Annotated in this window: 80 protein-coding genes (1 of these 80 only partly in view); 44 read left to right on the forward strand and 36 right to left on the reverse strand. The window is 60.0% G+C overall.

Going from position 1 to position 88946, the window contains the following annotated elements; translation table 11 throughout:
• Both NL64_RS23835 and NL64_RS23840 read left to right on the forward strand, forming a co-directional pair.
• Nucleotides 1-953, forward strand: the 3' portion of a protein-coding gene (locus tag NL64_RS23835) for an NAD/NADP-dependent octopine/nopaline dehydrogenase family protein (RefSeq protein WP_034150518.1). 154 nt of this gene lie to the left of the window's left edge; the window shows 953 of its 1107 coding nt (coding positions 155-1107); its start codon lies beyond the left edge, outside the window; the stop codon is at nt 951-953.
• The gene (locus tag NL64_RS23840; protein ID WP_034150519.1) at nt 953-1951 is read left to right on the forward strand and encodes a 3-hydroxybutyryl-CoA dehydrogenase; all 999 of its coding nucleotides are present in this window, start codon (nt 953-955) and stop codon (nt 1949-1951) included. Before NL64_RS23835 ends, NL64_RS23840 begins: the two co-directional genes overlap by 1 nt.
• A 39-nt stretch (nt 1952-1990) precedes the next feature.
• On the opposite strand, the gene NL64_RS23845 is transcribed toward NL64_RS23840, so the two are convergent.
• Nucleotides 1991-3313: a DUF1329 domain-containing protein gene (locus NL64_RS23845; RefSeq protein WP_034150520.1), complete on the reverse strand. Its 1323-nt coding sequence runs from the start codon at nt 3311-3313 to the stop codon at nt 1991-1993.
• 286 nt (nt 3314-3599) lie between these two features.
• Here NL64_RS23845 and NL64_RS23850 point away from each other — a divergent pair, with 286 nt between their 5' ends.
• Nucleotides 3600-4535: a LysR family transcriptional regulator gene (locus NL64_RS23850; RefSeq protein ID WP_034150521.1), complete on the forward strand. Its 936-nt coding sequence runs from the start codon at nt 3600-3602 to the stop codon at nt 4533-4535.
• Here NL64_RS23850 and NL64_RS23855 read toward each other — a convergent pair.
• Together NL64_RS23855 and NL64_RS23860 are read right to left on the reverse strand one after the other, a co-directional pair.
• Nucleotides 4520-4966 carry a GlcG/HbpS family heme-binding protein gene (locus NL64_RS23855; protein WP_034150522.1) on the reverse strand — a complete coding sequence of 149 codons (447 nt, stop codon included), beginning with the start codon at nt 4964-4966 and terminating at the stop codon, nt 4520-4522. The genes NL64_RS23850 and NL64_RS23855 overlap by 16 nt on opposite strands.
• Nucleotides 4967-4977: 11 nt before the next feature.
• Nucleotides 4978-6327, reverse strand: coding sequence for a metal-dependent hydrolase family protein (locus NL64_RS23860; RefSeq protein WP_034150523.1), 1350 nt, complete (start codon nt 6325-6327; stop codon nt 4978-4980).
• Nucleotides 6328-6587: 260 nt separating this feature from the next.
• On the opposite strand from NL64_RS23860, the gene NL64_RS23865 reads away from it, so the two are divergent.
• Together NL64_RS23865 and NL64_RS23870 are read left to right on the forward strand one after the other, a co-directional pair.
• Complete coding sequence (locus tag NL64_RS23865) at nt 6588-6974, forward strand: nuclear transport factor 2 family protein (protein WP_034150524.1); 387 nt, start codon at nt 6588-6590, stop codon at nt 6972-6974.
• A gap of 326 nt (nt 6975-7300) precedes the next feature.
• Nucleotides 7301-7759 (forward strand): REP-associated tyrosine transposase, encoded by a 459-nt coding sequence (locus NL64_RS23870; RefSeq protein ID WP_034150525.1) that lies wholly within the window; start codon nt 7301-7303, stop codon nt 7757-7759.
• A 304-nt stretch (nt 7760-8063) separates the two neighbouring features.
• On the opposite strand, the gene NL64_RS23875 is transcribed toward NL64_RS23870, so the two are convergent.
• Entirely contained in the window at nt 8064-9221 is a 1158-nt protein-coding gene (locus NL64_RS23875) for an alpha/beta hydrolase family protein (RefSeq protein WP_034150526.1), read from the reverse strand.
• A 60-nt stretch (nt 9222-9281) separates the two neighbouring features.
• Nucleotides 9282-10244, reverse strand: coding sequence for a LysR family transcriptional regulator (locus NL64_RS23880; protein WP_034150527.1), 963 nt, complete (start codon nt 10242-10244; stop codon nt 9282-9284).
• A gap of 277 nt (nt 10245-10521) precedes the next feature.
• Here NL64_RS23880 and NL64_RS23885 point away from each other — a divergent pair, with 277 nt between their 5' ends.
• From NL64_RS23885 to NL64_RS23945, 13 genes are all read left to right on the forward strand, one after another.
• Entirely contained in the window at nt 10522-11460 is a 939-nt protein-coding gene (locus NL64_RS23885; protein ID WP_034150528.1) for a VOC family protein, read from the forward strand.
• 15 nt (nt 11461-11475) lie between these two features.
• Nucleotides 11476-11886 carry a Rieske (2Fe-2S) protein gene (locus tag NL64_RS23890; protein ID WP_034150626.1) on the forward strand — a complete coding sequence of 137 codons (411 nt, stop codon included), beginning with the start codon at nt 11476-11478 and terminating at the stop codon, nt 11884-11886.
• An 87-nt stretch (nt 11887-11973) separates the two neighbouring features.
• Nucleotides 11974-13098, forward strand: coding sequence for an FAD-dependent oxidoreductase (locus tag NL64_RS23895; protein WP_034150529.1), 1125 nt, complete (start codon nt 11974-11976; stop codon nt 13096-13098).
• 44 nt (nt 13099-13142) lie between these two features.
• Nucleotides 13143-14840 (forward strand): DUF1302 domain-containing protein, encoded by a 1698-nt coding sequence (locus NL64_RS23900; protein ID WP_034150530.1) that lies wholly within the window; start codon nt 13143-13145, stop codon nt 14838-14840.
• A gap of 12 nt (nt 14841-14852) precedes the next feature.
• Complete coding sequence (locus NL64_RS23905) at nt 14853-16241, forward strand: DUF1329 domain-containing protein (RefSeq protein WP_034150531.1); 1389 nt, start codon at nt 14853-14855, stop codon at nt 16239-16241.
• 61 nt (nt 16242-16302) lie between these two features.
• Nucleotides 16303-17409 (forward strand): WD40/YVTN/BNR-like repeat-containing protein, encoded by a 1107-nt coding sequence (locus tag NL64_RS23910; protein ID WP_034150532.1) that lies wholly within the window; start codon nt 16303-16305, stop codon nt 17407-17409.
• Nucleotides 17410-17413: 4 nt separating this feature from the next.
• Nucleotides 17414-19888, forward strand: a complete 2475-nt coding sequence (locus NL64_RS23915; RefSeq protein WP_034150533.1) for an efflux RND transporter permease subunit — start codon at nt 17414-17416, stop codon at nt 19886-19888.
• Nucleotides 19878-21128, forward strand: a complete 1251-nt coding sequence (locus tag NL64_RS23920; protein WP_034150534.1) for an MFS transporter — start codon at nt 19878-19880, stop codon at nt 21126-21128. The genes NL64_RS23915 and NL64_RS23920 overlap by 11 nt, the downstream gene beginning before the upstream one ends.
• A gap of 13 nt (nt 21129-21141) precedes the next feature.
• Nucleotides 21142-21723, forward strand: a complete 582-nt coding sequence (locus NL64_RS23925; RefSeq protein ID WP_034150535.1) for a cupin domain-containing protein — start codon at nt 21142-21144, stop codon at nt 21721-21723.
• Entirely contained in the window at nt 21720-22703 is a 984-nt protein-coding gene (locus NL64_RS23930) for a fumarylacetoacetate hydrolase family protein (RefSeq protein ID WP_034150536.1), read from the forward strand. Before NL64_RS23925 ends, NL64_RS23930 begins: the two co-directional genes overlap by 4 nt.
• A 9-nt stretch (nt 22704-22712) precedes the next feature.
• Nucleotides 22713-23717 (forward strand): NAD-dependent epimerase/dehydratase family protein, encoded by a 1005-nt coding sequence (locus tag NL64_RS23935; RefSeq protein WP_034150537.1) that lies wholly within the window; start codon nt 22713-22715, stop codon nt 23715-23717.
• The gene (locus NL64_RS23940; protein ID WP_034150538.1) at nt 23695-24489 is read left to right on the forward strand and encodes a cyclase family protein; all 795 of its coding nucleotides are present in this window, start codon (nt 23695-23697) and stop codon (nt 24487-24489) included. Before NL64_RS23935 ends, NL64_RS23940 begins: the two co-directional genes overlap by 23 nt.
• Nucleotides 24490-24534: 45 nt before the next feature.
• Complete coding sequence (locus NL64_RS23945; protein WP_034150539.1) at nt 24535-26178, forward strand: arylsulfatase; 1644 nt, start codon at nt 24535-24537, stop codon at nt 26176-26178.
• Nucleotides 26179-26239: 61 nt separating this feature from the next.
• Here the strand turns inward: NL64_RS23945 and NL64_RS23950 are convergent, their stop codons facing one another.
• The 5 genes from NL64_RS23950 to NL64_RS23970 form a co-directional block, all read right to left on the reverse strand.
• Nucleotides 26240-27517, reverse strand: a complete 1278-nt coding sequence (locus NL64_RS23950; protein ID WP_034150540.1) for an OprD family porin — start codon at nt 27515-27517, stop codon at nt 26240-26242.
• A gap of 37 nt (nt 27518-27554) precedes the next feature.
• Nucleotides 27555-28889, reverse strand: a complete 1335-nt coding sequence (locus tag NL64_RS23955; RefSeq protein WP_034150541.1) for an MFS transporter — start codon at nt 28887-28889, stop codon at nt 27555-27557.
• A 192-nt stretch (nt 28890-29081) separates the two neighbouring features.
• On the reverse strand, nt 29082-30281 hold the full coding sequence (gene fdhA / locus NL64_RS23960) for a formaldehyde dehydrogenase, glutathione-independent (protein ID WP_034150542.1): 1200 nt from the start codon (nt 30279-30281) through the stop codon (nt 29082-29084).
• Between the two features lie 54 nt (nt 30282-30335).
• Nucleotides 30336-31403: an aromatic ring-hydroxylating dioxygenase subunit alpha gene (locus NL64_RS23965; protein ID WP_034150543.1), complete on the reverse strand. Its 1068-nt coding sequence runs from the start codon at nt 31401-31403 to the stop codon at nt 30336-30338.
• Between the two features lie 33 nt (nt 31404-31436).
• Nucleotides 31437-32390, reverse strand: a complete 954-nt coding sequence (locus NL64_RS23970) for a PDR/VanB family oxidoreductase (protein WP_034150544.1) — start codon at nt 32388-32390, stop codon at nt 31437-31439.
• A 263-nt stretch (nt 32391-32653) separates the two neighbouring features.
• On the opposite strand from NL64_RS23970, the gene NL64_RS23975 reads away from it, so the two are divergent.
• Nucleotides 32654-33124: a MarR family winged helix-turn-helix transcriptional regulator gene (locus NL64_RS23975; RefSeq protein ID WP_034150545.1), complete on the forward strand. Its 471-nt coding sequence runs from the start codon at nt 32654-32656 to the stop codon at nt 33122-33124.
• 207 nt (nt 33125-33331) lie between these two features.
• Here NL64_RS23975 and msrA read toward each other — a convergent pair whose 3' ends face one another.
• From msrA to NL64_RS23990, 3 genes are read right to left on the reverse strand one after another with little or no spacing between them, the layout of a single operon-like run.
• Entirely contained in the window at nt 33332-33838 is a 507-nt protein-coding gene (msrA, locus tag NL64_RS23980) for a peptide-methionine (S)-S-oxide reductase MsrA (RefSeq protein WP_034150546.1), read from the reverse strand.
• A gap of 50 nt (nt 33839-33888) precedes the next feature.
• Nucleotides 33889-34377, reverse strand: a complete 489-nt coding sequence (locus NL64_RS23985) for a copper chaperone PCu(A)C (protein ID WP_034150547.1) — start codon at nt 34375-34377, stop codon at nt 33889-33891.
• Nucleotides 34377-34982, reverse strand: coding sequence for an SCO family protein (locus tag NL64_RS23990; protein ID WP_034150548.1), 606 nt, complete (start codon nt 34980-34982; stop codon nt 34377-34379). The genes NL64_RS23985 and NL64_RS23990 overlap by 1 nt, the downstream gene beginning before the upstream one ends.
• A 242-nt stretch (nt 34983-35224) precedes the next feature.
• On the opposite strand from NL64_RS23990, the gene NL64_RS24000 reads away from it, so the two are divergent.
• From NL64_RS24000 to NL64_RS24015, 4 genes are all read left to right on the forward strand, one after another.
• A complete protein-coding gene (locus NL64_RS24000; protein WP_034150550.1) occupies nt 35225-35425 on the forward strand; it encodes a YbdD/YjiX family protein in 201 nt (66 codons plus the stop codon).
• A 537-nt stretch (nt 35426-35962) separates the two neighbouring features.
• Nucleotides 35963-38524, forward strand: a complete 2562-nt coding sequence (gene nirB, locus NL64_RS24005) for a nitrite reductase large subunit NirB (protein ID WP_034150551.1) — start codon at nt 35963-35965, stop codon at nt 38522-38524.
• The gene (gene nirD, locus NL64_RS24010; RefSeq protein ID WP_034150552.1) at nt 38524-38898 is read left to right on the forward strand and encodes a nitrite reductase small subunit NirD; all 375 of its coding nucleotides are present in this window, start codon (nt 38524-38526) and stop codon (nt 38896-38898) included. Before nirB ends, nirD begins: the two co-directional genes overlap by 1 nt.
• Nucleotides 38899-38923: 25 nt before the next feature.
• Nucleotides 38924-39364 (forward strand): CBS domain-containing protein, encoded by a 441-nt coding sequence (locus tag NL64_RS24015; RefSeq protein WP_034150553.1) that lies wholly within the window; start codon nt 38924-38926, stop codon nt 39362-39364.
• A 90-nt stretch (nt 39365-39454) separates the two neighbouring features.
• Here the strand turns inward: NL64_RS24015 and NL64_RS24020 are convergent, their stop codons facing one another.
• Complete coding sequence (locus NL64_RS24020; RefSeq protein ID WP_034150554.1) at nt 39455-39886, reverse strand: nuclear transport factor 2 family protein; 432 nt, start codon at nt 39884-39886, stop codon at nt 39455-39457.
• Nucleotides 39887-40061: 175 nt separating this feature from the next.
• Between NL64_RS24020 and NL64_RS24025 the strand changes: the two genes are divergently transcribed.
• The gene (locus NL64_RS24025; RefSeq protein ID WP_034150555.1) at nt 40062-40736 is read left to right on the forward strand and encodes a DUF2238 domain-containing protein; all 675 of its coding nucleotides are present in this window, start codon (nt 40062-40064) and stop codon (nt 40734-40736) included.
• Between the two features lie 17 nt (nt 40737-40753).
• Here the strand turns inward: NL64_RS24025 and ilvD are convergent, their stop codons facing one another.
• Complete coding sequence (gene ilvD, locus NL64_RS24030) at nt 40754-42436, reverse strand: dihydroxy-acid dehydratase (protein ID WP_034150556.1); 1683 nt, start codon at nt 42434-42436, stop codon at nt 40754-40756.
• A gap of 504 nt (nt 42437-42940) precedes the next feature.
• Here ilvD and mqo point away from each other — a divergent pair.
• Nucleotides 42941-44587, forward strand: coding sequence for a malate dehydrogenase (quinone) (mqo, locus tag NL64_RS24035; protein ID WP_034150557.1), 1647 nt, complete (start codon nt 42941-42943; stop codon nt 44585-44587).
• Nucleotides 44588-45113: 526 nt separating this feature from the next.
• Nucleotides 45114-45683, forward strand: a complete 570-nt coding sequence (locus NL64_RS24040) for a nucleotidyltransferase family protein (RefSeq protein WP_034150627.1) — start codon at nt 45114-45116, stop codon at nt 45681-45683.
• Between the two features lie 56 nt (nt 45684-45739).
• Here NL64_RS24040 and NL64_RS24045 read toward each other — a convergent pair whose 3' ends face one another.
• The 4 genes from NL64_RS24045 to NL64_RS24060 all read right to left on the reverse strand — a co-directional run bounded on the left by NL64_RS24045 (nt 45740) and on the right by NL64_RS24060 (nt 49602).
• Nucleotides 45740-46918, reverse strand: a complete 1179-nt coding sequence (locus NL64_RS24045; protein ID WP_034150558.1) for a cystathionine gamma-synthase — start codon at nt 46916-46918, stop codon at nt 45740-45742.
• Nucleotides 46915-48291, reverse strand: a complete 1377-nt coding sequence (locus NL64_RS24050) for a pyridoxal-phosphate dependent enzyme (RefSeq protein WP_034150559.1) — start codon at nt 48289-48291, stop codon at nt 46915-46917. The genes NL64_RS24045 and NL64_RS24050 overlap by 4 nt, the downstream gene beginning before the upstream one ends.
• Before the next feature lie 291 nt (nt 48292-48582).
• Nucleotides 48583-48867, reverse strand: a complete 285-nt coding sequence (locus tag NL64_RS24055) for a hypothetical protein (RefSeq protein ID WP_034150560.1) — start codon at nt 48865-48867, stop codon at nt 48583-48585.
• 75 nt (nt 48868-48942) lie between these two features.
• Nucleotides 48943-49602, reverse strand: a complete 660-nt coding sequence (locus NL64_RS24060; RefSeq protein ID WP_034150561.1) for a glutathione S-transferase family protein — start codon at nt 49600-49602, stop codon at nt 48943-48945.
• A gap of 346 nt (nt 49603-49948) precedes the next feature.
• Here NL64_RS24060 and NL64_RS24065 point away from each other — a divergent pair, with 346 nt between their 5' ends.
• Nucleotides 49949-51274, forward strand: a complete 1326-nt coding sequence (locus tag NL64_RS24065; protein WP_034150562.1) for an OprD family porin — start codon at nt 49949-49951, stop codon at nt 51272-51274.
• A gap of 34 nt (nt 51275-51308) precedes the next feature.
• On the opposite strand, the gene NL64_RS24070 is transcribed toward NL64_RS24065, so the two are convergent.
• From NL64_RS24070 to NL64_RS24080, 3 genes are all read right to left on the reverse strand, one after another.
• On the reverse strand, nt 51309-51869 hold the full coding sequence (locus tag NL64_RS24070) for a hypothetical protein (protein WP_253277107.1): 561 nt from the start codon (nt 51867-51869) through the stop codon (nt 51309-51311).
• Nucleotides 51870-52012: 143 nt separating this feature from the next.
• Nucleotides 52013-53725, reverse strand: a complete 1713-nt coding sequence (locus NL64_RS24075; RefSeq protein WP_034150628.1) for an amidase — start codon at nt 53723-53725, stop codon at nt 52013-52015.
• Nucleotides 53726-53902: 177 nt separating this feature from the next.
• A complete protein-coding gene (locus tag NL64_RS24080; RefSeq protein WP_034150564.1) occupies nt 53903-55177 on the reverse strand; it encodes a flavohemoglobin expression-modulating QEGLA motif protein in 1275 nt (424 codons plus the stop codon).
• Between the two features lie 144 nt (nt 55178-55321).
• Here NL64_RS24080 and NL64_RS24085 point away from each other — a divergent pair, with 144 nt between their 5' ends.
• The 3 genes from NL64_RS24085 to NL64_RS24095 are packed head-to-tail and all read left to right on the forward strand — an operon-like array spanning nt 55322 to nt 58676.
• The gene (locus tag NL64_RS24085) at nt 55322-55984 is read left to right on the forward strand and encodes a membrane protein (protein ID WP_034150565.1); all 663 of its coding nucleotides are present in this window, start codon (nt 55322-55324) and stop codon (nt 55982-55984) included.
• Nucleotides 55985-56042: 58 nt separating this feature from the next.
• On the forward strand, nt 56043-56861 hold the full coding sequence (gene ppk2 / locus NL64_RS24090; RefSeq protein WP_034150566.1) for a polyphosphate kinase 2: 819 nt from the start codon (nt 56043-56045) through the stop codon (nt 56859-56861).
• Nucleotides 56862-56912: 51 nt separating this feature from the next.
• A complete protein-coding gene (locus NL64_RS24095) occupies nt 56913-58676 on the forward strand; it encodes a SulP family inorganic anion transporter (protein ID WP_034150567.1) in 1764 nt (587 codons plus the stop codon).
• Nucleotides 58677-58685: 9 nt separating this feature from the next.
• Here the strand turns inward: NL64_RS24095 and NL64_RS24100 are convergent, their stop codons facing one another.
• The gene (locus NL64_RS24100; RefSeq protein WP_034150568.1) at nt 58686-60398 is read right to left on the reverse strand and encodes a cation:proton antiporter; all 1713 of its coding nucleotides are present in this window, start codon (nt 60396-60398) and stop codon (nt 58686-58688) included.
• 416 nt (nt 60399-60814) lie between these two features.
• Between NL64_RS24100 and NL64_RS24105 the strand changes: the two genes are divergently transcribed.
• Complete coding sequence (locus NL64_RS24105; protein ID WP_034150569.1) at nt 60815-61915, forward strand: polyamine ABC transporter substrate-binding protein; 1101 nt, start codon at nt 60815-60817, stop codon at nt 61913-61915.
• A 399-nt stretch (nt 61916-62314) separates the two neighbouring features.
• Here NL64_RS24105 and NL64_RS24110 read toward each other — a convergent pair whose 3' ends face one another.
• The 8 genes from NL64_RS24110 to NL64_RS24145 form a co-directional block, all read right to left on the reverse strand.
• Nucleotides 62315-64756, reverse strand: coding sequence for a TonB-dependent siderophore receptor (locus NL64_RS24110; protein ID WP_034150570.1), 2442 nt, complete (start codon nt 64754-64756; stop codon nt 62315-62317).
• Between the two features lie 90 nt (nt 64757-64846).
• Nucleotides 64847-65824 (reverse strand): FecR domain-containing protein, encoded by a 978-nt coding sequence (locus NL64_RS24115; RefSeq protein WP_034150571.1) that lies wholly within the window; start codon nt 65822-65824, stop codon nt 64847-64849.
• A complete protein-coding gene (locus NL64_RS24120; protein WP_034150572.1) occupies nt 65821-66327 on the reverse strand; it encodes a sigma-70 family RNA polymerase sigma factor in 507 nt (168 codons plus the stop codon). Before NL64_RS24120 ends, NL64_RS24115 begins: the two co-directional genes overlap by 4 nt.
• A 111-nt stretch (nt 66328-66438) precedes the next feature.
• Entirely contained in the window at nt 66439-66897 is a 459-nt protein-coding gene (locus NL64_RS24125; protein ID WP_034150573.1) for a MarR family winged helix-turn-helix transcriptional regulator, read from the reverse strand.
• 148 nt (nt 66898-67045) lie between these two features.
• Nucleotides 67046-67498, reverse strand: a complete 453-nt coding sequence (locus NL64_RS24130; protein WP_034150629.1) for an Ohr family peroxiredoxin — start codon at nt 67496-67498, stop codon at nt 67046-67048.
• A gap of 73 nt (nt 67499-67571) precedes the next feature.
• Entirely contained in the window at nt 67572-68024 is a 453-nt protein-coding gene (locus NL64_RS24135) for an Ohr family peroxiredoxin (RefSeq protein ID WP_034150574.1), read from the reverse strand.
• A gap of 224 nt (nt 68025-68248) precedes the next feature.
• On the reverse strand, nt 68249-69211 hold the full coding sequence (locus tag NL64_RS24140; protein ID WP_155292783.1) for an EamA family transporter: 963 nt from the start codon (nt 69209-69211) through the stop codon (nt 68249-68251).
• Between the two features lie 207 nt (nt 69212-69418).
• On the reverse strand, nt 69419-70321 hold the full coding sequence (locus NL64_RS24145; RefSeq protein WP_034150576.1) for a LysR family transcriptional regulator: 903 nt from the start codon (nt 70319-70321) through the stop codon (nt 69419-69421).
• 100 nt (nt 70322-70421) lie between these two features.
• Here NL64_RS24145 and NL64_RS24150 point away from each other — a divergent pair, with 100 nt between their 5' ends.
• Entirely contained in the window at nt 70422-71171 is a 750-nt protein-coding gene (locus tag NL64_RS24150) for an SDR family oxidoreductase (protein WP_034150577.1), read from the forward strand.
• A gap of 7 nt (nt 71172-71178) precedes the next feature.
• On the opposite strand, the gene NL64_RS24155 is transcribed toward NL64_RS24150, so the two are convergent.
• Genes NL64_RS24155 through NL64_RS24165 form a run of 3 tightly spaced genes read right to left on the reverse strand, consistent with a single transcriptional unit; the run spans nt 71179 to nt 72463 of the window.
• On the reverse strand, nt 71179-71457 hold the full coding sequence (locus NL64_RS24155; RefSeq protein ID WP_034150578.1) for a Rho-binding antiterminator: 279 nt from the start codon (nt 71455-71457) through the stop codon (nt 71179-71181).
• A complete protein-coding gene (locus NL64_RS24160) occupies nt 71454-71723 on the reverse strand; it encodes a DUF2024 family protein (RefSeq protein ID WP_034150579.1) in 270 nt (89 codons plus the stop codon). Before NL64_RS24160 ends, NL64_RS24155 begins: the two co-directional genes overlap by 4 nt.
• Nucleotides 71723-72463: a hypothetical protein gene (locus NL64_RS24165; protein WP_034150580.1), complete on the reverse strand. Its 741-nt coding sequence runs from the start codon at nt 72461-72463 to the stop codon at nt 71723-71725. The genes NL64_RS24160 and NL64_RS24165 overlap by 1 nt, the downstream gene beginning before the upstream one ends.
• A gap of 134 nt (nt 72464-72597) precedes the next feature.
• On the opposite strand from NL64_RS24165, the gene NL64_RS24170 reads away from it, so the two are divergent.
• The 4 genes from NL64_RS24170 to NL64_RS24185 all read left to right on the forward strand — a co-directional run bounded on the left by NL64_RS24170 (nt 72598) and on the right by NL64_RS24185 (nt 77485).
• Nucleotides 72598-73152 carry a MarR family winged helix-turn-helix transcriptional regulator gene (locus tag NL64_RS24170; RefSeq protein ID WP_034150581.1) on the forward strand — a complete coding sequence of 185 codons (555 nt, stop codon included), beginning with the start codon at nt 72598-72600 and terminating at the stop codon, nt 73150-73152.
• A gap of 325 nt (nt 73153-73477) precedes the next feature.
• A complete protein-coding gene (locus NL64_RS24175; protein WP_034150582.1) occupies nt 73478-74815 on the forward strand; it encodes an MFS transporter in 1338 nt (445 codons plus the stop codon).
• Between the two features lie 25 nt (nt 74816-74840).
• Nucleotides 74841-76103 carry a gallate dioxygenase gene (locus NL64_RS24180; protein WP_034150583.1) on the forward strand — a complete coding sequence of 421 codons (1263 nt, stop codon included), beginning with the start codon at nt 74841-74843 and terminating at the stop codon, nt 76101-76103.
• A gap of 134 nt (nt 76104-76237) precedes the next feature.
• Nucleotides 76238-77485 carry an OprD family porin gene (locus NL64_RS24185; protein WP_034150584.1) on the forward strand — a complete coding sequence of 416 codons (1248 nt, stop codon included), beginning with the start codon at nt 76238-76240 and terminating at the stop codon, nt 77483-77485.
• A gap of 325 nt (nt 77486-77810) precedes the next feature.
• On the opposite strand, the gene NL64_RS24190 is transcribed toward NL64_RS24185, so the two are convergent.
• On the reverse strand, nt 77811-79043 hold the full coding sequence (locus NL64_RS24190) for a LysR family transcriptional regulator (protein WP_034150585.1): 1233 nt from the start codon (nt 79041-79043) through the stop codon (nt 77811-77813).
• Between the two features lie 156 nt (nt 79044-79199).
• Here NL64_RS24190 and galB point away from each other — a divergent pair, with 156 nt between their 5' ends.
• The 7 genes from galB (at nt 79200) to NL64_RS24225 (ending at nt 85441) form a co-directional block, all read left to right on the forward strand.
• Nucleotides 79200-79958 carry a 4-oxalmesaconate hydratase gene (gene galB / locus NL64_RS24195; protein ID WP_034150586.1) on the forward strand — a complete coding sequence of 253 codons (759 nt, stop codon included), beginning with the start codon at nt 79200-79202 and terminating at the stop codon, nt 79956-79958.
• Nucleotides 79955-80671: a 4-carboxy-4-hydroxy-2-oxoadipate aldolase/oxaloacetate decarboxylase gene (locus NL64_RS24200; protein WP_034150587.1), complete on the forward strand. Its 717-nt coding sequence runs from the start codon at nt 79955-79957 to the stop codon at nt 80669-80671. Before galB ends, NL64_RS24200 begins: the two co-directional genes overlap by 4 nt.
• A 2-nt stretch (nt 80672-80673) precedes the next feature.
• Nucleotides 80674-81744, forward strand: coding sequence for a 4-oxalomesaconate tautomerase (locus tag NL64_RS24205; protein WP_034150588.1), 1071 nt, complete (start codon nt 80674-80676; stop codon nt 81742-81744).
• Nucleotides 81745-81807: 63 nt separating this feature from the next.
• On the forward strand, nt 81808-83028 hold the full coding sequence (locus tag NL64_RS24210; RefSeq protein ID WP_034150589.1) for a hypothetical protein: 1221 nt from the start codon (nt 81808-81810) through the stop codon (nt 83026-83028).
• Between the two features lie 36 nt (nt 83029-83064).
• Entirely contained in the window at nt 83065-83697 is a 633-nt protein-coding gene (locus NL64_RS24215; protein ID WP_034150590.1) for a Vgb family protein, read from the forward strand.
• Between the two features lie 270 nt (nt 83698-83967).
• Nucleotides 83968-84675, forward strand: a complete 708-nt coding sequence (locus tag NL64_RS24220; RefSeq protein WP_034150591.1) for a TetR/AcrR family transcriptional regulator — start codon at nt 83968-83970, stop codon at nt 84673-84675.
• Complete coding sequence (locus tag NL64_RS24225; protein WP_034150592.1) at nt 84665-85441, forward strand: pyrroline-5-carboxylate reductase family protein; 777 nt, start codon at nt 84665-84667, stop codon at nt 85439-85441. The genes NL64_RS24220 and NL64_RS24225 overlap by 11 nt, the downstream gene beginning before the upstream one ends.
• A 126-nt stretch (nt 85442-85567) precedes the next feature.
• Here the strand turns inward: NL64_RS24225 and NL64_RS24230 are convergent, their stop codons facing one another.
• On the reverse strand, nt 85568-87604 hold the full coding sequence (locus NL64_RS24230; RefSeq protein WP_034150593.1) for an NADH:flavin oxidoreductase: 2037 nt from the start codon (nt 87602-87604) through the stop codon (nt 85568-85570).
• Between the two features lie 253 nt (nt 87605-87857).
• Here NL64_RS24230 and NL64_RS24235 point away from each other — a divergent pair, with 253 nt between their 5' ends.
• Nucleotides 87858-88766 (forward strand): glycine betaine ABC transporter substrate-binding protein, encoded by a 909-nt coding sequence (locus tag NL64_RS24235; protein WP_034150594.1) that lies wholly within the window; start codon nt 87858-87860, stop codon nt 88764-88766.
• Nucleotides 88767-88946 lie beyond the last annotated feature (180 nt).

Raw genomic sequence — 88946 nt, forward strand, 5'->3', positions numbered from 1 at the left:
GCACTCGCCAGTTGTCGGTCGGAAAGCAGGGCGACAAGCTATCGCTGACCGACGACCTGGCCGAAGCCCTGGGCGACGCGCAACTGGTCATCATCCCGCTGCCGTCCACTTCCCATGAAGACCTGGCCAAACACGTGGCGCCGCACCTGCGTGACGGTCAGGTGGTGTTCCTGCCACCGGGCACGTTCGGCAGCTACGTGTTCGCCAAAGCCATGGCCGACGCAGGCAACCAGAGCAAAGTCGCCTTTGCTGAAACCGGTACGCTGCCGTACCTGGTGCGCAAGCATGGCGCCAGCGATTTGGTGATCAGTTGCTACGCCACGCGCCTGCCGACCGGCGTGTTTCCGAGCAACTTGTCCGAGCACGCTTTCTCGGTGTTGCGCGAAGCCTATCCGAGCGTCGAACCGATTGAAGACGCCCTGAGCGGTGCGCTGATGAACGCAGGTCCCATCATCCATCCGCCGCTGATCATGATGAACGCCGGTCCCCTGGAGCATTTCGAGGCCTGGGACATTCACAACGAAGGCACCCAGCCGTCGATCCGCCGCGTCACCAACCAGTTGGATGCCGAGCGCATGACCGTGCGAGAAACACTGACCTATGGCGCACCGCATTTCCCCCTGGCCGACCACTACAACAGCAGCGAAGGCGAGGAGTGGATGTACGGTCGCGGTGCCCATGGCAAGCTCACCGACAGCGGCGACTGGCGCGAAGACATCGACCTGCAAAAGCATCGCTACATGCTCGAAGACACACGCCTGGGCTTGTCCTTCCTGGTGTCCGTCGGCCGTTGGGCCGGTGTGTCGACCCCGGTTGCCCAGGGCCTGCTGAGCATTGCCTCGGTCGTCGCCGGGCGTGATCTCTACGCCGAGGGCCGTACCCTGGAAAATCTCGGCCTGGCCAAGTTGAGTCGAGCACAGATGACCGAACTACTGACCAAGGGTTGCAACTGATGAGCGCCGCGCTGCCGCAAGTCAGCGTGGTCGGCGCCGGCCGGATGGGCGAGGGCATTGCCCTGGCATTCATTCACGCAGGCCTGCCGGTCACCCTCATCGATATCAAGGATCGCGCCGAGGAGGAGCGGCACAGCTACTTCGAGCGTGTGCGCAACAACATCCGCGGCGAGCTACAGATGTTGGTACGCCTCGGCATGCTTGAGCCGGAACAGGCGGACATCGCACTATCCCGGTTGGCACTGCATTCCCGGTCCCAGGCGGCGGAGGCATTGCGTCTGAGCGACCTCGTGTTCGAAGCCGTGCCGGAAGTCATCGCGGTCAAGCAGGAGACCTTTGCCTGGGTCAGCGAGCAGGTCCCCGCGTCGACCATCATCGCGTCGACCACTTCGACCTTTTTGGTCACCGAGCTGAGCGAAATGGTCAGCGAGCCGCAACGTTTCGTAAACGCGCATTGGCTGAATCCGGCGCACCTGATGCCGTTGGTGGAAGTCAGCCGCAGCGAATCGACCTGCCCGCAGGTGGTCGAGCGCTTGCTGCAACTGCTAAAACGAATTGGCAAAGTGCCGGTGGTTTGCAATCCGGTGGCTGGCTATATCGTGCCGCGCATCCAGGCACTGGCGATGAACGAAGCCGCACGGATGGTGGAAGAGGGCGTGGCCAGCGCTGAAGACATCGACACGGCGGTGCGCGTCGGTTTTGGTTTGCGCTTCTCGGTGCTGGGGCTGCTTGAGTTTATCGACTGGGGTGGAGGCGACATTCTCTACTATGCCTCGCGTTACCTGAGTGTCGCGCTGTCGCCGCGTTTCGAGTCGCCGCAGGTGATTGCCGACAACATGCAAAACGCTCGCAATGGCTTGCGCGATGGTCAGGGTTTCTACGATTACCGAGACCTGGACGTGGACGCCTACAAGCAGCAACGTATCGGCGCTTTTGTCCGCAAGCTGGAATTGTCGGGGTTGACGCCAGCGTTCGATGGCGCCTTGCGGCAGGACTGAGCATCAGGGCCCGGATGTCGGGCCCTGATGCATCTCAAACTAGCGAATACCGGTGCCCGCCATGGACTCCGGCACCCACTGCGCCGTCGATAGCGGCTCGATATAGCGGATGCCGCCATGGGGGCCGACCACACCATTGATGTTGTAGGTACGTTTCGACAGGTCGTAAGTCATGAACGGTGTGGCGTCCGGGACTTGCTGGTCATAGCTCTGGCTGAAGAAAGCGAAGGAACCACGATACAGCTGGCCACGGGTGTCGTACTGATCGGACGCCACTGCGGCCCAGGTATCTTCATCGAGGTAAAAGCGGCGCTTCTGGTAGATGTGCTTTGCACCGGGTTTGAGGTTGCCTTCGACGACGTAGACCCGGTGTTTTTCCCAGCGTACGAAATCCGGGGAAATGAAATCAGGAGTGGTCAGAGATTTTGCTTCGCGGGCGTAGGTGAGCTTGTAGGTGTTGTAGGGAACGATCATTTCCTGCTTGCCGACCAACGTCCAGTCATACAGCTCCAGTGCTCGGGCGGTGCCGGGGTTGGGGGTGTCGTAGGCCAGGATCGAAATCTGTTTGACGCGGCGCTGGGCCGGCATGTACTGCCAGGCACGGCCAGGAAACTCCGTGGCATTGGTGGCGTTCTTGAGCATGATCGACTCGCCGGCTCGGCGCGCGGGTCCGGTATAGGACAGCTTCAACTGATAATAAATGTCCGAGCTGTTGAACGGCTTCGACATGTTCTCGTAGATCGGGAACGAGATGAATGCCTCGCCGGTGACCGCCAGGCTCGGTACGCCCGCCGTGTCGACGCTCCAGGAATCGTACTTGGAATGGATGTTGACGCCCTGGTAGCGCAGCAGGAAGTTCCACATCGCCTCGGCACCTGACTGCGGGATCGGGAATGGCACCCCTGGCATCACGTTGTCGATGGCGATCCCGCCATTGATGGCCCTGGCGTTGGTGGCATTCTTGCGGCTGTTGTCCAGTACCGCCTGTGGCAGAGATGCTGTGCGGTGGGTCGGATACACGTCGACGCGAAAACCGGGGTAACGCCGGGCCAACGCTACGGTGGTAGCGCTCAACATGTTTTTGTACGCATCGACGTTCTTGCCAGTGATCGACAGCAACGGCTTTTCGTGCGCAAAGGGGTCGGGGCGCATGCTGTCGCCGGTCTTGAAACTGGAGGGGGCAGTAGTCAGGCCACCGCTATAGGGTGGAATGGAGCCATCGGCATTACCGGCCTTCTCTGCACCCACCCCCGTCAGGACGGTGCTCAGCCGGGCGGCTTCCTGACTCGATACATAGGCTTGCGCATCGATGGCCAGCGCCATGAGGGGGATGGCGGCCAGCAAACTTTTCACGGATTTCATATTGTTATTCTCCTGCCTGGCGTACCAGGCAACTCTTGACTAAGGGGCCGCGGTGGGATCCGTCGACTCAATTGCCAGAGACTTTTTAGTACCTCCATTTAAAAGGCCCCGATGCGGGAGCGCTTCGCATTTGACGACAGTTAATTGACTATTCATGACAGCGTCACTGCACACATTTACCGACCAAGTATCGTCAATCGCGATATCAGCTAACGAGGTATGCGATTGGTATGACTGATACACGGCCCCTTAGATTGGCGTCCTTGCCTTGATCAACGGAAATGGCATGCGGTATCGACGTCTCGACCTGAACCTGCTGGTGGCCCTGGATGCCTTGTTGACTGAATGCAGCGTCAGCAGGGCGGCGGAACGTTTGTGTCTGGGCCAGTCGGCGACCAGTTCGGCGCTCGGGCGTTTGCGTGAGCATTTCAATGACCCGTTGCTGGTGCAGGTCGGCCGGCGTCTGGAGCCCACTGCGTTGGGGCTGGAGCTTGCGCCCAAGGTGCATGAAGCGCTCGCGCTGACGCGGGAGATTGTCGATGCACCGGTGAATTTCGACCCGGCCAGTTGTTCTCGACAATTCACTTTGGTGGCGTCCGACTACGTGGCCGGGGTGCTTTTGCCTGCGGTCAGCCTTGAGTTGGCGCGCGTCGCGCCGGGTGTGCGTTTGAGCCTGCGGGATTTGCCGGTGCCTCGCGACGGTGATGTGGTCAGCGAAGCGCTCGACTATCGCCGCAGTGATTGTGTGATCGTGCCGCAACGCAGGTTGAACCCTGCTTACCCCCATGTGCCTTTGATGAGCGACCTGTTGTGTTGCATCGTTTGCGCACAGCAACCGGAGTACGCCGCGGGTTTGAGCCTGACCCACTACTGCGCAGCCGAGCATGTGGTCCGCGAGTTTGCCGACGGTCGCAACCTGGCGATGGATGCCATGCACCTGCATGAGTTGGGCGTGCATCGGCGGGTGGCGGTGGCCCTCGAAAGCTTCGCGCTGATGCCGGAATTCATTGTGGGCACCGCGCGAATCGCCACCGTGTTTCGTCGGCAAGCGCAGCGTTTTGCCCAGCGTTATCCGCTGCGCATTCACCCGGCACCGCTGGCCTTTCCGGACGCCGTGCAGGTGTTGCAATGGCACCCGTATCAGGAGCGCGACCCGGCGATGATGTGGTTTCGCGGCCTGTTACTGGAGCAGGCCGCGTTGCTGGATCAACTCGCCAGTTGATCCCCGGTATCGGCCACCAGTCCGGCCTGGTCGATGGCCTGTACAGCGCAACGCTCATCATTGTCCGAGGTGTCGCCGCTGATGCCGATGGCACCCAGAATCAATCCCTCGGCATTGCGAATCAGCACACCGCCCGCCACTGGAATAACTTCGCCACCGGTCAGGCTGTTGATCGCATCGAAGAACGCCGGCATGGCTTGTGCACGCCGTGCGAGTTCCCTCCCACCGAAGCCCATTCCGAGGCAGCCGCGTGCTTTGCCGGTAGCGATTTGCGGACGAAGAAAACTGGCCTGTTCATCGCGCAAAACCGCCAGTGGATGACCCGCCGAATCCAGCACGACGGCGGCCAAGGGTTTGATTCCGGTTTCTTGAGCGATCCGGATCGCGCTGTTGGCGATTTGAATGGCTGTTAGCAGATCAAGTGTGCGCATATTGTCGGTCCTCATACGGCCCACTTGCCCAGTTGGGCAACCCGGTCGCGGGTATACAGGTCAGTCCACTTCAACGAGTTGAAATCAGACACTTGCTTGGGGTTGTAGGGGCTGCGTTCCATACGCACCGGCTGACCGGCCTTGTACACGGCTTTGAGTCGCGAGCGATCCTGGAGGATGCGGATGTCGTGCAACGGCGAGCCGTCGAGCAACAGGAAGTCCGCTTGCTTGCCCACTTCCAGAGTGCCAATGGTTTCACCGCGGGGCATGCAACGCGCTCCGACTGCGGTGGCGGCATACAAGGCTTCGGCGGGGGTGAAACCCAGGCGAGTGACCAGCAGTTCCAATTCACGCGCGTGCCACTCGCCGTAAGGCGTCACGGCAAATCCACTGTCACTGCCACAGGCGAAAGGCACGCCGGCGGCTTTGGCGCGTTTGAGCACCGCCGAACCGACTTCCAGCGTGCGTGCGCAGTAACCGGCGTATCCGGTGCTGATGGCGGGGTCGTGGGGCTGGCAAAAGTCCACGGTGTTCTGCGGGAAGGTCATGGTCGGCGCGAGAATACTGCCAGCTTCGAGCAAGGCCTCGATACAGGCGTCGTCCATGTAAAAGGCGTGGAACACCAGATCGACCCCGGCGCGTGCGGCGTACATCACCGCTTCTCGGCCATAGGCATGGGTCGCCACTTTGCAGCCCAGGCGATGGGCTTCCTCGACCATCTCATAGGTTTCTTCAGCGGTGAATGCGGCAATGATTTCACCGTTCGGGCGACGGTGGGTGCCGTCCATGGCGATCTTGATCAGGTCTACGCCATCCTTCGCCTGCTTGCGGATTTCTGCCAAGGCTTCGCTGCGGCTGGTCACCAGGCGTGCGGTGAAATATTCCGGAGCACCCACGCGGCTGGGAAACCAGTCGTTGAGGCTCTGCCGATTGGTGATGACCCGGCTGCTGGCCGCGATGCGCGGGCCCTCGAACAGGCCCGCAGCGATCGCATTGCGCACCGCGATGCTGAGCTGGCCGCTATCGCCCGGGCAGACCATGCTGGTCACGCCAGCGGCCAGCACATGTTGGGCGAAGAACATGCCGCGCAGCGCACGGAATTCGTCGCTGGTCCAGATATCGATGTCTTCTTCGCTCTGCGCGTTGCCGAAGGCCAAATGGGTATGCACGTCCACCAGACCGGGCATGACGAAGTTATCGCCGGCGTCCACAACGGTGTCACCCGGTTGCGGCTGCGGCGCCAGGGCGGTCGGGCCGACATGCGTCAGCAGGCCGTTTTCCACGACCAGCGTTTGCTGTTGACGGGTTTCCAGGCCAGTGCCGTCGAACAGGGTCTGGCATTTCAGGTGCAGGGCATTCATAGCGTTTTCACTTTGCTGATTGTTATGCAAAGCGAGGCTAGGGTGCGGGTATGGATGCCACCAGCAACTTGCATCAATGGCCGGGTATTGATGGCGTCGATAGCTGCTGCACGCCAGTAAGCGCGCGGGCTTCGCGAGGATGAACGAGATCAAGTGGCGGGTATCGCGAGTGACGATGGCAGGCATCGTGATCGACGATTTTTTGTACCCTGGATCGCGAGTCTATGGTGCGCGCTCATCACCCACAGAGAGCGTTTCATATGACCACCACAGCGGTAAAAACCGAGCTTCTGGCACTTGAGCAAGAACGCCGCCGGGCATTGGTTGAAGAAGACTACCCACGCGTCGCCGAGCTGTTCGCCGATGACCTGGTGTATGTGCACACCACGGGCCTGGTGCAAGGCAAGGCGGACTATCTGGAGTACGCAAAAAGCGCCGTACAGTACCTGGACATTGAGCGTGGCGAGTTGCTGATCCGCTTCTACGGAGAACAGCTCGCGGTCATGACCGGTACGCAATGCAACACACTGCGTAAGCGCGGCGGCGATCAGTCGATTCGCGGTGAGGGGTTTGCCACGCAAGTCTGGACGCTCGGGGCCGAGGGCTGGCAGATCAGCTCGTTCCATGGCACACGTGCGCCGAACTGAATTCGTTCAGAGGTCACTGCAAACGCTATCGCTGGCAAGCAGCTCCTACAGGTCTCCGGGTGCACGCGGATTGTTTGGCATCACCGAAATCCGTAGGAGCCGGCTTGCTGGCGATGGCTTCGGCGAATGTGACGCCGCTATCGCTGGCAAGCCAGCTCCTACAGGTTTTCGGGTGCCTGGTGAGTGTTGGCATCACGCAACTCTGTAGAAGCCGGCTTGCTGGCGAAGGCGGCCGTACGGTCACATCCAGAACCAAACTGTGACAACGCTGCTCAATCTTGCGCACTAGCCTTGTGTTTCGATTTTGAACACAGGAGGGCAATGGAATGCCTGATCTTCCCCACGCCAATCGCTTGCGCGCCGGACGCTATTCACAATCCGGGCAAATTTATCTGCTTACTGCGGTGACCCGAAATCGCGAACCTCTATTCACCTATTGGCCGACAGGCCGGTTGCTGGTGCGGCAATTTCAACAGGCACACACAGACGACCTGGTGGAATCCTTGGCCTGGGTCGTCATGCCTGATCATTTTCATTGGTTGGTTGAACTCAAAAACAGCACCTTGCCGGCATTGATGCTGGCCACCAAATCCCGTAGCGCACGAGCAATCAATGCTCACTTGAGCCGAACAGGAGGTGTTTGGCAAAAAGGTTTTCACGACCGTGCCATCCGCTACGAAGAGGATTTACTTGAAGCCGCACGTTATGTCGTCGCCAACCCTATACGCGCCGGTCTTGTCAGGCGTGTGCATGATTACCCATTGTGGGACGCTAAATGGCTGTAGGCGCCGGCTTGCTGGCGATAGCGTCGGCGAATGCGATGCCGCCATCGCTGGCAAGCCAGCTCCTACAGGTTTGTGGGTGCCTGGTGGATGTTGGGTATGACACAGATTTGTAGGAGCCGGCTTGCTGGCGATAGCGGTGGTGAATGTGCTGCCGCCATCGCTGGCAAGCCAGCTCCTACAGGTTTTTCGGGTGCCTGGTGGATGTTGGGTATGACACCGATTTGTAGGAGCCGGCTTGCTGGCGATTGCGTCGGCGAAGATGACGCCGCCATCGCTGGCAAGCCAGCTCCTACAGGGGGCCGGGTCAGGCGGTGCGGCCACCCAGGTTTTCGGCAACCCAGTCGGCAATGTATTGACCCGCGTTGATGCTGTTGTCAAAGCTGGAATGCTGCACGCCACCTTCGCGTTCGGTGAAGATCTTCAGTTCACGTTTCGGGCTGTTGACCAGTTGCTCGTAAGTACGATGCGCCCACTTCAACGGGATCTGCGAATCCTTTTCACCGTGGGTCACCAGGAACGGCACCTTGATCCGGTCCAGTACGCCGTCCAGATGGACGTTTTCGGCGATGGCCATGAACTCGTCCATGTCTTTTGCACCCCACACCCACTGCACGTGCGCCCAATAGTGCGGGACCGGGAAGCTGCCTTCTTTTTCCAGGCGACGCTTTTGCACATCGCGCCAGTCATGGTTCGCGCCCCACACCACACCGCAGGCAAACCGTGGCTCGAAGGCCACCGCGCGCGGGCAGTAATAACCGCCGAGAGAGACGCCCTCCAGGCCGATACGCTTGGCATCCACGTCGCTTCGGGTTTCCAGCCAGTCGACCACACGGCTGGCCCAGTGCTCGCTGTCGTAGCGGGCGATCAGGTTATGCAGGCGCAGCGCTTCACCCGTGCCGGGCTGGTCGATGATCAATGACGAGACGCCACGCTTTGCCAGCCAGGCTGGCAGACCGACGCGGTATTTCATCTCTTTAGTCGAATCCAGTCCGTTGACCTGTACCAGGATCGGCGCCGGCCCGTTCACGCCTTCGGCACGCACCAGCAAGCCGGAAATATGTTTGCCCTCGTAGGGAATTTCAACGCGCTCGCAGTTCTCCCGAGACAGTTCGACGCCGCGTTTGAAGGTCTGCAAAAAACGCTGATAAAGCTCGGTACGACCCGGCGCGCCATGGGCCTGCAAGCGCTCACAGGTGAGGTAATAGGTGGCGGCGCGGTTGTACTTTTCGCCGGCGGACAGGTATCGGCAATTGCCTTCGTCTTCCTCGGCCAGGCCGCAGAGTTTGTCGGCCATCTTCGCCCAGGTTTCGCGAAATGCCTTGGTGCCAGCGGCGTCAGGCTGCTGCGCGGCTTCCTGCAGCGGCGCACACATCTCTTCGATTTCGCCAATGCGGGCGCCCATCTCGATGGCCAGGTTGACAGAGAGATTCCACACGTAATTGGTCGGGAAATAACGGAACATGATTGTTGTTGTCCTTGTGGTTGCCTTGAGCGTTCTCAAGGCACGTTAAGGACGCCCCGGCTAATTGACCAATCGTGACTCGGGATGCGAGGTATCGCGAGCGACGATAGGACCCTGTTCCAGATGCTGGATGAATTCGCTGATGCGCTCGCGCAGCCAGCGGTGCATCGGGTCGCCGTCGACGCTGCGGTGCCAGAGCATGACCTCGCGCATGACCGGAATCTTTACCGGTGGATTGAGGATGCGCAGCGGCAAATGCTCGGCATACAGCCGCGCCAGACGCTGGTGCATGGTGGCAATGCGTTGGGTGCCGACCACCAGTTGCGGCAGGGTGTTGAAGTCGTTGGTGATGACTTCGATGCGGCGGTTGAAGCCGTACTGGTTCATGAACCATTCTTCGATGCTCAAGTGCCGGGTGCGGCCAAAACCGACGGAGACATGGCCCATGTCCATGTACTGCTCAAGGGTCAGGCTGTCGCCGACCTGGGTGTTGCCGTTCCACACCACGCAGACGTGTTCTTCCTCGAACAGCAGTTTGTGCGGGTGGCCGTCGATGATGTAGCGCTCAGGCACGATCATCAGGTCGACCTCGCCGCGAACCAGCAATTCACCGGAGTTATCGCCTGGGCCGAGCATCTCGAAGGTGATGTTTGGCGCCTCCTGGTGGATCTTCTGAATCACCTGGGCGAACAGCACGCTGATCAGGTAATCCGAAGTCACCAGGCGGAAGTGGCGTTTGCTGGTGGTGGGGTCGAACACAGGTTTGGCGGTGATCGAGGATTGAATCGTCAGCAGCACTTCGCGAATCGGCTTGGCGAGCTCCTGTGCGTAGGGCGTGGGCTGCATTTTGCGCCCGACCTGCACCAGCAATTCGTCTTCGAAATAACTGCGCAGACGCCCAAGAACGCCGCTGGTGGCGGACTGCGTCATGTGCAGGCGTTCGGCGGCACGGGTGATGTTTTGCTCTTCGAGCAATACATCGAGTGCCACCAACAGATTGAGATCCAGGTGATTGAAACGCATCAGGCACGTCCACTGTTGTATTTATTTTGACGATACATTCCGGTGAATTCATCGTCCCGTCAACCCCGCCCGTGCGCCGTCCTCCGACGCCATCAGGTATCGCGTTTGCCGATAAGTCGCATCCCCACTCGCGATTAGTCAGCTGCCAAAGCGCACGTCACTCTTCGCCGCAGTCGGACCTCTGGCCGACACCACCACCGGATTTCATGCATCGCTGAATGGCTTACCGAGCTTTCAGCAAGTGCATCCGGATACTAATTTCAATGGAGTGGTAGCCATGAACATCATTGGCCTTGATGCCCTGATCTTTGGCGTCGATGACATCCAAGCCTGTACCGATTGCCTGCGTGACTACGGCCTTGCGCCGGTTGATGTCGACAGCAATGGCGGGCGTTTTGAAGCACTGGACGGCACTGCCGTGATCATTCGCCGCGCAGACGATCCGTCTTTGCCGGTTGCCATCGGCCCGGCGCCGTCGATACGCGAAACCATATACGGCGTTGCCAGCGCCGCTGACCTCGACGCCATCGAAGACGAGTTGGCACGGGATCGTCAGGTCACCCGTGAAAACGGCGTGTTGCACAGTGTCGACGACATGGGCTTCGCCATCGCTTTCCAGGTCACCGTGCGCAAGGCGTACGACGCCCCGGACGACCTGACCAACGCCGCCGGCCATTCGCCGCAACGCCCGCTGAACCAGCCTGGCATTACCCTGGACATGAGCGCCGTGCCGCGCACCTTGTCTCACGTGGTGTATTTCGTCCCCGATGCGGCCAAGGCCGAAGCGTTCTATGCCGAACGCCTGGGCTTCCGGACCACAGACACTTTTGTCGGCGCCGGGCCGTTCATGCGTCCCGCAGGCTCCGATGATCACCATTGCCTGTTCATGATCCAGACCCCGCCACACATGAAAGGCTGCGAGCACTTCACCTTTCACATGGGCAGTGGCACCGAAGTGCTGCTGGCCGGCACGCGTTTCGAGCAAAAAGGCTGGACCAGTTTCTGGGGCCCGGGCCGTCACCTCTTCGGCTCCAACTGGTTCTGGTACTTCAACAGTCCACTGGGTTGCCACATCGAATACGACGCCGACATGGACAAACACGATGACGCCTGGGAGGCCCGCCGCGCGCCTTTGTCAGCCGATAACTCGCAGCTGTTCCTGTTCAACTCGAAAGAAAAATGGGCACCCGGCGGCCCGCCACCCAAACAGGGTTGAGGGCGGATGCCAGCCATGAGCCACAGCGATTTTCCCCTGTGCCGGATGGACGAGTTGGTGGAAGGGCAGGCGCGCGGGTTCGATCCATTGCAACGCGGCAAGGACAGTGTTTTTGCCGTCGTGCATGAGGGAAACATACGGATATATCGCAACAGTTGCCCCCATCTGGACGTACGCCTGGAGTATCGCAAGGACCGTTTTTTGTCCGCCGACGGCCAGTTGATCATGTGTTACGCACACGGGGCTCAGTTTCTCCCGAGTACCGGGGAATGCGTCTACGGCCCGTGTCTGGGCCAGAAACTGGAGGCGTTGCCGTGGCGGGTGGAGGAGGGCTGGCTGGTGCTGCAAATGCCCTTTGATGCGGTCGCGCCACCTCAGATCGAGGTATCGCGTTTGGAGATACATCGCATCCCTACTCGCGATTAGTCAAATCCCTGCTTTGTCGGGAAGCTGAACCTAACGACGCAGTGCCCGGCGCTGCATCGAATCACAAGAATAAAAAGTGAGAGAACCATGAGTGCAGTGAACAAAGTTCTGATCGTGGGCGGTGGTATTGGCGGCTTGTGTGCGGCCATCGCACTGCGGCGCAAGGGCATTGAAGTCGATCTGATCGAGCTCAAGTCAGAGTGGACGGTGTACGGCGTCGGGATCATCCAGCAAAGCAACGTGGTCCGCGAGATGGCCAAGCTGGGTGTGCTGGATGGTTATCTCGATGCAGCGTATGCCTTTGAAGACGTCGCCATTTACGGCCCGGCCGGCCAGCTACTGGCACGCATTCCGGGTCAGCGCCTGGCAGGTCCTGCGTACCCGGCCAACGTCGGAATCTCGCGTCTGGCGCTGCACAAAGTCCTCAGCGAAACGGCGCTGGAGCTCGGCGCCCAAGTGCGCTTGGGTCTGAGCGTTGAATCCCTGAACGACACAGGCGACAGCGTAAATGTGCTGTTCACCGATGGCACTAGCGCTGTCTACGACCTGGTGGTCGGCGCTGACGGCCTGTTCTCCAAGGTTCGCGATTTGCTGTTCGGCGACACCTACACACCGCGCTTCACCGGCCAGTCGGTGTGGCGCTACAACTTCCCGCGCGCTCCACAAATCGATCACCTCGCCAACTACCAGAGTGCCGAAGGCAACGCCGGTCTCGTTCCGCTGGCTGGTGACCTGATGTACCTGTTCCTCACGTCCCACGAACCGTCCAACCCGTGGATGGACCCGGCGACGCTGGCCGAGCAAATGCGCCAGCGTTTGCAGGGGTTCACCGGCCTCATCGGCGAACTGCGTGAGCAAATCACCGACAGCAGCCAGGTGGTCTACAAGCCGATGGAAGTGGTCTTCGTCGACGAGCCCTGGTATCGCGGTCGCGTGCTGTTGATCGGTGACGCTGCCCACGCGACCACGCCGCACCTCGGTCAGGGGGCTGGCATGGCGATTGAAGACGCCATCGTGCTCAGCGAAGAACTGACCCGCGACGGCAGCATTGAGCAACAGCTGCAGCGCTTCATGGCGCGCCGTTTCGAGCGCTGCAAGTTCATCAGCGAAAGCTCGGTTCTGGCCGGCGACAAGGAAATGCAGCACGACCGCGAGTTCGACCGCATCGGCCTGGTCAAGCAGATGCTCGCGCTGACGGCCGAGCCCATCTGATTCACCCACAGCAGTTACCTACATAAAAACAAGAGGTTAACGCGATGGTTAGTTCCACGACTGCGACGCTTGCGCGTCGCCCGGTCAGCTCGTCTGCACCCTTTGCTTTCAGTTTGGCCGCGGCGTTGGTGCTGTGCAGCCAGGCAGCCCATGCCTTTTCGGTGGATACCGGCAATCCGGATTTCAACCTGCGTTGGGATAACACCGTGAAGTACAGCGCCGCCTGGCGCACCCAGAATCCCAGCAGCAAACTGAGCGAGGGCCAGGTGGCACTCAACCAGGACGACGGCGATCGGGCCTTCAAAAAGGGCCTGATCTCCAACCGCACCGACATTCTCTCCGAGCTGGACATGTCGTTCAAAAACGTCGGCGCGCGCCTCAGTGGCGCTGCCTGGTACGACAGTTCCTACCAGCACGACAACGATAACGACGACCCGGCACGGGCCAACGCCCGCTCGGTGGCCTACGACGAATTCACCGACGACACCCGCCATCTGCATGGCGGCGACGGTGAATTACTCGATGCGTTCGTGTACTGGAACGGCGAAGTGGCCGATCACTCCACGTCCGTGCGTGCCGGTCGCCACGGCTTGATCTGGGGCGAGAGCCTGTTCTTCGGGGCCAACGGCATTGCCGGTGGTATGGCGCCAGTCGACGTGGTGAAGGCGCAGTCCGTACCCAACACCCAGTTCAAGGAAATCACCCGGCCGGTCAATCAGCTATCGGGCACGTTCCAACTGACCGACGACGTGTCGCTCGGCGCGTTCTACCAATTGGAATGGGAAGAGACGCGCCTGCCGGGCGCGGGCAGTTACTTCTCCACCAGTGACACCATTGGCGAAGGCAACGAACGCTTGATCGTCGGCGCACCGTTTCCTGCGTTCCTCGGTGGCAATCCCGCCAGCCCGGCGGCGTTCTTCCATGGCAATGACAAGGAAGCGAAAAGTTCGGGGCAGGGCGGCTTGCAGTTGAAGTACAGCGCGGAAACGGTCGAGTACGGCCTGTACGCAATCCAGTATCACGACAAGACACCCAAGCTTTATCTGAAACCCTCCACCGGGGCGCCAAACTTCAGCACCGGCCAGATCGGCGAATACTACTGGGTGTACCCGGAAGACATTCGTGCCTTTGGCGCCAGTTTTTCCACCACGGTCGATGAGTACAGCTTCGCCGGTGAAGCCTCGATGCGCTGGAACATGCCGCTGGTTTCCAACGGTCAAACCGTGCTGCCCGGCGTGGTCGCAGACAACGATGATGACGCCCTCTACGCAGTCGGCCGTACCGCTCACGTCAACCTCAACGTCCTGGCCTCATTCGGGCCGAACTTCCTTGCCAGGGAATCGGGACTGGTCGGTGAGATCGCCTGGAACCGCCTCCTGAGCGTCACCAAAAACCGCGCTGCCCTTGACCCCAATGCCACCGATGACGGCCTCGGGTTCAAGGTGGTTTACACCCCGACCTACCGCCAATTCTTCTCCGGCATCGATATCAGCATTCCGGTCGGTCTCAGCTACTTCCCGTTGGGCAAGTCGGCGGTGGTCAGCTCGTTCGGCCCGGACAACGGCGGCGACATGAACATCGGCATCACCGCCACCTACCTGGATCGCGTCACCGCCGGCCTGACCTACACGCATTACTACGGCGCCGAGGACACCAACCTCAACGCCGCCAGCCAGTTCAATTACAAGCAATCGCTGAAAGACCGGGACTACCTGTCTTTCTCCGTCAAGACCACGTTTTAAGAGGACTTGCGCATGACCCACAATAAGAAAACCGGAGCCTTCAAGCTCAAAACGCTTTGCTTCGCACTGCTCGGTAGCCTGGCCATTTGCAGCCAGATGGCGGGTGCAGCGACGGCGGAAGACGCGGCCAAACTGTCGAAAAACCTGACGCCTTTCGGCGCCGAGCGCGCCGGCAATGCTGACGGCTCCATTCCGGCCTGGGACGGTGGTTACACCAAGGTCGATCCTTCGTTCAAGGAAGGCGGCAAGCGTACCGATCCGTTCGCCGCAGACAAGCCGCTGTTCAGCATTACCTCGAAAAACCTGGCGCAATACGCCGGCAAACTCAGCGACGGCACCAAGGAAATGTTCAAGCGTTTCCCTGACACCTATCGCATCGATGTGTACCAGACCCGTCGCACCGCCGCCGCGCCGCAGTGGGTGTATGACAACACGCTGAAAAACGCCACCCGCGCCAAACTGGTCGACAGCAGCGCCGGCCCCGTCCCTGAAGGTGCCTTTGGCGGCATCCCGTTCCCGATCCCGAAGAACGGTGCCGAAGCCATGTGGAACCACGTGCTGAATTGGCGCGGTACCTCGGTGTCGATGCATTTTCGTCACTACCTGATGACCGCCGATGGCAAGCAGGTCATGACCACCGATGGTCAGGCCATTCAAGAGATGCCGTATTACTACCAGGACGGTTCGCCGGAGTCGTTTGCCGGTGACTACTGGCTGTTCCGCCTGCTCAACGTCGGGCCACCGTTGCGCGCCGGCGAGCAGATCATGGGCCGCACCAACATCAACGGCGATCTGTCGCAGGCCCACGTTTACCTGACCGGGCAACGCCGGGTTCGCAAACTGCCGAATGCCTGCTGCGATACACCGACACCGGCGACTGCCGGGGTGATGTCCTTCGATGAGTTGAGTGTGTTCCAGGGCCGCATGGACCGCTTCAACTGGAAACTGGTGGGCAAGCAGGAGATGTACATCCCCTACAACACCAACAAGGTGCAAGCCGCCGCCAAACCTGAAGACCTGTTCCTCGCTCACCACATGAACCCGGATTACGTGCGTTGGGAATTGCACCGGGTGTGGGTGGTCGAGGCGGACCTGGCACCGGGCAAGCGTCACCAATTGCCGAAGGGCCGCTACTACCTCGATGAAGACACCTGGCAAGCCATGTTGGGCGACCGTTGGGACGCCAATGGCCAACTGGCCAAGACCCTGTGGTCGTTGCCAGCGGTCCTGCCTGACCTGCCCGCACAAGCGCAATTGTCTTCGGGCTTCTACGACCTGACCTCCGGCGCCTGGTTTATCCAGAACGTCTACACCGGCCTGCCTGAGCAGTACGGCATGGTGGATCGCTACAAGGCCTCCGAGTTTTCGCCAGCGGCGATGGCGGGTGCCGGGGTTCGTTGAGTCAGGCCGGATCACGGCTGGCGCAGCGTGATCCGGTTTCAAACGGTTTTTCGAGGTCGGTATGAACAGATTTTGTCAGGTGGTTGGTCGGCTGATGTGCCTTGTGGCGCTGCCTCTGGCGTTGCCGTTGAGCCTGGCGCACGCCGCTGCGGTGGGTGACACGCTCAACACGCCGGCGATGCAGGCGCCACAAGCGAAATCCGCGGTGCTGCTAGACCTGGCCCGTGCGGGTACGCGGCTGGTGGCGGTGGGGGAGCGGGGCATCGTGCTGCTTTCCGATGACAACGGCGTGAATTGGCGTCAGGCAGCGGTGCCGGTTTCGGTCAGTCTGACCGCCGTGCAGTTTGTCGACGCCAATACAGGCTGGGCTGTGGGGCATGGCGGTGTCGTGCTGGCCTCCCGCGACGGAGGTGAACACTGGGTTGTGCAACTGGATGGCTTGCGTGCGGCACGACTTGAGCTGGCGGCCGCCACTGAGCAACTGCCTTCTGCGAGCGACCAGGATGCCGCCGCCGCGCGTGTGCAAACGGCTGAACGGCTTGCTGCCGAGGGGGCTGACAAGCCGTTCCTTGCCCTGCAATTCGTCGATGCCCGGCACGGCCTGATTGTGGGGGCGTACGGCCTGGCCTTTCGCACTGACGATGGCGGTGCAACCTGGCAGTCCATCATGGGCCAGATCGACAACCCGATGGGCGCGCACTTGTCGGCCATTGCTCAACACGGCGAGCACTGGTTCCTGGCCGGCGAGCAGGGTTTTCTCGCTCGTTCGATGGATGCCGGCAAGTCATTCACGCAGCTGGAAAGCCCTTACGCGGGCAGTTTTTTCACCCTGCAAATGCGCGATGACGGTGTCTTGCTGGTGGCCGGTTTGAAGGGCAATGCGTTTGCCTCCAGCGACCTTGGCGGGAGTTTCCAGCCTGTACCGGTGCCAATGCCGGTGTCTTTCAGCGATGCGATTCGCACCGATGACGGCCAGTTGCTGCTGGTCAATCAGAGCGGCGCCTTGTTTCGTACCAACAGCCAGCCCGGCGCATTGCTCCAGCCCTACGGCAAACCGCTCGGCAAGCCCGTTGCCAGTGTTATCCAGGCCGCCGATGGCAGTCTGACGCTGGCTGGTTTCACTGGGTTGACGCGCGTCTCGCCGTCAATCGCTACCGCTTCGGAGTGAGGTTATGAAGTCTCTCGACAACGCCACGGCAAGCCTGGCGAATTTCGATCCACGCTCCGGTTCAGTGGTGGAACGCACGCTGTTCAACCACCGCCTGTGGGTGCTGTTGGTGTGTGTGCTGACGACTCTGGTGCTCGGCTATCAAGCCACTCGTATCGAGCTCAACGCCAGCTTCGAAAAGATGATCCCCACGCAACAGCCCTACATTGCCAACTACCTTGAGCACCAGAAACAGCTCACTGGCTTGGGTAATGCACTGCGTATTGTGGTGGCCAACCGGCACGGCGATATCTACGACGCCGAGTACCTGAAAACCCTGCAGGCCATGAGCGACAAACTCTACCTGCTGCCGGGTGTGGACCGGGCCTACATGAAGTCACTGTGGACACCCGCCACACGCTGGGTTGCCGTGACTGAAGACGGCCTCGACGGCGGCCCGGTGATTCCGGACGACTACAGCGGCAGCGCCGCCAACCTCGAAGCACTGCGCCGAAATGTGCAGCGCTCCAATGAACTCGGGCAGTTGGTGGCTTTTGACCAGACCTCGAGCATCATCTACGTGCCGTTGCTGGCGACCACCCCTGACGGCAAGCCGCTGGATTACGCGGTGTTGTCCGAGCAGTTGGAGTCGCTGCGCAGCACTTATCAAAACGCCAACATCGACATTCACATCACCGGTTTCGCGAAAAAGGTCGGCGACCTGATTGCCGGCCTGAAGCAGATCCTGCTGTTCTTTGCCGTCGCGATCCTGATCACCACCGCCGTGCTGTTCTGGTACACCCGTTGCCTGCGCAGTACCGTGCTGGTGGTGCTGTGCTCGCTGGTGGCGGTGGTCTGGCAGCTCGGTTTGCTGCCATTGCTGGACTACCAACTGGACCCGTACTCAGTGCTGGTGCCGTTCCTGGTGTTTGCCATCGGCATGAGCCACGGCGCGCAGAAAATGAACGGCATCATGCAGGACATCGGCCGGGGCATGCACCGGGTGGTGGCGGCACGATTCACCTTCCGCCGGCTGTTCCTCGCCGGGCTGACGGCGCTGCTGTGTGATGCCGTGGGTTTTGCGGTGCTGATGCTGATCAAGATCCAGGTCATTCAAGACCTCGCGGTGATCGCCAGCATCGGCGTGGCAGTGTTGATCTTCACCAACCTGATCCTGCTGCCGGTGTTGCTCTCGTATGTCGGCGTGACTCCGCGTGCGGCACAACTGAGCCTGAAAAGCGAACAGGCCGAGCAAAGCGGTCAGACAAGGCATGCGTTCTGGCGTTTTCTCGATCTGTTCACCCATCGTCGCTGGGCCAGCCTGTGCATCGCCATCAGCCTTGCGCTGGCGGCGCTCGGCTTTGTGGTCAGCCTGCAATTGAAAATCGGCGACCTCGACGCGGGTGCGCCGGAGTTGCGTGCGGACTCGCGCTACAACCAGGACGATGCCTTTCTGACCCGTCATTACGGCGCGAGCAGCGACCTGTTCGCGGTGATGGTGAAAACCCCGGCCAGCAGCTGTGCACGCTACGACATCCTCGCCAAAGTCGATGCCCTGGACTGGCAACTGCGCGCCTTGCCGGGCGTGGATTCGACCAACTCGCTGGCGCTGCTTAACCGGCGCATGCTGGTCGGCCTCAGTGAAGGCAACCCGAAATGGTACGAGCTACAGAACAATCAGGCGATGCTCAACATGATCACCGCCAGCGCGCCACGCGGGTTGTACAACGAAGACTGCAGCCTGTTGACCCTGTACGCCTACCTCACCGACCACAAGGCCGAGACGCTGACCCGCCTGGTCGATCACGTGGAGAAATTTGCCGCCGCGAATAACACCGATGAGGTGCAATTCCTGCTCGCCGCTGGCAATGCCGGCATCGAAGCCGCGACCAACATCGTCGTCAAGCAAGCCAATCGCGAGATGCTGGTCTGGGTCTACGGCGCGGTGATCCTGTTGTGCCTGATCACCTTCCGCTCGTGGCGCGCCACGCTGTGCGCGGTGATTCCGTTGATGCTGACCTCCATCCTCTGCGAAGCCTTGATGGTCTGGCTGAACATCGGTGTGAAAGTCGCCACGCTGCCGGTGATCGCCTTGGGTGTGGGCATCGGTGTCGATTACGCGTTGTACGTGATGAGCATCCTCCTGGGCCATCTGCGCCAAGGGGCGAGCCTGTCCGAAGCCTATTACCGCGCGCTGGTTTCCACCGGCAAGGTGGTGATGTTGACCGGTATTACCCTGGCCATCGGCGTGGCGACCTGGACATTCTCCCCGATCAAGTTCCAGGCCGACATGGGCGTGCTGCTGGCCTTCATGTTTGTCTGGAACATGGTCGGTGCCCTGGTGTTGCTGCCGGCGCTGGCGTACTTCCTGTTACCCGCACGCAGCGCGGCGCAGGGAGCCGATCTGCCGATGACTGTGAGCAACGGGGCGGTTTCTGAGGCGGCTGTCGTTGCGAGCGCTCGTCACCTGCGCATCAAGGAGCAGTGCCATGGTCGTTAATGCCTTTGTAGAAAAGCGCGCCCGCCAAGCCGGATGGGCGCAATCGCTGTTGTTGCTGCTGGGCAGTTGTTTGCCGGTGCTGGGTGCGGTGCTGCTGGCCCCGGTGTTGCCGCGGATGCAGGCGCATTTCGCCGAGGTGCCCGGCAGCGCCGTGCTGGTGCCTGTGGTGTTGACGTTGCCGGCGCTGGTGATTGCCTTGCTGGCGCCATTCGCCGGGCTGATCGCCGATCGTTTGGGGCGCAAGCCATTACTGCTGGTGAGCATGTCGCTTTACGTCCTCTGCGGCGTGCTGCCGCTCTGGCTCGATTCGCTGCCGGCCATCGTGTTGAGTCGTGCGGGCATCGGCTTGGCCGAGGCGGGGATCATGACCTGCTGCACCACGCTGATGGGCGACTACTACAGCGGTGCCAGGCGCGAGCGTCTGTTTGCCTTGCAGATGGTCGCCACGTCGTTGTCGGCGGCGGTGTTTATCGCGCTGGGTGGTTTCCTGGGTCAGAACGACTGGCGCACGCCGTTCGCGCTGTACGCCGTGGGCCTGATTTTCCTGCCGCTGATGGCCTGGAAACTGTGGGAGCCGCAGGCTCGCCCGCAACCCGAGCAACCCACGCAGCCGCTGCCTGCAGGCAAGTTTCCGTGGCGCGCGCTTGCGCCCCTGTATGTGCTGTCGCTGTTGGCGGGGTTGAGCCTGTTTATCGTGCCGGTGCAGGCCGGGTACCTGCTCAACCTGCTGCACGTGGATGCCCCGCAACAAATCGGCATGACCATGGGCGCCAATCAATTGGGCGTGCTTGTCGGTGCGTTGAGTTTTCGTTTGTTCAGCGGCATGCGTGGCCAGCACATGCTGCTGATCGCCTATGTGCTGGCGGGCATCGGTGGGTTGTTGATGGCTGATGCGTTGACCCATGTGCAAGTGGTGGTCGCCGTGACGATCAACGGCCTGGGCATCGGCCTGATGCTGCCGACGCTGATCACCTGGATCATGGCGCAAGTCAATTTCCATCAACGCGGGCGGGCGGCGGGGTGTTTCACCGCGGCTATCTTTGCCGGCGAATTTATCAGCCCCCTGGTGGTGCTCGGCATGACCCGTGGCGACGCCATGGCGCTACCCCATGCATTGGCCGTTGTCGGTGGACTGCAACTGTTGGTGGCGCTGTTTTGTCTGGCCGTGCCCCGGCTCGGTGGCCTGTCCCACCACGCGAATGTTGTTGTCGGTGGCACGACCATCGGCGACGAAAACTGAATGAGGATTTTCCATGCAAGCGCTTCCTGAATTCAAACGAGTGGTCACCGGCCACGATCAGCAGGGTCAGGCCATCGTCGCCAGCAACGGGCCGACGCCAAACGTGTTCCCGCTGTCGGCAGTGCCGGGCACAGTGTTTTACGAACTGTGGAACAGCAGCACCAGCCCGGCCTTGCTCGATAACGCCAGCGATCCCAGCAGCAAACCCTTGCAACTGAGCCCCGGGCCACAGGGCAGCGTGATCCGGGTGGTGGATATTCCGCCGGACAGCGTGCAGAACCAGGTCAGCGATGAGAACGCCGCAGCGGTGTTCGCTGAAATCGGCGAGTCCCACGCCGGTACAGGGCAGGCCAGCTCGAAGCATAAATTGATGCACCGAACCGAAACCCTCGACTACGGCGTCGTCACCGAAGGTGAAGTGTGGCTGGTACTGGACGAGGACGAAGTGCACCTCAAGCGCGGCGATGTGGTGGTACAACGCGGCACCAACCACGCATGGAGCAACCGCACCGAAGCGATGGCGCGCATGGTCTTCATTCTTCTCGACGGGCGCTTCGCCGCTGAGTTGAGCAATGGCCAGGGAGCATCGATATGAAACTCGCCACTCTGAAAAACGCCAGTCGTGATGGTCAGCTTGTCGTGGTCTCGCGGGATCTCGCGTGGGCACTGGATGCCAGTTCCGTGGCGCTGACCTTGCAACAAGCCATAGAAAACTGGAACAGTAGCGAACCGCGCTTGCAGGCGTTGTCCCGTCAGTTGAATGCGGGCGAGGCGACGGACGCCTTTGCCTTCGACCCGAGCCAGGCCACGGCGCCTTTGCCGCGTGCCTATCAGTGGTGTGACGGCTCGGCCTTCCTCAGCCACGGTGCGCTGATGCAGAAGGCGTTCAACCTTGATCCCATCGACGGCGTCGAACACACGCCGCTGATGTATCAGGGCGCCGGTGACGATTTCATTGGCCCGCGCGACGACATTTCGCTGCCGAGCGAGAGCCAGGGCATCGATTTCGAAGGCGAGTTCGTGGTGTTGGTGGACGACGTGCCGATGGGCTGTGACGCGCAAACGGCGCTGCAGCACATCAAGTTGATCCTTCAAATCAACGACGTCAGTTTGCGCGCCCTGGCACCCCGGGAAATGCGCACCGGCTTCGGCTTCCTCCAGGCCAAACCCTCGTCCAGTTTCGCCCCGCTGGCCATTACCCCGGACGAGTTGGGTGAGGCCTGGCGTGACGGTCGCGTGCACCTGCCTTTGCAGGTGCACTGGAATGGCCAATGGTTCGGTCATCCCCACGGCGGCCAGATGAATTTCAGCTTTGGCCAGTTGATCGCCCATGCCGCACTGACTCGCCGGCTGCGCGCGGGCACACTGATCGGCTCGGGCACGGTTTCGAATGCCGAGCGCAGTGCGGGTTCGGCCTGCATTGCCGAACGTCGCGCCATCGAGATGATCGAGCACGGCGCCGCACAAACCGGCTTCATGCGCTTTGGTGATCGCGTGCACATGGATGTTCTGGATAGCGACGGTCAGTCGTTGTTCGGCGCCATCGATCAACGTGTCGTTCAGGCTCAAGGCTGAGGGCGCCCTATGCGTGTGTTGATTACCGGAGCCAATGGTTTTGTCGGACGAGAGCTGGTGCGGTGTTTGTTGGCGCGGGGCAATTTGCGCGGCCAGAACATTGGTTCGTTGTTGGTGCTGGACAGGGACTTGCAGGGCTTGCCGGAGGAGGCGCGTCTGCGTCGTCATTTCGGCAGCGTGACCGATCCGGCGTTGATGCGTCGGGTGTTGGCCGACGGCATCGACGTGGTGTTCCATCTGGTCAGCATCCCCGGTGGCGCGGCGGAAGAGCAGTACGAACTCGGCTATCAGGTCAACCTGCTGGCCAGCCTTGAACTGCTCAACCAGTTGCGCAACAAGAACCAGCCGCCGGTTTTGGTGTATGCCAGCAGCGTCGCGGTGTACGGCGGTCATCTGCCGGAACGGATGAACGAGGCTGCCGAACTGCGCCCCGAATTGTCCTACGGCACGCACAAGGCCATGGTGGAAAGCGCTGTGAGCGATCTTGCCCGGCGCGGTGATGTCGATGGTCGCGCTTTGCGTCTGCCGGGCATCGTCGCCCGGCCCCGTGAGCCCAATGGCTTGCGCTCGGCGTTCATGAGCGACCTGATGCGCGCTTTTGCCGAGGGCGAATCCTATCAATGCCCGGTCTCGCCAGAGGCAACGGCCTGGTGGATGTCGGCGCGCTGTTGTGTGAACAACCTGATCCACGCTGCGGAGTTGGACGGCGCCGCGTTGGGCACTCAGCGGGTGTGGCAGTTGCCGGTCCTGCATTTGTCCATCGCCCAAGTGATCGACGCACTGGCCGAGCGCTATGGGCAGGAGCGCCGAGAACTGATCAGTTTTGCGCCCGACATTGGGCTGGAAGCGTTGTTCGGACACATGCCACCGCTGAAAACCCCGCAGGCTCGCGCCGTCGGTTTCAATCATGACCGCAACGCTGCCGCGCTGGTCCGCAATTCCCTCAACCCCGCAGCCCCTCGACACCTGTCGCTGACCGGAGAGACCTTTCATGTCACTGCCCACCAAGCCTAAACGTCGTCTCGTCGACCTCTCGGTCACCCTCGACAACAACCCCTACACCGATCCGCCGCCGCTGCTGCCGAAGATCGATTACATGGATCACCAGCAAGGCTGGCCGGAAATGGCCGCGATGTTCCCAGGCTTGCAACTCGAACAGATGCCGGGCAACGAATCCTGGGCGGCCGAGCGGCTGCAGATCACCACTCACAGCGGCACGCACATGGATGCGCCCTGGCATTACGCCTCGACCACCGACGGCGGTCAGCCAGCGTTTGGTATCGACGAGTTACCGCTGGACTGGTGCCTGCAACCGGGGGTGAAACTGGACTTTCGGCACATGGCGGACGGTCATGTGGTGACCGCCGACGAGATCGAAGCCGAGCTGGCACGCATCGGTCACGAATTGCAGCCGCTGGACATCGTGCTGATCAACACCCGTGCCGGCGCGTTATTCGGTCAACCGGGATATCTGGATGCCGGTGTAGGCATCGGTCGTGAAGCCACGATGTATTTGCTGGAACGTGGTGTGCGGGTTGTCGGCACCGATGCCTGGAGTTGGGACGCACCGTTCAAGTACACCCGTGAGCGTTTTGCCGCCAACGGCGATGCCTCGATCATTTGGGAAGGGCACAAGGCCGGACGCGATATCGGTTACGGGCAAATGGAAAAACTCGCCAACCTGGAATCGCTGCCGGCCAGTGGGTTCGTGGTGTCGTGTTTCCCCTACAAGATCAAGCACGCGTCGGCGGGGTTTGTTCGTGCGGTGGCGATATTCGAAGAGTAAGCCGCGCTGAAAACCCTCCTCGATCAACACAATAAGAGAGAACACATGCCTCTTTTGCGTCTGCCTCAAACCTTACTGACGGCCGCGCTGGCACTGGGCAGCAGCCTGGCCATGGCGGCCAGTGCTGACTCAGCGCAGCCCAATATCCTGCTGATCGTCGCTGATGACCTGGGGTACTCGGACCTTGGGAGCTATGGCGGCGATATCAATACGCCAACCCTGGATCAACTGGCCAAGGATGGCTTGCAGTTCACTAACATGTACGCCGCGCCGACCTGTTCCATCACGCGTTCGATGCTGATGTCCGGCACCGACAACCACCTCGCCGGACTCGGCACCATGGCTGAAGCCTTGCAGCCCTTTCAACGGGGAAAACCGGGTTATGAAGGCTATCTGAACCAGCGTTCCTACTCGATCGCCGAACTGTTGAAACAGGGCGGTTACAGCACCCTCATGGTCGGCAAATGGCACCTGGGCCTTGAGGCGGATCAAGGCCCGGATCAGCGCGGGTTCGAGCAGTCCTTCACCTTGCTGGAGGGTGGTGCATCGCACTTCAAACCCGCCAGTCTCGACCCGACGAAAATCGAGCAGGTGCACTACCGCGAAAACGGCAAGGCCGTCGAGTTGCCGGAGGATTTCTATTCCTCGGACTTCTACACCGACAAATTGATCAGCTACCTGCAAAACAGCAAAAAGGACGGCAAACCGTTTTTCGCCTATGCAGCGTTCACCTCGCCGCACTGGCCGCTGCAAGCACCCAAGGAGTACCTGGACAAGTACAAAGGGCGATTTGATCAGGGCTATGACAGCGTTCGGTTAGCGCGGATCGATCGGATGAAAAACCTCGGCCTCATGGCGAGCGACGCACAGCCTGCGAAGCCTCTGCCGGTGAATCCCAAGTTGCCGGGCTGGGAGCAACTGAGCCTCGAGCAGAAAAGTGTCGAGGCGCGGAAGATGGAAATCTACGCCGCCATGGTCGATAACCTTGACCATAACATCGGCCGCTTGGTCGAATACCTGCGTCAAAGTGGACAGTACGACAACACGTTGATCGTATTCATGTCCGACAACGGCGCAGCGGGAGAGAACCATGCCCAGTTCTACCCACCGGGCGCGCACACCGACAATAGTTACGCCAACCTCGGGCAAAAGGGTTCACAGATCGACTATGGCCTGCGCTGGGCCGAAGTCAGCGCGGCACCGTTCCATCTGTTCAAAGGCACCACCGCAGAAGGCGGCATCAGCGTGCCGGCGATTGTCCATCTGCCCAAGGCACTGCGCCGTCAGGGTGTAGAACGCGGCGTTGCACGGGTGGATGACCTGGCACCCACCTTTCTCGAACTGGCAGATATCCCTCTGCCTACCGATACCGCTAAACACCCGATTACCGGCAAATCGATGCTGCCAATGCTCGCCGGAAAAGGCGGCCCACACGGCAACGACAGCCTGGCCGGCGAACTGTTCGGCAATGCGTACTATCGCGAAGGCAATCTCAAACTGCTGGGCATGCGACCCCAGGCAGGGTTTGGCGATAACGCGCAGCCGCTGCAATGGCAGTTGTTCGACGTGGCGCAAGATCGCGGTGAAACCACCGACCTGGCGGCCGCTCAACCGGAGACGGTGCAGCGGTTGAAGATGGCGTGGCTGAAGTATGCGCAGCAGGTCGGTGTGGTGTTTCCAACGCATTGATCGGGTTTGCCCTCATGCATCCGCATGGATGCATGAGGACAGACGCGTTTCCTGCTTTCTGTCACCAGACCTTGAGTGTGTAGTCGACGTTGATCCGGGTTTCATTGTCACTGCGGAATGTCGAGGCTGCACTTTGCTCATTCCGATACAACGCATGGCGAATGCGCAGAGCGAGGTTCTTGGCCGGGCCTGACTGTATGACATAGGCCAGCTCCAGATCTTTCGACGACTCCGTCAGGTTGCTGCCCCCCAGATGGGGCAGGTCGATGTGGCTGCCTCTCAAATAGCGGGCCATGCCGGTTAGCCCCGGCAGGCCCACAGCGGCGAAGTTGTAGTCATATCGTGCTACCCAGGTCCGCTCCTTGGGGTTGACGAAGTCTGCACTCATGGTGCCGTCGCTGAGTACCGTTGGCTCCCCACCGGCAATGTAGGCCATCGCCGTGTCGCCCTTCAGATACATGTAGCCCAGACCCAAGGTGTGGGCTGCGATCTGGTAGCTGAACATGGCACCGGCGTTCAGGTTGTCCACCTTGCCGGCTTCAGCCCGACCGTTTTCCCGGCTGCTGTAGACCCGCACATCGGTCTTCAGTTTGCCGGGGCCGAGTGGGAGCAGATGGATGCCTCCTGCAAAGTCCTGCGTGTAGATGTCTTTCAGTTCGGCGTGAAAATAGCGCAGCGTCAATGTGTCGGACCAGTGATAGTCGCCGCCGATGAAGTCAAAGCGTTCGGAACTGGCGCCTGGTTTGAAGCGGCCATTGGGCGACGCCAGTGATATGGGCTGATAATCGGTGGAGTCGCGCAGGTTCACTCGATCCATGCGTCCCGCGTGCAGCGTGAGGTCGTCCAGGTCTTCGGAAGTCGCGTAGGCGCCGCGAAAGGATTGCGGCAGCAACCGCGCAGGACTCGCTGTGATCACCGGCAGAGCAGGGAACTGCGTGCCAACGGATAGGCGGGTCTTGGAGATCTTCGCCTTGAGCGCCACGCCCAGCTCCGAATATTCGTCTGCGGCCTCTCGGGTCCTCGGGTTGTAGGGCAGCAGTTGAGTGCCGGTTCGATCGGGCGATGAGTCCAGCTTGAGCCCCAGCATGCCCGTCAGGTCCAGGCCGAAGCCGACCGTCCCATCGGTGAAGCCGGAATTGGCCCTGAGGATGAATCCCTGGGCCCACTCGCGAGCGGCCGAATAAGGGCTGTCGCCCTTGTAGTCTCTGTCCAGATAGAAATTGCGCGTGGTCAGGGTAGCGCTGCTGTCGTCCACGAACCCTGCGTAGGAGGTGGAAGAGGCGCAGGCTATCGCCATGCCCAGGCAGTAGCGCCAAGGGCAATCAGTGTTTTTTTGCATGTAATGTGTCCTGCTTTTATTGTTATGGACGGTCGATTCAGGCGTTGCCGACGGTGTTCAGCTGGAGCAGCCGCTGTGGCTTCAACAGCCAGACGGCGAGCGCTGCAAGGACGAAGGACAGGGCAAATAGCAGGTAAAGATCGGCAGGCTGCCACTGCGCATCGATCAACCGACCAGCCACCAATGGCGAGAGAATCGCCCCGGCGCGACCAATGCCGATGCCCCAACCCAGGCCAGTGACGCGCTGAGTGGCGTTGTAGATGCTCGGAGTAAGGGCATAGAGCCCGGCTACGCAGCCGTTGACAAAGATTCCTATCAGCAGCACCAGGGCGAAGGCCAGGTTCAGGTTGGCAGTGAATTGCACGAAGACCGCCAGCAGTACCGCATTGACCAGCAGGTAGGCCATGAGCACGCGGGACAGACGAAAGCGCGCCGCCAGCAAACCGATCAGCGAGGTGCCGAGAATGCCGCCAACGTTGAGTAACACGCCGCCAGTGATTCCCTGGGTATTCGACAGACCGGCCGAAACCAGCAGCCTCGGCGTCCAGCTCATGACGAAATAGAAACCGAACATCACTAGAAAGAAGGCGGTCCACACCAGCAAGGTTGAGCGGAGCAGGGCTGGCGAGAAAAGCTCGGCAAAGGTGGCGCGTAGCGGTTTCCTGGATTCGCGCAATGCCTCGGGCAATCGCTCAAGGGAAGTGATCGCTACTCGTTGCAGCACTGCATTGATACGATCCAGTGCGCGCCGGGGTTGGCGTGACAGCAGGAAAGCCAGGGACTCGGGCAACCAGAATGCAAGGATCGGCAAGGTCAACAGCGTCGCTACGCCACCGTAAAAAAACACCGAACGCCAACCCAGGGATGGGATGATCTGCGCCGCGATCAGGCCGCCGATCGTTGCGCCCAGTGCGTAGGCTGTGGATTGCAGGCTGATGGCCAGACTGCGCCATTTTTTGTTGGCGTACTCCCCGGCGATAACGTAGCTGCTGGCCAGGATGCCACCGATGCCAAGTCCGGTGATCAGGCGTAATACGGCCAGCATTTCCGGGGATGTCGCCCTGGATGACGCCAGCATGCCGAGGCCCGCAATGCCGACACACAGCAAGATAAGTGGCCGTCGCCCAAAACGGTCGGCCCAGGGGGCGATAAACAACGAGCCGATAGCCATTCCGACAAGCCCGGCGCTGAGCAGGTAGCCGAGGTGAATGCCGCTCAGGCCCCAGTCAGCGGATATGGAGGCGGCGGTGAACGCCATCACCAAAACATCGAAGCCATCCAGCATGTTGATCAGAAAGCAGAGCGCAATCACGCCCCACTGGAAGCTGACCATGGGTTTTTCGTCCAGCTGTTGCCCAATCGACTGGCTCATGACGTCAGGCTCCGAGGCTGTTGATAGAGAGAGGAGGGGAACGACGGGCAGCCGAAACCGCCCCGTCGAGCAGGGATTGAAGTGAGTACATGTCGATACCTTCTTGTTTTTTTGGTCAGTGGAGCATGCAAGGTGCTCCGGAGCCGGTGACTCGGCTCCGGAGTGGCCTGAGTCGGCCGGGAAATTCAGGGTTCAGGTCGCGCTGAATGTTTTGTGTGGATCAATGACGAATTTTTTAGGCACGCCCGCATCGAACTCGCCGTAACCTTCCGGCGCCTGATCCAGACTGATGACCTGCACACCCACTACTTCGGCAATGTTGATGCGGTCCCACATGATCGCCTGCATCAACGCGCGGTTGTACTTCATCACCGGGGTCTGGCCGGTGTGGAAGCTGTGGGATTTGGCCCAGCCGAGGCCGAAGCGGATGCTCAGGCTGCCCATTTTCGCGGCGGCGTCGACAGCGCCCGGGTCTTCGGTGACGTAGAGGCCCGGAATGCCGATTTTGCCCGCCACGCGCACCACGCCCATCAGCGAGTTGAGCACCGTGGCCGGGGCTTCGTGTTTCACGCCGTCATGGCCGTGGCCGCGGGCTTCGAAGCCAACGCAATCCACTGCGCAATCCACTTCAGGCTCGCCCAGCAACGCGGCGATCTGTTCGTGCAGCGGGGCGTCTTTCGATAGGTCGACGATTTCAAAACCCTGGGCCTTGGCGTGGGCCAGGCGGATGGTGTTGACGTCGCCGATGATCACTACGGCAGCGCCCAACAGACGGGCCGATGCCGCAGCGGCCAGGCCGACCGGACCGGCGCCAGCGATGTAAACGGTGCTGCCCGGGCCGACGCCGGCAGTGACGGCGCCGTGGTAGCCGGTTGGCAGGATGTCGGAGAGGCAGGTCAGGTCGCGGATTTTTTCCATGGCCTTGTCGCGGTCTGGCAGTTTCAGCAGGTTGAAGTCAGCGTACGGCACCAGCACGTATTCGGCCTGGCCACCGGTCCAGTCGCCCATGTCGACGTAACCGTAGGCGCCACCGGCGCGGGCCGGGTTGACGGTCAGGCAGACGCCGGTGTGTTGCTCCTTGCAGGAACGGCAGCGCCCGCAAGCCACGTTGAACGGAACGGAAACCAGATCGCCGATTTTCAGGTTCTCGACGTCGCTGCCCTTCTCGATCACTTCACCGGTGATCTCGTGACCCAGCACCAGGCCGGTTTGCGCGGTGGTACGACCGCGCACCATGTGCTGGTCGGAGCCGCAAATGTTGGTGGAAACCACTTTGAGAATGACCCCGTGCTCGATCTTGCGACCGCGCGGGTCCTGCATTTTCGGATAGTCGATTTTCTGTACTTCGACCTTGCCAGCGCCGAGATACACCACACCACGATTGCCAGACATGTTTTTTTCCTTAAGGAGGTTTTTGTTATGTAGCGGTAGCAAGTGCAGCTGCATTCAAACGCTGGATTGGCGCAGTTGCTCGATGATGCGGCGGGCGCGATTGGCACCGACATCAACGTGTATGTCGATCATCGGGCGCGCGCCGAACCGGCACATGTTCTGGTACTGGGCTTCGATCACTTCCTTGTCTTCATCGAAGGTCAATATCGTTTGCTCAACGACCTTGGCTTTGATGACTTCAGGATCGCTTTCGGGGTTGGTGGCAATGGTCCAGAAGTAGTGACTGGTGTTTTCGGTCTCTGGCGTGACCCCGTGGAAGCCGCGCATATGGAATCCACCGCGATCAGGATCATTGAGGTCATCCGTGCCGGCATTCACTGCGCCGGTCCAGATACGCAGATGACTGACGTGAAATTCGATCTCCTGCCAACGGTCAACGGTGCCTTTGAAGGGGTAGGCGGCGGTGTAGGTGGGAGGTGGAACGGAGTCCGGCATGTGGCGCACCACCCGTACCACGTTGTCTTCACTTTCCACAGTCATCCGGGCATTCATGTGGATGCTGGCGTTGCCGCCGATGGTGCGCAGGTGGACATAGCCCAGATGGCTCAAGTCCATGAGGTTGTCGTGAATCAGCTGATAAGGCGCGTTGTAGTGGTACACGCTGCCGTCGAACAGGTACTTGCCGCTGCTGTGGACAGGGTAGGTCGGCGGCTCGCAGGTCGGCTCGGATTGAGCCGCGCTGCCAAACCAGATCCAGACGATTTGATCCTGCTCACGCACGTGATAGGCGGGTACTTTCGCTTTGCTCGGGATCTTGTCCTGGCCAGGGATTTCGACGCATTTGCCGTTTTCGTCGAACAGCAGGCCATGGTATCCGCAGCGAATGCCCGTTGCTTCGAGCGTGCCGTTCGACAGTGGCAATGCTCGATGGCAGCAGCGGTCTTCCAGCGCGGCAACCTCGCCGCTGGTTTTGCGAAACAGCACGACAGGTTTGCCCAGTAGTGTCCGGCCCACGGGTTTGTCCTTCAACTCCCAACCCAGCGCAGCGACGTACCACTGGTTCAGGGGAAAATCAGGCAAGGCAGGCGCTGGAATTTCTTCGGCAAGTGTTTGGATGTTCATGGGTGTTCTCCAGGTTTTATGTTGTTGTTCGATTCAGAGATCAAGAACCAGGCGTGAGGATTTGGCGCGAGAGCAGCAGGGGGTGAAGCGGTCGTTTGCGGCTTGTTCGGCCACTGTCAGAAACTGGTCCCGGTGCTCGGGGATGCCGCTCAGTACACGGGTTACACAGGTGCCGCAGACGCCTTGCTCGCAGGACGACTCGATCTCTATGCCGGCCTCGTCCAGCACTTCGAACACCGTGCGTTCGGCGGGAATCTGAAAAACCTGGCCACTGCGTGCCAACTCGACTTCGAAGGGCGCATTGGCGCTTTGATCGACAGGCTCAGCCGCGAAGAACTCTTTATGAACGCGGTCCTGTGACCAGCCCGCGCTCTGCGCAGCATCGAGGATGTAGTTCATGAACCCTGCCGGTCCGCACACATAAAGATGCGTGCCAGCGTCGGGTGTGGCGAGCAGGGCGGGCGCATCCAGCTTCTGGATTTGGTGACCGCTATCGTCGTGCAGCTTGATGCGATCAGCGAACGGTGTTTGCGTAAGCATCGCCACGAACGCCGCACGTTCGCTGGATCGAAAGCAGTAATGCAACTCGAAGTCGGCCCCTTGGTGTGATAGCTCCCAGGCCATCGCCAACATGGGCGTGATACCGATGCCACCGCCAAACAGCAGGTGTCGGCTGGCTGAGCGATCAAGCGGAAAGAGATTGCGCGGATTGCTGATAGTGAGTGTTTGCCCTGACCGTATCTGTTCGTGCATCGCTCTGGAGCCGCCACGGGAGTTCGGGTCGTTGAGTACGCTGATCAGGTAGCGATGGCGTTCCCTGGGATCGTTGCACAAGGAATACTGCCGGGTGAGGCCGTCGGCAATGTGAATGTCGATGTGGGCACCGGCCTCGAAGACCGGCAGCGTGCTGCCATCCACGGCACATAATTCGAAACTGCAGATGCCTTCGGCTTCGTCTGCTTTGCGGGTGACGTTGACTTGAAGCATGACTTGTCCCTCCACACTGAAGTGGCTGCTGAAAAAAACATTGGTTAGGGCTTTGGCTGGGGAGGGGTCAGCCGGGCGCTTGTGCGTGGAGGGCGAGCGAATTGAAAGGGTTCATGACCAACACCTGATAATTGTTTTTATGAGTCAGGGCGACGGCCTATCATGCAGGTCATCGCCCGTAACGTTCGGTAGAGAAATCCTCCGATTATTTAGTTGCGGTGTCAACCAATATTCAGTTCTCGCCGATCCAAGGTGTTCGCTCAATGTCTGCAGAATCACAACTGAACCTCACTCGCTATGTCCCGGCGCTGCTGAATTTCCTGTCCAACAAACTCTCGGCAGGGGCATCGCAGTGCTATCGCAAACATTTCGGCATCGGTGTCGTCGAGTGGCGAATGCTCTCGATGCTCGCCGTCGAAAGTCACATCACCGCCAATCGTATCTGCCAGACGATCGGGCTCGACAAGAGCGCGGTCAGCCGTTCGCTACAATCGCTGGAGGTGGCGGGGCATATTTGCAGCCAGGTCGATCCAAAGGATGCACGGCGCTACACCGTCAGCCTGACTGACAGCGGAAAAGCGCTACATGAACGGGTGCTCAAGGTTGCACTGGAACGCGAGCGGCGGCTGCTCAGTGGGCTCTCCGACTCGGAAGTGGACACGCTGATCGAGTTGTTGGGGCGCATGCATGCGCAGGTATCCAACGTGAACGACTACGATCCGGTCGACGTGTGAACAACAGCCCCTGAAGTGGACGACAGCCATCGTGAAGAAGGAATCCACCGACTCAAAGGCTGAGTAGCAGCTTGGCGTGGCGCTCAATACAGCGAAGCGCAAGTGACATGTAGGAGCTGCCGAAGGCTGCGATCTTTTGATTTTGCTTTTCCAAGGGGACAAAATCAAAAGATCGCAGCCTGCGGCAGCTCCTACAAGGGTGCTTTTTCAGCTGCGTTTCGGCAGCTTCCAGTCTGGCCGGATGAAGTGGCAGGTATACCCGTTGGGGAATTTTTCGAGATAGTCCTGATGCTCAGGCTCTGCTTCCCAGAACGGACCAGCAGGTTCGATTTCCGTGACGACCTTGCCGGGCCAGAGACCGGAAGCTTCAACGTCGGCCACGGTGTCATCGGCGACGCGTTTCTGCTCTTCACTGAGGTAAAAAAGCGCCGAACGGTAACTCTCTCCCAAATCATTGCCCTGGCGATTTGGCGTGGTCGGGTCGTGAATCTGAAAGAAAAACTCGAGAATTTCCCGATAGCTGATCACTTGCGGATCGAAGACGATTTCAATCGCTTCGGCGTGACTGCCATGGTTGCGGTAAGTCGCGTTGGGCACATCACCGCCTGAGTAGCCGACCCGCGTGGAAATCACGCCGGGCTTGCGCCTGATCAGATCCTGCATGCCCCAGAAGCAGCCGCCAGCCAGAATCGCGGTTTCGGTGTTCGTCGTCATTACGCACCTCCCATCAGTGAACGGCCTCGTGAACCGAGGCCGCCGGGCCATCAATGCATCTTGCTGTGATCCATGTTGCCGTGATCCATCGTACCGAGTGCACGGGCTTCGGCGTCGACCTTGATCGTTTCTTTCTCGCCCTTGGCGTTTTCGACGATCAGGGTGAGAGGCACTTTACTGCCTTCCTGCACCTGAGCCGTCAGGTCCATCAGCATAATGTGGTAGCCGTGGGGATCAAAGCTCACCGGTTTGCCGGCCGGCAGCGCGACGGATTCGACCTGACCCATGCGCATCACATCGTCTTTCATGCTCATTTGATGAATTTGCACAGTCTTGGCGACAGGCGACAGTACGCTCAGCAATTTGCTGTCGGTGTCCGCCTGCAAGGTCATGAAAGCGCCCGTCGAGGGCTGACCCGCCACGGTCGCACGCACCCAGGCGTCGCTCACCTGGGTTTGCGCGGACACCTGCCAGGCCATGCCGATCAGGGAAAGGCCCAGGGCCAACTGTTTGATACGCTTGGCGCAGAACGAAGTCATCAGCAGACCTCCATGACGGTGAGCAGGTCTTCTGCGCACTCTTGAGCCGTAAGGGACGCGGACAGCCCCAGGCGCAAGTTGCCCCTGGAATCGAAGACGTAGCTGGTCGCGGTATGGGAGAGGGTGTAGGTATCGCCGCTTGGGACCTTTTCATAGAACACGCCGAACTCCTTGGCGGTGGCGGCGGTTTCTTCCAGCGTGCCGGACAGCGCTTCGAAACTCGGATCGAAGGCTTTGACGTATTTGTCGAGCATTTGCGGAGTATCGCGTTCGGGGTCCAGGGTGATGAAGATCACTTGCAGGCGTTCACCGTCGCGGCCCATCAGCTTCTTGGCCTGGGCGGCGCGGGCCAGGGTCGTCGGACAGACCGCCGGGCATTGGGTGAAACCGAAGAAAATCATCGGCATCAGGCCCTGATAGCTACCGAGCATGCGGGTTTCGCCCTCGGCGTCCTTGAGCTTGAAGGAGCGCCCCATGATCTTGTCGCTCAGGTCCTTGCCGTATTTGAACGACAGCTTGCTGCTGTCATCGCAGCCGGCGAGCAGGCCAAGGCTCAGCAGGCTCATGCCTTGCAGGACCGTGCGACGGGAATACAACGTACTCATGGAAAAAAGCTTCCTGTGTAGCCACTGAAAAAACACAGTGCCTGACGGATCAGACGAAAAAAAGCGCGTGGATGTTAACAAACTGTTGCCCATTGGCGCTTAATCGATTCGCCCGCCGGTCGTGCGCCCAATGGTCGCGGCCACCCGAATACACAAACATACAAACGGTTCTTGCGCGGACACATTGCAGATACATCAGTGCGCTTTGATGGTGGCGTCCAATACCCATAGAGAGCATCGCCATGTTCCGTAAACTCCAGCATGTCGCCCGTTTCTTCAGCCAGAGCGCACGGTTGATGGTGGGCGTTCCCGATTACGACAACTACGTTGCGCAGAGGGCGATCAATCATCCGGGCGAGCCCGTCATGAGCTATGAGGCGTTTTTTCGGGAGCGGCAGGAGGCGCGGTTTGGTCGAGGGAAATGTAATACGCGGTGTTGCTGAACCCTGAACACCGATAAACCTGTGGCGAGGGAGCTTGCTCCCGCCGGGTCGCGAAGCGACCCCCTCTTAACCCAAAAGAAGGGTCCTGCTGCGCAGTCCAGCGGGAGCAAGCTCCCTCGCCACAGAATCCGCGCCGCGCACCACCACATGCACTTTTTAAGCGCCACGCCTGCCAATGTGCACCAGCGCGAAGCGGTTTGCCTGGTTTGAATCAACAGCCGCAAACATCGCCCACCTCGTCAGAAACGCCTGTAAACCGCACTCGATACGCACTCTCGCCGGCCTTAAAAAGCACCTTGCGACAAACTGGCACAAACACTGCAATAGACCCATCAAGCCCCTCTGAAAAAGAAGGGCAGCCCTCTCGGTCAACGACGATCGACTGGCCGCACAGGTCGTGGGCTACATCGGTGGATCAGGCATAGCCGTCTGGTTTCAACACCGCAAAAGAACAGGCAAAGACGCCTGGAACCGCAAGGTTTCAGGCGTTTTTTTTTGCTTTTTTTCACCGTGATGGGCTTTGGGCAGGTGTCGTTTATGAATTCCAATGTGGCCACTTTGAACAAGCAGCAAACGCTGATCGTGATCGGCAATGGCATGGTCGGACATCATTGTGTCGAGCAGTTGATCGAGCGCGGTGCGCTGGATAGCTATCGACTGCACGTCTTCAGTGAAGAGCCAATGCGTGCCTACGATCGCGTGCATCTGTCCGAATACTTTTCCGGCCGTGACGCCGAGTCGTTGGCGCTGAGCGATGCGTCGTTATACCAGACCCCCGGCGTGACGCTTCACCTGGGTGTGCCAGTGCTGGAAATCGATCGCGAACGGCGTCAGGTGATCACCGCGCAGGGTTGCGTTGCTTACGACAAATTGGTCCTGGCCACCGGCTCCTATCCATTTGTGCCGCCGATTGAAGGCGCCGAAGGCGATTCGCGTCTGGTGTACCGCACGCTGGAAGACCTCGACGCGATTCGTGCAGCGGCGGCTAATGCCCGGCGCGGTGTGGTGGTCGGCGGTGGACTGCTCGGACTCGAAGCCGCCAACGCCCTGAAGAGCCTGGGCCTTGAAGCCCACGTCGTGGAGTTCGCCCCGCGCCTGATGCCGGTGCAACTGGATGATTTGGGTGGCCTCGCACTCAAGGCACAAATCGAACGTCTGGGCGTTGGCGTGCATCTGTCCCGTGCCACACAATCGATCAGCGCCGGTGAGGAATACCGCTACCGGATGAATTTTGCCGGCGACGAATTCCTTGAAACCGACCTGATCGTCTTCTCCGCCGGGATCCGTGCACAAGATGCGCTGGCTCGCCAATGCGCGCTGGAAATCGGCCCGCGCGGTGGTGTGGTGATCGACGACACCTGCCTGAGCTGCGACCCGAACATCTACGCCATCGGCGAGTGCGCCTCGTGGAATGGCAGCCTGTTCGGCCTGGTCGCGCCGGGCTATCAGATGGCCCGCAGCGTCGCGGCACGTCTGTGCGATGACGCCGCCGAGCCGTTCCAGGGCGCCGACATGTCGACCAAGCTCAAACTGCTGGGCGTTGACGTAGGTTCCATCGGCGATGCCCACGCCAACACGCCGGGTGCGCGTAGCTATCAATTAATCGACGAAACCACCGCCAGCTATCGCCGTCTGGTGGTCGATGCCAGCGGCAAGCAGGTGCTTGGCGCCGTGCTGATCGGCGACAACAGCTATTACGACACGCTGCTGCAATACATGCAGAACGCGATTGCCTTGCCGTCTGAACCTGCCGCACTGATCCTGCCGTCCTCGGAAGGCGCGCCGACCCTCGGCCCGGGCGCCTTGCCGGAAGCGGCGACGATCTGCTCCTGCCACAACGTGACCAAGGGCGCGATCTGCTCGGCCATCGACGGTGGTTGCACCGACCTCGGCCTGCTCAAGTCGCAGACCAAGGCTTGCACCGGTTGCGGCGGTTGCGCTGGATTACTCAAGCAAGTTTTCGAGCATGAACTGATTGCCCGTGGCGTCAGTGTCGACAAGAGCCTGTGCGAACACTTCGCTTACACCCGTCAGGAGCTGTATGCGCTGGTGCGGGTGGAAGGGGTGATCACCTTCGAAGAACTGCTGGCCAAACATGGCAAAGGACACACCGGTTGCGATGTGTGCAAACCGGCGGTGGGCTCGATCCTCGCTTCGTGCTGGAATCAGCCGATCATGGACCCGTCGCTGGTGCCGTTGCAGGACACCAACGACACCTTCATGGCCAACATGCAGAAAAACGGCACCTACTCGGTCGTGCCACGGATTCCCGGCGGCGAAATTACTGCTGACAAGTTGATCGCCATCGGCGTGGTAGCGAAGAAATACGATCTCTACACCAAAATCACAGGCGGCCAGCGAATCGACCTGTTCGGCGCGCAATTACATGAATTGCCGGACATTTGGAGTGAGCTGATAGAGGCGGGCTTTGAAACCGGGCACGCCTACGGCAAGTCGACCCGCACAGTGAAGTCTTGCGTCGGCAGCACCTGGTGCCGTTACGGCGTGCAGGACAGCGTGCAAATGGCCCTGACCATCGAGGACCGCTACAAAGGCCTGCGTTCTCCGCACAAGCTCAAGTTCGCGGTGTCCGGTTGCACCCGTGAATGCGCCGAGGCGCAAAGCAAGGACGTCGGCGTGATCGCCACCGAGAAGGGCTGGAACCTGTACATCGCCGGCAACGGCGGCATGCGTCCGCGCCACGCCGAACTGTTCGCTACTGACCTTGATGATGCGACGCTGATCCGCTACATCGACCGATTCCTGATGTTCTACATCCGCACCGCCGACAAATTGCAGCGCACTTCAGTCTGGCGCGAAAGCCTCGAAGGCGGCCTTGATTACCTCAAGGACGTGATTATCCACGACAGCCTGGGCCTCGGCGCCGAACTCGAATCGCAGATGCAACTGGTGGTCAATCGCTACGAATGCGAGTGGGCCAACGCCCTCAAGGACCCGGAAAAACTCAAGCGCTTCCGCACCTTCGTCAACGATAAACGCCCGGACCCGGACATCCACTTCGTCCAGGAGCGCGGGCAACGCCGGCCGATCATGGCGGCAGAACTCAACCTGATCCCTGTTACCGAGGAGAGTGTCTGATGACTCAGTCCAATACCCAACGCGTTGAAACCGCTGCGTCTGCCAATTGGCAATCGGTGTGCAGTGAGCAGGATCTGGTGAACGACTCCGGTGTGGTGGTCTGGCTGGACGGTGCCCAAGTGGCTCTGTTCTACCTGCCGGGCATGGCGGGGAAAACCCTTTACGCCATCGACAACCACGACCCGCAATCCGGGGCCAATGTCATCGGTCGCGGCCTGGTTGGCAGTATCAAGGGTGATCTGGTCGTCGCGTCGCCGATCTACAAACAGCATTTTCGTCTTGAAGACGGCAGTTGTCTGGAATACCCGCAACAGCGTTTGCGCGTCTGGCCAGTGCGGCTGAACGAAGGGCTGGTGGAAGTCGGAGTGGCCTGAGCGCCATTCAGATCAGGAGACGGACATGAAGACAGCCGCACAGTTGCTCAAGCTCAAGGTCGTGGAAAACCAGCAGGTGCACAGCATCGGCCCGGACGCCATGGTGCTGGACGCCGTGAAGAAAATGGCCGAAAAGAACGTCGGCGCTCTGCCGGTGATCGAAAAAGGTGAAGTCGTCGGGGTGATCAGCGAGCGCGACTATGCGCGCAAGGTGGTTCTGCTCGGTCGTTCGTCCGTCGGCACGCCGGTCCGGGCGATCATGAGCTCGCCGGTGGTCACGGCCGACAGCCAACAGAGCATCGAGCATTGCATGGCCGTCATGACAGACAGCCATTTGCGTCACTTGCCCGTGGTGGAAAATGGCGAGCTGATCGGTCTGCTATCGATCGGCGATCTGGTCAAGGAGGCCATTGTCGAGCAGGCGGACCTGATTCGGCAGTTTGAACATTACATTCGCGGCCACTGAAACCAGCGGGTGTATCAGCGCAACACAAAAGGGGACGGGTCGGCGGGTAGACGCCGATTTCGTCCCCTTTTTTCAAAGCTTATCTAAACATCAGAATTTAAACGCCTGGCGTCCTACCAACAGCCATTTTCCATCTTGTTTTTGCCAGATCTGAAAGTTCTCGATTTCTGTCGGGACCACTTCGGCGCCCTTGAGCGCCTGGGCCGAGAAATGGTGGCGGACCAGCGCGACATCACCGGAAACGGTGATGGTCTGGTTCTGCATTTCGAGGGTCTTGAATGCGCTTTTGCCGGTCTCGATATCGGCGATGAAGTCTTTCTTGTCCTGGATCTTGCCGCTGGAATGCCCGTAGGTGAGGTTGTCGGCGGTCAATGCGTTCAGTTCAGAAATGTCCTTGTGCAACATCGCCTGGGTCAAGTGGTCGACGGCTTGCGCTACGTCCTTGTCAGTGGAAGCAGGGGTAGCGATAACGTAGCCGCTGAACAGGCACAGAAAACCAATCAGCACTTTTGCTTTTTTCATGATGTTTCCTTGTTGTTGTGGGTGAACGGATCGATGAAGACGAAATGACTTATCGGTCATCGTACAACCTAGCATGTGACCAAGGAAAAAAGCGAACTTGCGCGACGGCTTTATCTCGAAGGTAATAGTCCGTACGTGTTTAATTCAAGGCGCCCCGTTTCGAGGAACTCGACTCATGCAGCCCAAGGAACATCCGCGATACGAATTGACGCTGCTGATTCTCTTCATGCTCATCGTCATTGTCTTGGGCTATTCGCCACGCAGCCGAGTGGATTGGGCGCTGGAAAACCTGTTGGCGCTGTTACTGGTCGGGACATTGGTGGCCGTTTCTCGTCGATTTCGCCTGTCTGCGCCATCCATCACGCTGGTGTTTGTGTTCTTGTGTATTCATGAGTTGGGCGCTCATTACACCTATTCCCTGGTGCCATACGATCGTTGGTGTTCGACGCTGACCGGTGTCAGTTTCGACAAAAGCTTTGGCCTGCACCGCAACCACTACGACCGGTTGGTCCACTTGAGTTACGGCTTGTTGATGGCCTATCCGATCCGGGAAGTGCTGCTGCGGCTGACACCGTTGCGGGGGCGCTGGCTGTTTTTCATGGCGTTGAACATCGTTCTGTCGACCTCGGCCATCTACGAACTGGTGGAGTGGGTCGGCGGGGCCTACCTCGGTGATGACACGGCAAAAGCCTTCGTCGGCGCGCAAAATGACCCTTGGGATTCGCAAAAGGACATGGCACTCGCCGTCGCCGGCGCATTCGTCAGCCTGCTAATGGTTTCCCTGCGTCATACGCCAGAGAAAGCGGCGCTACCTACCGCGTGTCGAAAAAACAACAATCAGTGGGAGTGATCCTACAGGTCGTGTGATTAAAGGTACTTGTCGGTCACAGCCCCCTCCGAAGCACTGGACACCGTCTTCGCATACTTGGCCAACACCCCGCGCTTGTACTTCGATTCCGGCCTCACCCAACGCGTTTTGCGCTCGGCCAGTTCGGCATCGGAAACGTCCAGGGTAATCTGCCGGGTTTCGGCGTCGATGGTGATTTTGTCGCCATTCTCGATCAACGCAATCGGCCCACCCTCAAAGGCCTCCGGCGTAATGTGCCCGACCACGAAACCGTGGGAGCCACCGGAAAAACGCCCATCGGTGATCAGCGCCACATCCTTGCCCAGTCCCTTGCCCATCACCGCCGAGGTCGGTGAAAGCATCTCGCGCATGCCCGGCCCGCCCTTGGGGCCTTCATAGCGAATCACGATCACCTCGCCGGGTTTGACCTCGCCGTTGAGGATGCCGGCCAATGCGCCTTCTTCACCGTGATAGACCCGCGCCGTACCTTCGAAGCGCAGGCCCTCCTTGCCGGTGATCTTCGCCACGGCACCGGTGGGGGAGAGGTTGCCGCGCAGGATCACCAGGTGCGAGTCCTTTTTGATCGGCCGGTCGAAGGGCAGGATCACGTCTTGACCCGCAGGGTAATCGGGTACGTTTTCGAGGTTTTCCGCCAGGGTCTTGCCGGTGACAGTCAGCACTTCGCCATGCAGCATGCCGGCCGCGAGCATCCGCTTCATCAAGGGCTGGATGCCGCCGATAGCCACCAGTTCGCTCATCATGTATTTGCCGCTGGGGCGCAGGTCGGCCACCACTGGAGAGATCTTGCCCAACTCGACGAAATCATCGAGGGTCAGATCAACGTCCACCGCATTGGCCATCGCCAACAAATGCAGCACCGCGTTGGTCGAGCCGGCGAGGGCGATCACTACGCGGATGGCGTTTTCGAAAGCCTTGCGAGTCATGATGTCGCGCGGTTTGAGGTCGAGCTTGAGCAGCTCCATGACCTGCTGCCCGGCGCGGAAACTGTCCGAAGCCTTGTCCCCGCCGACAGCGTCCTGGGAACTCGAACCGGGCAGGCTCATGCCCAACGCCTCGATGGCCGAAGCCATGGTGTTGGCGGTGTACATGCCGCCACAGGAGCCGGGGCCGGGAATCGCCACTTCCTCGATCTGCTTGACCTGGATTTCGCTGATGTCCCCGCGTGCATGCTGGCCGACGGCCTCGAACACGGAAATGATGTCGGTGTGGCCGGCGCCGGGGCGAATGGTGCCGCCATAGACGAAGATAGAAGGACGATTGAGCCGCGCCATGCCGATCAGACACCCCGGCATGTTCTTGTCACAACCGCCCACGGTCACCAACCCGTCAAAGCCTTCGCACCCGACCACCACTTCAATGGAATCAGCGATCACTTCGCGGGACACCAGCGAATACTTCATGCCTTCGGTGCCATTGGCGATGCCGTCGGAAATGGTGATGGTGTTGAAAATCACCCCTTTGGCACCGGCAGCATTGGCACCTTTTTCAGCTTCAATCGCGAGTTTGTCGATGTGCATGTTGCAAGGCGTGACCATCGCCCAGGTGGAGGCGATGCCGATCTGCGGTTTCTTGAAGTCTTCGTCGGTAAAGCCCACGGCACGCAGCATGGCGCGGGCGGGCGCGGCCTCGACGCCGTCGATCACTTGGGAGGAATATTTGCGCAGATCGTCTTTATCGCTCATGACTACTCCTCACAGACTCAATTGAAGACCTCTGAGTATAGTCGCGCGTCCGCGAGAACCTGTACGAGCCGGATTGCTGGCGAATGCGGACTTTAACGTTGCATCGCCATTGAAAACACCATCGCCAGCAAGCCGGCTCCTACAGGTTCGAGCGTGAATTGCGGATCGGGTGACCGACGCGCATCCGGACCAGCCAGTCGTGAACAGACGCGCGGGTTTGCCTTGACGTGATATTCTTCGCCCAACTTGGTTTGACCTATTCAGTTTTCCTGTCCTTGAGACGGGTGAACAGAATCACTGTCGCTCCAGTAGCTGAAGCCAAAAAAGATAAAAAGTCAGTTCAGTAGGGACATATAACTGGGGTCGACGCAGTCAGTCGGCCTTGCGTGCCCACCCTCCAGATGTCATGTGCGAGAACCCACGGCAGCCTGCCTGAATGCCGTGAACAAGGGGCTCGTGAGTGAAGATGGAAGGGCGGATGGCGTTTTATCTTAGGTGCTACAGATGTTTAAGAAAGTGAACACGGCCCTGCTGGGGCTGGCCTTGTCGTTGGGGATGACGACAGCCCAGGCCGAAGAAGCCAAGAAAGTCGACGTGCTGTTGATCGGCGGCGGCATCATGAGCGCGACCCTCGGCGTCTGGCTCAATGAGCTGGAACCCGGCACCTCGATGGAAATGATCGAGCGCCTCGACGGCGTCGCCCTGGAAAGCTCCAACGGCTGGAACAACGCCGGTACCGGTCACTCTGCCCTGGCCGAGTTGAACTACACCCCGGAAGACGACAAGGGCAACGTGTCGATCCCGAAAGCCGTTGAAATCAACGAAGCTTTCCAGATCTCCCGTCAGTTCTGGGCCTGGCAGGTTCAGCAAGGCGTGCTGAAGAACCCGCGTTCGTTCATCAACTCCACGCCGCACATGAGCTTTGTGTGGGGCGATGACAACATCAAGTTCCTGAAAAAGCGCTACGAAGCCCTGCAAGCGAGCCCGCTGTTCGCCGGCATGCAGTACTCCGAAGACCCGGCTGTGATCAAGAAGTGGGTACCGCTGATGATGGAAGGGCGTGACCCGAACCAGAAAATCGCGGCCACCTGGTCGCCGATCGGCACCGACGTGAACTTCGGCGAGATCACTCGCCAGTTCGTTGCGCACCTGCAAACCACGCCGAAATTCGACTTGAAGCTGTCCAGCGAAGTGCAGGACATCACCAAGAACGCAGACGGCAGCTGGCGTGTCAGCTACAAAAACCTGAAAGACGGCAGCAAATCCGAAACCGACGCCAAGTTTGTGTTCATCGGCGCCGGCGGCGGTGCCCTGCACCTGCTGCAGAAGTCCGGCATTCCTGAAGCCAAGGAATACGCAGGCTTCCCGGTAGGCGGCTCGTTCCTCGTGACCGAAAACCCGACCATCGCCGAGCAACACCTGGCCAAGGCCTACGGTAAAGCTTCGGTGGGCGCACCGCCGATGTCGGTTCCGCACCTGGACACTCGCGTGCTGGACGGCAAGCGCGTGATCCTGTTTGGCCCATTCGCGACTTTCAGCACCAAGTTCCTGAAAGAAGGTTCGTACCTGGACCTGCTGACCACCACCACCACGCACAACGTGTGGCCGATGACCAAGGTTGGCATCAAGGAATATCCACTGGTCGAGTACCTTGCCGGCCAACTGATGCTGTCTGACGAAGACCGCCTCAACGCGCTGAAAGAGTACTTCCCGAACGCCAAAGCGGAAGACTGGCGTCTGTGGCAAGCAGGCCAGCGTGTGCAGATCATCAAGCGTGATGAAGCTGCCGGTGGCGTGCTGAAACTGGGCACCGAAATCGTCGCTTCGCAAGACGGCAGCATCGCCGGTCTGCTGGGCGCATCGCCAGGCGCGTCGACCGCTGCACCGATCATGCTGACCGTGCTGCAGAAAGTGTTCAAGGACAAGGTCGCGACCCCTGCGTGGCAGGAAAAGCTGCACCAGATCGTTCCTAGCTATGGCACTCAGTTGAACAACGATCCGGCGAAAGTCGCTGAAGAATGGGCCTACACCGCCAAGGTGCTGGAACTGACTCCGCCGCCGGTGATTGGCGAGATGGTGGCTCCGGCTGCTGCTCCGGCCGAGAAGCCGAAGGCAGTGAAAGAGAGCCCTGCGGCTGATATGGCTCTTTAATCTGGCTGCCCCACCTGTACGGCTGGGGCATCAGGACTAGCTGATCCGCGATAAAAAATGCCCGCTGAACCGGTAACGGTCAGCGGGCTTTTTTTGGTCCGTTTATCTCGGCAATCACAGATAACGCCACACCTGTAGGAGCCGGCTTGCTGGCGATGGTCGTTAACGATAACGCGTGCGGTCTGGATTCACTCGGCGCACTTGAATCCATCGCCAGCAAGCCGGCTCCTACGGTTCTGCATGGATTTGCGTGACTTATCCCCGGGGGGATTTGATCTGATCCGTATTTTCCAGCGCTTTCTGCATCTGTAATGCACACAGCCTGAGCCTCACAATACCGGCACGGTCCGCAGTCGCAACAGCGCTTGCACCGCACCTTCAAACTGTAGGAGGCCTTATGGGCAAGATGGCGATTTTTCTGGGTGGCTTTCTGGTGCTGACTATTTTGATCGGGGTGCTTGCGACCATTTCGCCGACCTGAGGTATTGTCAGTCCTTTGGATCAGATCGATTACAAAGGGACGAACATGACATTGACCGTCGAAGACCTGGTCAGCATCGCAATGAACAACCCGGTAAACGCGGAGATCGCCAAACGCTTGCCATCACTGGGTTTGAATCAATGTTTGCTCACCGCCGGGTGCCTGTTCCAGGCCGTGTGGAATCATCAGTCGAACCTGCCACCCGCGTGGGGCGTGAAGGATTACGACGTTTTTTACTTCGATGAAGATCTGTCCCGGGAGGCTGAGAATGATGTCATCCAGACAGCCCAGCGTTTGTTCAAGGACCTCGATGTGAACGTCGAGATCAAGAACCAGGCACGCGTACACCTGTGGTACGGCCAGCGGTTCGGCGGTGTCTATCCTCAGCTACAGTCGGCCAGGGACGGGATTGATCGCTACCTGATTGCGGGTACGTGCATCGGGCTGGATGTCGTCACCGGCGAAATCTATGCCCCCAATGGACTGGCTGACACAGAGCTGGGGGTCTTGCGCATCAACTCGAAGAATCCCAAGCCAGACTTGTTCGAACAGAAGGCGAAAAGTTATCAGGCGCGATGGCCGTGGCTCAGGATCGTTGATCCCGCGGTTTCATAACCAAACCCGTTAAAGCAAAAGTGGCCCCTCATACCGGGCCACTTTTCTCTCCATGCCTAAATCCGCGCCAGCGCCTGGGCCAGATCCGCCCGCAGGTCTTCGACGTCCTCAACCCCCACCGACAATCGCACCAGCGCATCGCCGATGCCCAGTTGTGCGCGGGTTTCTACGGGGATGGTGGCGTGGGTCATGATTGCGGGATGTTCGATCAGGCTTTCCACGCCGCCGAGGCTTTCGGCCAGGGCGAAGATTTTCACGTTTTCGAGGAAACGCCGGGAACCCGCCAGATCGGTGTTCAGATCGACGGAAATCATCCCGCCGAATCCGCGCATTTGCTGCCGCGCCAGTTCGTGCTGCGGGTGCGAAGGCAGGCCCGGATAATAGACATGCGCCACTTGCGGCTGACGCTCCAGCCATTGCGCCAGGTCCAGCGCGTTGCTGCAGTGTCGCTCCATGCGCAGCGCCAGGGTCTTCACCCCGCGCAGGGTGAGAAAGGCGTCGAATGGCCCGGCGATGGCGCCCACAGCGTTTTGCAGAAAGCCCAAGCGTTCGGCCAGTTGCGCATTTTGTCCGACCACGGCGATGCCGCCGATCACGTCGGAGTGGCCGTTCAGGTATTTGGTCGTCGAGTGCAGCACGATGTCGAAGCCTAGCTCCAGCGGGCGCTGAATATAGGGGCTGGCGAAGGTGTTGTCGGCCACGCAGATGATGCCGCGTGAACGGCAGATGCGGGCGATGGCGGCGAGGTCCGTGAGGCTCAGCAAGGGGTTGCTCGGTGTCTCCACCATCACCATGCGCGTGTCGTCCTGCAGTGCTGCTTCGAAGGCCGCCAGGTCGGTCAGGTCGACAAAGCTGAAGCGATGCCCGGCGCTGCGTTGACGCACTTTGTCGAAGAGACGGAACGTGCCGCCGTATAGATCATTGCCCGAGACGATGTGCGAACCCGCATCGAGTAATTCCAGTACGGTGGAAATCGTCGCCAGCCCGGAGGCAAAGGCAAAGCCTTGGGTCCCGCCCTCGAGGTCCGCCACGCAACGCTCCAGCGCAAACCGCGTCGGGTTGTGCGAGCGCCCGTAGTCAAAACCTTTGTGCACGCCGGGGCTCTGCTGCAAATACGTGGAGTTGGCATAGATCGGCGGCATCAGCGCCCCGGTGGTGGGGTCCGGCGTCTGGCCGGCGTGGATCACGCGAGTGGCGAAACCGCGCGGCTCGGCGTTTTTGTCGTGCTGACTCATGCAAGGGATCTCCGTAGGTGATTGAGCATGTCGACCCGGGTAATCAGGCCGTGGAAGCCCGAGGCGTCAGCGATGATCGCCACCAGCCCGCGATCAAGCTCGGCTTGCAGTTCGGCCAGGCTGGCGTCAGGTGGCAGGGTTTGCAGTTTGTCGGTCATCGCACTGGCCACCGTCTGCCGAAAATGCGAAGCGTCCTGATGTACGCGCAGCAAAATATCGGACTCGTCGATGACGCCGATCAGGCGCTTGCCGTCCACCAGCACCGGCAATTGCGATACATCCGCCAGGCGCATGCGCTGGAACGCGGTGAGCAAGGTGTCGTCCGGGCCTGCGCTGATCACCCGGCCATCTTCGAAGCGTCGCGCGATCAGGTCGCGAAGATCGCCGTAGCGCTTGATTTGCAGCAGGCCCTGATCATTCATCCATTGGTCGTTGTAGACCTTCGACAGGTAACGGGTGCCGGTGTCGCAGACGAAGCTGACCACACGTTTTGGCTCGGTCTGCTCGCGGCAATAGCGCAGCGCCGCGGCCAAAAGGGTACCGGTCGAAGAGCCGCCGAGAATGCCTTCGGCGCGCAGTAATTGGCGGGCATGATCGAAGCTTTCTTCGTCGCTGATCGAATAGGCGTGGCCCACGCTGGAGAGGTCGGCAATCGATGGAATGAAGTCCTCGCCAATGCCTTCCACCGCCCAGGAACCGGGCGTGCCGAGGGTGCCGCTGCGGCTGTACTCGGCCATCACCGAACCCACCGGGTCGGCCAGCACCATCGTCAGGTTGGGCTGCACCCGTTTAAAGAAACGGGTCAACCCGGTCAGCGTACCCGCGGAGCCGACGCCCACGACGATGGCATCCAAATCATGCTGGGTCTGCGCCCAAATCTCCGGCGCGGTGCTGCACTCGTGGGCCAGCGGGTTGGCCGGGTTGTTGAATTGATCGGCGAAGAAGGCGTCGGGAATTTCCTCTGCCAGCCGCGCCGCCACATCCTGGTAGTAGTCGTGATGGCCCTTGCCGACATCGGAGCGGGTGATGTGCACTTCGGCGCCCATGGCCTTCAGGTGCAAGACCTTCTCGGTGGACATCTTGTCCGGCACCACCAGCACCACCCGGTACCCCTTGGCGCGGCCGACCAGCGCCAGGCCAAGACCGGTATTGCCGGCAGTCGCTTCGACGATGGTGCCACCGGGTTTGAGGCGACCATCGCGCTCGGCGGCGTCAATCATCGCCAGTCCGATGCGGTCCTTGATCGAGCCGCCGGGGTTTTGCGATTCAAGCTTGAGAAACAGTGTGCACGGGCCGGTATCGAAGCGGCTGACACGCACCAGTGGCGTGTTGCCAATCAGTTCGAGTACGGCAGGGCGGGAGTCGTTTGGCATGTCATCACCTCCTGTGGAAATCCACTGGAAAGACAGAAACCAGCGGCGGGTCATCGCGCCATTTGCGGTAAATCGTGGTTGGGACCATAGGCCCGGATTGCCTCCACCGCAATCGGTCGCAGCTCCCCGGTAGCATAGTCGCCCAACGCAAAAGCACCCCCGACTTTGGGGAATTGCCCTTTATTTGGTTGGCAATTTGGGGGAGTCAATTGATGGGATATTCGAATTTTGGTTGGGCGTTTGAGCTGAGAAAACACTTTTAAAGCCATCCATAGCTTCATGATTTTCCGGCTATAAGGTTGCCGTAATCATGGCCAGGTTGACGTTCTGCATAAGCTCCGTGATCGTCGCCAGACTGCCCAATTGCATGGCCGCCATGATCATGGCCTGGCTAGGCGCGAGCGCCAGCGCGGCCAGCAGCTCGATCTCCGGTACGACCTTCTCTACGACACCGATCACCGCGAACGTTGATGCCATGAGCAAGGCTACCGCTGCCGCTGCGGATACCGCCGCCATGATGATCGCGACTGCCACAAACGCAGTGATGAACACTGCCACCATCGCTTGTCCCGCCATGACCGCCTCCGCTGCCGATTGCGCCATTGCTTATAAACAGCCAAAGCAAGGCACGGGCCAACAGACCATCGGCGGTTAGCGGAATCGCTGTGGGATCGCCTCGGCGAACGGGTAAAGGGCAAAGTAGGGTCGGGCTTCGTCGAGGACCCGCTGGAAGGAGGGACGGTTCGTCAGCCGCTCGAAATAGCTGCTCAAGCCTCCGCACGACTCGGGAAACGGCACCAATGTGCTGGCATAAAACAAGGCCGGGGCAGCGGCGCAATCGGCCATGCTGAAGTCCTCGCTGGCTACCCAGGTTCGGCCCGCCAATTGGCGGTCCAACATGCCGTACGCGGTCGTCAGCGCCGTGCGTTCTTTCGTCAGGTCACCGTGGGTGGCATACAGGCGATCGGCAACGATCTGTTGCATCGGCACCTGGACGTGCAGATCGAAGAATCGATCCCACAAACGCACCTCCAGCGCGCTATCCCCATCGGTGGGAACCAAAAGGTGCTGGCCAGCAAATCGATCCAGATACTCAATGATGACACTCGACTCCGGCACGTTGCGATCGCGGGCGTGGTCGCGGATGACCGGGAATTTGCACAATGGCCATAACGCCTGGAGTTCCGTTCTGTCCGCCTCGTTGGAGAGGTCGATGATTCGCCTTTCAAATTCAATCCCGTGTTCGTAGAGCGCGACAAGCACCTTGTGGCAGAACGACGAAAGCGGGTGGTAATAGAGAGTCAGTGGCATCTTCAAACTCCTGCTAACAGGGCAACCGATGCAGTATCGGTCATCACTCGAAATCGCGCCCATGATGGCGCCCGACTGGCGACGAACAGCGCCAGCGTGATGAAAAACCACCTACGCGATTTTCAAATAGGGCAACCGCCCATACCTCTGCACGACAAACCTTATCCCTCTACGAAAACTACTTTCACCTCGTTTGATAATCGCCCCTCGAAATGTTTTAAGAGTTTCACAAATTTTCGATGTGACCCTCTGGACACGATCCGTTGAGCGCCTGCGTTGGGCGCCGATGGCCTGCGCAATGGCGGCGAAACATCCAAAACAATAAGAAACCTTCCAGGAGCCCCGTATGTTCAAACGCGCAATCCCCACCTTATTCCTTATCGCCACCGGCTCGACCTGCGCACAAGCGGCAGACACCGGTGCGCACGGTTTTCTGGAAGACAGTAAAGCCACGCTCTCGATGCGGACCTTGTATTTCAACAGCGATAACCGCGACGGCAGCGCGGACCCGTCAAAAACCGAGGAGACGGCACAGGGTTTCGTGCTGCGCTACGAATCGGGATTTACCCAAGGGACCGTCGGTTTCGGGCTTGATGCCCAAGCGTTGCTTGGCGTGACCTTGGACAGCGGTGGCGGCCGGCATGTCGGTAGCGGCATGATTCCTTCGGACGGTGACGGTGCGGCTGAATCGTGGAGCAGCTTCGGCCCGACCGCGAAGATGCGCCTGGCAAAAACCGAGCTGCGCTACGGCACGCTGCTGCCAAAGTTGCCGATCCTGATCTCGAACGATGCCCGCGTGTTGCCGCAGTCATTTACCGGCACCCAGATCACTTCGAAAGACATCGAAGGTCTGACCCTGACCAGTGGATTGCTCGAGCACGCGGTGGGGCGCGCTTCGACGGACCGTACCGGCCTGTCAGTCGCCGGCGGCACTCAGGACAGCAACAAGTTTTACTTCGCCGGGGGTGACTACGAGGTCACCAAGGCCATGAAGGCGCAGTATTACTTTGCGCAGCTTGAGGATTTCTACAACCAGAACTTCCTCGGTCTGACCCACATTCTGCCAATCGACGGTGGCAGTACGATCACGACTGACCTGCGCTACTTCCGCACCACGTCGAGCGGCGCCAACAGTACCGCCGCAGGCCGGGCCCAGGGTTATCGCGTTTCGGGTTACACCGAGGACAACAACGGCGAAATCGACAACAGCACCTGGGCTGCGATGATCACCTATGCCAATGGCGGGCACGCGGTGACGCTGGGGCATCAGCGCGTCAGTGATGGCAGCAACTTCGTCCAGCCCAACCAGGGCAACCTGCCGGACAAAGGGGCGGGCGGCGGTAGCGTCTATCTGCCTACGGATCGCATGATCCAGAACTTTGCCCGTGCGGGGGAACAAACCAGTTTTGGTCAGTACGCCTACGACTTTGCGCCATTGGGCGTGCCGGGTTTGAAAGCTTCAATCGTTTATCTGAAGGGGACGGACATCAAGGTCCACAACGCCGGTGACCAGTCGGAGTGGGAGCGCGATATGGTCCTGGACTACGTGATTCAGTCGGGTACGTTCAAGAATGTGGCGTTCTCCCTGCGCAACGGCCAGTCAAACACCGATGCGGGGCGGGATGTTGATCAAAGCCGCTTCATCATCAACTACACGCTTTCACTGCTGTAATCACGGCTTGAAACCGTCCAGCCTTTGAACTCGTTCAATGCATCAGGTAGCCGAAGTAAACGAAGGCCACAGCCGCCGCAATGCCAAATGTAAACAATGCCTTTGCCGTTGAATTGCGCGCTGACAGTGTTTCGTCGAATCGCTGTAAGCGCGGATCGGGAAGCTCAGTTCGGTCTTCGTAGGCGTGCATGATTGCCCGGTAGGTGTATCGCAGGGCAATCAACAACAGCAGGGCGATCAGGCCGAGGACCAACCCGCGAGTGATAGCCGGTTTGATCAAAGGCGGGGAGTGTTCATCTTCACAGGCGACACTGTCGAGTTGCGCGATGGTGATTCGCCCGAATTCCGTGGCAGGCAGTTTTTCGCCGTTCTGAAGTTTCGCCTGCTGTGCCATATCGAATGCCTGATACTGCCAAAGCGTTGTCGATCCTTCCCGGCAGTAGGTGAACCTGTCAGGGCTTGGAGCGGCGACCATACAAGCATCTTCGATACCCCGTTTTTTCAGGGTTTCAATCGCTGACCTGGTGAAGTCGAGTTCGAGAACCGGAATGACCCCGCTGGCAGTCGCCACTGCCGATACCAGCAAGCTGCCCATCGCGCACACCGTTGTTATTTTCAAGGTTGGGTTTCCTTGTTTTTATTAGATTTGTGAGTACGGCTGCCATTCCATTCTGATCATCAAGTCTCTTATCGCATGGCGGGACTGGCGCGAGTTGTGCCCCAGTCCCGCCATTTCTACTATTTGCCCGCTATGAGCGACGGCGTGCGCGGCGGGATCATTCGCTTGCTCCCGGTGGATTCAAACGCCGCGGCAAAACGCAGCAAGGCCGAATCATCATAGGCACGACCGGCGAACGTCAGGCCAACAGGCATGCCGATGTCCGGCATGATCCCCATCGGCACGGTGACCGTCGGAACCCCCAAATGCCGGATGGCGAGGTTGCCGTTGGCGACCCAGACGCCATTGCTCCAGGCGATGTCCGCAGACTTCGGGTCGACATCGGCATTGGCCGGCGCAACGTCGGCGACTGTCGGGAACAGCACGGCATCGAGCCCTAGCCGATCCATCCACTCTTCAAGGTCGATTTTCCGGGTCTTTTCAAGGCCCCGCAGCCCGTCAGGCACCGTGGTGATCTGGTCCCAAGGGGTAATGCCGCGCTCGGCCATCTTCACGTATTCGTCCATGCCCGCGGCGAGGTCGCCTTCACGGTTGGGCAGCGTTCCGGGGTCGTGGGGGAAAATCAGCGGGCCGTCGACATCCACCAGACGATTCAACTTCGGATCGCCATTGGCCTGAAGGAAATCATCGAACGCCCAGGCTGTCAGGTCCCACAACTCGTGGTGCAGGAACTCTTTCGACACGATCCCGCGATTGAATACGGTCGGCGCACCAGGGCGATCACCTTCGCAATTGGACACCAGCGGGAAATCCACCTCGATCACTTCGGCGCCGGAGCCTTCGAGGGCCTTGCGTGCTGCTTGCCAAAGTCCGATCACCGAATCACGGGTGATGATTTTCTGCCCGGTCGGGCCACCGATTCCCGGCTCATCGCTGGTCCCGGCTTCGGCGTCGGCGTTGATGTACATACGCGGAACGCCGAAACGCTTGCCCGCGAGTGAATCGGCCTTCGCCACAAGCTCCAGATAAGAAGCAGGACGCACCGAGGCGACACTCGGAATCGGCACCCAGGGTTGCAGGCGCCACAGATCACCACGGGTGTCAGGATCTTCCGCAACCACCACGTCGAGCACTTCAAGCAGGTCTGCCATGGTTCTGGCGAACGGCACCACCACGTCCATGGTCGGCGTCAGCGGCCAGTTGCCGCGCACCGAAATCACGCCGCGCGAAGGCGTATAGGCACATAAACCATTGTTCGAGGCCGGGCCGCGACCGCTGGACCAGGTTTCTTCGGCAAGCCCGAATGCCGCGAAACTGGCGGCCGTGGCAGTCCCGGCGCCATTCGACGAACCCGAGGCGAAAGGGGCGGTGAGATATCCGGCGTTGTAAGGGCTTTCGGCACGGCCATAGACACCGCGCTGCATGCCCCCATTCGCCATGGGCGGCATGTTGGTCTTGCCCAGGCAGATGGCACCCGCGGCGCGCAGCCGTTCGATGGTGAAAGCATCGCGATAGGCAACCAGGTCCTTGAAGGCCGGGCTACCCGAAGCGGCGGTAAGCCCCTTCACCAGATAGCTGTCCTTGGCCGTGTAGGGAATGCCATCGAGCGGGCCTAGGGTTTCACCTTTGGCCCGACGGGCGTCGGACGCTTGAGCTTCGTTGAGCGCATCGGGGTTGCGCACCACCACTGCATTAAGCGCGGTGCGCGTATCGGCGCCGTCGTAGGCATCGATCCGGGCGAGATAAGCCTGGACCAGTTCAACCGCAGTGGTCTGACCGGATTCGAGCGCAGCACGCAGCTGGGCAATGGAAACCTCGGTAACCTCGATCATGCTGCCACCCACGGTTGCTGATCGGCGACGCAGCGAGTGTCTTCTTCACGCTGGATCCGGGGCACGGTGGCATCACATCTTTGAAAATGGGTGTTCATATCGGTTCTCGTTGCACTGCTGTTACGCGACAGTCTGGGTCAAAAGTTAGCGGTGTATTTTGCATCAAGTCGCAAGCGTTTAGGCACTGGCATCGGCTTCATGCTCGTCGGCGAATTCCATGAGCACCTCCAGGTCGAGTACATCCAGCTTGATCCGCGAAATAAAGGCAGAGAAGGCCAGGTTTGCGGCGAGCAGACGCAGATCGGAGGCCCAGGCCGGGAGATGGTGCGGCCCCTGCAACCAGCCGGACTCGAACAGCGGGGCCAGGCGCACGGTGTCACCCAGGCTCAGGCGCCCGGCAAACAGATAGCCCACCAGTTCCGGTCGATTGTCACGGATCGCGATGCGCAGCAGCGTGTGCACGCCCAGCAAACCGGTGAGGTAGGCGGCGTCCTTGGTGAACGCCGATCCACCGCGCAGGTCGGCACCGCGGAACACCCGCTGGGTCGAGCGGAAGGACTCCTCTTGCGATTGACCCGCCGCGAGAAAACCTTCGAATACCTGAATGAAGTCGGCGCCATCCAGCGCCTGTTGCACAGCGAGCACGCGCAGGGCGAGGCGCCGCAGGCGGTTGATGTCCATGCTGCCGGTGAACAGCTCGGCGAGAGTGGCAATGCCTTCTTGAGTCTGGGTAGTTCGCGGCGCTCCCAGGCCGAGGCTTTTCAGGTTGGGTTGCAGTGCGCCGTTTTGTGCGGTGGCGACATGCACGAACGCTTCGTGTTGCAGCAACTGGTTTTTGTCCAGTTCCGAGAACAGGGCACTTGCCCGCAGACGAACGCGGCTCGACCCGGCAATGGCTTTGGCGGCCAGGGTTGGATCGAGTACGACGGTTATCTTGCCGGGGCCGAAGAAACGGTCCAGTTCCGGCTGCAACCAGGCAGCGAAGGTTTCGGCCGGAATGTCAGCCGGGCACGGAGGAATCCGCGCACCGCCCAAAAGGGCATCGGTGGTATCGAGGAAGAATCGGGCCGCGTCGAGCATGCTCAGGTTCAGGCGGTGGTAGTAGAAATCCGGGCGTCGATACAGCGCTGACGAATATTGGGTGAAGGCGGGCGTACCTATGGCGCCGAGCATGCGCCCGGCCGTGGCATAACTGCGCGCCGTCATCGCGAGGTGGCGCCCGGCTGGATGGCCCTCGTCGCAGCGGCTGATAAAGGTTTCGAGGGCGGCGATATCAGCGCTGTGATCGCGCGGGCGTAATTCGACTTTGGGCAGCTCGGCATGTCCGGCGCGCCAACTGGCCAAAAACCCTTCCTCGACCCCGTCCGGCCAGGCAAGCGCATCCAGCACGCGGATCTTGCGGGCCAGGCCGGGCAGGGCAGCATCGAGTTCGGAGAGGGGTGCGGCGCTCACATCAATCTCCCTGGTAAACGAGGTTCAATCGCAACAGCGTAGTCGTTATCCCGACGTTGCGGTGAAGGTCTGTTGGCCCGGAAGCGAAAAAAACTTTTCACACTACACTGGAGTGGATTGAGCTGCCGCGGCGAGGATGACTGCATGCAAAGAACGGGAGTACAGAAGCGGGCCCGGGTGCTTGATCCGGTGGACCGAGTAACAGAAGTGATCTTCGGCCTGCTGATGGCGATGACCTTCACGGGCACCATCAGCGTGGCGACATCGGGCCAGGAAGAGGAACGCACGATGATGATCGCCGCTCTGGGTTGCAACCTTGCCTGGGGGCTTGCCGATTCGGTGATGTACTTATTGCGAACCCTGATCGAACGCACGCGCAACCGCACGTTGCTCGGCATTTTGAGCGGCGGGGCCGACGCCGCCACCGGCCAGGCGCTCATCGCCGAGGCGCTGCCACCTCGTCTGATGGCTGCGGCGGGCACAGAAGAATTGGAATTGCTGCGTCAGCGCTTGATCAGTCATTCAGTCATGCCGGTTCCACCCAACCTCGGATGGGATGATTTCAAGGGCGCCATTGGTGTTTTCCTGTTGGTGGTGGCCTCGACATTCCCGCTGGTGGTGCCGTTTCTGCTGCTCGACGAGACGGGGCTCGCCGTACGCCTGTCTAACCTGATCGGTCTGGTAGTGCTGTTTATCGCCGGCTGGATACTCGCGCGATATGCCGGTGCAAAACCCTGGGTGGGCGGACTGGCAATGGCGGTCACCGGCGCTGTGCTGATCGTCGCAATCATCGCCCTCGGCGGTTGATTGGGCAGTAACCGACGCTGTTTAACTTTCGGTGTTTTGTATGGGTGAGGTGTAGTTCATGGCAAAGGATAAAAAAGCCCCGAAGCGTCAAGCGGCTGAAAGCCAGAAGCTGAAGAACAAGGATTACCTTGAGCAACTGCGCGTTCTGCACGTCGAACTGGTCAAGTTGCAGGAATGGGTCAAAGCCAAGGGCATCAAGATCTGCATCGTTTTCGAAGGGCGCGATGGCGCTGGCAAAGGCGGGACGATCAAGGCGCTCACTGAGCGGGTGAGCCCGCGTGTCTTTCGCGTGGTGGCGCTGCCGGCGCCGACGGATCGTGAGAAAAGCCAGATGTACGTCCAGCGTTACCTGCCGCATCTGCCGGCGGCAGGTGAGGTGGTGATCTTCGATCGCAGTTGGTACAACCGTGCGGGCGTTGAGCGGGTGATGGGGTTCTGCACTAAAGAACAGGTGGCCGGATTCCTGAAAACGGCACCCAATGTGGAGCGTGCAATCGTCGACTCGGGCGTCATCCTGCTCAAGTATTGGCTGGAAGTCAGCTCCGACGAGCAGACCCGGCGGCTGGAGGCACGCATCAAGGATGGACGCAAAATCTGGAAGCTGACCCCGATGGATCTGAAGTCCTACAGTCGTTGGTATGACTACTCCCGCGCACGTGATGACATGTTCCAGGCCACCGACACCGAGTACGCGCCATGGCTGGTGGCCAACTCGAACGACAAGCGTAGGGCGCGGCTGAACATCATTAGCGATATGCTCAGTCGCATTCCCTATGAGGATGTGCCGCGCGAAAAAATCATCCTGCCCAAGCGGCAGAAACCAAGCGGCTATCGCGAGCCGGACTATCCCATCAGGCGAATTCCCGAAAAATTCTGACGGGCACTTTCGTTGCAGCTCCCCGGCAATACCATCTCGGGCGATAGTCCTATGAGCGATTCAGATTCTTCGCCTCCCGTCCCGGAACCGGGGCGGATTGCCCATCGGGAATCGAGCGACAAGCAAACTGGCTGGGGCCGCTGGTTTCCCGGCCTTCGAGCGTTGCGCGAGTACAAACTGGCCTGGCTGCGTTACGACATCATGGCCGGTTTGGTTCTCACCACGATGCTGGTCCCTGTCGGTATCGCCTACGCCGTGGCATCGGGCGTACCCGGCATCTATGGGCTCTACGCGACCATCATTCCACTGCTCGCTTACGCATTGTTCGGACCCAGTCGAATTCTGGTGCTGGGGCCGGATTCATCGCTGGCAGCGGTCATTCTTGCGGTTGTCCTGCCGTTGTCGGGCGGTGACCCGCAACGCGCCGTTGCCCTGGCCGGCATGATGGCGATCGTGTCGGGCGCGGTGTGCATCCTGGCGGGGATAGCGCGCCTGGGCTTCATAACCGAGTTGCTGTCCAAACCGATCCGCTACGGTTACATGAACGGCATCGCCGTGACGGTGTTGATCAGCCAGTTGCCCAAGCTTTTCGGTTTTTCCATCGAGACCGATGGACCGTTTCGAAATCTGTGGTCCATCAGCACCTCGGTGCTGGATGGAAAGACCAACTGGGCGACGTTTACAATTGGCGCGGTCACTCTGGCGGTGATTCTGCTGCTCAAGAATTTCAAGCGTATCCCGAGCATCTTGATCGCCGTGGCAGGCGCGACTGTTGCCGTGGCGGTGCTGGACCTTGCCGAGCGTGCGGGTGTGTCGGTGCTCGGTTCGCTGCCACAAGGTTTGCCGGCGTTCGCGATTCCCTGGATCACTCGCGACGATATTGTCCCGGTGCTCATCGGTGGTTGCGCCGTGGCCCTGGTCTCATTCGCCGACACCAGCGTGCTCTCACGCGTTTACGCGGCGCGAACCCGTACCTACGTTGACCCGAATCAGGAGATGGCGGGGCTCGGTTTTGCCAATCTGGCGGCTGGGTTCTTCCAGGGTTTTCCAATCAGCAGCAGTTCTTCACGCACTCCAGTGGCCGAAGCGGCAGGCGCCAGGACTCAGTTGACCGGCGTAGTCGGCGCACTGGCGGTGGCCTTGCTGCTGATGGTGGCGCCGAATCTGTTGCAGGACCTGCCCAACAGCGCATTGGCGGCGGTGGTGATCGCGTCGGCCATCGGGTTGATTGAAGTTGACGACCTGAAGCGGATTTATCGAATCCAGCGCTGGGAGTTCTGGTTGTCGATCGCGTGCACCATTGGCGTCGCCGTACTGGGTGCGATTGAGGGCATCGGCCTGGCCATCGTGATCGCCGTCATCGAGTTTCTGTGGGATGGCTGGCGGCCGTATTCCGCGGTGCTGGGGCAAGCCGAGGGTGTCAGGGGCTATCACGACATCCGACGTTATCCCGATGCCAGCCTGATACCTGGCCTGGTGTTGTTTCGCTGGGACGCGCCGTTGTTTTTTGCCAACGCCGAGCTATTCAACGATCGGGTGCTGGACGCCGTGGCGGCTTCGCCTACACCCGTGCGCTGGCTGGTCGTGGCGGCGGAACCGGTAACCAGTGTCGACGTAACTTCTGCCGATATGTTGGCCGAGCTGGACGAAACCTTGCACGCGGCGGGTATCAAGTTGTGCGTGGCCGAGATGAAGGACCCGGTCAAGGACAAGCTCAAGCGCTTCGGGCTGTTCGCGCGGTTTGGCGAATCGGCGTTTTTTCCGACCATGGATGACGCTGTCACCCGCTATCTGGAGATTAATCCCGTGCAATGACGCCTGTAACTAAGCTTCGTCATCCTCGGCACCGGGATAGAAACCGTGGAGCAGGCGATAACGGTCACGCCGGACCTGGTCGACCCGTTCTTCTACCTGCTGCCCGGGATAGCCCAGCAGTACCAGCGCATGGGCGGCGAGCATCAGGCTGGACTCCAGCAATTCAGGCACGACTTCGCTGGCACCGGCGGCCTTCAACTCGGCGAAATCACTGTCGTCGCGAGTACGTACCAGAATGGGCACGCTCGGGTTCACCCGGCGTGCTTCCTTGAGTATCGCCAACGCAATAGACGTCTGCCCCACAGCTATCACGAGCAGTCTGGCGCGCTCCAATCCCACAGCGATCAGTAGTTCGCCGCGATGGGAATCGCCGTAGTGCACGCTGCTGTCCGCTTCGCTCGCTTCTTCTATTCGCACCGGGTCGTTGTCCAGGGCGATGTAGGACTGTTTGGCATTGCGCAGGACGCGTCCGATGGATTGGCCGACACGGCCATAACCGCAGATCACCACATGCCCTTGAACCTCGGCGTTGATTGCGCTGATTTCCTCGAGTTGCACTTCTTGATTGGGCTTGCGATGCAAGTACGCCGCAATGCGCGGGGCTGCGCGCAGCAGCGAGGGTGTCAAAAGCATGGAGCAGAAGGTCGCGGCCAGCAGCAGGCCGCCAAGCTCGGCGGGCATCAAGTTGCCGGCTTGCATCTGCGTCATCAGTGCAAAACAGAATTCGCCACCCTGCGCCAATGCCAGGCCACTGCGCCATGCGGTTTCGTTGTCACTGCCGCGCAGTTTGACCAGCCCCGCAACCACGGCACCTTTGATCAGCAGCAAGCCCAGGGTCAGGCCGAGAATCAACAGGCCATGGCTGGCAAACAAGCGTAGGTCGATCAACATGCCGATGCTGACGAAAAACACCCCGAGCAGGATGTCGCGAAAGGGCCGGATATCCGCTTCGATTTGATGCCGGTAGTGGCTCTCCCCAAGCAGCATCCCGGCGAGGAATGCGCCCAGGGCAGGGGACAGACCGAGCAGGTGAGTCAACCAGGCGGTCAACAGGACGATGGCCAGAGTGAGCAACACAAATAGCTCGGCGGAACGCGCCTTGGCGACTTCATGAAACAGATGGGGCAACAGCCAGCGACTGGTCAGTGACAGCCCGACGAACAACACCAGGGTCTTGCCCAGTGTCAGGGGCAGCGCCCAATACCAGGCCTGGTCGCTGGTGCCAGCGAACACGGGCACCAGCGTCAGCAGCAGCACGGCCACCACATCCTGGAACAGCAAAACGCCAATGGCGTTCTGGCCGTGGCTGCTGAAGATCTCGCCGAGGCTGGTCAGCTCCTTGCTGACAATCGCGGTGGAAGACAGTGCCAGACCGCCACCGAGCAAAAACGCCGGGGTCGCCGGCATGCCCATAAGCATCAATGCTGCGCCCAACAGTGCTCCGGACGTCACCACCTGAAGGGTGCCGAGACCGAAGACAACGCGACGCAGCGCGATCATTTTCGACAGGGAAAACTCCAGCCCCAGTGAAAACAATAAAAACACCACGCCCATTTCGGCTATGAGCGGCAATGCGTCGCTGTCGCTGACCCAATCGAACGCTTTCGGCCCAATGATCAATCCCACGCAGAGATAACCCAACACCGGTGGCAATCGCAGGCGCTGGAACAGAGCAATAACTACCAGGGAGGAAACAAAAATGATGAGCAGGGTCGCAAACATACCAACTCCAGCGGGCGTTCCAGGTTTGATCGGCTGCGGGGGCGCAATGGCTTACCCCGATCGAATATTGCAGTCCCCGGATAGAGCGCAGTTGCTTCAAATCAATCGCAGTCCGGTGCGGTCAGCGGTGAGTCTAGTCGCTCCTGTTCCTTCGACCCGTGATCTCCCGGATTTTTCCGCATGCACCTTCGTCATCCATCCGGACACGCAAAATGGCCATTACGATCTCCTTTTGGCCAACCCCACGCTATGAAGCGTCTAGGCTGTCAGCAAGAATCGGAAGCGGACGGCTGACTCACCCATGCTTTCCGAAACCATAACCAGAGTTTTTGTCTTCCTTGCCCTTGGCTTTTTTAAGGCCGCTTGCCGTGTACAGAACATAAAAAACCAACGAGCTGACATTGGGGAATTGATCCATGGACACTATGAAACGCATTCTGGGCGCCACGGTGTGTGGGCTGACGCTGCTGGCCAGCGCCGTACACGCCGAACAGCGCGAGTTGAGGGTGTACAACTGGGCGGACTACATCCTGCCGTCCGTGCCCAAGGACTTCGCCGAAAAGACCGGCATCAAAGTGACTTGGGACACCTTCGACACCAATGAGTCTCTGGAAGCCAAGCTGCTGACCGGTAACTCCGGGTATGACCTGGTGGTGCCGTCCAACCAGTTCATCGAAACCCAGATCAAGGCCGGCGTGTTCCAGAAACTCGACAAGTCCAAATTGCCCAACTGGAGCCATCAGGATCCGGCGCTGCTCAAGTTGCTGGACAAGAATGACCCCGGCAACCTCTACGGCGTGCCTTACATGTACGGCACCGTGCTGATCGGCTTTAACCCGGCCAAGGTCAAGGCTGCGCTCGGCGAGAATGCGCCGGTGGACAGCTGGGACCTGGTGTTCAAGCCGGAGAACATGGAAAAGCTGAAATCCTGTGGCGTGGCGATGCTCGACTCGCCATCGGAAATCCTGCCGCTGGCCCTGCATTACCTGGGGCTGGATCCGAACAGTCAGAACCCGGATGACTACGAAAAAGCCAAAACCTTGATGTTGAAGATTCGGCCTTACGTGACCTACTTCAACTCCGCCAAGTACATGACCGACATCGCCAACGGCGATATCTGCGTGGCCATCGGTTACTCCGGCAGCTTCTATCAATTCGGCAATCGCGCCAAAGAGGCGGGTAACGGCGTAGTCGTTGATTGGCGCTTGCCGAAGGAGGGTGCGCCGATCTGGTTTGATACCTTCGCCATTCCGAAAAGCGCGAAAAACGTCGAAGAGGCCCATGAGTTTCTCAACACCTTGCTCGACCCGAAAGTCATCGCGCCGATCAGCGACTTCCTCGGTTATCCGAATGCCAACAAGGATTCGTTACCGCTGATCAACAAGGAAATCACCGGCAACCCCAACCTGACGCCAACCGCCGAAGCCCTGAAAACCCTGTACGTCGTGCAACCGCTGCCGCAAAAGCTGGAGCGAGTGCGCACGCGGGTGTGGACCAGCATCAAGTCGGATAAATAAACCTGTAGGAGCCGGCTTGCTGGCGATCGCGTTTTGTCGGCGATACCTGTGTCGATGTCACTACCGCAATCGCCAGCAAGCCGGCTCCTACAATGGTTGTTCAGTGAACACAAAACTCACGAACGACGCATATCCCTGTAGGAGCTGCCGCAGGCTGCGATCTTTTGATCTTGATTTGCGGCGATCTCAAGTCCGCCGAAGATCAAAAGATCGCAGCCTGCGGCAGCTCCTACCGGGGGCGATGGTGCTTTGTCAGAACTGAGGCGTGAACTTAACGCTGTAGTTTCACGGACAACCTGTAGGAGCCGGCTTGCTGGCGATAGCTGTCGTGACAGCGACACAGGTATCGCCTGACAAAACGCAATCGCCAGCAAGCCGGCTCCTACAGTAAACGCGGTGTCAGAACTCCGGCGTGTACTTCACGCTGAACATCACGTTGCGCGGATCGCCGAAGTTGTTGTTGCCGCTGAGCTGGTTGTAGGCCGCCGTGTAGTAGTGTTTGTCGAACAGGTTGTTGGCGTTCACCGCCAGCCCGATTTCCGGCGTCAGCTGGTAGCCGACGCGGGCACTCCAGACGGTGTAGCCCGGTACGTCGTAGGTGTGTTCATAGCCCAAGGTATGGCTTTGGGTGGTGAAGCCCAGCCCGGTGCTGACACGGTTCCAGTCGCCGCTGAACTGGTAATCACCCCAGGCCCGCAGCATGTGCTTGGGCGTCCAGGTGCTGAAGACCTTGCCTTCGTTTTCCGGGTCGTCAAGGTACTTGGTGGTGTTGTAGGTGTAACCGGCAAACAGCTGCAAACCGGTGAGCACTTCGCCGCTGATTTCCGCGTCGACCCCCTGGCTACGCACTTTTCCCGCCGCTACCGAGCAGTACCAGCCGTCGCAGGCGAAGCCCGAAGACAGGTCGTTGAGCGCACGGTTTTCCTGGTCATAACGGAACACGGCCAGGGAAGTGTTGACGCGGCCATCCATCAGCTCGCCCTTGAGGCCGACTTCGTAGTTACTGCCGATCACCGGCTTGAGCATCGAGCCGCCGGCGTCGCGCACGGTCTGTGGTTCGAACACGTCGGTGTAGCTGGCATACACCGCCCATTCGCGGTTCAGGTCATAGATGATGCCGGCGTAAGGCGTGACTTCTCCGGATTCAGTAGCGGTGCTCTCCGGATTTTCGGTCACTACGTCGCTGAACGCGACCTGAGTCCATGACTTGTAGCTGTAGTCGTACCAGCTGACCCGCGAGCCCAGCACCAGGGTCAACGGATCGATCGGCTTGACCCGCCAGCTGCCGTACAACCCTTTTTGCCGAATGTCGTATTTGCTCGGTGTTGCACGACCGCCGGGGGTATTGAGCAAACCGTCGTAGCTGATTTCCGGGCGGTCGTGGTTGATGCCGAAAATCGTGTCAGTGCTGTTATTGAAGGTTCGGGCGAACTTGTCGTCCGAGGTGTACTTGGAGTAGTTACCGCCGATCATGACTTCGTGCTGCATGGACAAGGCGTCGAAGTGGCCGATGAGGTTCGTGTCCAGACCGAGCTTGGTCGCGTCGAAATCCGTCACGAAGTCAGCGTATTGCACGCCGCTGCCATCGGCCTCGAGGCCATCGCCGCTACTTTGCAGCCGCTGGTTCTTCGACTTGTTGTTTTCCGTCATGTGCACGGCGCCGACCTTGAAGGCCCAATCGTCGTTGAAGCGGTGCTCCAGATCGGTGTAGACGGTGGTGACATCGATGTCCGAATGGTTCCAGCGAGCGCCGGTGTAGGTGGAACGGGAGACGTCGAGCGGTTTGCCATCGGAGTAGCGTGGCAGGCCGCGGATCATCGGGCGCGACTCGCCATCGGAATAGCTGACGGCCACGCCGAGGGTGGTGTCCTCACGCACGTCGATGTCCAGCGCGCCGTACAGCGAGTGGGTCTTGCTCCATTCATAGTCGATGAAGGAATCACTCTGATCCTCGTCGGCCACGAAACGGCCACGCACGGTGCCGATCTGGTTCAGAGGCCCGCCAGCATCCAGTTGCAGGCCGTAGTGATCCCAGGAGCCGGCCTTGGCAGTGACCGTCACGGTGGGTGCAATCTGACCGCGCTTGCGCACCAGGTTGATGGCGCCGCCGGGGCTGCCGGTGCCTTGAAGCAAACCGGATGCGCCGCGCAGCACTTCCATACGGTCGAAGAAGATCAGGTCCTGGGTGGCCCAGTTACCCAGCGCATAGGTATTGCGTGGGATCGGCACGCCGTCGTACTGCCAGTCATCGATCTGGAAGCCGCGCGAGGTCAGGATCAAGCCCTTGCCCACGCCCTGAACGCCGACCAGACCAGTCGTTTTGTTCGCCGCGTCTTTGAGGTCGGTGAGATCCTGATCGTCCATTTGTTTGCGGGTCATCACAGTAACTGACTGCGGAATTTCCTTGAGGGTATGCGTGCCCTTGCCGATAGTCACCGCACGCGCGGCGTAGGATCCCGAGCCTTCGGTTGTGGCGTCGTTGCTGTTTTCGATGATGTTGGTCGCACCCAGTTGCAGGGTGGTGTCACTGGTCGCAGTCAGCTCGACGCTGAAGTTGCCCTGTTCGGTCACTCGCAACTGCAGGCCGCTGCCCGTTAGCGCCGTCTGCATGGCCTGTTCAGGCGACATCCGGCCGACGACGGCGGGTGCCTGCTTGCCCTGCACAAGGGCTGGCTCCAGCGAAATGATATGTCCGCTCTGGCTGGCAATGGCGTTCAGCGTACTGGCGAGCGGGCCGGCGGGCAGGTTGAAGGGCAGGGTTTGCGCCTGCGCCAGCGTTGAACCTGCCAGGCTTGCCAGGGCAACGGCGACGGAAAGTGAGTGGGACCACGGGTTGAACACAGCATTCTCCTGAAGGTGTAAGTGTCAGGAGATAGGTGGGATGAGAAATGAAAACCGGACACAAATAAGAGTCATTTTCAAAAAATATTTTTATAGAGGGGATTTTGCGCGGATCAACGTCAGCCACGGGCTGCAGTGATCCACCCGGATTGGCAGGGTTTCAGCCAGCGCGGCGAAGGTTCGGGCGGGGTCGTTCAGCGGGAATACACCCTGGACGCGCAAGTCGCGAACTTCGGGGGATACGCGGACAAAACCGCGACTGTAGGGACGCAGGGCATCGACGACTTTTTCCAGCGGCTCGTCCAGCACGTTCAGCCGCCCACTCAGCCAATCGGCGCGATAGCGTTGATCGCCGACCACCGGGTCGATCCGACGGGCGTAGAGCAGGGCAGACTCTCCCTCTTGCAAGTCACGCCGGGTGCCATCGAAGAGTTTGGCTTCGACGGAATGTTCCAGCACCACCACGCGACTGGCGTCTTGCTCTTGGGCGACCAGGAAACGCGTACCCAACGCACGTATTTCACCTTGGGCAGTGCGTACTCGCAGGGGACGCTTGGGATCGGATGCAACTTGAATGACCAGTTCACCGTGACGGAGGATGACCAGTCGTTGCTGGTCGTCGAATTGCAGGTCTACGGAACTGTCAGCATTGAGGCTCAAGCGGCTGCCATCGTCCAGACTGAAGTGTTCGCGCTGGCCCCGTCCGGTGTGCAGATCGGCGAGCAAGCTGTCGCCCAACGGGCTATGTGCTCCCAGCCATAAACCACCACCCAGCAGACCAAGACCGGCGATCACCCGTAGCGCATCACGCCGCGACGTCTGTGGTTGCAATAGAAGTTGGCGGGCATGTTCGGAGTGACCGGGCAAACGTCGGTCGAGGGCACGAACCGTGTTGAAGGACCCGCCAATGCGCTCCTGCAATCTTGCCCAGGCTTGAGCGTGCGCAGGGTCCTGACTCAACCAGGTGTTGAAACGTTCTTGCAGTGCAGGAGTGGGCGAACCGGCGCGCAGGCGCACCATCCAGTCAATGGCCTGCTCGCTGACAGGGTTCAGGCGCGGCTTGCTCATGGTGCCGACTCGCTCAGGTAGCACTGCAGCAACGCCTGTTTCATGTAGCGGCTGACAGTGCGTTCCGACAGGCTCAGTTTTTTCGCGATCGCCACGTAACTCATGCCGTCCAGCTGGCTGTAGAGGAAGGTCGCTTTAACCACCATCGGCAGGCCATCCAGCGCCCGGTCGATGGCGACCAGGGCTTCGATCAGTTGCAGCTGTTCTTCCGGGGAAGGCGCCAGTATCTCGGGCAGGGTGGACAGGCGTTCCAGATAGGCCAGTTCCAGTTTGCGCCGGCGATGCCGGTCAAAGATAAGCCGTCGGGCGATGGTCGAGAGATAGGCACGAGGTTGTTCGATGCTGTCGGGATCGACGCGGGCTACCAGCATCTGGCAGAACGTATCGGCGGCTGTGTCCTCGGCGTCCGCGTGATTGCGCAGCCGTCGCTGAATATGCTGCAGCAGCCAACGGTGGTGATCGCTGAAAAAGTAGCTCAGCTTGCTGGTCGAAGGAGGTTGCACCGGTCGTCATTCCGAATGGTAGTGTGAATCGTTCTCAATACTACCTTCGTGGGACGAGTGACCGCAATCGATGGCTTCGACGAGCAGGGATATGTTTTACCGCTTCAACGTTTACTTATCGTTATTGGTCGTGCGAATGAGGTTATTGCGCAGCGCCACGATTGCCTGCTGCATTTGCACGAAGTCGTCGGGATCCAGGCCTGTCTGCGGGAAGCCGTCTTCCGAGAGGCCTTCGCGCAGTTTTCGACCTTCTTTGGTCAGGCTGATGCGTACCTGGCGTTCGTCTTCCGGATCACGCTGGCGCAGCAGGTAACCCATCGCTTCGAGTTTCTTGAGAATCGGGGTGAGGGTGTTGGATTCAAGGAACAGCTTTTCCCCGAGGCTGCCGACCGTCTGGTTGTCTTGTTCCCACAGCGCCACGAGGGTGATGTATTGCGTGTAGGTCAAACCGAGCCGTTCGAGCATCGGCTTGTAGGCTTTACCGAACGCCAGGTTGGTGGAGTAGACCGCAAAACACAGGAAGTCGGAGAGCTTCAGGTCCAGGGCGGAGGTCTTGTCGGTGGTTTTCATGGGCGTTCTCTTTGATCAAGGACGGATGTCTTGCAAAGCTGAAACTATACGTCGTATGCGATGGTGTCGGAAGTGCTCCAATACCTCGTCCCACAAAGGCCGACGGCCGGTGCCGGGTATGACCCAGGCGAACCGGCCGCGCGGGGCGTTACGCGGTGATGACATTCAGGGCCACATCAATGTTGCCGCGGGTGGCCTTGGAGTACGGGCAGATGGAATCGGCGATGTGGGCCAGTTCGGTCGCGACATCCTGTGCCAGGCCCGGCGCGCGCAGGGTCAGGCGGGCTTGAAGGAAGTAGGCCGCTCCGGTCTGGCCGAGGTCCACTTCGATATCGACGGACAGGTCCGCCGGCAGCGCGATGTTGCGTTCGGCGGCCACAAGTCCTACCGCCGCGGTGTAGCAGGCCGACCAGGCGCCGGCAAACAGTTGCTCGGCTTTCGGGTGCGGCTGGGTGGCTGCGAAAACGTGCGCCGGTTGGGCACTGCCGGGCGAAGACAGGACGATGTCGAGGTTGCCGTTATGACCGCGCAACGTCTTGTCGGCGTTGCTGTGGGTGGTGTGGGTTTTGCCGGTGGCCAGTACTTTTTCGATCTTGCTCATGATGATTTCCTCGGATTCAAACAATTTGTAAGTCGCACGCGAATACATCGCATGCGATATGTATGTTGTGAAATTACTCGGTAATAACGTTCAAGGCCACGTCGATGTTGCCGCGGGTGGCTTTGGAGTACGGGCACATCTGGTCAGCTGCATGGGCGATTGCCGTCGCGGTGTCGAGTGCGATACCCGGTAAGCGAAGGGTGATCCGCGATTGCAGGAAGTAGGCGTTCCCGGTCTGACCCAAGTCGACTTCAATATCCACGGACACGTCTGCCGGCAGCTCCACCTTGAATTCTTTGGCTGCCAGGCCAACGGCGGCGATGTAGCAGGCCGACCAGGCGCCGGCGAACAGTTGCTCGGCGGTCGGGTGCGCTTGGGTGCCGGTGAAAACGTGGGCCGGTTTAGTGTTGCCGGGCGACGAGAGCTCGATGTCGAGGTTGCCGTTATGGCCGCGCGATGTATTGCCAGCGGCGCTGAGGGTGGTGTGGGTTTTGCCGGTAACCAGGACTTTTTCGATCTTGCTCATGGGGTGAATCCTCGACGGTGCAGTTTAGTTTGATTTAGAGTCGTATACGTTTGTATCGCATCCGATGGAAATGATCTTCGCGCAGAACCCATTCCACGTCAATAGGTCTTTTCATGCCTTGGCGACGAACGGCCAGAATCAATGGCGAATGAAAAAAGCCCGCTGAAGGCGAATGCTTCAGCGGGCTTTGTTCTTGGTTTGGAGTCGTATGTTCGAGGCTTTTATCAGCCGCGTTTCGAAACTTCGGTGACGGGGCGCTCTACACGGGGTGTGTCGGTGGTCTTGCGATAGGTCAACAATATGATGCCTGTGACGACAATCACGCCGCCCAGCACCTGGCCTGCGCTGAGCATCTGGTCCAGCACCACCCAACCCATCAGCAGCGTCGCGAGGGGTTCGATGTTCATCACCGGCGCATTCTTCGCCATGTCCAGGCGTGGCACGGACATGAACAACACAATAAAACCTGTGCCGTAGAGCACCACCAATGTGGCAAGCGCAAACCACCCGGTGCTGCTGGCCGGCAGGTTCAAGCCACCCGGGAGGGCTCCGGTCATGCCCGCGAGGTTAACGCTGCTGAAGACGATGAAAATGGTCAGTAGGCTGCGCACTGACCCGCGTACCTGAGGCAATTTGTGATCGGTGATCCATAACGCACAGGCAAATACGCTGGCAGCGCCGAAGGCGAGCGCCACACCGAGCAACCATTCCGGCCCCGCGCTGGCGTTGGATGAAAGGCGCCCCGGTACATCCAGCACAAACACCAGCCCCAGCAAAATCAAACCCATCAGCGCAGCGGTGCGGGCGCTCGGCCGCGGCCCACCCAGCGCCCAGGTGAGCAGTGCCAGCAAGATGGGGAACACGTTGGCCACCAGCAGCGCCAGCGCCACCGGCACCCGCGCGACCGCCGAGTACAAACACAGGCTCTGGGCGGTGATCAGCAACCCCAGCAGCAACTGCCAGCGCCAGGCGCCAGGTGGCAAGCGCAGGCTCTGACGTTGCCACAGCACCAATGCGGCCAATACCAGCAGCGTGCCGCCAGAACGCATCAGGATCGCCAGTAACACCCCGGCACCATCATCGAATGCGACGCGAGCGGCCACATGGTTGCCGGCGAAAGCACATCCCATGCACAGCAAAATCAATACGGCGAGGTGGCGAGGAAAGGGCGCAGGCGCTTCATCCATGGAGGTCATGCGGGTCATGGCAGGTTCTCGAATCAAATGCACCACCGCGAAAGTGGGCGAGTGTTTTTATTATGTTGTCGTACAACTGAGGGCCGTTTGTACCTCGTTTGATTTGAATGGACAAGGGTAAAAGGCTGTATCGAAGGTTTTGCAGGACTTTGATGGGTAATGTTGATTGACAGATTGAGTCGAGGTGATCGTATGACTCTAGGTTTGGCGCCCGCCCAAGCGCAGCAACTCTTGCTGAACAAAATCCGCAAACAATTTGATCCTGATCGGTGTGAGCGCGCCAAACGCATGCAGCGAATGAATCGCCATCGACGGCAAGCGTTGCTCGACCAGCACCTGCTGCAGCGCACCTGAATCCAGATCTTGCTGCACGGTGCATTTCATCAGGTAGGCGATGCCCATGTCGCCTAACGCGGCGGCGCGCAAGCCGAAGCCCGAGTCCAGGCCTATTCGTCCACGTGGGACCAGGGTTTCACCGTTTTCAAAGACGATGGGCATTGTTCGCCCGTTCAGTTGATAGCGGGCGAAGGGCAGGGCGCGCAGGTCTTCGATGGAGGTCGGTGTTGTCCATTCGCGCAGAAACGCCGGGGAGGCGACCAGTGCCATGTCGAGGTGGGCGAGGGTGCGGCTTTTCAAGTCACTGTCGACAAGGGTACCGACGCGGAAAATCACATCGTAGCCTTCACGAATCACATCTACGTGATGATCGAGCAAGGTCAGGTCCAGCTCCACGTCGGGGTGTTCGGCGAGAAATACCGAATTGATCTGCGGCATCAACAACCGCCCCAGTTCGCTGGGCATGCTCACCCGTAAGTGACCACTCGCGCCGCCGGTATGGCGCAACGCGTCGGCAGAATCATCGATGGCTTGCAGCAGCGGTGCGACACGCTCGAAAAACGCCTGGCCTTCGGGCGTCAGACTGAGCATGCGCGTGGAGCGGCGAAACAACTTGGCGTTGAGTTCTGTTTCCAGCCGGGCAATGCCTTTTGATATCGCCGATGGCGTGGTGCCTGCGTTGCGCGCGGCGGCGCTGAACGAGCCGGCTTCGACCGCACGGACAAAGGCAATCAGGCTGGCCGACTGGTTCAACAGGCTGGGCATCTTGTGACTCCAGGGCACAACAGATGTGCCCTTTGCGGGACTGGTTGGCAGGTGGGCGAGCGCCATAATACTGCGCTACTTCAACAAGCGGAGTCAGCAAATGCAACGTCTTCAAGGAAAGGTCGCGGTCATCACGGGCGGCAACAGCGGGATTGGTTTGGCCTCGGCGTGCCTGTTCGCCAAAGAGGGCGCACAAGTGATTGTCACGGCGCGTCGGCAAGACGTGCTGGACGATGCCGTCCGCCAGATCGGCCATGGCGCGATTGGCATCAAGGGCGATGTCGCAAGCCTTGAGCATCATGCCGACGTGGCCGGACAAGTCCGGGAGCAATTCGGTGCGCTGGATATCTACATGGCCAACGCCGGGGTGATCACCCTGACACCTTCGCATCAGGTCACGCCCGAAGCATTCGACGCGCAGTTCAACATCAACACGCGCGGTGTCTTCTTCGGTGTGCAGTCGGTCATGCCCTTGATGCGCGACGGCGGCAGCATCATTTTGACCAGTTCCCTGGCCGCCACAAAAGTGCTCGACGGTCACGCGGTATATGCCGGTTCCAAGGCTGCCATCGCGGCATTCGCCCGAAATTGGGCACTGGAACTGCGCTCACGGCGGGTTCGCGTCAACGTGCTGAGCCCTGGCCCGGTGAACACTTCCATCATTGGCAAACTGGGCGTCTCGGAAGACGACCGCCCAGGGTTCATGCAGATGATGGCGGACATGATTCCCGCGGGCCGTCTCGGCGAGTCGGAAGAGCTGGCGAAAGCCGCGTTGTACCTGGCGTCCAGCGACAGTTCGTTCGTCAACGGCATCGAATTGCATGTGGACGGCGGCATGTCGCTGGTCTGAGTCATTACTAGAAAGTGCAGACGTCACCCGTCAATAACACACGGCGAAATTGCGCGTGGGCGTCCAGCGGCGTGATGGCCAGCAGTTGATCCAGTCGGATCTCCTGTTGCCCGTCCGCCGTCTCGACGACAAGGAATTCTTCCTTGTCGCTTGAGGTTCGCGTGGTCAGCGCTTTGGCCTGAAAAACTGCACCATCCTTCAACTCGATATCCAGTCGATAGCTATGCATGCCGGCGATCTCGAGATAGTCATGCAGGTCGCAGTTCATCGGCTGATACACGTTCATGTCACTGGCTCCTGGCAACCTTGCAGTTTGAGAATGAAGTAACCTTGTTTGTCTATGGCCTCGGCCACTTGCGGATTAGACGGTTCGACGTGGCAGAACCGGCAAATGTCCTGGGCGATATCTTCGTCCTGAACACCCTGTTCATCAAGAAACTGGCGGGCGTAGGACTTCGCCAGTTCAGGGTCATTACTCTCGATCAACACATCGAAATGCAGGTAGCGGCCGTCCTTGGTGCGCACGTGGGTATCGAAGACTTTTATGCTCATCACTTGCTCTCCTTCAGTTTCCAGGTGCCGGGCAGCGACAGGTCGCCCGAGGCAATGTCATAGACGCTGCTGACGCACAGCAGCGGGTTGTGCAGGTCAGCGTTGACCTTCAATGCCGCCGTCACGCCGTCGTAGTTGAAACTTTCCGGAAAGCCGACCGCCGCCAGTGGCACACGGATTTTTGCTGCGTTTTTCTCGACACTCAGATCGTAGCCGGGGGAGTCGATATAGATCGGCGCGCCAGGCCAGGTCGCCGGCAATTTGGGTTTGGCATCCTTGGGAATGTCGCGCACTTTCAAACCGCCAGGCCCGCAGCCTTCGTCCTTGGTCAGCACCACCCAATGGGAGTGCCAGAGCCCGCCATCGTTGTCCTTCTTGCCATCCTTGTTTTCATCCAGTTGCGGGGTGTCGTCGAAGTCCGGGTGCGACGTCAGCGCAAGGGCGAGGATGCCGGACTTCGCCTCAAATCCGACGGCCGAACTGTCGAGACTGGTCGGCCAGACATAGCTGTAAACCTCGGCACCGGCGAAAGCCCCTTTAGCGACAGGCACGCGACTGCCGGCCTTGCCATCCACCAGTTGTTCGAACACCAGGTTGCTGCCTTCCTTGAAAACGCGGGTATTGACCAGGTCGAACGCGGCATCGGCCTTGCCTTTTTCACTGTGAATGCCTTGCGAGTCGTGGGCCCAGGCTTGTGATGCCAGCAGGGTGCCGAGGGTCAGTGCCAGTGCAGTTTTCATGCTTGCCTCCATTTAAAAATTCGTTGATTTACGGTTTCGAATCGACACCACAAAGCCTACGATAATCCGGTTTTTTGTCAATAAGGTTTTTATCCGATACTATTTATCAACGTTTTTGATCAGGAACTGCCCACGTGTTATTTGATTTGCTGGAAAGGTTGTCGAGCCTGACGCGCGTCTGGTTCCGCGAGCACCCGATGCTGACGGACCTGCAGCCGATTCAGTTGAGCGCGCTGATGTACCTGGGCCGGTGTAATCGCTACTCCGACACGCCGTTGGCGGTGACCGAATATCTGGGCCTGACCAAAGGCACGGTGTCGCAATCGCTTAAAGCCCTGGAAGGCAAAGGGCTGCTGATAAAAAGACCGGATGTGAGAGACAAACGTAGCGTGCACCTGGTGCTGACAGCGCCGGCGCAAGCGCTGTTGGATGCTGTGATCCCGCCGGACTTTCTGGTTGCAGCCGCCCAACGCATGGGTGCGGATGCAACGGCGCTGGAAGGTTTGCTGCTGGAGCTATTGCGCAACATTCAGCAGGGGGAAAACGTGCCGAGTTTCGGGCTGTGCCGAACTTGTCGGTTTCACCAGACAGACGCCGATGGGGCTTTTTGCGGATTGACCCAAGAGCCCTTGGAATCGAAGGAAATCGACCTGATCTGCCGTGAGCATCAAATTCCAGATCCCGCGTAAGCAGGGCAAACCTGCACAGTTTTTGAGGGCCTCATCGCGGGCAAGCCACGCTCCTACAGGATTTGGACTGGGCCATTTTTTGTGTCCGGCATAAACCTTGTAGGAGTGTGGCTTGCCCGCGATGGCGTCCGCGCAAGCACAACCATTGTTACCTGAAAAAATCACCCGATAAGAAAAACCGATACCCGCTTAAGGATTTCCCAGAGGCGGGGCGGGCACGTGCGGCTTTAGAGTCACGCCCAGCGTTCGATGGGTGGATGGCTGCCTGGCCAGCCGCCATTGCCGAGCCTGTCGCAATTTCTAAAAAAATAAGAAGGTGAAAAGCATGAGTCACGAAACGGTCGATATCAAAGCGTGGATCGACAACCGACCGGTTGCCAGATACCAGTGGCTCATCATGAGCCTGTGTTTCTTCGTTGTGTTGTTCGATGGCTTTGACGTCGCGGTCATGGGTTTTATCGCGCCTTCGCTGATTCAGGAGTGGGGGCTTTCCAAAGCGGCTTTTGGCCCGGTTATGAGCGCCGGCATGGTTGGCCTGGCCATCGGCGCCTTGACCGCTGGCCCTTACGCCGACCGTCTGGGCCGCAAGAAAGTGTTGTTGATTGCTGTGACAGGATTCAGCGTGCTGAGCCTGGCCTGTGCCTTTGCTCGCAACCCTTACGAACTGGCAATCCTGCGGTTGTTGACCGGCGTGGCCCTGGGCGCCGCAATGCCCAACACCACCACGCTGCTCTCCGAATACCTGCCGGAGCGCAATCGTTCGCTGTTCATTACCATCATGTTCACCGGTTTCAACATGGGTTCGGGCATGGGCGGTTTTCTCGCGGCCTGGTTGATCCCGCAACACGGCTGGCAATCGGTGCTGCTCGCGGGTGGCATCCTCCCGCTGGTGCTGCTGCCGTTCCTTTGGCTGCTGTTGCCCGAGTCCCCACGCTTCCTGGCGGCACGTAATGCATCGGCCAGTGAAATCGCCAAGGTGTTGAACAAGTTGGGCGGGCAGTTTTCGGCAAGCACGAAATTCACCCTGAGCGAGCCCCAGGTCCAGCACAAGGCACCGGTACGCAAGTTGTTCACCGAGGGTTTTCGGTTCGGCACGCTGGCGCTGTGGATGACCTACTTCATGGGCCTGCTGGTGATCTACCTGACCATGGGCTGGATGCCGACCTTGTTGCGTGAGGGTGGCCTGTCCATCGAGCGCGCAGCGACCATCACCGGTCTGTTCCAGATCGGCGGCACGGTAGGTGCGATTGTGGTCGGCTGGGCCATGGACCGCCGTAACCCGAACACCGTGATTGCCACCTCCTATGCCTTGGGTGGTGTATTCATCCTGCTGTTGGGGGCTTTTAGCCTGGAGTCGAGTCTGTTGGCGTTCGGCGTCGTCGCGGCAGGCTTCTGCATGAGCGGTGCGCAGACCGGCCTCAACGCTTTCGCACCCGGTTACTACCCAACCGATTTCCGCGCCACGGGCGTCAGCTGGATGCTGGGTATCGGGCGTTTCGGGGCTATCTTTGGTTCTCTCATCGGTGGTGCGGTGCTCAGCCTTGGCCTGGGTCTGCCGCTGTTGTTCGCCCTGTTGAGCGTGCCGGCCTTCATCGCCGCGCTGGCGATCCTGGCTAACGGTCATGCACGGCGTCGGGTCAGTCAGACGTTGCTGGCGCAATAATCTTTTTTGAACACAGGAACTCGTTATGGCACGCATTATCGGTGGCCTCGCTGTATCCCACACACCCACCATCGGCTTCGCGGTCGATCACGATAAACAGAATGAGGCTGCCTGGGCGCCGATCTTCGAAGGCTTCGAACCGATCAAGGTGTGGTTGAAGGAGCAACAACCGGACGTGTTGTTCTACATCTTCAACGACCATGTGACCTCGTTCTTCTTCGACCACTACGGCGCGTTCTCCCTCGGTGTGGACGAGCGTTACGAGGTCGCTGACGAAGGTGGCAACCCTCGTTCGTTGCCCGCCGTCGGTGGACATGCGGCGCTGTCGCGGCACATTGGCCAGAGCCTGGTGGCTGACGAGTTCGACATGAGTTTCTTCCGCGACAAGCCGCTGGATCATGGCTTCTTCTCGCCGATGTCGGCGCTGTTGCCCTGCGATCCGCAATGGCCGGTGGAAATCGTGCCGTTGCAGGTCGGCGTGTTGCAGTTCCCGATTCCCAGCGCGTTGCGTTGCTACAAACTGGGTCAGGCCCTGCGCCGCGCCATCGAAAGTTATCCCGAAGACCTGAAGGTGGCCATCGTTGCCACCGGTGGCGTGTCTCACCAGGTGCACGGCGAGCGCTGCGGTTTCAACAACCCGGAGTGGGACGCGCAGTTCATCGATCTGCTGGTCAACGACCCGATGCGCCTGACCGAGATGACCCACGCCGAATACGCCACTCTCGGCGGCATGGAAGGCTCTGAAGTCATCACCTGGCTGATCATGCGCGGCGCGTTGTCGGCCACGGTGAAGAACCTGCATCAGGATTACTACCTGCCATCCATGACCGGAATTGCCACCCTGTTGCTGGAGAATCAGGACCGTTCCGTACCCGCTGAAGTGACCGAGCGCCACTTGCAGCACATGCAGCACCAGTTGGCCGGTATCGAAAAACTCGAAGGCACGTACCCGTTCACCCTGGAGCGCAGCGCCAAGGGTTATCGGCTGAACAAGTTCCTGCATCGCATGATCGAGCCGCAATGGCGCCAGCGTTTTCTCGAGGCGCCGGAAGCGCTGTTCGAGGAGGGCGGGTTGAGCGAAGAGGAGCGCGAGCTGCTGCGCCAGCGCGACTGGCGCGGGTTGATCCAGTACGGGGCGATCTTCTTCGTGCTGGAGAAACTCGCGGCGGTGCTCGGGATTCCCAATCTGCAGGTTTACGCGGCGATGCGTGGCCAGAGCCTGGACGAGTTCATGAAAACCCGAAATCAGCAGGTGCTGTATTCGGTGGCGGGTAAAGCGCCACGCTGATCATCGGGCGATAACGCGTACCAGTAACCGGCGACTCTTCCCGAGTCGCCATCACCCATTTTGTTTGACCTCACTGTGCCGGCACTGAACGGGCGCAGGGCATTTCTTTACCCAAAAATCGGAAAACAATAACAATGAAAAACACCGTCAATCAGCGGTTCGTCTGCACCTTGGCCGTCGTCTCGGCGCTTCCCCTGGGGGCCTCGGCGGCCGGTTTTGTCGACGACGCCAGCGCTAACCTGAACCTGCGTAACTTTTACATCAATCGCAATTTCACCAACCCGGCTTACCCGCAAAGCAAGGCAGAGGAGTGGACCCAGAGTTTCATTCTCGACGCCAAGTCCGGATTTACCCAAGGCGTGGTCGGCTTCGGCGTCGATGTGTTGGGGCTCTATTCGGTCAAGCTCGATGGTGGCCAGGGCACTGGCGGCACGCAGCTGTTGCCGCTCGATAGCGATGGTCGTCCAGCCGATGACTTTGGTCGCTTGGCGGTCGCCGGAAAAATGAAAGTGAGTAAAACCGAGTTGAAGGTCGGTGAGTGGATGCCGGTGCTGCCGATCCTGCGCTCCGACGACGGCCGCTCGCTGCCCCAGACCTTTCGCGGTGGGCAGGTCACCTCGCAGGAAATCGATGGCTTGACCCTGTACGGCGGCCAGTTCCGCCAGAACAGCCCGCGTAACGATTCGAGCATGGAAGACATGTTCATGCAGGGCAAAACTGCGTTCACCTCCGATCGCTTCAATTTCGTCGGTGGTGAATACAGCTTCAACGACAAACGCACGATGATCGGTGTGTGGAATGCCGAGCTGAAGGACATCTACCAGCAGCAGTACCTGCAAATCGTTCACAGCCAACCGCTGGGTGCCTGGACCCTGGGTGCAAACCTCGGTTACTTCTGGGGCCGCGAGGACGGCAGCGCCCGCGCTGGCGACCTGGATAACCGCACGGTATCGGCTCTGCTCTCGGCCAAATATGGCGGCAACACCTTCTACGTTGGCCTGCAAAAACTCACGGGTGACGATGCCTGGATGCGGGTCAACGGCACCAGTGGCGGAACCCTGGCCAACGACAGCTACAACAATAGTTACGACAACGCCCGGGAAAAATCCTGGCAAGTGCGACACGACTACAACTTCGTCGCCCTTGGCATCCCCGGCCTGACGCTGATGAATCGCTACATCAGTGGCGACAACGTACACACCAGTGCAACCAGCGACGGCAAGGAATGGGGCCGCGAATCGGAACTGGCCTACACCGTGCAGAGCGGCAGCTTCAAAAGCCTCAATCTGCGCTGGCGCAACTCCAGCATCCGCCGCGACTACAGCAGCAACGAGTTCGATGAAAACCGCTTGATCATCAGCTATCCATTCAGCCTGCTTTAACACCGTCGACACAAAAACCTGTAGGAGCTGGCTTGCCAGCGATGGCGGTGTATCAGTCACCCGTGATGTTGGATGTGCCGGCCTCATCGCGAGCAAGCTTGCTCCTACAGGTGCTCGCAGCGCACACAAAAGCTGCGTTCGGCCACAATTCCCCTGTAGGAGCTGGCTTGCCAGCGATGGCGGTGTATCAGTCACCCGTGATGTTGGATGTACCAGCCTCATCGCCGGCAAGCCAGCTCCCACAGGAATCGGCAGCGCACACAAACGCGATGTACGCCAAAAATCCCCTGTAGGAGCGAGCCTGCTCGCGATAGCGGTCTACCGGTCACCGGGAAAGTGACTGACTGTCCCGAACCAACGCCTGCTCACGAATCACCCGTCGAATCATCTCCATCATGGCCTGGGCCACTGGTGAATGCAGGCAGCCGTTGCGATAAGTCAAACCGATGGCCCGGGTGGTCTGTTTCAGCTCCAGCGGCAGGATGCACAACTCACCGGAGGCAATTTCCTGTTCCAGTTGATGCGCAGACACCGCCGCGAGCATGTCCGAACGCAACAACAACCCACGAATGATCGCCATGTCGGCGCTTTCCACTACCGGTCGGGGCGGCGCAATGCCAAACCGGGTGAAGCACTCATCGAGCATTTTCCGGGCCGGCGATCCGGCGCGGGGCAGCACCCACTGGGCGGAGCTGAGTTCGTCGTGCACGGCAGTTTTCGAATACAACGGATGATCACGCCGCGCCAACACCACCATGTCTTCCGTAAGCAACGCCTCGCCGGTCAAATCGCTGGCGTAGGCCTCCGAACGCAAGGCTCCGAAAATGAAATCGACATCGCCGGCGCGCAGTTCCGTCGCTAGTAAATCGAAGGGGCTTTCATTGGTGATCACCTGGATTTCCGGATGCTCGGCCACCATGCGCACGATGGCCTCCGGCAATATCCGGGTGCGACCAAGGGGCAGGGCGCCGACATGCACCACCCCTTGCAGGGCGCCGCGCAGGGCGGTGATGTCGGTCTCGATATGGCGCAATTCGTTCAGCGCCCGACGAATCGGAAACAGGATTTCATGGCTGGCGCGGGTCGGCTGCAAGCCACGAGGTGTGCGCTCGAAGAGCGTCTGCCCGCAGCCATTTTCCATGACCTTGATGGTCGAACTGATCGCCGGTTGACTCAGGCCGAGCAGGCTGGCGACGGTCTGCATGTGGTGCGTTTCACAGAGTTTGACGAACACTTGCAGGCGTCGGGCCTGGAACAGGTAAAGCGGTTCGATCGCACGTTTATCCCCGCTACTCAACAGCCGTGGAACGCTTTCCAGCTCGGCGAGCACGCGGCGAGCCCGGGGCAGCAGACGTTCGCCGTAATCGGTCAAACGCATGCCGTTGGCGTGGCGTTCGAATAGCGCCACGTCGAGCCGGGCTTCCAGCTCGGAAATTGACCGAGTCACCACTGACTGCGCCCGATACAGGGCCACGGAAGCCTTGGAAACGCTGCCGTGATCGGCCACGCGGACGAAGGCGCGGACGTGCATCAGGCTGGGCAGTTCACTGGTTTCCATGGGGCGGCGGCTCTTCAGATCGGGGTTTGACTCGGACTATGCCGCCGCCCTGATCGAGTGGCAATAAAAAAAACGCATACCTGCAACACCGCAACGCATTACTCCGCAAGTGGGTGCGGTGCGATGCTCTTTCGAAACGCAGGAGGAGTATCCCCAATGATCGATTCACCGAAAAACGCACCGAAAAACGCACCGAAAAACGCGCTGGTCGTCAGCGCCCACTCTGCCGATTTCGTCTGGCGTGCGGGCGGTGCTATCGCACTGCATGCGCAACAGGGCTACAACGTGCACATCGTCTGCCTGTCCTTTGGCGAGCGCGGCGAGTCCGCCAAGCTGTGGCGCAAGGGCGAGATGAGCGAAGAGAAAGTCAAAAGCGCGCGCCGCGAAGAAGCCCAAGCGGCCGCCGACATCCTCGGTGCCAGCGTCGAGTTCTTCGACATCGGCGACTACCCGATGCGCGCGGACAAGGAAACCCTGTTCCGCCTCGCCGATGTCTTTCGCCGGGTGCAACCGGAATTCGTCCTAAGCCACTCGCTGAAAGATCCGTACAACTACGATCACCCGTTGGCCATGAACTTGACCCAAGAGGCACGCATCATCGCCCAGGCCGAAGGCTACAAACCGGGCGAGAAAATTGTCGGTGCGCCGCCGGTCTACAGCTTCGAACCGCACCAGCCCGAGCAATGCGAATGGCGCCCTGACGTGCTGCTGGACATCACTTCCGTCTGGGACAAGAAGTACGCGGCCATCCAGTGCATGGCCGGCCAGGAACATCTGTGGGAGTACTACACCCGCGTGGCCCTGCAACGTGGCGTGCAAGCCAAGCGCAATGTCGGGATCACCTCCAGCCGCGACATCATTTACGGCGAAGGCTATCAAAGCATCTTCCCGCGCGTGACGGAGAACCTGGGATGAGCGAGTGGATCGGAAAAACCGGCATCGTCGTACGCAACATCGCCCGGGCCGAACAGGCGCTGGTCGAAGAGCTGCAACGCTACGGCGTCGCGACGATTCACGAAGCGCAGGGTCGCAAAGGTCTGCTGTCGTCTTCGATCCGGCCTATTCAGCGGGGCAGCGTGATCAGTGGTTCGGCGGTGACGGTGCTGGTCGCGCCGGGTGATAACTGGATGTTCCATGTAGCCGTGGAGCAATGCCGTCCCGGCGACATTCTGGTGGTTGCACCGAGTTCGCCGTGCACCGATGGCTACTTCGGCGACCTGCTGGCGACCTCGCTCAAGGCCCACGGCGTGCGCGCATTGGTGATCGACGCCGGCGTGCGCGACACCCATACACTGCGCGAGATGGGCTTCCCGGTCTGGTCCCGCGCCATCAGCGCCCAGGGTACGATCAAGGAGACCCTGGGCTCGGTCAACCTGCCGCTGGTGTGTGGCGGTCAGTTGGTCAACCCCGGCGATGTGGTGGTGGCGGATGACGATGGCGTGGTCATCGTGCGTCGGTCCGACGTTGAACACGTGGTCGAGGCCAGCCGCGCCCGCGCCGATCTGGAAGAACAGAAGGCCCTGCGCCTGGCCAAGGGTGAGTTGGGCCTCGACATCTACAACATGCGCGGACGCCTGGCGGAAAAGGGTTTGCGATACGTCGAGAGCCTCGACGAACTCGGAGACTGAGCATGGGCCAGACACGGATTCCTTGCCTGCTGATGCGCGGCGGGACGTCGAAAGGGGCTTACTTCCTGGCCAGTGATTTGCCCGAGCAGCAGGCGCTTCGCGACCGTGTATTGCTGGCGGCCATGGGCTCGCCGGATGCGCGGCAGATTGATGGCATCGGCGGCGGCGATTCGCTGACCAGCAAAGTGGCGATCATCAAGCCCTCGGCCCGCGCCGACGCCGATGTCGATTATCTGTTTGCCCAAGTGCTGGTCGACGCGCCGCGTGTCGATTACGGCCAGAACTGCGGCAACATCCTTGCCGGTGTCGGACCGTTCGCTATCGAGCGCGGGCTGGTGGCGGTGCAGGGTGATGTAACGCTGGTGCGGATCTTCATGGAAAACACCGGGCAGATCGCGATTGCGCATGTGCCAACGCCGAAGGGGGCCGTCAGCTACGCGGGTGAAGCGCGGATCGACGGGGTGCCGGGTTATGCCGCGCCATTGATCGTCGAGTTCGAGGATGTCGCCGGCTCCAGTTGCGGGGCGTTGCTGCCGACCGGCAATGCCGTCGATGTGTTCGAGGGTGTTGAAGTGACCTGCGTCGATAACGGCATGCCGGTCGTGCTGATCCGCGCCGGAGACCTCGGTCTCAGCGGCTATGAAAGCCCGGAGCAGTTGGATGCGGACGCGCGGTTAAAGGCGCGGATCGAGAAGATCCGACTACAGGCCGGCCCGCGCATGCACCTGGGCGATGTCAGCCAGCGCAACGTGCCGAAAATGTGCCTTGTTGCACCGGCGCAAGCGGACGGAGCGCTCAGCACCCGCACCTTCATTCCCCATCGTTGCCACACCAGCATCGGCGTGTTCGGCGCGGTCAGCGTAGCCGTTGCGTGCCTGATCGAGGGCAGTGTGCCGGCAGGCCTGGCGCGTATCCCCGCGGGTGATGTGAAGCAGCTTTCAGTCGAGCACCCGACCGGCGAATTCACCGTCGAACTGCGTCTGCAGGACGGCGAATTGGTGGGTTGCGGGCTGATGCGCACCGCCCGATTGCTGTTTGATGGAAACGTGTGTGTGCCGGATACGCTCTACTGAGTGGTGAGATAGACTCATCACGGGGCTTTTCACGGCAGGAGTGACACGCGTGGCAGGACTGCAATGGACTCGCTGATCACCGCCGCAGCGCACGCGCTGGCGGCGGGTGATCCGCTCGGCGCGCTGGACCGCATCGCATTGCGCGACGATGCGCCTGCGTTGGCGCTGCGCGGGATCGCCATGGCGCAACTGGGTGATCTGGCGCGGGCCAAGGCGCTGGTGCGCAGGGCGGCGCGGGCCTTTGGTCCGAGAGAGGTCGTGGCACGAGCGCGCTGCATCGTCGCCGAAGCCGAAATCGCCCTGGCCTCGCGGGATCTCGGCTGGCCGGTTAAGGCGCTTGAAGCGGCGCGTGTCACGCTGGAGGCCCATGGCGACCTGGTCAACGCTGCCCACGCGCGATATCTGGACATCCGTCGTTTGTTGCTGATCGGGCGGCTTGATGAGGCCCAAAAAAATCTCGATGAGCTGGATCAGGCAACATTACCGCCATCCTTGCGGGCGACCCATGAACTGGTGGTGGCAGGGATCGCGATGCGACATCTGCATTCCCACGCCGCGCGGGCCGCACTCGCCAGGGCTGAACTCGCCGCGCAACTCGCCGGTACTCCTGCGCTGACCGCAGAAGTCGAAAATGCGGCGTCGATACTGAACAGCCCCGCCGCACACCAGATCGTTGGTGGCGAAGAACGACCTCTGTTGCTCGACGAAGTGGAATCGCTGCTCGCCTCGACATCGCTGGTGGTGGACGCTTGTCGCTATGTGGTACGTGGCGCGGGCATGTCGGTTTCCCTGTCCAAACGACCAATCCTCTTCACCCTCGTGCGTACGCTGGCCGAAGCCTGGCCGGGCGATGTGCCCAGGGCAACACTCATCGCCCGGGCCTTTCGGCTGAAGCTCAGTGATGAATCCCATCGCGCCCGTTTGCGGGTTGAAATCGGGCGATTGCGCGCCGCGTTGAAGCCTTTGGCGACGGTGACCGCGACCCGGCGCGGATTTGCCCTGGTCGCGCAGGTTTCACCGGACGTGGTGCTGCTGACGCCACCGGTCGAAGAAAAATATGCAGCGGTGTTCGCCTTGCTCGGTGACGGTGAATCCTGGTCCAGCTCAGCCCTGGCGCTGGCCCTCAACACCAGCCAGCGCACGGTGCAACGGGCGCTCGACACACTGGCGGCGGCAGGCAAAGTGCAGTCGTTTGGTCAAGGCCGGGCGCGGCGCTGGATGACCCCACCGGTGCCCGGTTTCGCGACGACCTTGTTACTCCCGGTGCCGCTGCCCGGTGGCTAGGATGAACGCCACCAACCCCTTTGGAGGAACACCAAGATGAAACAGTCAGCCGCCGAAATCGTCCGTGAGTATGGCCCTTTTGAAGGTGTCGACACTGTGCACGGCCTGACCTGGGACGGTCAGCAGGTGTGGTACGCCAGTGGCGAAAAACTCAACGCCCTCGACCCCGAAAGCGGAAAGACATCGCGCTCGATCGACGTCGCCGCCCATGCCGGCACCGCCTTCGACGGGACAAATCTGTTCCAGATTGCCGAGGACCGCATCCAGAAAATCGACCCCCGCACCGGTCAGGTTCTCTCCACGATCCCGGCCCCCGGTGGCGGCAACGACTCAGGGCTGACATGGGCCGAGGGCACATTGTGGGTGGGGCAGTATCGCGAGCGCAAAATCCATCAGATCGACCCCGAGAGCGGAGCCATCCTGCGCACCATCGAATCCAACCGCTTTGTCACCGGCGTGACCTGGGTTGAAGGCGCGTTGTGGCATGGCACTTGGGAAGGCGAAGAAAGCGAATTGCGCCGCATCGACTCGAAGAACGGCGAGGTGCTGGAAAGCCTCAAGCTGCCAACCGGGATCGGCGTGTCCGGGCTTGAATGCGATGGCGGCGAGCGGTTTTTCTGCGGCGGTGGTTCGAGCGGGAAGGTGAGGGTGGTGCGACGGCCCTCTTGATTCCATGCGCCTAAGAAATACGGGCTTGATGAACCAGTGAATGATCATCAAGCCCGTCCTGACTCCTTGGCGCGAATCAGAGCGCCTTCGCCATTGATGTTCGGCTGTTTCAGCGCCAATCGGGCCAGGTAGCCCGAGTAAATAATCGCCGCGATATTGCCAATCGCTCGTAACGTCGTCTTTAAAATGTACGCCGATGTACAGCGCGTGTACGCCATGGATCGGGCGGTGTACAGTTGGGCGAATTTACCGAGATAGGCGGACCCGAAGATGTCGCAGACAGGAAGGGCAAAAACCAAGGCGCAGGATGCAGGATGGCGAGGCTCGGTCGATGTCTGGTTGGACGCCGCCTACGATGCCTTGAAGGAATCCGGTGTCGATGCGGTGCGGGTGATGCCGCTCGCCAAGCGTCTGAACTTGTCCCGCACCAGTTTCTATTGGTTCTATGAAGACCGCGAGCAGCTGCTCGCGGCACTGCTGGCCCGTTGGAAAGACAAGAACAGCGGCGGTTTGGTGGGGCAGTGCGAGAGTTACGCGGAAAGCATTTCCGAGGCAATTCTCAATGTTTTCGAATGCTGGCTGAACCCGGAACTGTTCGACTCGCAATTCGAATTTGCCGTGCGCAGCTGGGCATTGCAATCGGCTGAAGTGGCGGCTGAAATCGCGCTGGCCGATGAGGCGCGAATCAATGCCCTGGCCGCCATGTTCCGCCGGTTTGGCTATGAAGCCGAGGCCGCCGATGCGCGGGCCAGGACGATCTACCTCACGCAAATCGGCTACATCTCGATGAAAACCACTGAGGACGTTGTGGTGCGCTTTCGGCGCATCCCGCAGTACGTGACCGTGTTTACCGGCAAGGCACCGAAGCGGCGGGAACTGGATCGCTTCTTTGGCAAGTTTGGCTATGCGGAAAAAGAACCCGGGGTTTTCGGTCCGCTGGTTGAGAACTTGGAGGAGTTGCCGTCCGATGAACAATAAAACCCTGGGCATCATCGGCGGCACTGGCTGGCTGGGAAGCGCAATCGCCGAGGCGCTTCTGGACAGCGGGTTTATCCAGCCTGCCGGACTGTTTGTTTCCAATCGCTCTGGCCGCAGCACGTTGCCAGCCGATGTGCGGGTTCTGGCGGATAACCAGCAACTCGTGGCGCTTAGCGATGTGGTGATGTTGTCGATCCGGCCGGAACAATTTCGCGAACTGCAGATCGATGCCAGCGGTAAACAAGTCATTTCCCTGATGGCCGGGATCCCGGCGGCAGCTCTCAGCGCAGCTACCGGTGCGCAGGAGGTAGTGCGGGCCATGCCGAATGCGGCCGTCGACATCAGGCAGTCGTACACGCCGTGGTACAGCGCCGGCGATCTTGGCGACGCGGATCGCAAGTGGGTGCAACGGTTATTCGAATGTGTGGGCGCGGCGGATGAAGTGCCGAACGAAGACAATATTGATTACCTGAGTGCGTTGTCCGGCACTGGGCCGGCATTCCCGGCGTTGCTGCACCGGGCGCTGTCCAGTCAGGCAGTGGCGGCGGGCATTCCTTACGAGATTGCACAGCGTGCTGCGCGCGGCGTGGTGGTGGGAGGCGGGCAGCTGTTGGCCAGTCGCGATCCAGAACAAATGATTGAAGCGTTGATGGCTTACCGTGGCGTGACGGCGGCGGGGTTGCAGTCGATGACTGATCAGGACTTTGACGTCATGGTTGGAAGGGCATTGCAGGCAGGCGCGGAGGTTGCACGACGCGGTATGTAGCAAGTCCCTGAAACTGCTTTTGTGGCGAGGGAACTTGCTCCCGCTGGGTTGCGCAGCGACCCCAAAAAAGGGCCTGCTGCGCAGTCCAGCGGGAGCAAGCTCCCTCGCCACAAATATGGAGATAGATCAGAGATCTTTCACCAGCCGCAAAGCATCGTAGATCGCCGCGTGGGTGTTGCGTGCGGCCACGGCGTCACCAATCCTGAACAGCTGGAATTGCCCTTGTGGGTTGGTGACGATGTTTTGCGCCTTGCCCGCGATGAGGTCGTGCTGTTCCACCGCACCGCCGTTGCTCGAATGCGGACGCAGGTCGAAGTACAGATCGTCCAGAGGCAGGGTGCCGTGGTTGACCACGACCTGATCGACAACCCGCTGCTTGTTGACCTTGCCGTAGTCACTGCCGAAGGTCGCAAGCAGGCGGCCATCTTGTTTTTCGACCTTCTCGACGCGGTAGGTGACGGTGAAAGTGACGTTCAGGTCCTGCAAGCTGCGCATGTACGGCACGAGGTTCATGGCCATGACTTCCGGTGCAAACGCGCGGTCAGGGGTGACGATTTCCACGGTCGCGCCGCTTTTGGCTATGACTTCGGCAGCCTGCAACGCGGCATGGTCACCGGCGTCGTCGAAGATCAGCACGTGACGACCGGGCTTGATGTCACCGGAAATAATGTCCCAGGTCGACACCACTAACTCGTTGCCTTGAGTCAGCACTGCAGTGTCTGGCAGGCCGCCGGTCGCGACGATCACCACGTCCGGCTCATGGGCCAGCACCGTGTCGGCTTCGGCCCAGGTGTTGAAGTGGAACTTGACCCCCAGTCGCTCGCACTGGGCCATCCGCCAATCAATAATGCTGATCATCTCGCGACGACGCTCATTTTGCGCCGTCAGCCTGATCTGGCCGCCGGGACGATCCGCTGCCTCCAGTACGGTCACGTCATGGCCACGTTCACCGGCGACGCGCGCCGCTTCCAGCCCTGCGGGGCCGCTGCCGATGACCAGGACCTTGCGCCTGACCGCCGCCCGGGGAATCTCGTGGGGCATGGTGGTTTCCCGACCGGTCGCCGCGTTGTGAATGCAATAGGCGGCGCCACCCTGATAGATACGATCCAGGCAGTAGTTCGCCCCCACGCAGGGACGAATATCTTCTTCACGTTTCTCGATGATCTTGCGCACGATGTGCGGGTCGGTCATGTGCGCGCGGGTCATGCCAACCATGTCGACTTTGCCCGAGGCAATCGCGTAGCGCGCGGTGGCCACGTCCGGGATCTTCGCGGCGTGGAAGGTCGGGAAGCCGGTGGCCGAGCGAATTTCACCGGCGAAGTCCAGGTGCGGCGAATTGCGCATGCCCTGGATCGGAATGACATCGGTCAGGCCAGCATCCGTGTCGATGTGGCCGCGCACCACGTTGAGAAAATCCACCAGCCCGCTGTCCTTGAGCATGTGTGAAACCCGCATACCTTCGCTGGCGTTGAAGCCACCAGGCAACTGCTCATCGCCGGTGTAGCGTACGCCGAGCAGGAAATCCTCACCAACCCGCTGGCGAATGCCCCGCAGGATGTCGAAGGTAAACCGCATTCGGTTTTCCAGCGAACCGCCGTATGGGCCGTCCAGTTCGTTGGTCAGCGGCGACCAGAACTGATCCATCAAATGCCCATAGGCTTGCAGCTCCAAGCCATCCATGCCGGCCGCCTTCATGCGCTCGGCCGCGTCCACGTAGTCCTTGATGATTCGCTCGATGTCCCACTCTTCCATTTTTTTCGGGAAGGAGCGGTGAGCGGCTTCGCGGTGGTGGGAGGGCGACACTACCGGTAGCCAGTCGGCTTTGTCCCAGCGGGTGCGACGGCCCAGGTGGGTCAGCTGGATCATCACTGCCGCGCCGTGTTCATGGCACTCGTCGGTCAGGTCCTTCAGCCATCCGACCACCTCGTCCTTGTACGCCAGCACGTTGTTGAACACCGGTGGACTGTCCCGGGATACCGCTGCGGAGCCTGCGGTCATGGTCAGGGCGACACCGGCCTTGGCCCGTTCGACGTGGTAGGCGCGGTACAAATCCTTGGGCATGCCGTCTTCCGGGTAGGCCGGTTCGTGCGAGGTGGTGATGATGCGGTTTCTGAGGGTCAGGTGCTTGATCTTGTACGGCTGCAGCAACGGATCGCTGGACATGGCGGTGCGCTCCAAAAGTGGGCTTCATCAGGCTCGGCGACTTGAAATTAGGATAACTGTACACGTGTGTCAATGGTTCGTGACACAGGTGTACATTTTGCTTGCGCAGGGCAATCGTCGTGGATAAGATCGGCGCATAAGGAGAAGGGATCGGCTCAACCGACCCGCCGCGCAAGACTGCATTTTTCACGACCGTAAGGCCGTTCAAATTAAGACCAACCTGCCAATAACAACCAAAACAGGAAAACGCTTGATGAACGCTCATTCGCCGTATCGAAAAAGAATTTGTGCCGGATTGATCGGCGTGGCACTCGCCGCTGGCGTCGGGCTGACGCAAGCCGCGGAACCGAAGCCCGTGCGCATTGGCTGGGTCAACTGGTCGGATACCGAGATCACCGTAAAACTGGCCACCACGGCGTTGCAGGACCATCTCAAACAACCGGTGAAACTGGTCATGGCCGACATCGGCATCCAGTTCCAGGCGTTGGCCAACGGCAATATCGACCTGATTCCGATGGTCTGGCTGCCGAGCACCCACAAGGCGTTCTACGACAAATACAAGGACAGGCTCGAAGACCTCGGCGTGCTTTATGAAGGGCGGATCGGCATGGCTGTGCCCACATCCGTACCCGAGAGTGAAGTGTCCAGCGTGGAGGACTTGAACAAGCCCGAGGTCAGGGAAAAACTTGAGGGCAAGATCCTTACCTCAGAGGTGGGGAATGGCCAATACAAGCTCACCGAAAAGGCCATCAAAGAATACAAACTCGACGGCTACAAACTGGTGGCGTCCTCCGAATCCGGGATGCTCAATGAACTTGATCGCAACCTGAAGCGTGATAAATGGTCATTGGTCAACGCCTGGAGCCCGCACTGGATGTTCTCCAAGTGGTCGCTGCGTTACCTGGATGACCCGAAACAAATCTTCGGCGGCGCCGAGCAGATTCACGCCATGGCTCGCAAGGGATTCAGTCAGGAGTACCCGGAGGTGGCGTATTTCTTCGCCCACTATTCGATTCCCCGCGCCGATCTTGAAGCGTTGATGATGCAGGCGCGGCAGAGCTCCTCCGACAAGGTGGTTGCTGACTATTACGCAGCCAACAAGCCGCGTTTCCAAGCGATGTTCGAAAACAATGAGCAGCGGGTGAGCAGTCGGCAGCCTTGATGGCGCCTTCAGCAGGTGGGTTTGATGCAAAAAACCGTAGGAGCCGGCATGGGGGATGTGTTCGGGATTTGGGTTGACGCAAAACCTGTAGGAGCCTGGCTTGCCGGCGATGGCGATTTTACGGGCGCTATCGCCAGCAAGCCGGCTCCTACGGATTGGGGGATGTTTTCGGGATTTGGG

The organism is Pseudomonas fluorescens, assembly GCF_000802965.1.
Lineage (GTDB): Bacteria > Pseudomonadota > Gammaproteobacteria > Pseudomonadales > Pseudomonadaceae > Aquipseudomonas > Aquipseudomonas fluorescens_A.

Excerpts from the sequence above, each read along its gene's own strand:
- NL64_RS23840 (WP_034150519.1), top strand. The coding sequence starts at position 953 with ATGAGCGCCGCGCTGCCGCAAGTCAGCGTGGTCGGCGCCGGCCGGATG.
- NL64_RS23900 (WP_034150530.1), top strand. The coding sequence starts at position 13,143 with ATGGTTAGTTCCACGACTGCGACGCTTGCGCGTCGCCCGGTCAGCTCG.
- NL64_RS24145 (WP_034150576.1), bottom strand. The coding sequence starts at position 70,321 with ATGCCCAGCCTGTTGAACCAGTCGGCCAGCCTGATTGCCTTTGTCCGT.
- NL64_RS24025 (WP_034150555.1), top strand. The coding sequence starts at position 40,062 with ATGCAGCCCAAGGAACATCCGCGATACGAATTGACGCTGCTGATTCTC.
- mqo (WP_034150557.1), top strand. The coding sequence starts at position 42,941 with ATGTTTAAGAAAGTGAACACGGCCCTGCTGGGGCTGGCCTTGTCGTTG.
- NL64_RS24215 (WP_034150590.1), top strand. The coding sequence starts at position 83,065 with ATGAAACAGTCAGCCGCCGAAATCGTCCGTGAGTATGGCCCTTTTGAA.
- NL64_RS24115 (WP_034150571.1), bottom strand. The coding sequence starts at position 65,824 with ATGAGCAAGCCGCGCCTGAACCCTGTCAGCGAGCAGGCCATTGACTGG.
- NL64_RS24185 (WP_034150584.1), top strand. The coding sequence starts at position 76,238 with ATGAAAAACACCGTCAATCAGCGGTTCGTCTGCACCTTGGCCGTCGTC.
- NL64_RS24045 (WP_034150558.1), bottom strand. The coding sequence starts at position 46,918 with ATGAGTCAGCACGACAAAAACGCCGAGCCGCGCGGTTTCGCCACTCGC.
- NL64_RS24235 (WP_034150594.1), top strand. The coding sequence starts at position 87,858 with ATGAACGCTCATTCGCCGTATCGAAAAAGAATTTGTGCCGGATTGATC.
- NL64_RS24075 (WP_034150628.1), bottom strand. The coding sequence starts at position 53,725 with ATGATCGAGGTTACCGAGGTTTCCATTGCCCAGCTGCGTGCTGCGCTC.
- NL64_RS24210 (WP_034150589.1), top strand. The coding sequence starts at position 81,808 with ATGGACTCGCTGATCACCGCCGCAGCGCACGCGCTGGCGGCGGGTGAT.
- NL64_RS24100 (WP_034150568.1), bottom strand. The coding sequence starts at position 60,398 with ATGTTTGCGACCCTGCTCATCATTTTTGTTTCCTCCCTGGTAGTTATT.
- NL64_RS23885 (WP_034150528.1), top strand. The coding sequence starts at position 10,522 with ATGAACATCATTGGCCTTGATGCCCTGATCTTTGGCGTCGATGACATC.
- NL64_RS24225 (WP_034150592.1), top strand. The coding sequence starts at position 84,665 with ATGAACAATAAAACCCTGGGCATCATCGGCGGCACTGGCTGGCTGGGA.
- NL64_RS24015 (WP_034150553.1), top strand. The coding sequence starts at position 38,924 with ATGAAGACAGCCGCACAGTTGCTCAAGCTCAAGGTCGTGGAAAACCAG.
- NL64_RS24140 (WP_155292783.1), bottom strand. The coding sequence starts at position 69,211 with ATGGATGAAGCGCCTGCGCCCTTTCCTCGCCACCTCGCCGTATTGATT.
- NL64_RS23955 (WP_034150541.1), bottom strand. The coding sequence starts at position 28,889 with ATGAGCCAGTCGATTGGGCAACAGCTGGACGAAAAACCCATGGTCAGC.
- NL64_RS23930 (WP_034150536.1), top strand. The coding sequence starts at position 21,720 with ATGAAACTCGCCACTCTGAAAAACGCCAGTCGTGATGGTCAGCTTGTC.
- NL64_RS23935 (WP_034150537.1), top strand. The coding sequence starts at position 22,713 with ATGCGTGTGTTGATTACCGGAGCCAATGGTTTTGTCGGACGAGAGCTG.
- nirD (WP_034150552.1), top strand. The coding sequence starts at position 38,524 with ATGACTCAGTCCAATACCCAACGCGTTGAAACCGCTGCGTCTGCCAAT.
- NL64_RS24150 (WP_034150577.1), top strand. The coding sequence starts at position 70,422 with ATGCAACGTCTTCAAGGAAAGGTCGCGGTCATCACGGGCGGCAACAGC.
- NL64_RS24190 (WP_034150585.1), bottom strand. The coding sequence starts at position 79,043 with ATGGAAACCAGTGAACTGCCCAGCCTGATGCACGTCCGCGCCTTCGTC.
- NL64_RS23990 (WP_034150548.1), bottom strand. The coding sequence starts at position 34,982 with ATGAGTACGTTGTATTCCCGTCGCACGGTCCTGCAAGGCATGAGCCTG.
- NL64_RS23965 (WP_034150543.1), bottom strand. The coding sequence starts at position 31,403 with ATGAACATCCAAACACTTGCCGAAGAAATTCCAGCGCCTGCCTTGCCT.
- NL64_RS23860 (WP_034150523.1), bottom strand. The coding sequence starts at position 6,327 with ATGAATGCCCTGCACCTGAAATGCCAGACCCTGTTCGACGGCACTGGC.
- NL64_RS24165 (WP_034150580.1), bottom strand. The coding sequence starts at position 72,463 with ATGAAAACTGCACTGGCACTGACCCTCGGCACCCTGCTGGCATCACAA.
- NL64_RS23845 (WP_034150520.1), bottom strand. The coding sequence starts at position 3,313 with ATGAAATCCGTGAAAAGTTTGCTGGCCGCCATCCCCCTCATGGCGCTG.
- NL64_RS23870 (WP_034150525.1), top strand. The coding sequence starts at position 7,301 with ATGCCTGATCTTCCCCACGCCAATCGCTTGCGCGCCGGACGCTATTCA.
- NL64_RS23950 (WP_034150540.1), bottom strand. The coding sequence starts at position 27,517 with ATGCAAAAAAACACTGATTGCCCTTGGCGCTACTGCCTGGGCATGGCG.
- NL64_RS23890 (WP_034150626.1), top strand. The coding sequence starts at position 11,476 with ATGAGCCACAGCGATTTTCCCCTGTGCCGGATGGACGAGTTGGTGGAA.
- NL64_RS24060 (WP_034150561.1), bottom strand. The coding sequence starts at position 49,602 with ATGCCACTGACTCTCTATTACCACCCGCTTTCGTCGTTCTGCCACAAG.
- NL64_RS23910 (WP_034150532.1), top strand. The coding sequence starts at position 16,303 with ATGAACAGATTTTGTCAGGTGGTTGGTCGGCTGATGTGCCTTGTGGCG.
- NL64_RS24085 (WP_034150565.1), top strand. The coding sequence starts at position 55,322 with ATGCAAAGAACGGGAGTACAGAAGCGGGCCCGGGTGCTTGATCCGGTG.
- NL64_RS23945 (WP_034150539.1), top strand. The coding sequence starts at position 24,535 with ATGCCTCTTTTGCGTCTGCCTCAAACCTTACTGACGGCCGCGCTGGCA.
- NL64_RS23880 (WP_034150527.1), bottom strand. The coding sequence starts at position 10,244 with ATGCGTTTCAATCACCTGGATCTCAATCTGTTGGTGGCACTCGATGTA.
- NL64_RS24135 (WP_034150574.1), bottom strand. The coding sequence starts at position 68,024 with ATGAGCAAGATCGAAAAAGTCCTGGTTACCGGCAAAACCCACACCACC.
- NL64_RS23920 (WP_034150534.1), top strand. The coding sequence starts at position 19,878 with ATGGTCGTTAATGCCTTTGTAGAAAAGCGCGCCCGCCAAGCCGGATGG.
- NL64_RS23865 (WP_034150524.1), top strand. The coding sequence starts at position 6,588 with ATGACCACCACAGCGGTAAAAACCGAGCTTCTGGCACTTGAGCAAGAA.
- NL64_RS23875 (WP_034150526.1), bottom strand. The coding sequence starts at position 9,221 with ATGTTCCGTTATTTCCCGACCAATTACGTGTGGAATCTCTCTGTCAAC.
- NL64_RS23855 (WP_034150522.1), bottom strand. The coding sequence starts at position 4,966 with ATGCGCACACTTGATCTGCTAACAGCCATTCAAATCGCCAACAGCGCG.
- NL64_RS23970 (WP_034150544.1), bottom strand. The coding sequence starts at position 32,390 with ATGCTTCAAGTCAACGTCACCCGCAAAGCAGACGAAGCCGAAGGCATC.
- NL64_RS24180 (WP_034150583.1), top strand. The coding sequence starts at position 74,841 with ATGGCACGCATTATCGGTGGCCTCGCTGTATCCCACACACCCACCATC.
- NL64_RS24200 (WP_034150587.1), top strand. The coding sequence starts at position 79,955 with ATGAGCGAGTGGATCGGAAAAACCGGCATCGTCGTACGCAACATCGCC.
- NL64_RS24055 (WP_034150560.1), bottom strand. The coding sequence starts at position 48,867 with ATGGCGGGACAAGCGATGGTGGCAGTGTTCATCACTGCGTTTGTGGCA.
- NL64_RS24230 (WP_034150593.1), bottom strand. The coding sequence starts at position 87,604 with ATGTCCAGCGATCCGTTGCTGCAGCCGTACAAGATCAAGCACCTGACC.
- NL64_RS24040 (WP_034150627.1), top strand. The coding sequence starts at position 45,114 with ATGACATTGACCGTCGAAGACCTGGTCAGCATCGCAATGAACAACCCG.
- nirB (WP_034150551.1), top strand. The coding sequence starts at position 35,963 with ATGAATTCCAATGTGGCCACTTTGAACAAGCAGCAAACGCTGATCGTG.
- ppk2 (WP_034150566.1), top strand. The coding sequence starts at position 56,043 with ATGGCAAAGGATAAAAAAGCCCCGAAGCGTCAAGCGGCTGAAAGCCAG.
- NL64_RS23895 (WP_034150529.1), top strand. The coding sequence starts at position 11,974 with ATGAGTGCAGTGAACAAAGTTCTGATCGTGGGCGGTGGTATTGGCGGC.
- NL64_RS23985 (WP_034150547.1), bottom strand. The coding sequence starts at position 34,377 with ATGACTTCGTTCTGCGCCAAGCGTATCAAACAGTTGGCCCTGGGCCTT.
- NL64_RS24175 (WP_034150582.1), top strand. The coding sequence starts at position 73,478 with ATGAGTCACGAAACGGTCGATATCAAAGCGTGGATCGACAACCGACCG.
- ilvD (WP_034150556.1), bottom strand. The coding sequence starts at position 42,436 with ATGAGCGATAAAGACGATCTGCGCAAATATTCCTCCCAAGTGATCGAC.
- NL64_RS23915 (WP_034150533.1), top strand. The coding sequence starts at position 17,414 with ATGAAGTCTCTCGACAACGCCACGGCAAGCCTGGCGAATTTCGATCCA.
- NL64_RS24220 (WP_034150591.1), top strand. The coding sequence starts at position 83,968 with ATGTCGCAGACAGGAAGGGCAAAAACCAAGGCGCAGGATGCAGGATGG.
- NL64_RS24205 (WP_034150588.1), top strand. The coding sequence starts at position 80,674 with ATGGGCCAGACACGGATTCCTTGCCTGCTGATGCGCGGCGGGACGTCG.
- NL64_RS24160 (WP_034150579.1), bottom strand. The coding sequence starts at position 71,723 with ATGAGCATAAAAGTCTTCGATACCCACGTGCGCACCAAGGACGGCCGC.
- NL64_RS24070 (WP_253277107.1), bottom strand. The coding sequence starts at position 51,869 with ATGGGCAGCTTGCTGGTATCGGCAGTGGCGACTGCCAGCGGGGTCATT.
- NL64_RS23850 (WP_034150521.1), top strand. The coding sequence starts at position 3,600 with ATGCGGTATCGACGTCTCGACCTGAACCTGCTGGTGGCCCTGGATGCC.
- NL64_RS24020 (WP_034150554.1), bottom strand. The coding sequence starts at position 39,886 with ATGAAAAAAGCAAAAGTGCTGATTGGTTTTCTGTGCCTGTTCAGCGGC.
- NL64_RS24130 (WP_034150629.1), bottom strand. The coding sequence starts at position 67,498 with ATGAGCAAGATCGAAAAAGTACTGGCCACCGGCAAAACCCACACCACC.
- NL64_RS23940 (WP_034150538.1), top strand. The coding sequence starts at position 23,695 with ATGTCACTGCCCACCAAGCCTAAACGTCGTCTCGTCGACCTCTCGGTC.
- NL64_RS24095 (WP_034150567.1), top strand. The coding sequence starts at position 56,913 with ATGAGCGATTCAGATTCTTCGCCTCCCGTCCCGGAACCGGGGCGGATT.
- NL64_RS24065 (WP_034150562.1), top strand. The coding sequence starts at position 49,949 with ATGTTCAAACGCGCAATCCCCACCTTATTCCTTATCGCCACCGGCTCG.
- msrA (WP_034150546.1), bottom strand. The coding sequence starts at position 33,838 with ATGACGACGAACACCGAAACCGCGATTCTGGCTGGCGGCTGCTTCTGG.
- NL64_RS23925 (WP_034150535.1), top strand. The coding sequence starts at position 21,142 with ATGCAAGCGCTTCCTGAATTCAAACGAGTGGTCACCGGCCACGATCAG.
- NL64_RS23975 (WP_034150545.1), top strand. The coding sequence starts at position 32,654 with ATGTCTGCAGAATCACAACTGAACCTCACTCGCTATGTCCCGGCGCTG.
- NL64_RS24105 (WP_034150569.1), top strand. The coding sequence starts at position 60,815 with ATGGACACTATGAAACGCATTCTGGGCGCCACGGTGTGTGGGCTGACG.
- NL64_RS24155 (WP_034150578.1), bottom strand. The coding sequence starts at position 71,457 with ATGAACGTGTATCAGCCGATGAACTGCGACCTGCATGACTATCTCGAG.
- galB (WP_034150586.1), top strand. The coding sequence starts at position 79,200 with ATGATCGATTCACCGAAAAACGCACCGAAAAACGCACCGAAAAACGCG.
- NL64_RS23905 (WP_034150531.1), top strand. The coding sequence starts at position 14,853 with ATGACCCACAATAAGAAAACCGGAGCCTTCAAGCTCAAAACGCTTTGC.
- fdhA (WP_034150542.1), bottom strand. The coding sequence starts at position 30,281 with ATGTCTGGCAATCGTGGTGTGGTGTATCTCGGCGCTGGCAAGGTCGAA.
- NL64_RS24000 (WP_034150550.1), top strand. The coding sequence starts at position 35,225 with ATGTTCCGTAAACTCCAGCATGTCGCCCGTTTCTTCAGCCAGAGCGCA.
- NL64_RS24125 (WP_034150573.1), bottom strand. The coding sequence starts at position 66,897 with ATGAAAACCACCGACAAGACCTCCGCCCTGGACCTGAAGCTCTCCGAC.
- NL64_RS24050 (WP_034150559.1), bottom strand. The coding sequence starts at position 48,291 with ATGCCAAACGACTCCCGCCCTGCCGTACTCGAACTGATTGGCAACACG.